Source organism: Ferdinandcohnia sp. QZ13 (genome assembly GCF_031324165.1).
Classification (GTDB): domain Bacteria; phylum Bacillota; class Bacilli; order Bacillales; family Bacillaceae_L; genus Ferdinandcohnia.
In genome coordinates this window covers 57,501-172,843 of sequence record NZ_JAVIVW010000002.1, presented here as the reverse complement: position 1 = coordinate 172,843, position 115,343 = coordinate 57,501, and the positions used below count along the sequence as shown (strand labels likewise).

At 38.7% G+C, this 115,343-nt stretch carries 114 protein-coding genes, 11 tRNA genes, 1 rRNA gene, 1 pseudogene, 2 riboswitches and 2 other annotated features (2 of these 131 cut by a window edge); of the genes and pseudogenes, 104 read left to right on the top strand and 23 right to left on the bottom strand.

Annotation, left to right across the window (positions count from 1 at the left end):
* The 3 genes from istA to arr all read right to left on the bottom strand — a co-directional run.
* On the bottom strand, window positions 1–44 hold the 5' end (the start) of the coding sequence (gene istA, locus RGU12_RS12535) for an IS21 family transposase (protein WP_309536043.1). 1,507 nt of this gene lie to the left of the window's left edge; only the first 44 of its 1,551 coding nucleotides appear in the window; the start codon lies at window positions 42–44; the stop codon falls past the left edge of the window.
* Between the two features lie 863 nt (window positions 45–907).
* On the bottom strand, window positions 908–1,228 hold the full coding sequence (locus tag RGU12_RS12530; RefSeq protein WP_309536449.1) for a hypothetical protein: 321 nt from the start codon (window positions 1,226–1,228) through the stop codon (window positions 908–910).
* Window positions 1,229–2,453: 1,225 nt separating this feature from the next.
* Complete coding sequence (gene arr / locus RGU12_RS12525; RefSeq protein ID WP_309536448.1) at window positions 2,454–2,870, bottom strand: NAD(+)--rifampin ADP-ribosyltransferase; 417 nt, start codon at window positions 2,868–2,870, stop codon at window positions 2,454–2,456.
* A 269-nt stretch (window positions 2,871–3,139) separates the two neighbouring features.
* On the opposite strand from arr, the gene RGU12_RS23770 reads away from it, so the two are divergent.
* The 4 genes from RGU12_RS23770 (at window position 3,140) to RGU12_RS12510 (ending at window position 9,298) form a co-directional block, all read left to right on the top strand.
* Window positions 3,140–3,184 carry an erythromycin resistance leader peptide gene (locus RGU12_RS23770; RefSeq protein WP_116354017.1) on the top strand — a complete coding sequence of 15 codons (45 nt, stop codon included), beginning with the start codon at window positions 3,140–3,142 and terminating at the stop codon, window positions 3,182–3,184.
* A 372-nt stretch (window positions 3,185–3,556) separates the two neighbouring features.
* The gene (locus RGU12_RS12520; protein ID WP_309536447.1) at window positions 3,557–4,450 is read left to right on the top strand and encodes a putative RNA methyltransferase; all 894 of its coding nucleotides are present in this window, start codon (window positions 3,557–3,559) and stop codon (window positions 4,448–4,450) included.
* A 698-nt stretch (window positions 4,451–5,148) separates the two neighbouring features.
* Window positions 5,149–7,590, top strand: coding sequence for a beta-glucosidase (locus tag RGU12_RS12515; RefSeq protein WP_309536446.1), 2,442 nt, complete (start codon window positions 5,149–5,151; stop codon window positions 7,588–7,590).
* Window positions 7,591–7,801: 211 nt separating this feature from the next.
* On the top strand, window positions 7,802–9,298 hold the full coding sequence (locus tag RGU12_RS12510) for a right-handed parallel beta-helix repeat-containing protein (protein WP_309536445.1): 1,497 nt from the start codon (window positions 7,802–7,804) through the stop codon (window positions 9,296–9,298).
* Window positions 9,299–9,398: 100 nt separating this feature from the next.
* Here the strand turns inward: RGU12_RS12510 and RGU12_RS12505 are convergent, their stop codons facing one another.
* Entirely contained in the window at window positions 9,399–10,304 is a 906-nt protein-coding gene (locus RGU12_RS12505; RefSeq protein ID WP_309536444.1) for a ferritin family protein, read from the bottom strand.
* A 335-nt stretch (window positions 10,305–10,639) separates the two neighbouring features.
* Here RGU12_RS12505 and RGU12_RS12500 point away from each other — a divergent pair, with 335 nt between their 5' ends.
* From RGU12_RS12500 to RGU12_RS12415, 18 genes are all read left to right on the top strand, one after another.
* Window positions 10,640–10,867 (top strand): sulfurtransferase TusA family protein, encoded by a 228-nt coding sequence (locus RGU12_RS12500; RefSeq protein ID WP_309536443.1) that lies wholly within the window; start codon window positions 10,640–10,642, stop codon window positions 10,865–10,867.
* A 29-nt stretch (window positions 10,868–10,896) separates the two neighbouring features.
* Window positions 10,897–11,376, top strand: coding sequence for a DsrE/DsrF/DrsH-like family protein (locus tag RGU12_RS12495; protein WP_309536442.1), 480 nt, complete (start codon window positions 10,897–10,899; stop codon window positions 11,374–11,376).
* Between the two features lie 41 nt (window positions 11,377–11,417).
* Window positions 11,418–11,777 carry a rhodanese-like domain-containing protein gene (locus tag RGU12_RS12490; protein WP_309536441.1) on the top strand — a complete coding sequence of 120 codons (360 nt, stop codon included), beginning with the start codon at window positions 11,418–11,420 and terminating at the stop codon, window positions 11,775–11,777.
* Window positions 11,778–11,819: 42 nt separating this feature from the next.
* On the top strand, window positions 11,820–12,116 hold the full coding sequence (locus RGU12_RS12485) for a rhodanese-like domain-containing protein (RefSeq protein WP_309536440.1): 297 nt from the start codon (window positions 11,820–11,822) through the stop codon (window positions 12,114–12,116).
* A 127-nt stretch (window positions 12,117–12,243) separates the two neighbouring features.
* A complete protein-coding gene (locus tag RGU12_RS12480) occupies window positions 12,244–12,819 on the top strand; it encodes a sulfurtransferase TusA family protein (protein WP_309536439.1) in 576 nt (191 codons plus the stop codon).
* 41 nt (window positions 12,820–12,860) lie between these two features.
* The gene (locus tag RGU12_RS12475) at window positions 12,861–13,988 is read left to right on the top strand and encodes an MBL fold metallo-hydrolase (protein WP_309536438.1); all 1,128 of its coding nucleotides are present in this window, start codon (window positions 12,861–12,863) and stop codon (window positions 13,986–13,988) included.
* A 31-nt stretch (window positions 13,989–14,019) separates the two neighbouring features.
* The gene (locus RGU12_RS12470; protein WP_309536437.1) at window positions 14,020–14,247 is read left to right on the top strand and encodes a sulfurtransferase TusA family protein; all 228 of its coding nucleotides are present in this window, start codon (window positions 14,020–14,022) and stop codon (window positions 14,245–14,247) included.
* A 56-nt stretch (window positions 14,248–14,303) separates the two neighbouring features.
* Window positions 14,304–15,080: a sulfite exporter TauE/SafE family protein gene (locus RGU12_RS12465; protein WP_309536436.1), complete on the top strand. Its 777-nt coding sequence runs from the start codon at window positions 14,304–14,306 to the stop codon at window positions 15,078–15,080.
* Between the two features lie 169 nt (window positions 15,081–15,249).
* Window positions 15,250–15,609 (top strand): rhodanese-like domain-containing protein, encoded by a 360-nt coding sequence (locus RGU12_RS12460; protein ID WP_309536435.1) that lies wholly within the window; start codon window positions 15,250–15,252, stop codon window positions 15,607–15,609.
* Between the two features lie 38 nt (window positions 15,610–15,647).
* The gene (locus RGU12_RS12455; protein ID WP_116353954.1) at window positions 15,648–15,908 is read left to right on the top strand and encodes a metal-sensitive transcriptional regulator; all 261 of its coding nucleotides are present in this window, start codon (window positions 15,648–15,650) and stop codon (window positions 15,906–15,908) included.
* A gap of 208 nt (window positions 15,909–16,116) precedes the next feature.
* On the top strand, window positions 16,117–17,358 hold the full coding sequence (gene dpaL / locus RGU12_RS12450; RefSeq protein WP_309536434.1) for a diaminopropionate ammonia-lyase: 1,242 nt from the start codon (window positions 16,117–16,119) through the stop codon (window positions 17,356–17,358).
* A 142-nt stretch (window positions 17,359–17,500) separates the two neighbouring features.
* A complete protein-coding gene (locus tag RGU12_RS12445) occupies window positions 17,501–17,944 on the top strand; it encodes a MarR family winged helix-turn-helix transcriptional regulator (protein WP_309536433.1) in 444 nt (147 codons plus the stop codon).
* Window positions 17,945–17,995: 51 nt separating this feature from the next.
* The gene (locus tag RGU12_RS12440; protein ID WP_309536432.1) at window positions 17,996–18,940 is read left to right on the top strand and encodes a ring-cleaving dioxygenase; all 945 of its coding nucleotides are present in this window, start codon (window positions 17,996–17,998) and stop codon (window positions 18,938–18,940) included.
* 2 nt (window positions 18,941–18,942) lie between these two features.
* Entirely contained in the window at window positions 18,943–19,998 is a 1,056-nt protein-coding gene (locus tag RGU12_RS12435; RefSeq protein WP_309536431.1) for an LLM class flavin-dependent oxidoreductase, read from the top strand.
* A gap of 17 nt (window positions 19,999–20,015) precedes the next feature.
* Entirely contained in the window at window positions 20,016–20,582 is a 567-nt protein-coding gene (locus RGU12_RS12430; protein ID WP_309536430.1) for an NADPH-dependent FMN reductase, read from the top strand.
* Between the two features lie 24 nt (window positions 20,583–20,606).
* Complete coding sequence (locus tag RGU12_RS12425) at window positions 20,607–21,230, top strand: nitroreductase family protein (RefSeq protein WP_309536429.1); 624 nt, start codon at window positions 20,607–20,609, stop codon at window positions 21,228–21,230.
* Window positions 21,231–21,550: 320 nt separating this feature from the next.
* Window positions 21,551–21,802, top strand: a complete 252-nt coding sequence (locus RGU12_RS12420) for a hypothetical protein (RefSeq protein WP_309536428.1) — start codon at window positions 21,551–21,553, stop codon at window positions 21,800–21,802.
* Window positions 21,795–23,747, top strand: a complete 1,953-nt coding sequence (locus RGU12_RS12415) for an insertion element protein (protein ID WP_309536427.1) — start codon at window positions 21,795–21,797, stop codon at window positions 23,745–23,747. Before RGU12_RS12420 ends, RGU12_RS12415 begins: the two co-directional genes overlap by 8 nt.
* Before the next feature lie 179 nt (window positions 23,748–23,926).
* On the opposite strand, the gene RGU12_RS12410 is transcribed toward RGU12_RS12415, so the two are convergent.
* Entirely contained in the window at window positions 23,927–24,454 is a 528-nt protein-coding gene (locus tag RGU12_RS12410; RefSeq protein ID WP_309536426.1) for a hypothetical protein, read from the bottom strand.
* Between the two features lie 423 nt (window positions 24,455–24,877).
* On the opposite strand from RGU12_RS12410, the gene RGU12_RS12405 reads away from it, so the two are divergent.
* From RGU12_RS12405 to RGU12_RS12380, 6 genes are all read left to right on the top strand, one after another.
* Complete coding sequence (locus RGU12_RS12405; protein ID WP_116353964.1) at window positions 24,878–25,012, top strand: BA3454 family stress response protein; 135 nt, start codon at window positions 24,878–24,880, stop codon at window positions 25,010–25,012.
* A 42-nt stretch (window positions 25,013–25,054) separates the two neighbouring features.
* Window positions 25,055–25,729 carry a ribose-5-phosphate isomerase RpiA gene (gene rpiA / locus RGU12_RS12400; RefSeq protein WP_309536425.1) on the top strand — a complete coding sequence of 225 codons (675 nt, stop codon included), beginning with the start codon at window positions 25,055–25,057 and terminating at the stop codon, window positions 25,727–25,729.
* 72 nt (window positions 25,730–25,801) lie between these two features.
* Window positions 25,802–27,316, top strand: coding sequence for a glucose-6-phosphate dehydrogenase (gene zwf, locus RGU12_RS12395; protein ID WP_309536424.1), 1,515 nt, complete (start codon window positions 25,802–25,804; stop codon window positions 27,314–27,316).
* A gap of 91 nt (window positions 27,317–27,407) precedes the next feature.
* On the top strand, window positions 27,408–28,301 hold the full coding sequence (gnd, locus tag RGU12_RS12390; protein ID WP_309536423.1) for a phosphogluconate dehydrogenase (NAD(+)-dependent, decarboxylating): 894 nt from the start codon (window positions 27,408–27,410) through the stop codon (window positions 28,299–28,301).
* Between the two features lie 21 nt (window positions 28,302–28,322).
* Window positions 28,323–28,985 carry a fructose-6-phosphate aldolase gene (gene fsa / locus RGU12_RS12385; protein WP_116353969.1) on the top strand — a complete coding sequence of 221 codons (663 nt, stop codon included), beginning with the start codon at window positions 28,323–28,325 and terminating at the stop codon, window positions 28,983–28,985.
* Window positions 28,986–29,078: 93 nt separating this feature from the next.
* Window positions 29,079–30,416 carry a glucose-6-phosphate isomerase gene (locus tag RGU12_RS12380; RefSeq protein WP_309536422.1) on the top strand — a complete coding sequence of 446 codons (1,338 nt, stop codon included), beginning with the start codon at window positions 29,079–29,081 and terminating at the stop codon, window positions 30,414–30,416.
* A gap of 100 nt (window positions 30,417–30,516) precedes the next feature.
* Here the strand turns inward: RGU12_RS12380 and RGU12_RS12375 are convergent, their stop codons facing one another.
* Window positions 30,517–30,837 (bottom strand): winged helix-turn-helix transcriptional regulator, encoded by a 321-nt coding sequence (locus RGU12_RS12375; RefSeq protein WP_309536421.1) that lies wholly within the window; start codon window positions 30,835–30,837, stop codon window positions 30,517–30,519.
* 291 nt (window positions 30,838–31,128) lie between these two features.
* Between RGU12_RS12375 and RGU12_RS12370 the strand changes: the two genes are divergently transcribed.
* The 19 genes and pseudogenes from RGU12_RS12370 (at window position 31,129) to RGU12_RS12280 (ending at window position 46,600) form a co-directional block, all read left to right on the top strand.
* Window positions 31,129–31,620 (top strand): hypothetical protein, encoded by a 492-nt coding sequence (locus RGU12_RS12370; protein WP_309536420.1) that lies wholly within the window; start codon window positions 31,129–31,131, stop codon window positions 31,618–31,620.
* Between the two features lie 83 nt (window positions 31,621–31,703).
* The gene (locus RGU12_RS12365; protein WP_309536419.1) at window positions 31,704–32,132 is read left to right on the top strand and encodes a MarR family winged helix-turn-helix transcriptional regulator; all 429 of its coding nucleotides are present in this window, start codon (window positions 31,704–31,706) and stop codon (window positions 32,130–32,132) included.
* Window positions 32,133–32,279: 147 nt separating this feature from the next.
* Complete coding sequence (locus RGU12_RS12360; RefSeq protein ID WP_309536418.1) at window positions 32,280–33,218, top strand: ring-cleaving dioxygenase; 939 nt, start codon at window positions 32,280–32,282, stop codon at window positions 33,216–33,218.
* Window positions 33,219–33,249: 31 nt separating this feature from the next.
* Complete coding sequence (locus tag RGU12_RS12355) at window positions 33,250–34,194, top strand: ring-cleaving dioxygenase (RefSeq protein ID WP_309536417.1); 945 nt, start codon at window positions 33,250–33,252, stop codon at window positions 34,192–34,194.
* The gene (locus tag RGU12_RS12350; RefSeq protein WP_309536535.1) at window positions 34,191–34,796 is read left to right on the top strand and encodes an alpha/beta hydrolase; all 606 of its coding nucleotides are present in this window, start codon (window positions 34,191–34,193) and stop codon (window positions 34,794–34,796) included. Before RGU12_RS12355 ends, RGU12_RS12350 begins: the two co-directional genes overlap by 4 nt.
* Before the next feature lie 28 nt (window positions 34,797–34,824).
* Complete coding sequence (locus RGU12_RS12345; RefSeq protein WP_309536416.1) at window positions 34,825–35,250, top strand: DoxX family protein; 426 nt, start codon at window positions 34,825–34,827, stop codon at window positions 35,248–35,250.
* A gap of 103 nt (window positions 35,251–35,353) precedes the next feature.
* Window positions 35,354–36,061: a pirin family protein gene (locus RGU12_RS12340; RefSeq protein ID WP_309536415.1), complete on the top strand. Its 708-nt coding sequence runs from the start codon at window positions 35,354–35,356 to the stop codon at window positions 36,059–36,061.
* A gap of 1 nt (window position 36,062) precedes the next feature.
* Window positions 36,063–36,335 carry a hypothetical protein gene (locus RGU12_RS12335; RefSeq protein WP_309536414.1) on the top strand — a complete coding sequence of 91 codons (273 nt, stop codon included), beginning with the start codon at window positions 36,063–36,065 and terminating at the stop codon, window positions 36,333–36,335.
* 71 nt (window positions 36,336–36,406) lie between these two features.
* On the top strand, window positions 36,407–36,961 hold the full coding sequence (locus tag RGU12_RS12330; protein ID WP_309536413.1) for an NADPH-dependent FMN reductase: 555 nt from the start codon (window positions 36,407–36,409) through the stop codon (window positions 36,959–36,961).
* Window positions 36,962–37,157: 196 nt separating this feature from the next.
* Window positions 37,158–37,487: an ArsR/SmtB family transcription factor gene (locus tag RGU12_RS12325; protein WP_309536412.1), complete on the top strand. Its 330-nt coding sequence runs from the start codon at window positions 37,158–37,160 to the stop codon at window positions 37,485–37,487.
* Window positions 37,488–37,583: 96 nt separating this feature from the next.
* On the top strand, window positions 37,584–38,882 hold the full coding sequence (locus RGU12_RS12320; RefSeq protein WP_309536411.1) for an arsenic transporter: 1,299 nt from the start codon (window positions 37,584–37,586) through the stop codon (window positions 38,880–38,882).
* 13 nt (window positions 38,883–38,895) lie between these two features.
* Window positions 38,896–39,318, top strand: coding sequence for an arsenate reductase (thioredoxin) (gene arsC, locus RGU12_RS12315; protein ID WP_309536410.1), 423 nt, complete (start codon window positions 38,896–38,898; stop codon window positions 39,316–39,318).
* A 49-nt stretch (window positions 39,319–39,367) separates the two neighbouring features.
* Window positions 39,368–39,748, top strand: coding sequence for a hotdog family protein (locus RGU12_RS12310; RefSeq protein ID WP_309536534.1), 381 nt, complete (start codon window positions 39,368–39,370; stop codon window positions 39,746–39,748).
* A 103-nt stretch (window positions 39,749–39,851) separates the two neighbouring features.
* Window positions 39,852–41,075, top strand: coding sequence for an MFS transporter (locus RGU12_RS12305; protein ID WP_309536409.1), 1,224 nt, complete (start codon window positions 39,852–39,854; stop codon window positions 41,073–41,075).
* Window positions 41,045–41,152, top strand: a pseudogene (locus RGU12_RS12300) (acetyltransferase); the annotation flags it as partial. The gene RGU12_RS12305 and the pseudogene RGU12_RS12300, both read left to right, overlap by 31 nt.
* 384 nt (window positions 41,153–41,536) lie before the next feature.
* Window positions 41,537–43,084, top strand: coding sequence for an NADH dehydrogenase subunit 5 (locus RGU12_RS12295; protein ID WP_309536408.1), 1,548 nt, complete (start codon window positions 41,537–41,539; stop codon window positions 43,082–43,084).
* Complete coding sequence (locus RGU12_RS12290; RefSeq protein WP_396232353.1) at window positions 43,065–45,680, top strand: DUF2309 domain-containing protein; 2,616 nt, start codon at window positions 43,065–43,067, stop codon at window positions 45,678–45,680. Before RGU12_RS12295 ends, RGU12_RS12290 begins: the two co-directional genes overlap by 20 nt.
* 49 nt (window positions 45,681–45,729) lie before the next feature.
* On the top strand, window positions 45,730–46,095 hold the full coding sequence (locus RGU12_RS12285; RefSeq protein WP_116354021.1) for a Na-translocating system protein MpsC family protein: 366 nt from the start codon (window positions 45,730–45,732) through the stop codon (window positions 46,093–46,095).
* Between the two features lie 13 nt (window positions 46,096–46,108).
* Window positions 46,109–46,600 (top strand): carbonic anhydrase, encoded by a 492-nt coding sequence (locus RGU12_RS12280; RefSeq protein WP_309536406.1) that lies wholly within the window; start codon window positions 46,109–46,111, stop codon window positions 46,598–46,600.
* Window positions 46,601–47,071: 471 nt separating this feature from the next.
* On the opposite strand, the gene RGU12_RS12275 is transcribed toward RGU12_RS12280, so the two are convergent.
* From RGU12_RS12275 to RGU12_RS12250, 6 genes are all read right to left on the bottom strand, one after another.
* Window positions 47,072–48,271, bottom strand: a complete 1,200-nt coding sequence (locus RGU12_RS12275; RefSeq protein ID WP_116354000.1) for a phosphoglycerate dehydrogenase — start codon at window positions 48,269–48,271, stop codon at window positions 47,072–47,074.
* 135 nt (window positions 48,272–48,406) lie between these two features.
* Window positions 48,407–48,484, bottom strand: a riboswitch (ZMP/ZTP riboswitch).
* Window positions 48,485–48,784: 300 nt separating this feature from the next.
* Window positions 48,785–49,990: a M20 family metallopeptidase gene (locus RGU12_RS12270; RefSeq protein WP_309536405.1), complete on the bottom strand. Its 1,206-nt coding sequence runs from the start codon at window positions 49,988–49,990 to the stop codon at window positions 48,785–48,787.
* A gap of 60 nt (window positions 49,991–50,050) precedes the next feature.
* On the bottom strand, window positions 50,051–50,890 hold the full coding sequence (locus RGU12_RS12265) for a MetQ/NlpA family ABC transporter substrate-binding protein (RefSeq protein WP_309536404.1): 840 nt from the start codon (window positions 50,888–50,890) through the stop codon (window positions 50,051–50,053).
* An 18-nt stretch (window positions 50,891–50,908) separates the two neighbouring features.
* A complete protein-coding gene (locus RGU12_RS12260; RefSeq protein WP_309536403.1) occupies window positions 50,909–51,559 on the bottom strand; it encodes a methionine ABC transporter permease in 651 nt (216 codons plus the stop codon).
* Window positions 51,549–52,580 (bottom strand): methionine ABC transporter ATP-binding protein, encoded by a 1,032-nt coding sequence (locus tag RGU12_RS12255; protein ID WP_309536402.1) that lies wholly within the window; start codon window positions 52,578–52,580, stop codon window positions 51,549–51,551. The genes RGU12_RS12260 and RGU12_RS12255 overlap by 11 nt, the downstream gene beginning before the upstream one ends.
* A 153-nt stretch (window positions 52,581–52,733) precedes the next feature.
* A riboswitch (SAM riboswitch) is annotated at window positions 52,734–52,830 on the bottom strand.
* A gap of 206 nt (window positions 52,831–53,036) precedes the next feature.
* Window positions 53,037–53,756 carry an MOSC domain-containing protein gene (locus RGU12_RS12250; RefSeq protein ID WP_309536401.1) on the bottom strand — a complete coding sequence of 240 codons (720 nt, stop codon included), beginning with the start codon at window positions 53,754–53,756 and terminating at the stop codon, window positions 53,037–53,039.
* 266 nt (window positions 53,757–54,022) lie between these two features.
* Here RGU12_RS12250 and proC point away from each other — a divergent pair, with 266 nt between their 5' ends.
* From proC to RGU12_RS12235, 3 genes are all read left to right on the top strand, one after another.
* Window positions 54,023–54,877 (top strand): pyrroline-5-carboxylate reductase, encoded by an 855-nt coding sequence (gene proC / locus RGU12_RS12245; protein ID WP_309536400.1) that lies wholly within the window; start codon window positions 54,023–54,025, stop codon window positions 54,875–54,877.
* Between the two features lie 77 nt (window positions 54,878–54,954).
* The gene (gene proB / locus RGU12_RS12240; RefSeq protein ID WP_309536399.1) at window positions 54,955–56,076 is read left to right on the top strand and encodes a glutamate 5-kinase; all 1,122 of its coding nucleotides are present in this window, start codon (window positions 54,955–54,957) and stop codon (window positions 56,074–56,076) included.
* Between the two features lie 13 nt (window positions 56,077–56,089).
* Complete coding sequence (locus RGU12_RS12235) at window positions 56,090–57,352, top strand: glutamate-5-semialdehyde dehydrogenase (RefSeq protein WP_309536398.1); 1,263 nt, start codon at window positions 56,090–56,092, stop codon at window positions 57,350–57,352.
* A 95-nt stretch (window positions 57,353–57,447) separates the two neighbouring features.
* On the opposite strand, the gene RGU12_RS12230 is transcribed toward RGU12_RS12235, so the two are convergent.
* Window positions 57,448–58,281, bottom strand: a complete 834-nt coding sequence (locus RGU12_RS12230) for a TetR/AcrR family transcriptional regulator (protein WP_309536397.1) — start codon at window positions 58,279–58,281, stop codon at window positions 57,448–57,450.
* Between the two features lie 99 nt (window positions 58,282–58,380).
* Between RGU12_RS12230 and RGU12_RS12225 the strand changes: the two genes are divergently transcribed.
* From RGU12_RS12225 to RGU12_RS12160, 14 genes are all read left to right on the top strand, one after another.
* Window positions 58,381–61,464, top strand: coding sequence for an efflux RND transporter permease subunit (locus RGU12_RS12225; RefSeq protein ID WP_309536396.1), 3,084 nt, complete (start codon window positions 58,381–58,383; stop codon window positions 61,462–61,464).
* A 122-nt stretch (window positions 61,465–61,586) separates the two neighbouring features.
* Window positions 61,587–62,354 (top strand): MerR family transcriptional regulator, encoded by a 768-nt coding sequence (locus tag RGU12_RS12220; RefSeq protein ID WP_309536395.1) that lies wholly within the window; start codon window positions 61,587–61,589, stop codon window positions 62,352–62,354.
* Between the two features lie 423 nt (window positions 62,355–62,777).
* Window positions 62,778–63,014, top strand: a complete 237-nt coding sequence (locus RGU12_RS12215; RefSeq protein WP_309536394.1) for a ferredoxin family protein — start codon at window positions 62,778–62,780, stop codon at window positions 63,012–63,014.
* A gap of 228 nt (window positions 63,015–63,242) precedes the next feature.
* On the top strand, window positions 63,243–64,094 hold the full coding sequence (locus RGU12_RS12210; protein WP_309536393.1) for a 2OG-Fe(II) oxygenase: 852 nt from the start codon (window positions 63,243–63,245) through the stop codon (window positions 64,092–64,094).
* Between the two features lie 147 nt (window positions 64,095–64,241).
* Complete coding sequence (locus RGU12_RS12205) at window positions 64,242–64,697, top strand: flavin reductase family protein (RefSeq protein ID WP_309536533.1); 456 nt, start codon at window positions 64,242–64,244, stop codon at window positions 64,695–64,697.
* Between the two features lie 86 nt (window positions 64,698–64,783).
* Window positions 64,784–65,266, top strand: a complete 483-nt coding sequence (locus RGU12_RS12200; protein ID WP_309536532.1) for a DUF1189 family protein — start codon at window positions 64,784–64,786, stop codon at window positions 65,264–65,266.
* Window positions 65,267–65,369: 103 nt separating this feature from the next.
* Entirely contained in the window at window positions 65,370–65,657 is a 288-nt protein-coding gene (locus RGU12_RS12195; protein ID WP_309536392.1) for a DNA-binding protein, read from the top strand.
* A gap of 77 nt (window positions 65,658–65,734) precedes the next feature.
* Complete coding sequence (locus tag RGU12_RS12190; protein ID WP_309536391.1) at window positions 65,735–66,592, top strand: MBL fold metallo-hydrolase; 858 nt, start codon at window positions 65,735–65,737, stop codon at window positions 66,590–66,592.
* Window positions 66,593–66,783: 191 nt separating this feature from the next.
* A complete protein-coding gene (gene cls, locus RGU12_RS12185; protein WP_309536390.1) occupies window positions 66,784–68,238 on the top strand; it encodes a cardiolipin synthase in 1,455 nt (484 codons plus the stop codon).
* 189 nt (window positions 68,239–68,427) lie between these two features.
* Complete coding sequence (locus RGU12_RS12180) at window positions 68,428–69,618, top strand: trans-sulfuration enzyme family protein (RefSeq protein ID WP_309536389.1); 1,191 nt, start codon at window positions 68,428–68,430, stop codon at window positions 69,616–69,618.
* Window positions 69,619–69,696: 78 nt separating this feature from the next.
* Window positions 69,697–69,967, top strand: a binding site (T-box leader).
* A gap of 79 nt (window positions 69,968–70,046) precedes the next feature.
* Window positions 70,047–70,907 (top strand): SAM hydrolase/SAM-dependent halogenase family protein, encoded by an 861-nt coding sequence (locus RGU12_RS12175; protein WP_309536388.1) that lies wholly within the window; start codon window positions 70,047–70,049, stop codon window positions 70,905–70,907.
* A gap of 35 nt (window positions 70,908–70,942) precedes the next feature.
* Window positions 70,943–71,494, top strand: a complete 552-nt coding sequence (locus RGU12_RS12170; RefSeq protein WP_309536387.1) for an ECF-type riboflavin transporter substrate-binding protein — start codon at window positions 70,943–70,945, stop codon at window positions 71,492–71,494.
* A 363-nt stretch (window positions 71,495–71,857) separates the two neighbouring features.
* A complete protein-coding gene (locus RGU12_RS12165; protein ID WP_309536386.1) occupies window positions 71,858–73,570 on the top strand; it encodes an ABC transporter ATP-binding protein in 1,713 nt (570 codons plus the stop codon).
* Window positions 73,561–74,394 (top strand): energy-coupling factor transporter transmembrane component T family protein, encoded by an 834-nt coding sequence (locus tag RGU12_RS12160; RefSeq protein ID WP_309536385.1) that lies wholly within the window; start codon window positions 73,561–73,563, stop codon window positions 74,392–74,394. Before RGU12_RS12165 ends, RGU12_RS12160 begins: the two co-directional genes overlap by 10 nt.
* A gap of 325 nt (window positions 74,395–74,719) precedes the next feature.
* Here the strand turns inward: RGU12_RS12160 and RGU12_RS12155 are convergent, their stop codons facing one another.
* A complete protein-coding gene (locus RGU12_RS12155; RefSeq protein ID WP_165439152.1) occupies window positions 74,720–74,887 on the bottom strand; it encodes a hypothetical protein in 168 nt (55 codons plus the stop codon).
* Window positions 74,888–75,032: 145 nt separating this feature from the next.
* Complete coding sequence (locus tag RGU12_RS12150) at window positions 75,033–75,782, bottom strand: metallophosphoesterase family protein (RefSeq protein WP_396232347.1); 750 nt, start codon at window positions 75,780–75,782, stop codon at window positions 75,033–75,035.
* Between the two features lie 149 nt (window positions 75,783–75,931).
* Between RGU12_RS12150 and RGU12_RS12145 the strand changes: the two genes are divergently transcribed.
* On the top strand, window positions 75,932–76,819 hold the full coding sequence (locus RGU12_RS12145) for a polysaccharide deacetylase family protein (protein WP_309536383.1): 888 nt from the start codon (window positions 75,932–75,934) through the stop codon (window positions 76,817–76,819).
* Window positions 76,820–76,867: 48 nt separating this feature from the next.
* On the opposite strand, the gene liaG is transcribed toward RGU12_RS12145, so the two are convergent.
* Complete coding sequence (liaG, locus tag RGU12_RS12140; protein ID WP_309536382.1) at window positions 76,868–77,722, bottom strand: LiaG family protein; 855 nt, start codon at window positions 77,720–77,722, stop codon at window positions 76,868–76,870.
* Window positions 77,723–77,876: 154 nt separating this feature from the next.
* The gene (locus RGU12_RS12135; protein WP_309536381.1) at window positions 77,877–78,194 is read right to left on the bottom strand and encodes a winged helix-turn-helix transcriptional regulator; all 318 of its coding nucleotides are present in this window, start codon (window positions 78,192–78,194) and stop codon (window positions 77,877–77,879) included.
* Window positions 78,195–78,326: 132 nt separating this feature from the next.
* On the opposite strand from RGU12_RS12135, the gene RGU12_RS12130 reads away from it, so the two are divergent.
* The 3 genes from RGU12_RS12130 (at window position 78,327) to tyrS (ending at window position 82,466) form a co-directional block, all read left to right on the top strand.
* Window positions 78,327–79,178: a VOC family protein gene (locus RGU12_RS12130; protein ID WP_309536380.1), complete on the top strand. Its 852-nt coding sequence runs from the start codon at window positions 78,327–78,329 to the stop codon at window positions 79,176–79,178.
* Between the two features lie 347 nt (window positions 79,179–79,525).
* Complete coding sequence (locus RGU12_RS12125) at window positions 79,526–79,948, top strand: GreA/GreB family elongation factor (RefSeq protein WP_309536379.1); 423 nt, start codon at window positions 79,526–79,528, stop codon at window positions 79,946–79,948.
* Window positions 79,949–80,055: 107 nt separating this feature from the next.
* Window positions 80,056–80,275, top strand: a binding site (T-box leader).
* 946 nt (window positions 80,276–81,221) lie between these two features.
* A complete protein-coding gene (tyrS, locus tag RGU12_RS12120; protein ID WP_309536378.1) occupies window positions 81,222–82,466 on the top strand; it encodes a tyrosine--tRNA ligase in 1,245 nt (414 codons plus the stop codon).
* 43 nt (window positions 82,467–82,509) lie between these two features.
* On the opposite strand, the gene RGU12_RS12115 is transcribed toward tyrS, so the two are convergent.
* Both RGU12_RS12115 and RGU12_RS12110 read right to left on the bottom strand, forming a co-directional pair.
* A complete protein-coding gene (locus tag RGU12_RS12115) occupies window positions 82,510–83,349 on the bottom strand; it encodes a CAP domain-containing protein (protein ID WP_309536377.1) in 840 nt (279 codons plus the stop codon).
* Window positions 83,350–83,523: 174 nt separating this feature from the next.
* Window positions 83,524–84,039, bottom strand: coding sequence for a DUF3231 family protein (locus RGU12_RS12110; RefSeq protein ID WP_309536531.1), 516 nt, complete (start codon window positions 84,037–84,039; stop codon window positions 83,524–83,526).
* A 165-nt stretch (window positions 84,040–84,204) separates the two neighbouring features.
* Between RGU12_RS12110 and kynB the strand changes: the two genes are divergently transcribed.
* Window positions 84,205–84,825 carry an arylformamidase gene (gene kynB, locus RGU12_RS12105; RefSeq protein ID WP_309536376.1) on the top strand — a complete coding sequence of 207 codons (621 nt, stop codon included), beginning with the start codon at window positions 84,205–84,207 and terminating at the stop codon, window positions 84,823–84,825.
* A gap of 70 nt (window positions 84,826–84,895) precedes the next feature.
* On the opposite strand, the gene RGU12_RS12100 is transcribed toward kynB, so the two are convergent.
* Entirely contained in the window at window positions 84,896–85,045 is a 150-nt protein-coding gene (locus tag RGU12_RS12100; RefSeq protein WP_189655342.1) for a hypothetical protein, read from the bottom strand.
* Between the two features lie 299 nt (window positions 85,046–85,344).
* On the opposite strand from RGU12_RS12100, the gene nagE reads away from it, so the two are divergent.
* From nagE to RGU12_RS12075, 5 genes are all read left to right on the top strand, one after another.
* On the top strand, window positions 85,345–86,790 hold the full coding sequence (gene nagE / locus RGU12_RS12095; RefSeq protein ID WP_309536375.1) for an N-acetylglucosamine-specific PTS transporter subunit IIBC: 1,446 nt from the start codon (window positions 85,345–85,347) through the stop codon (window positions 86,788–86,790).
* 171 nt (window positions 86,791–86,961) lie between these two features.
* A complete protein-coding gene (gene nagA / locus RGU12_RS12090) occupies window positions 86,962–88,122 on the top strand; it encodes an N-acetylglucosamine-6-phosphate deacetylase (RefSeq protein ID WP_309536374.1) in 1,161 nt (386 codons plus the stop codon).
* 12 nt (window positions 88,123–88,134) lie between these two features.
* Window positions 88,135–88,929: a glucosamine-6-phosphate deaminase gene (gene nagB / locus RGU12_RS12085; protein WP_309536373.1), complete on the top strand. Its 795-nt coding sequence runs from the start codon at window positions 88,135–88,137 to the stop codon at window positions 88,927–88,929.
* Complete coding sequence (locus RGU12_RS12080; RefSeq protein WP_116354571.1) at window positions 88,886–89,611, top strand: GntR family transcriptional regulator; 726 nt, start codon at window positions 88,886–88,888, stop codon at window positions 89,609–89,611. The genes nagB and RGU12_RS12080 overlap by 44 nt, the downstream gene beginning before the upstream one ends.
* Window positions 89,612–89,625: 14 nt before the next feature.
* The gene (locus RGU12_RS12075; RefSeq protein ID WP_116354572.1) at window positions 89,626–90,543 is read left to right on the top strand and encodes a DUF7916 family protein; all 918 of its coding nucleotides are present in this window, start codon (window positions 89,626–89,628) and stop codon (window positions 90,541–90,543) included.
* Between the two features lie 20 nt (window positions 90,544–90,563).
* Here the strand turns inward: RGU12_RS12075 and RGU12_RS12070 are convergent, their stop codons facing one another.
* Window positions 90,564–91,001, bottom strand: a complete 438-nt coding sequence (locus tag RGU12_RS12070) for a VanZ family protein (RefSeq protein ID WP_309536372.1) — start codon at window positions 90,999–91,001, stop codon at window positions 90,564–90,566.
* A 140-nt stretch (window positions 91,002–91,141) separates the two neighbouring features.
* Between RGU12_RS12070 and RGU12_RS12065 the strand changes: the two genes are divergently transcribed.
* From RGU12_RS12065 to RGU12_RS12025, 9 genes are all read left to right on the top strand, one after another.
* Window positions 91,142–91,546, top strand: a complete 405-nt coding sequence (locus RGU12_RS12065; RefSeq protein WP_309536371.1) for a rhodanese-like domain-containing protein — start codon at window positions 91,142–91,144, stop codon at window positions 91,544–91,546.
* A gap of 263 nt (window positions 91,547–91,809) precedes the next feature.
* On the top strand, window positions 91,810–92,220 hold the full coding sequence (locus tag RGU12_RS12060) for a MerR family transcriptional regulator (protein WP_309536370.1): 411 nt from the start codon (window positions 91,810–91,812) through the stop codon (window positions 92,218–92,220).
* A gap of 187 nt (window positions 92,221–92,407) precedes the next feature.
* The gene (locus RGU12_RS12055; protein ID WP_309536369.1) at window positions 92,408–93,730 is read left to right on the top strand and encodes a hemolysin family protein; all 1,323 of its coding nucleotides are present in this window, start codon (window positions 92,408–92,410) and stop codon (window positions 93,728–93,730) included.
* 333 nt (window positions 93,731–94,063) lie between these two features.
* Window positions 94,064–95,149, top strand: coding sequence for a D-alanine--D-alanine ligase (locus RGU12_RS12050; RefSeq protein WP_309536368.1), 1,086 nt, complete (start codon window positions 94,064–94,066; stop codon window positions 95,147–95,149).
* A gap of 60 nt (window positions 95,150–95,209) precedes the next feature.
* On the top strand, window positions 95,210–96,583 hold the full coding sequence (locus RGU12_RS12045) for a UDP-N-acetylmuramoyl-tripeptide--D-alanyl-D-alanine ligase (RefSeq protein WP_309536367.1): 1,374 nt from the start codon (window positions 95,210–95,212) through the stop codon (window positions 96,581–96,583).
* Between the two features lie 278 nt (window positions 96,584–96,861).
* Window positions 96,862–97,569, top strand: coding sequence for an alpha/beta hydrolase (locus RGU12_RS12040; protein ID WP_309536366.1), 708 nt, complete (start codon window positions 96,862–96,864; stop codon window positions 97,567–97,569).
* Between the two features lie 384 nt (window positions 97,570–97,953).
* Window positions 97,954–99,447 (top strand): degradosome RNA helicase CshA, encoded by a 1,494-nt coding sequence (cshA, locus tag RGU12_RS12035; RefSeq protein ID WP_309536365.1) that lies wholly within the window; start codon window positions 97,954–97,956, stop codon window positions 99,445–99,447.
* Window positions 99,448–99,569: 122 nt separating this feature from the next.
* Window positions 99,570–100,049 (top strand): PH domain-containing protein, encoded by a 480-nt coding sequence (locus RGU12_RS12030; RefSeq protein ID WP_309536530.1) that lies wholly within the window; start codon window positions 99,570–99,572, stop codon window positions 100,047–100,049.
* A complete protein-coding gene (locus RGU12_RS12025) occupies window positions 100,039–101,496 on the top strand; it encodes a PH domain-containing protein (protein ID WP_309536364.1) in 1,458 nt (485 codons plus the stop codon). The genes RGU12_RS12030 and RGU12_RS12025 overlap by 11 nt, the downstream gene beginning before the upstream one ends.
* A 37-nt stretch (window positions 101,497–101,533) precedes the next feature.
* Here the strand turns inward: RGU12_RS12025 and RGU12_RS12020 are convergent, their stop codons facing one another.
* A complete protein-coding gene (locus RGU12_RS12020) occupies window positions 101,534–102,253 on the bottom strand; it encodes a rhomboid family intramembrane serine protease (RefSeq protein ID WP_309536363.1) in 720 nt (239 codons plus the stop codon).
* 298 nt (window positions 102,254–102,551) lie between these two features.
* Here RGU12_RS12020 and acpS point away from each other — a divergent pair, with 298 nt between their 5' ends.
* The 8 genes from acpS (at window position 102,552) to RGU12_RS11980 (ending at window position 112,273) form a co-directional block, all read left to right on the top strand.
* Complete coding sequence (acpS, locus tag RGU12_RS12015) at window positions 102,552–102,911, top strand: holo-ACP synthase (RefSeq protein ID WP_116354587.1); 360 nt, start codon at window positions 102,552–102,554, stop codon at window positions 102,909–102,911.
* A gap of 254 nt (window positions 102,912–103,165) precedes the next feature.
* Window positions 103,166–104,182 (top strand): LolA family protein, encoded by a 1,017-nt coding sequence (locus RGU12_RS12010; RefSeq protein ID WP_309536362.1) that lies wholly within the window; start codon window positions 103,166–103,168, stop codon window positions 104,180–104,182.
* A 292-nt stretch (window positions 104,183–104,474) separates the two neighbouring features.
* Window positions 104,475–106,856: an immune inhibitor A domain-containing protein gene (locus RGU12_RS12005; protein WP_483867252.1), complete on the top strand. Its 2,382-nt coding sequence runs from the start codon at window positions 104,475–104,477 to the stop codon at window positions 106,854–106,856.
* A 205-nt stretch (window positions 106,857–107,061) separates the two neighbouring features.
* A complete protein-coding gene (gene alr, locus RGU12_RS12000; RefSeq protein WP_309536359.1) occupies window positions 107,062–108,225 on the top strand; it encodes an alanine racemase in 1,164 nt (387 codons plus the stop codon).
* A gap of 225 nt (window positions 108,226–108,450) precedes the next feature.
* The gene (locus RGU12_RS11995) at window positions 108,451–108,732 is read left to right on the top strand and encodes a CopG family ribbon-helix-helix protein (protein WP_010284645.1); all 282 of its coding nucleotides are present in this window, start codon (window positions 108,451–108,453) and stop codon (window positions 108,730–108,732) included.
* A gap of 4 nt (window positions 108,733–108,736) precedes the next feature.
* Window positions 108,737–109,087, top strand: a complete 351-nt coding sequence (gene ndoA / locus RGU12_RS11990) for a type II toxin-antitoxin system endoribonuclease NdoA (RefSeq protein ID WP_010284636.1) — start codon at window positions 108,737–108,739, stop codon at window positions 109,085–109,087.
* Window positions 109,088–109,290: 203 nt separating this feature from the next.
* Window positions 109,291–110,046 (top strand): RNA polymerase sigma factor SigB, encoded by a 756-nt coding sequence (gene sigB / locus RGU12_RS11985; RefSeq protein ID WP_309536358.1) that lies wholly within the window; start codon window positions 109,291–109,293, stop codon window positions 110,044–110,046.
* A 76-nt stretch (window positions 110,047–110,122) separates the two neighbouring features.
* Window positions 110,123–112,273, top strand: coding sequence for a Tex family protein (locus tag RGU12_RS11980; RefSeq protein WP_309536529.1), 2,151 nt, complete (start codon window positions 110,123–110,125; stop codon window positions 112,271–112,273).
* 17 nt (window positions 112,274–112,290) lie between these two features.
* Here RGU12_RS11980 and cmpA read toward each other — a convergent pair whose 3' ends face one another.
* On the bottom strand, window positions 112,291–112,404 hold the full coding sequence (cmpA, locus tag RGU12_RS11975; RefSeq protein WP_116354596.1) for a cortex morphogenetic protein CmpA: 114 nt from the start codon (window positions 112,402–112,404) through the stop codon (window positions 112,291–112,293).
* 152 nt (window positions 112,405–112,556) lie between these two features.
* On the opposite strand from cmpA, the gene RGU12_RS11970 reads away from it, so the two are divergent.
* The 13 genes from RGU12_RS11970 to RGU12_RS11910 form a co-directional block, all read left to right on the top strand.
* Window positions 112,557–113,018, top strand: coding sequence for a SprT family protein (locus tag RGU12_RS11970; protein WP_309536357.1), 462 nt, complete (start codon window positions 112,557–112,559; stop codon window positions 113,016–113,018).
* Between the two features lie 128 nt (window positions 113,019–113,146).
* Window positions 113,147–113,221, top strand: a tRNA-Asn gene (locus tag RGU12_RS11965).
* A gap of 2 nt (window positions 113,222–113,223) precedes the next feature.
* Window positions 113,224–113,314 (top strand) — tRNA-Ser (locus RGU12_RS11960).
* 9 nt (window positions 113,315–113,323) lie between these two features.
* Window positions 113,324–113,395 (top strand) — tRNA-Glu (locus RGU12_RS11955).
* A 57-nt stretch (window positions 113,396–113,452) separates the two neighbouring features.
* Window positions 113,453–113,528: transfer RNA gene (locus RGU12_RS11950), tRNA-Val, on the top strand.
* A gap of 122 nt (window positions 113,529–113,650) precedes the next feature.
* Window positions 113,651–113,725, top strand: a tRNA-Gln gene (locus RGU12_RS11945).
* A gap of 5 nt (window positions 113,726–113,730) precedes the next feature.
* Window positions 113,731–113,806: transfer RNA gene (locus RGU12_RS11940), tRNA-Lys, on the top strand.
* Window positions 113,807–113,820: 14 nt separating this feature from the next.
* Window positions 113,821–113,901, top strand: a tRNA-Leu gene (locus RGU12_RS11935).
* Between the two features lie 17 nt (window positions 113,902–113,918).
* Window positions 113,919–114,005, top strand: a tRNA-Leu gene (locus tag RGU12_RS11930).
* Between the two features lie 87 nt (window positions 114,006–114,092).
* Window positions 114,093–114,169: transfer RNA gene (locus tag RGU12_RS11925), tRNA-Arg, on the top strand.
* An 8-nt stretch (window positions 114,170–114,177) separates the two neighbouring features.
* Window positions 114,178–114,254, top strand: a tRNA-Pro gene (locus RGU12_RS11920).
* 17 nt (window positions 114,255–114,271) lie between these two features.
* A tRNA-Gly gene (locus RGU12_RS11915) sits at window positions 114,272–114,345 on the top strand.
* A gap of 80 nt (window positions 114,346–114,425) precedes the next feature.
* A 16S ribosomal RNA gene (locus RGU12_RS11910) occupies window positions 114,426–115,343 on the top strand (it continues 634 nt past the right edge of the window).

Here is a 115,343-nt window from a genome sequence, read left to right as displayed (position 1 = left end):
TGTTTAAGTTGATGTATTTCAACATACAATAGTATTTTTTCCACCTTTCAAATCCTCCAGCTAAACAATTATGATATAAAATCATGATAGCTTAACTGTTGAATGTTTTGGCGAAAAGTGTTCATTTCTATTTGGCGGAAACTGTTGATTTTAGTTTAGCAGTTACAAGATTTTGTTTTGTACAAAATTTACTAATTGTTAACACTCGATAAGGAACTAAAATCAGATAGTAGAGCTGTGGTGAATAAAGGTGAGTTCAAACTTCTCATCGCCTTATTCGGTAAGAGAATCTATTGATTATAACTCCTCTTCAAATATCTGATCCATATATTTGCTGCCCAGAAAAAGTAGAGGCTAACTCAGTCATTCCAATTTCATACAATTCGCTAATTCAGGGTTTCTAGAGAAATAGAGAAATTCTCAACTGATTTGCATGGCCAAACTCATCATTGATTTTGATGATATTTCTTCATAACTAGGTATAGAAAGCTAGGATTTTGGAAATAATACTTATAATTTTGTTTAATTCTAGAAGGAATTCTAAAGATTTTTAAGAAAACTAAAGAAAAACAATAGAGTATCCACTTGATTTCATTCTCTAATAAATGATATATTAATTAAGTCGATTTTTTGCTTGCCTGAAATTCGGAAGTTTGGTATCCTTGTAATAAGTAAAGTGAGATTTTACCTAGTATATGTCTTAAAATCACCTCTTTTCTAGAGGTTTTTCTAACTAAGAAGTTTAAAAAAGTTAGTGTTCTATGTAAGATTTTACTTAGTTTTTATATTAGAATTCTTAATGGACATGCATATTTAGATATTTAGAACATATTATATTTAGGAACATAAGATAAAAAAACACCCCCGTTGGCGCGGAGGTGGAAAATAGTTAGCCGTTGGCGCGGCATTACTTTTTTATAGTTACTTCTTGTAAAACTTCTCTTATTTCTTGCTTTCTTTTTTCAGATTTTCTCTTTTCTCGTTCAGCATTGGCGTGCTGGATTTTTTTGTTTATAATCGGAATAAACCGTATTAGTCCATAAGCTGTTAGTATTACCCAGAACCAGTCACTTAACAAGAAAATACATAATTCAGTTAAGGGAGTTATGCTAAACCCTACTTCTCCACTTCTGAAGCCAGCGACAATTCTTTTCGTAAAATCCCATGCGGAACCACCAATAACTATCGTTTTTACTACATCAACTGCAAAGCAACCTAATTTCTTCATTCTAACTTCACCTCTTTGACCATGAAGCGGTCCATATTACCCTGGGTGAAGCGCCAAATAGATGAAGGCGGGCTTTTTCCTCTATTCACTTTTATTAGTCACATACCTTGTTTCCTTCCTTTCCGGGTGTCGACCCATTCTTATCTATTATTAACAGGATTTAACGGCTCCTGAGATACCCTTTTTTTATAGGCTTGTACCAATTCTTCAAAACTATCAAATGAAAAACGGGTATAAACGCCCTCAATTATTATACTATGCTGTCAACTGGTAAATCAAGGGCGGTTATGAAATAAACGGAAAATGTTTTTCCCAAAGTCAGTGTACCCAATCGTTGTTGTTATGTTAACCATCCTATTATTATTTTTTTATATTTTTATTAATCCTTTCGAAAAAACAAATGTTTTTTTCCGATATCATTAATAATCCTGTTGGACACACTTCTGATTTCTACGGGTATACTACATAATATTCGTTTTATTAAATGTTTATTCCACTTTTTTAGTATAATTCTGTTCGATAATTTATATATTCCATTAGTACTATAATTTAAAACATTTTTCTTAGAAAATCTGTTTTTATTTTGTAAATTCTCACAAAAGGAAAGCTTCACATTTTTTTAGGTAGTATCGATCTAATAAAGGGAAATAATGGGGGCGAAAAAGTTTATTTCTCCAAAAATCTGTCATGGAATGTTATAAACAAGCAGGTGTTCAATATAAAAGGTGAAGTTACTAGGGGATTTGAAGGATGGATGAAGAGCTGACAAATTTTTTACTTGTTTTTGTATAAGCCTTAGAATACTTTTTGAATGTAAACTAATGTACAGTCTTTTTCCTATCATGTGATTCCGCTTGATAATAAATCTGTAAGTATAGTTACCAACTTTTTTTGTTCAAAATAATCTGATCGTCTAAAGTAAGTTCCAACTTTATTTTATAATTCAAAAAGTACTAGTAGTCTTCGGGTCAACAAAATAAACCTTTTGAGTTACCGACTTTTTTGTCGCTATACAACTGGATCCCGAAGTACCGGGTCCAGTCTTTTTCCTTTGTGCAATACGTTAATCCGTAGGTCCCACTCTTATTCGTGGTTATTCTAATGATTTTCCGTCTTTTCTCTAAATTCTTTAACTTCTTGGCAGGTAAATACTTTTAAAAGCCGAACTAGAAACCTATTGCAAAAGCAAATTGATTTTTGGTTTCTTAAATCATTACCTTATAGATTAATCGTATATTACATCCTTTCCTTGTTCACGTAACGTTTTTAAAGATGTAAGCATATGATTTATCTCTTCATCGGAATGTCTTTCCCATGAACCTAATTCAGCTACTATTTTTAAAGGAGATTTAGACCTATAAGAACGTGTTGGGTTTCCCGGAAATCTTTTGTCTGTTAAATTCGGATCATTTTCAAAATCACCTAATGGTTCTACAACATAAATTCTTTCTTTTGATTTAGCAGTTGCTAATTCGGCACCCCATTTTGCAGCATCTAATGTTGCAGTGAAATAAATATAGTTAGACTTTTTATCTTGGTAATTTGATAAGTGTTGTGGTTCTAATAAATCTCCAATTTTTAGTTCTGCTTTCGTACCGTGAAAAAAAGGACCATTATCTAAGACAACTTTTTTGTCATTCATACTGATACACCTCTTATTTTTTAGATATGTTAAAACAGTATAATATATGAACTACCTAATAAGTAGTCTAAAAATAACTTATAAATAGTGGTATAATATAATTAGAGAGAGTAATATCGAAAAACAGTTACCTATTATTTACGTTTTAATTAGCAATCACCATTTTGAGTTGTTAGGGGTTTATGGAAAACTGTTTTTATAATTTACTTTTTCTGTAAGTCGGTTTACAATTAATAGTGAATTTTCAATTGTAGGAGGATTATTAAAAAATGATACATTTTATGAGACTACGATTCCCAACTTTGAACCAGTAATTGAATACGGTCAAAGGCTCTGTTTGTGTATACAGAGTAAACGGGATTAGTCTGTCCTTTTTTAATAATCTTCATTTCATATTTCGGAATTGTTATTCACCATATACTAGCAATATGCTTTCCCCATCCAACTTATGTGCGGGTACTTATTGTCTGTTTATGTGTGGAAAATGTGTAATGTATAGAAAGGCGGCTTGTTCTGCCTTTCTTTATTTTTGTCTAATTTTAACCTTTCGTTGTTTGGATCAAGGGCAGGGTTATTTGCTGACGTCTTTTATTAAGCACTAATGGAATAAGGATAGGCCTCTTTCCCTTTACTCTCAAATCACAGCCAGATGCTTGTGATTTTTTTATTATGAAAGGAAGAGAACCATGAATAATAAAGAAAAAAGTGCTGAATTAGTTAATAAATATGTTCATGTATTTAGTTGTCCGATTTGTAAAAGTCCAATGGAGGTCACTCATTTAAAAAGTATTGTCTGTTTGAATAATCATACATTTGATTTTGCAAAACAAGGCTATGTAAACATGACGACTCGTTCTTTAAATAGCCATTATGACAAGGAATTGTTTGAAGCAAGACAAAAAGTCATAATGGAAAGTAATCTTTTTGCACCTCTACACAAGAAGATTTTAGAAATAATCATTGAAAATATGGATGCTTTAAAAGATGAAATCATGATTCTTGATGCGGGGTGTGGTGAAGGTTCACATTTCCAAAGAATTTTAGATGATTGTGAGAATGTAAGAATTACGGGAATTGGTTTAGATATTTCAAAAGAAGGCATTAGAATGGCTGCAAGTAATTATAATGAATCCATTTGGCTTGTCGGTGATTTAGCAAACTCACCTTTGGCGAATCAATCATGCAATTTTATTTTGAATATCCTTTCTCCTGCTAATTATAAGGATTTCAAAAGGATTTTGGTTCCAAATGGTCTTGTAATGAAAGTTGTACCTCAATCCAATTATCTAAAAGAATTACGAGTAGCACTATTCAATCGTACAGACAAAAAATCTTACAAAAATGATGAAACAGTATCGTTGTTTAACCGTCACTTTTATCTTTTAGATATACTCAAACTTAGTTATAACAGGGAAATAACACAAACTGAGCTCATTCATTTAGTTCAAATGTCTCCTCTTACGTGGAACACGAGCAAAAATGATATGAGTCGAATCATAAATCAAGGTATTTCAGAGGTTACTGTTGATTTAGATATACTGATTGGGATAAACAAGCAGACGAAAGGGGGTAAACAGTAATAGGAAAATATTGAACTATCATATTTAGATAGAGTGGTATTAAACATCCCATGACTAGCAGTACACCAGTTAGCCAAATTTTATCAAACTATCCTTAGGGATTATTAATTGATGACCCAACTCCCTATCTTGATTCAGAAGGTATACGGTTTTTGTTGAAGAATTAACATAAGAGCATGGAGAAATAGATACGGGCAGTACAATATGTATTCAATCGCTAATCAACTGTTTTTTACAATCTAAAGTGAATCAAAATTCATGGCTGGATCCAATGGGATTCAGTCTTTTTTCTTTTACTTCATATTTCCTTTGAACCTTTGCAATATTTTAGAAAAACACCAGCGTAAAAACATCTAAATATCTCCAAAAATTATTGTAACAAAGCTTATTTAATATATAGGAGTTCATACTTTCACCTTATTTAAGTGTGTTTCCAATAATTAACACAATGTTTGTTGGAATTTTGGTTATTCACCAAATCATTGATTTTACAGTGTTTGCAATCGCATTCGGGACTATAGAAGCATTACTAATCTCGTAGTTTTTGTTGCTGTTTTGTAATTAAACGTTCATACGGACGTAATGGTTTTTCACTATACTAATATACTAGTACATCAGTGAAGGAGAGGATAGGATAGGAAGATGAATTGAATGATTTCAAAAAAGAATAGAAAAATAGACAGCAAGGGAGAAATAAGATGATAAAACGCATTACTTTAATTTTTTTAACAGCAATGATCTATATGTCTTCTTTAGTAATTCCTGCTAATGCGGAGAATGCTGGAACGGAAGGGACCAAACCCTGGATGAACACCAAGCTCTCTGCTGAGGAGCGCACCGAGCTACTTCTCGATGCGATGACAATGGAACAGAAGATTCAGCAAATCGCTATCTCGCGCTTCAATGAGAATGACAAAGGTGATCCGGTTGTCATCAAAAGAGGCGGAACTAGTAAGTATATGAACGGCGAATTCGCACCACAAGGTACACTTCCTGGGTGTGAGTTTCAAGACACAGGCCGGCAAATCAAAGGGATCGAGGAACTTGGTATCCCTACAGTACGTATGACCAACGGTGGTACGGGCGTTAAGGGCGGATCGTGTCACAATGACCCATTGGCGACTGGCCTTCCGTCTACCCCAGGTTTGGCTGCGACATTCGACCGCGAGCTAAACTATGAGGCTGGCCGAATCCTTGGTGAAGAGACACGAGCTTTCGCGCATCACGTGTTCCTCGGACCAGGTATGAACCTCATCCGTCACCCGTACGGTGGCCGTAACTATGAATACTTTAGTGAGGACCCTTATTTGACAGGTACCCTTGCAATCGAGCAAACAAAGGGTATCCAGGATCAGGGAGTCCAGGTACAACTCAAGCACATGGCTGGAAACGAACAGGAAACTGAACGTTGGACGATGGGTGTCCAAGTTCCTTCACAAGCTATGAACGAATTGTACATGTTGCCATTCGAAATGACTGTCAGAGACGCTGACCCAGCTTCGGTGATGTGTTCATTCCCGGATGTTAACGGTACTTATGCATGTGACAGTTCTGAACTTCTACAAGATGCCCTACGGAAAAACTGGGGCTTTAACGGATACGTCATGAGTGACCGTCGTGCGATTCACGACACAGTGGCTGCTATCAAAGCGGGTACAAATGTGGAACTCGATTGGGCACCACAGTACTACACTCAAGAGAAGATCCAAGAGGCTCTCGACTCAGGAGCGGTAACTGAGGACGACATCGACAATCTGCTTCGTCCACGTTACATCAAGATGATCGAGTTTGGTCATATGGATGAGCCTTTCGACAAATTTATGCCGGAAATCGTCGATCCGATGGCTAACGGCGCTACCGCACGGAAGATGGCCGAGGAAGGCTCCGTGCTGTTGAAGAACGACAACGGCTTCCTGCCATTAGACGGTGAGCCAAAGTCGATTGCGTTGATCGGCATTGAGACGTTCGCTGGTGCGGCAAAGATGTCCCCACGTTCTGTTCGTGACGACAATGATTATGTAGTGACTCCATATACGGTTACACCACAAGAAGGTTTAGAAAATGTTATCAAAGAATTGGGCTACAACACGAAAGTGACATACAACAATGGCAGTGATCCGAAAGCTGCTGCTAAGTTAGCTGCTGAATCTGATGTCGTGCTTCTTATGGTCGGCGATAACCCACATGAGACAGTGGACCGTGAAACACTCGGATTCCCAGCATTGAACCTTAAATCGGGCGTGGCTGAGCAGGAGCCGCTGATCGACGCAGTTATGGAAGCTAACCCTGAGAACACTGTGGTGGTATTGAAGACTTCCGGTACGTCAATTATGCCGTGGTTGGATAAGGTACCTGCAGTTCTTCAAGCATGGTACCCAGGTATGGAGGATGGCAATGCCGTTGCTAACCTACTCTACGGTAAGGTTAATCCATCTGGTAAGCTGCCAATGACGTTTGGAGCTACTGAGCGTGAAGCAGCATTCGCGACTGAAAAACAGTACCCTGGAACTCGTCAAGATACAGGTAAGGTCGGTGGCCCAGGTCCTTACGGTGATGGTAAGTCCGATCAGCTAATCGCTCAATACACTGAAGGTCTTGAGATGGGTTACCGCTGGTACGAAGCAAACAACGTGAAGCCGGTCTTCCCATTCGGGTACGGATTGTCTTACACAACTTTCGAGTATGGTGACTTAAAAGTGAAGAAAGTCCGCGATACAGGAAAAGACGGCAAAGGAGCGTTATCCGGTCTTGACGTGTCCTTCACTGTAACGAACACCGGTGACGTTGCCGGAAAAGAAGCGGCACAAGTCTATCTGACACTTCCGGACGAGGCAGGGCAGCCAACGAAACGTCTTGTCAACTTCGAGAAGGTTGATCTTGAGCCAGGTGAAAGCCAGCGTGTAACTGTACGAATTAACCATGCTGACTCTAACCATCCATTCTCTTATTTCGTTCCAGAAGAGCCAGACAATTTGGCGAACTGGGCTGACGGAGAGTGGGCTACTGTTGACGGAAAGTACCGCGTGCATGTCGGTGGTTCCTCTGCAGACACTCCGTTGGAAAAGGATATTCCGTTGAACTTCAAAATCGATAAGGACAACGGCAAAGGCAACAACAAAGGTAATAAAGGCAACAACTAATGATAATATTTATGGCAAAGGGGGACTCTAATTGGTAGTCCCTGGCCATGGGATGACGTCGGCGACCGTTAGTGGTCATTAGGTATCCCAAAGGTAGTGAGCCCGCGTGCTCGGCGAAACAAGCCAAGGCACGCGGGCTTTCTGCTTCTCTCGATGCATCCATGTCCGATGAGAGTGATGAAAAGAGTGTAGAAAGGAAGTGAGAAGTCTAATGAATGAATCTGTTCAGAACAGCCGTCGAGGACCCGCGCATTCGTGGTTGGTTGCCTTAGGTCTTGTGTTCCTCTTGACCGCATGCACCGTCGGGGAATCCGAAAGGCCAGTCGAGAGTGATGACTCCGTGGGAACCGCTCCGACCGGGCACGGAGACTGGAAGAACCCCGGCTTAGTAGACCGTTCTGGCGCGCCGATTGAGGTGCCGACGCTGGTTCCAGCCACGGGTAGAACGCTAGACGTCACTCAATTTGGAGCAGATCCAGCGCCAGACTCACACGACGATGCAGCTGCCATCAGGAAGGCCATAGACGCTGCCGAACCGGGAGACGAGGTCGTGCTACCAGCAGGCACATATGACCTGCGCTCCACTGACCCGGCAGACAAGACGGCGAACATCGTGTTGCGAAGTGGTGTGGACCTACGCGGCGATGGCCAGGAGCGCACCGTGTTGCTGACCTCCCTTAACGGCGAGGATGACAGTCGGGTGATCCGTGGGTCTGGAGTTTACGATGTCATCATTGCTGACTTCACCATAACCTCCCGTCATGAGGGTCCACTTGGTGAAGACCCTGACGACAGCGACGCGGGTGGCGGACCGATGTACGGGATATACATCGGAGCGCATGAAGGGAAGCCGAGCTACAGGATCCTTGTGGAGAACCTAGGCATACGCAAGTTTGAGCGCCACGGGATCTCCGTCAAGACTAGCCGTGAAGTGACCCTATCGGGAAACCACATAAGTGAGGCAACTGCCATCGGTCCTGGTGGACAGGGCTACGGCATCGCCATCGAGGGCTCAGTTGACCAGCATGACCCTGATGCCGCCAATGATTCCCGGCACAATGTCGTCATCGGTAATACATTCGACGGCAGGCATCTACGGCACGCCGTTCTGCTGCAGTTCCCCACTCACAACAATCTTGTGGTGGAGAACACCATTGTCGGCAGTTATCTCGATGCCATCGACTTGCACGGCGAGGGTGAATACCTGAATGAAATTAGGAACAACACGGTCATCGGTGGAAAACGGGCGGGTATCGCGCTAGGCAATTCCGGAGGTGCCAAGAACAAACACGACGCCTCAGGTCGTGGAAACTGGGTGCACTCCAACAATCTGATTGGAAACCGTCAGGGAATCCTCGTTATCCTGGGAACTCGAGATACACTCATCGAGGACAACAAGATTACCGCTAGCAAGGATTCCAAGGTTGGTATTGAGCTTCGAAATGCGCCGGGAACGGTGCTGCGAGGTAATCACATCACTGGAGGGACAAAAGGGTTCTGGGCCATCCGGCTTACTGAGGACAACGGTGCTGACGGAAGGGGCACAGGAATCCCCTCGGGCGTAAGAATTGAGTATAACATCATTCGACAAGCCGCCAACGGCATCAGGATTGATGCCGGGAAGGACCTCAGCGTGGTCGAAAATATAGTAGAGGGTATCGACGGAGATAAGATGAGGATAGCCGATGGAGTCGAGGTGAGCAAATAAGTCCAATGGGTAGTTCAATCGTAATCAAAAATAGTGCAAGTTATGGAGATAAGAAGGGGAGGAGCCCCTTCTTTACTTTTAAACTCTAATCTGAATAGCATTATTTATATCGTGAAAGACTTCTTTCAAATGCTGCATGATGATTCAAAGAAGCATTACGAAGTTGAGAAAAGACGGTTCGAAAATCATTAGGAATAGTGAGTGATAGAAACCGGTCGTACATAGAAATATTGTCTATGTCCCCCTGAACACCAGCAGCATATGCTGCCTTAATACTCTCTGGTGTTGTAACGAATGACTGTGAAATATCTTCAGGTAGTGGCACATGATAACGTTCAAATAGTGGTAATAAAGCATTTATATGTCTCTTTTCAGCTTCTTTTATTTGTGTGAATGTCCTTATATATCCAAAATTTTGTAAGATATCATCGTATCTTGCTTGAGCTAGGTATTCATCTTGAAGGGCATAAGTCAACATTTGGGGTAAAGTTAACATGGAGGCACTTAATGCACCTTTAGCCCCGTAATTGATCATTTGCCGATTGATTTGTGTTCCCTTAGGATTATTAGAAAAAGACAAAAACCATACAGCGTGATTTTGTTCGTCTGCAGCTGCACGGCGAAACCTTTCTTTAATAATTGGATCATTCACTTTATCTGAAATCTCTAAATAAAAATCAACGGTTTCCTGCTCATCTTTAAACGCAAATTCTATTCCTTCTCTATACGTATTAGGACATTTCTCAATGATATGATAAGATGCATTTTTTCCTGTTAAATTTGTATAAATTCTACTAAATTCATCGAGATGACGTATTTCATCCTTTCGTATCTCCAAAACTCTGTCCCTTTCATCGCTTGTAGGTGCCATCCTGGCTAATTCCTTATAACAAGCAATAGCGCTATATTCTCCATTAATAGCTTTTTGAATATCATTTACAAGCTGAATGTCATTTGGCATACGATATGAATCATAATAATATGGACCAAATTGATTTAAATACATGTTTGTCCTCCTCTTGAAAACCATCTACTTATCTTATGTTTTATGATTGGCTAGCTGTGCCAGTTCATTTCTTGTTATTTGATCAATTGCAGTTGCATCTAAAAAGAGACTTTAACTACTTTTCATTGTGAATTTATATTTTAAATTTTAGATTTATGAACGTTATTCATTTATTTTGTTGACAATATACCAATAGGGGTATAATATATGACATGTGAGTTTCATCACACTGATTAAATAGTAATAGAAGCCAAGAGGGTTGACACCCACTTTTATTTTAGTTATTATCATACCCATAGGGGTAAAGGTAAAAATAAAATTTGGAGGTAATATATATGAATATAGATAAAGTGTTAGATGCAAAAGGGCTAGCTTGCCCAATGCCTATTGTAAAAACAAAGAAAGCAATTGACGGTCTTGAGTCAGGACAAATCTTAGAAGTTCTTGCAACTGACAAAGGAGCAAAAAATGATTTAACAGCATGGGCTGTCTCTACTGGACACGAACTAGTTGAATCAAAAGAAGAAAATGGAGTTCTTTACTTTTATATTAAAAAAGGCTAAACCTTTGGTGAAAACGGGGAGGAAAAAGAATGACGGAAAGAAAAAAAACAACGATTGTTTTATTTAGCGGTGATTATGATAAGGTAATGGCTGCCTATATTATTGCAAATGGTGCAGCAGCATATGATCATGAAGTGACCATTTTCCATACTTTTTGGGGATTAAATGCATTACGTAAAGATGAAGAGATTAAAGCGAAAAAAAGCTTCATTGAAAAAATGTTCGGCAAAATGATGCCTAGGGGTGCAAATAAACTAGGACTTTCAAAAATGAATATGGCAGGTATGGGGCCAAAAATGATTAAAGATGTTATTAAAAAACACAATGCTTTGCCTTTACCACAGCTTATTGAAATGGCACAAGAGCAAGATATAAAGCTTGTTGCTTGTACAATGACAATGGATTTACTTGGACTTAAACAAGAAGAACTTTTAGATAATGTTGAATTAGCAGGTGTTGCAGCTTATTTGGCAGATGCAGAAAGTGGCAATGTGAACCTGTTTATTTAAAATTTGCGGGTAATCCCATTCATAACAGGAGGTATTAGAATATGGAATATATCAATTACATCGTATTTGCCCTCATTGTAATTTTTATCGTACAACGTTTTGTTCCTACAAAAGGAATTAAAAACATTACAACCGTTGAATTGAAAAATGAATTAAAGGACAAAACCAAGCAATTTATCGATGTTCGTACTCCTGGTGAGTTCAAGGGCTATCATATAAAGGGTTTTAAAAACATGCCACTTCAACAGCTTGCACAAAAAGTGAATGAACTTTCAAAGGATAAAGAAGTAGTTGTGATTTGCCAAAGTGGTATGAGAAGTCAAAAAGCTAGCAAGCAACTAAAGAAATTAGGTTTTAAGCATATAACAAATGTTAAAGGCGGCGTAAGCTCTTGGAGATAAGGATCTCTATAACAGACTTTTACTAAATAGGAGGAATTGAAAATGAAACAACTAACAGCTAAAGAAGTTGAAACATTACTTAACGAAGGTAAAACATTAAATATAATCGACGTTCGTGAAGTGGATGAAGTTGCAGCAGGAAAAATTCCTGGGGCTGTGAATATTCCACTAGGTTTAATCGAATTCCGTATACATGAACTTGATAAGTCTAAAGAATATGTGATGGTTTGCCGTTCTGGTGGTAGAAGTGGAAGAGCATCACAATTTCTTGAAGGACAGGGCTTTAAAGTAATTAACATGGTGGGCGGCATGCTTGCATGGGAAGGCGACGTAGAATAATTTTTTTGATAATTTTTATACCCGCATGGGTATAAAGGTGGGCGTATATCCTGGGTTTTTCCAGGAATATACACCATCATTCAATAGTGTATAACACGATAAATAAAAGTTCTTGGGAGGTTCAAAAATGGAATCATTAAAAACAAATCTTGTGTTGGATGCAAAGGGCTTAGCTTGTCCTATGCCAATCGTTAAAACTAAAAAGGCAATTACGAATCTAGAAGGCGGACAGGTTTTAGAGGTTCAAGCTACTGATAAAGGTTCAAAGGCAGATTTAAAAGCATGGGCTGAGAGCACTGGACATCAATATCTTGGAACGATAGAAGAAGGCGATGTACTAAAACATTATATTCGTAAAGCTAGCAGTGAAGAAGCTGTAGAGAAGAAACACCCTAATGTAGCATCAAACGAAGAATTAGAAGTTGCTATTTCTTCTGGAAAAGATATTCTTGTTCTTGATGTTCGTGAAGCTGCTGAATATGCATTTAATCATATCCCAGGAGCTGTCTCCATTCCGTTAGGAGATATAGAGAAAAGAATGAATGAACTAAATGAAGAAAAAGAAATCTATGTCGTTTGTCGCAGGGGTAGCCGAAGTGATTTAGCATCTCAAAAGCTTACAGAAAAAGGCTTTAAAAATGTAATTAATGTTCTTCCTGGAATGAGTAAATGGACTGGTAACACAACAAGTATTAAAAACTAATTTTTTTTCGGATTAAATATACTGTGGGGGGTAAAGTGAAAATGACTGTTAATGTAATGACTGCAAATGATGTTACAAAAAAAGTATTTGATAAAGAACCATTATTTATCTTAGACGTACGTAACCAGAGTGATTTTAACGATTGGAAAATCGAAGGTGAAAACTTCGACTATTTAAACATTCCTTACTTTGAACTACTAGACGGAGTTGAAGAAATCCTCGAAAAGCTACCAAAGGATAAGGATATCTTAGTAGTTTGTGCAAAAGAAGGATCATCTGTCATGGTAGCAGATATGCTATCAGAAGCTGGGCTAACTGTTTCATACCTAAAAGGTGGTATGAAGGCTTGGAGTGAGCATTTAGAGCCGGTTAAAGTGGGCGATTTAAAAGATGGTGGGGAAATCTATCAATTTGTTCGTATTGGAAAAGGCTGTCTATCATACATGGTAGTTTCTAATGGTGAAGCAGCCATTATTGATGCAACTCGTATGACGGATATTTTCCTTGAATTTGCTGAGAGCAAGGGTGCAAAAATTACACATGTATTTGATACTCACTTGCACGCTGACCATATTTCTGGCGGAAGAAAAATTGCTCAAAGCACGAATTCAACATATTGGTTACCACCTAAAGATGCAAGTGAAGTTACGTTTGAATACGCAGCTTTAGAAGGCGGGCAAGATGTGACAATTGGTAATACAACTATTAATATTCATGCATTGTATTCTCCAGGTCACACAATTGGTTCTACTTCATTCGTTGTTGATGAAAAATATTTACTATCTGGTGATATTCTATTTATCGATTCAATCGGTAGACCAGACCTTGCTGGTTTAGCACAGGATTGGGTAGGAGATTTAAGAGAAACTCTTTATAACCGATACAGAGAATTATCTGATGACCTAGTTGTATTACCAGCTCACTTCATGATCATCGACGAATTAAATGAAGATGGAAGTGTATCTGAAAAACTAGGAACATTGTTTGCGAAAAACCATGGTCTAAATATTGCGGACGAAGCGGTATTTAGAAAAATAGTAACAGAAAACCTACCACCACAACCAAATGCATATCAAGAGATCCGTGAAACAAATATGGGTAAAATCACTCCTGATGAAGAAAAACAACGTGAAATGGAAATCGGGCCAAACCGCTGTGCGGTTCGCTAATTACAAATTTTTTGATAGGAGGAGTTCATCAATGGATGTAGCTAAGGTATTAGATGTAAAAGGACTCGCATGTCCAATGCCGATTGTAAAAACGAAAAAAGCAATAAATGAAATTGAATCAGGACAAGTACTTGAAGTACATGCAACTGACAAAGGTGCAATCAATGATCTTTCTGCTTGGGCTAAGTCTGGTGGTCATGAACTACTAAACCACGAAGCAGAAAATGAAGTATTAAAGTTTAGGATTAAGAAGGCGTAATCTACCATAAAGGGAACCGTATAGGGTTCCCTTTTCTTAAGAGGAGGCAACATGAAATGGATTTTGCATTCATCATTACAATCTTTTTAATTGGTTTTATTGGATCATATATTTCAGGTATGTTAGGGATAGGTGGATCTATCATTAAATATCCAATGCTCTTATATATTCCACCTTTATTTGGTTTAGTAGCTTTTAGTGCTCATGAGGTATCAGGGATTAGTGCTGTTCAAGTGTTTTTTGCAACCATCGGTGGTGTGTGGGCTTATCGTAAGGGTGGCTATTTAAATAAATCGCTTATTCTCTATATGGGGATTAGTATTTTAGTTGGTAGTTTTGTTGGGGGATTTGGTTCTAAATTTATGTCAGAGGGTGGTATTAATGTTGTCTATGGAGTGTTAGCGTTAATTGCTGCAATCATGATGTTCATTCCGAAAAAGAATGTAGATGATATTCCATTTGACCAAGTTACGTTTAATAAATGGCTAGCTGCAATACTTGCCTTTATCGTAGGACTCGGTGCTGGAATTGTTGGAGCAGCGGGCGCATTCTTATTAGTGCCAATTATGCTCGTTGTCTTAAAAATTCCTACAAGAATGACAATCGCATCATCACTTGCGATTACTTTTATTTCATCAATTGGTTCGACTGTTGGTAAAATCACAACAGGACAAATCGAATATGTCCCAGCAGTAATAATGCTCGTGGCAAGCTTAATTGCATCCCCGCTAGGTGCAAATGCAGGGAAGAAGATGAACACAAGGGTTTTACAGATTATCCTGGCAATCTTAATCGCTGCAACAGCAGTGAAGATTTGGATGGATATTCTCTAAAATAAGTTTATATGAAAAACACAATGTACAAATGACGCCTTTAATATATTCAACTCGCCATAGGCGGTTTTTTTTGAGAAAAGTAATTAATTGACAATATACCCACGAGGGTATAAAGTGTATCTACAGTGTTTCCTTAATTTATTGTGTTAAGGGGGTTGCTACTCTATTGATTTTGTTTTTTCTTTTGATACTATTTATAGTATGGGAATTATATAAAAGGTATTTCCCTGTAGTTGGTGTACGCTACAATGATGAGATAAAAGTTAATTTGTCGGATATTGAGATCATAGATATAAGAGACTACAATATATCATACAAAGATGTAATCGAGAAATCTATTAATATTCCTGTTGCTTATTTGGAAAGGTATTGTTATGAGATACCTGATAAAAAGGTTCATATCGTGGCTTCGACAAGACTTGAGAAAAACGTCGCTATCCGTATTTTAAGACGTAAAGGATTTCGAGTGACAGGTTATAGAATGAGTAACTCTCGTAAACTTCTCGGGAATTTGGCGGTAAAATAGGAGAAACCATCAACCCTATAATGAAAGGGGGCATTTACATGGAATACGATGAGAAGGTAAAGAACCGCGTAAAACGGATCGAAGGTCAATTACGTGGAATATTACGAATGATGGAAGAAAATAAAGATTGTAAAGATGTTATTACTCAACTTTCTGCAGCACGTACAGCTATTGATCGAACAATTGGAGTAGTGGTAAGCTCCAACCTTGTTGAATGTGTACGTAACGCTGATGAAAAAGGGGAAAGCACAGAGGAACTTGTAAAAGAAGCTGTTGAATTACTTGTGAAAAGTAGATAAAGGCCAATGAAGGTCTTTTTATTAATAAGAAAATATATATATTGAATTCAAACTGGGCGTTATAGACAACTTTTAATGAAAGACTTGTCTATAACGCCTTTTTTTTAGAAAAAGTTTGGAATGGAATTTGTGGCGGTTTTTTACATATAAAGAGAGTAAGCAATATCGCTTTTTCTTAGAAAAAACCATTTTGCTAAGGAGAATGAATATGACGAATTTAGAAGAAATAAAAACAGATATTCAATATTTTGTAAATGAAAATACAAAAAAAACAAACTCAGAGAAAGCATCTGCAGTATTTTTGAATAGGGAAGTAGTTGAAAAGGTAAGAAATTTTCATAAAAGTTTTCCAGAATATAAAGTAACACCCCTACATAGCTTAGATGCGTTATCTAAACAATTTGGGGTTCGCCATATTTGGGTTAAAGATGAATCCTACCGATTTAGACTTAATGCTTTTAAAGTATTAGGTGGATCCTATGCTGTTGGTAAATTTCTAGCAGAAAAATTAAACGTTGATATTTCAGAACTATCTTTTGAAAAATTAAGAAGTGAAGAAATAAAAGAGAAATTGGGGGATATTACTTTTGTAACTGCAACTGATGGAAATCATGGAAGAGGAATCGCTTGGGCTGCAAACCAGCTTGGACAAAAATCGGTCGTTTATATGCCGAAGGGTTCTTCGGAAATAAGATTAAACAATATTCGCAAAGAAGGAGCAAAAGCTTTTATCACAGATTTAAATTATGATGATACGGTTAGGTTAGCAAGCCAGAAGGCTAAAGCAAATGACTGGGTCTTGATACAGGATACCGCCTGGGATGGATACGAAGAAATCCCTGCTTGGATCATGCAGGGTTATCTCACAATCATAGACGAAGCGATAGAGCAGATTACTGAAATTGTTAATAATCGACCAACACATGTATTTTTACAAGCGGGAGTTGGTTCTTTTGCGGGGAGTGTGCTCGGGTATTTAGTAGAGCAATTTGGAGATGAACGTCCTATTACAGTAATAGTTGAACCAGATAAAGCGGATTGTCTTTACCAATCTATGAAGGTTGGCGATGGGAAGCCTCATGCCGTGACGGGGAGTTTGACTACGATTATGGCAGGTTTAGCATGCGGGGAACCAAGTAAAACGTCTTGGGGGATTTTAAAAGATTATGCCGGCGTTTTTGTTTCTTGCCCAGACTACGTGGCCTCTCGAGGTATGCGAATTCTTGCAAACCCACTAAGCAGTGACCCCCAGATTGTCTCAGGTGAATCTGGTGCAGCAGTAGGTATAGGATTAGCTAGTTTATTGGCTGAAAATAAAATGCTAAATGATATGAAAAAGGAATTAAAATTGGATCAAAATTCAAAAATTCTAATTATCAACACTGAAGGTGACACGGATCCAGAGCATTATCGGAAAGTTGTATGGGATGGGGCCTATCCATTAGTTTAACGACTATTTGCGGGCAGTATGGTAAATGTTTTTTATCGTTTTTTCATAGGCAATAAAAATATCTTGAATCCAAGATATTTTTATTGCGTTGTTATCATTTGAGTGGTAAAGTGATAATAACGAAAGGGAGTGACACAACGCTATGCAAAAAAATACCCTCGGTTCATTAATATGGTTGAGAATGACTAGATTTACGCACCAAAGTAATTTGTTATCAAATGATTTTTTAAAGAAGTTTGATTTAACGACTGCGCAATTTGATGTGTTAATGCAAATTTCAACATACGAGCCATTAACTCAAAGTGAGCTTGCCGAGAAAGTTACGGTGACACAGGGCGGTATTTCGCGTATGCTGACTCGCCTTGAAAAAGAAGGGCTCATTGAACGAAAGCAAGACTGGAAGACGAAAACAATTTCGTTAACTAAAAAAGGCCGTGAAAAACTAGATCATGCGTTTGAAGAACAGCTTGCATTTCAGTCCTCTTTCTTTGATGAATCTTTATCTAAAGAAGAACAAAAAATATTGTATACGCTCATGTCGCGTGTACAAAAAAATAGCGAAAAAAAGAAAATGCAGACTAAATAATTTTTTTACTATATCACTTGATTAGTAAAGTGATAAAAGGAGAGAGTACCTATGTATACAATTCCAGGGCATCATCATATTTCAATGATTACAAAAGACGCAAAACAAAATAATCATTTTTATCGTGAGGTTCTTGGACTACGACGTGTGAAAATGACAGTAAATCAGGATGATCCATCGATGTATCACTTATTTTATGGAGATAAAACTGGAAGTCCTGGTACCGAGCTATCTTTTTTTGAAATTCCTCCAGTGGGGAGGACGCATCGAGGCACAAATGCCATCACCCGAATTGGTTTGCTTGTGCCAACTCAAAGTAGCTTAACTTTTTGGAAAAAGCGCTTTGAAGAATATGGTGTACAACACAGTGACATCACAACATACGCCAATAAGCCAGCCTTGCACTTTGAAGATAAAGAAGGTTTGCGTATGGTGTTACTAGTATCAAACGGTGAAACAGTTGAACACTGGGATACATGGGAAAAGTCAAATGTGCCCAAAGAACACCAAATACAGGGAATGGGTTCAGTGGAAATCACAGTACGCAGACTTGATAAATTAGCAAGAACCCTCACAGAGATGTTTGGTTATACCCAAATCTCACGTATGGAAGATGAAGCCATTTTCCAATCCGTCCAAGGGGAAGTATTTGGAGAAATCGTTGTGAAATTTTTAGATGGACCTACTGAACGGCCTGGACGCGGCAGTATTCATCATTTAGCGATTCGTGTTAAAGATGAAACGGAGCTTGCCTACTGGGATGAACAGGTTCGAGCACGTGGCTTCCATACATCTGGCATTGTGGATCGCTTCTACTTTAAGAGCTTATATTTCCGGGAATCCAATGGTATTTTATTTGAAATTGCTACAGACGGACCTGGTTTCACAATTGATGGTGATATTGAAACACTAGGTGAAACATTAGATCTTCCACCATTTTTAGAAGATCGACGAGTTGAAATCGAAGAAAATCTTAAACCGATTGAGGAGGATTAAAAATGGAAAAATACCGCATCGATCCAACAAAAGGAATTGAATTTGGACTATATTCTTTGGGGGATCACATTCCCAACCCCCTAACAGGTGAGCGAATTTCAGCGGGGCAACGAATCAATGAACTTATAGAAGCAAGTAAATTAGCAGAACAAGCGGGTATTGACGTATTTGGCGTTGGCGAAAGTCACCAAACGTATTTCACCACACAAGCACATACCGTTGTTTTAGGTGCCATTGCCCAAGCGACAAAAAAAATTAAGATTTCTAGCTCAGCAACTGTACTAAGTGTTTCTGACCCTGTGCGTGTGTACGAGGATTTCGCCACAATTGATTTAATCTCAGATGGTCGTGCAGAAATCGTTGCTGGTCGCGGGTCTCGTGTAGGTGCCTATCACCTGCTTGGCGTGAATTTACAGGATTATGAGGAAATCTTTGAAGAGAAATTAGAACTGCTGAAAAAGATTAATGAAGAACAGCGGATTACATGGCAAGGTGAATACCGTCCACCACTACAAAATGCTGAAATTCTGCCGCAGCCAAAAAATGGCTCGCTTCCAATTTGGCGTGCTGTAGGTGGTCCACCTGCAAGTGCCATTAAAGCAGGTTACATGGGAATTCCGATGATGCTGACGACATTAGGTGGACCAGCTATTAATTTTAAGCCTTCTGTTGATGCATATCGTGAAGCAGCTGAACGCAGTGGCTATGATCCAAAGACTTTACCTATTGCAACAACAAGCTTATTTTATGTAGCAGATACAACACAAGAAGCGTTACAAGGAATGTACCCACATATTAATGGGGGATTCCAAGCGATTCGTGGTAGTGGCTATCCAAAGCAACAATTTGCTCAAGCACCAGATACTCGTGATGCATTAATGGTTGGTAGTACACAGCAGATTATCGAAAAAATGCTTTACCAATATGAGCTTTACGGTATGCAACGTTTTATGGCGCAAATCGACTTTGGTGGGGTACCTTACGAAAAAATCATGAAAAATATTGAAATCATTGGGAACGACATTATTCCTGCAATTAAAAAATATACAGCCAAATAGGAAGGAGATAACTACCTATGAAAATTGTAGCTTTAGCCGGTTCAATTGTCGGCTCGAAAACAAAAACTGCAATGCTTAAAACCGTGGAAATTCTCGAGCGAAAATTCCCGGAATATGAAGTAACACTTCTTGATTTAGCCGACTATAAATTGGAGTTTAGTGATGGCCGTAATTACTTTGAATATGAAGGAGATACAAAATATGTGACAAATGCAATTATGTCAGCAGATGCCATTATTATTGGGACACCAACTTTCCAAGCATCAATTCCTGCCACATTAAAAAACATTTTTGACCTACTACCAGTTAATGCTTTTCGCGATAAGGTCGTAAGTGTTGTCGTCACAGCTGGTACAGCGAAGCATTATTTAATGGTGGAGCAACAATTAAAGCCAATTTTAGCGTATATGAAAGCTCAAATCGTTCCAACGTATGTATTTATCGAAGAAAAAGACTTCTTACGAAAAGAAATCATTAACGATGATATACTTTTCCGCTTAGATAGGTTAGTGGATGACACAGTCCAGACATATCATGCAGTGGATTTGATAAGAAAAGCTAAAGAGGAAGAATATGGTTTTTAACTTTATCAATTTGAGGTGAAATGAGTGACTGAATTTAGTAGTTTAGTAAAAGCAAGACGATCAGCAAGTAATTTCTTGCCAGATCATCCAATAACAAAAGAAGAGTTAGATGAAATTTTTGGATTAGTAAAGTTTGCTCCAACAGCTTTCAATCTACAACATGCTCACTATGTTGTTATTACAAACCCAGAGGTTAAAGAGAAGATAAGAACGGCGGCATATGGTCAATATAAAGTACATTCATCTTCTGCAGTCATTATTGTAACAGGGGATACTAAGGCCTATCGAGAAGCCGCAAAAATAAACGAGGGCCTCCTGATGTTAGGAATCCTCAACAAACAGGAATATGATCACGAGATTGAAGATATTACTTCATTATATACAAGCAGAGGTGAAGTGTTTCAAAAAGATGAAGCCATTCGGAATGCTTCACTTTCTGCGATGATGTTTATGCTCGCAGCGAAAGATAAAGGCTGGGATACTTGTCCAATGATTGGGTTTGATCAACAGGCCGTAAAGGAAATATTAAATATTAGTCCTGAACAAGAAGTGGTTATGATGATAACGATTGGAAAAGAAAAGGTGTCTAGCCGAAGACCAAGGGGATATCGTAAACCAGTTGCGGAGCTTGTTAGCTACATTGAATAGGGACTTGAAGGAATTGGGGAAACTCTCACTGTTTATACGTAACGGGTTCGGTTGAGAGGGAGAAAAACACAAATAACATATCTTTTAGAGGTGGGATTAGCAAGCTAATTCGCACCTCTTTTTTTCATTGATATAACAACGTATTATAGGTAAATTAATAGTTTTAACATCTAAATTAGTACCCTATTTAACACACCAATTAGCAAGAGTACAATAATTTTTGTACCATTGCTAATTGGTATGCTAATTCCTGTGTTAAAAATTCAGATAAGTGGTTATACTGGTTTTACAACAAGGATTCGAAGGAGCGTATATTGTATATGAAGTTTATTGAACCCAGGAATATTAATGCAGACAAAGTAGATTGGCTTATTTCAGAGCGAATAAGAGCACTTGTTTCTTACTATGCTGAATACACTGAGTACACAGAGAGTGATGTTGTAGACCAATTACTACACAATATTTTAGAAGATGAAAACTTCATCGAATGGATCAAAAACAAAAGGAACAACAAGCGAATTCTCAAACACCTGCATTTAGAACATCTAATGGAGGAAGAAGAAGTTGGCTAAACCAAAGGAATTACTCTCAAAAGAAGATGTTGTTTTGGAAGTTTCTACCCCTGTATCTCAAGAGGAATTAGAAAATAGAAAAATGGATTATGATGTCTTAACGCCTAAACAATTCTCAACAAAATACAATGAGTCATTGTTTAAGCCAATTGAGTTTAGTCTTTTTAACAAAAGTTATTCTTTTCAATTTAACTTTTGTGTTAACCCTTATTGTAAATGGCACGGATTGCAACAAGAAAGATTTACTGGTGTTAAGGGGAAACCAAGTAGGTACATACTGACTAGTTCTGGCTATGATATGCGGAAGATGATTCAATGCAAACCTGATCCTATAAATCCTAATATTGGTGCAACATTAAGATGCAAATCTGCCGCTTTATCTAATTGGTCCATTACTGAAGAAATAGAGAGACTAGTTCGAATCAATAGTGTTAAAAACGAGGAACCAGATTATATTTTCCATAAAGAGGAATGCCCTCACGAAGCTAACACACCTTTTGAAATGCCTTCCCGTTTTTATAAACAGGGAAAAAGCAGTACCGGAAGCCAACAGTGGCAATGCAAAACATGCAAGAAAAAGACAACTATAAGACCGAACAGCAAACAAACAGTTATCTATAAACAAAAGCGTAGTGAAATCAACCTACTCTTCACCAAATTATTATTAAACAAAGAGCCTATCACAAGGTCCTGTGAAGTGTTAGGTATAGGTTCTGGTACGTATTATGACAAATTAGAATTTGTGTACCGTAGATGCCTTGAATTTTTAGAGAGATATGAAACAAAACCATTGCAAAATAAAGAGTTTAAAGAGATGTGGATTAATACTGATAAGATGACGTATCATCTCAACAACGTTCGAAAAAAGGGCATGGGTGGAAGTAAGTACAATGATTTGGAAGAAACTATTTTTCCTACCAATGTCGTTATAAGTGCTGATGTCTTTTCTAGATATGTATTCCGAAGTGATGTAACTTATGATTGGGACATCTCATTAGAAGACATTAACGAGGATACCATTCGATATAAGGATGATCATTTAGGGATATATGCGAGAAAAAACGCGAGGTTTCCGAAACATTCATTTTATCCGCAGCCTCCTGCAGGTAATGATACTCAAACGGAATCTGAGTATCATAATGAACTGTCTCGGATTGAAAGAAGGGCCAAATATACTAATGGATTACATGTTAATTCAACATATACAACAATTGCCCATTACTGGCTAATAAAAAATTTAGTTAAGGCATCAGAATGGCGTTTTATAACAGATGAAGACAGTTCCATAATGACAGCATTATTTCGTGTGTTTGCCAAGGAAATCCGTTTAAGTGATAGTCACCACTTCCTTTGCCATACCGATAAGACAAAAACACGTACGCAATCACGTCAGGAGTTCATAGAAGCTAGAGAAGAGCTCTTGGAATGGGGAGAGTTTAATGAATACAAAACAAAATCGCTACGAGAGTTGGCTCGATTTAAACTTGAGAAACTATTTGAAACTCACCAATTTCATAAAGAAGTTAAAACTCCTACCGGATCTTATTTAGTGTATGCAGATAATCCCATAGAACATCCCCTGGCCACTATTGATAGGGGTTATCGCACTGTGGATTGCACCACCAACTTATCATCATTAGAACCGAGCGAAATTGCAGAACTGATTTTGAATGTAAACGACAATGCTACAAATGCTTTTATTCAGCAAATAAGAAGAAGGTTGTCAATACTGGAGAGGCCATTATCTACAGCACGAGCAGATTTAAAGAGTTATATTTATGCTAACTTCAACCCAAAGTACGCACAGATGGCCATAACAATCTTAAGAACATACACCAACTTCTGTGTGCCTTATAAGACAGGAAAAATAAATAAGACACCAGCTCAACGTTTAGGTATTACTGATAAGGTTTTTGACCTTAAAGATATATTGTATATGAGATAAAAAAGTGCAGGGTTGTAGTGAGATACAACCATGCACTTTAAAAAGGTGAATAATATGTAAGTTAAAGACCTTTTTAACATAACAAACGCTTAGATTTGAACCGCACCCCAATTGTTGAATAGTGTCCATCTATTGGGGTGCAGTTCATCATCCAGGCGTTTTTTACTTTAAATCTATTTTTAATTATTAATGCTGCTAACAGTCATGAAAATTCTTGAGAATACATCCTCTATGTTTGCTTGATTGACTGTATCATTATATAATCCGTATTCCCAATATTCACCTTTGTCACCAGATTGATAATATCCTGAAGCATATTCTTTTCCTACTGTGTCGGCTGTCTCCTCATAACCCAAATTTTCTTCAGTGAAAGCCACATAAATTTTTTTTGATTCGATAAAGAAAAACGGAATACCAGAAGTTTTGTAAATTTTAGCATAAGGAGCTTTAGCCGCTTCAGATAAATGTTCCTTCATAATAAAAACTGCATTATATTGAGAAGATAAATTTTCCTGAGATAAATCTTTTAATTCAAGATTTTTAAAAACAATGTTTTTCTCACGAACTTTCGGTGCTTTACCAACAACACCAATTGTCAAATTCTCTCCTTCGTATAAAGGGCTGTCCTTTATTTCATTTTTGTCAGTACTACAAGCCGATAAAATTGATAAAACAAGTAATAAGAGCATTATGATTTTTTTCTTCATTCATGCCTCCCCCTATCTTTTATAAGCCTCTATCTATTTCCATATTACCATATATTTACTATACAACCATAAAAAATCCTCCTTAATAAAAGGAGGTTATCTTAAACTTATCTGCAATCCCAAACTTTTGAGCAGGAGTGCGCTTTTGTTTGCTTTTACTATGCTATTTTATCTGCTAAAGTTAATGCTAAAAGGGTTGTTATTTGATTAGCTTTTTACGGTTTTCTCCCTCTGAACCGAACCCGTTATGTTTATACGGTGAGAGTTTTTTTTAAAAAATAATATCTTGAATTCAAGATATTTTTCTTGACTATAAAAAAATTGAGGGTTATTATTGGTTACATAAAGTAACTTTGGTTACTAATAGTGACTCGTTATAAAAATATACACAAAGTAAATATTTTTCAGTTAGGAGTGAATCATATGGTTGAGGTAACCTTGAACCTTGAATATAAAGGCAAAAAATATCTAACCAACGTCATTGTTAAGAAAGGCACACCTCAAAGTCAAATATTCCGTATCGCGGAAGAGCAAATTAAGAAACAATGGCAAAATTAAAATAAAAGTGGAATCTCCAGATAGGAAAGGAGTAAGTATCCTTTGAATGAGAAAAAAGAAGTTGGAGAAAAAGCTTTAGATTATATAAAAGATGGAATGGTAGTTGGTCTAGGGACTGGAACGACAGTGTTCTATAGCCTTACTAAACTTGGAGAACTCGTTCGAAAGGGACTTTCGATTAAAGGAATTCCTACATCAAAACAAACTGAAAACCTAGCTAACGAGTTCGGAATCCCCCTTATTTCATTTAGCGAGGTTAAACAAATTGATGTGGCTATTGATGGCGCTGATGAGGTAGATCCTGAATTAAATCTTATCAAAGGGGGCGGTGGTGCCCTATTACGGGAAAAAATCATCGCACATGCAGCTAAGACTTTTATTGTAGTTGCTGACCCAGATAAAAATGTTGCCAAATTAGGATCTTTCCCATTACCAGTTGAAGTATTACCTTTTGGTCTTGAACTGACAAAGAAAAAGATACAAGAACTCGGGCTTATCCCCCATTTAAGACAAGTTCAGGGAGATCCATTTCGAACGGATAATGGTAACTATATTCTTGACTGTCGTATACCGGATAAGCCGAACCTTAAAGAATTAGAAAGAGAGCTAAACCTAATACCTGGCGTTATGGAAAATGGGCTATTTCTCGGAATGACTGATAAATACATTACCTTGGATCGTAACAAGGATAACTCTATAGTAGTCAGACATAGATAACATGTGTAAATGATTTACAAAATTAGATTTGAGGTTACTACCTACATTTACACGTACTTAGGAGGACTTAAATTGGAATCAATGACTTTTGTATTATTTGGCTCAACAGGTGATTTAGCAAAAAGAAAGATTTTTCCTGCTCTGTACAACCTGTTTATTGATAATAAATTACCACAACCTATATCAATAATTGGTCTTGGACGAGCTGAACTTTCTCAAAGAGACTTTCAAGATAGAGTGAAAGAATCCATCTTTTCTTTCTCGCGTCGGCTTGAACATGATCCTGATAATCTGGAGGAATTTCTGGATTCATTTCAATATCAGGCACTCGATGTTACCAAAAAACAAGGGTATAAACCATTACTCGATCTGGTTAAGCAACGAGAAGCAGAACTGAAAATAAAGGAAAATCGAGTATTTTATCTTTCAGTAGCTCCAGAATTTTTCGACGTTATTGCTTTAAACATCAAAGAGAGCGGGCTTGGTGATACAACTGGTTGGAAACGATTAATGATCGAAAAACCATTCGGGCATGATCTCGGGTCAGCTCGTGAATTAAATGAAAAACTAAGCGGTGCATTTGAGGAAGAAGAAATCTATCGGATTGACCATTACTTAGGGAAATCAATGGTTCAGAACCTTGAAGCTCTTGAATTTGCAAACCCAATCTTACAATCTATCTGGAACAAGGATCACATTGCAAATGTTCAAATTACAGCGAGTGAAACAGTTGGTGTTGAGACAAGAGCAGGCTATTACGATCAAGCTGGAGCCATACGCGATATGGTTCAAAACCATATGCTTCAAATGTTAATGATGACAGCCATGTCCTTACCTAAAAAGATGAATGCATCGGAAATTCGAAATGAAAAACGTAAGGTAATGGAAGCGATTCGTCCAATGAATAAAGAAGGTGTTCACCTGAATATCATTCGCGGGCAATATGGGCCAGGGGAGAGTAATGGTAACCTGGTTCTAGGGTATAGAGACGAACCGGGAGTATATCCTTCTTCCAAAATAGATACATTTATCGCAGCACGTATCTGGATCGATAATCCATTCTGGAAAGGTGTACCTTTTTATATCCGAACTGGGAAAAGAATGAAGGAAAAATCAACTCGTATCGTCATTGAATTTAAAAATATATTGAATTCGCCTTATGAAAATACGAATCAAGAAATTGAGCCAAATTTATTAATTATTGAAATAGGTCCAGATGAAAATATCTCCCTCCAATTGAATAGTAAAAATCCAACAAACAATAGCATAATTGAGCCTGTTCGAATTAACCTTTCACGCGAAGTCACAGAAATAGGAGCGCCAGAAGCATACGAAAGAATCATTCATGATGCATTCATTGGAGATTCAACATTCTTTGCGCATTGGAAGGAAGTTGAGTTGTCTTGGGAGTGGGTTCAGCCAATCCTTGATGCATTTGAAGAAGACCTTGTTCCACTACATGAATACCAGTCAGGTTCAAATGGTCCAATGGCGTCCGATTTATTGTTAGAGGAGCATGGATTTAAATGGTGGTTAGATGAAAGAATTGAAAAGCAAGAAGCCAAAGAATTAGTAGGAATGAAATAGGAAATTTAGGTTTTACAATTAAAAATGTAGTTCAAATACCTAAAAGTCTATTACGCTCTTAAAAAACACAAAATCACTGGAGGAATACAACATGAAAATTGGATTAATAGGTTTAGGAAAAATGGGTTTTAACTTAGGACAAAATCTTATCGATAACAATCACGAAGTAGTGGCATACGATGTGAACCCAAGTACTGTTGATGAAATGAAGAAATATGGGGCTTCTGGGGTATCAAGCTATAAAGAACTAGTTGAGTCATTAGAGAAGCCAAGAATTATCTGGATTATGGTCCCCCATTCTGTTGTGGATTCTGTCATTGACGAAGTTGCACCATTTTTAGATATAGATGATATTGTGATCGAAGCTGGAAATTCTCACTATAAGGAATCCATTCAACGCTATAATGATTTAAAGAAAATTGGCGTACGATTTATGGATGCTGGTACTTCCGGTGGAATGGAAGGAGCACGAAATGGTGCTTGCTACATGATCGGAGGCGATCCGGAGGCATGGGAACAGGTTGAACCTATTTTCAAAGATACAGCTGTAGAAAATGGTTTCTTGTTTGCAGGAAAAGCAGGAAGCGGCCACTTCTTAAAAATGGTTCATAATGGCATCGAGTATGCAATGATGGCTGCGATAGGAGAAGGTTTCGAAGTACTGGAGAAAAGTGAGTTTGATTATGATTATGAAAAAGTAGCAAGAGTGTGGAATAACGGTTCCGTTATTCGTTCTTGGCTCATGGAATTAACAGAAAATGCATTTTCAAAGGACGCTAAATTGGATGAAATCCAAGGAATCATGCACTCTTCAGGTGAGGGGAAATGGACCGTTGAAACAGCTTTAGATTTACAAACAGCTACTCCAGTTATTGCGATGTCGCTATTGATGCGCTACCGCTCATTAGAAAATGATACCTTTACAGGGAAAGTTGTAGCCGCATTACGAAATGAATTTGGTGGACATGCTGTCGTAAAAAAATAATGTAAATGGGGGAAATGAAAAATGAAATTCTTTATAGATACTGCTAACCTAGATGATATTAAAAAAGCGTATAAAATGGGTGTTCTATCTGGTGTAACAACAAACCCATCACTTGTTGTAAAAGAAGGCGTAAAATTCGAAGACCGCATTGCTGAAATCCTTCAAGCAGTGCCAGAAGTAGAAAGTGTATCTGCAGAGGTTTCTCCAAGTGCCGAAACTGCTGAAGAAATGATAGCTGAAGCAGAAGAACTTCTAAAAATCAACGGTGGTGATAAAAACATCACAATCAAAGTCCCAATGACAGTAGCAGGTTTAGAAGCAACTCGTTATCTTTCTAAAAAAGGTGTTAAAACGAACGTTACATTAATTTTCACAATGAACCAAGCTCTATTAGCAGCTCGTGCTGGGGCAACATATGTATCCCCATTCTTAGGTCGTCTTGATGACATTTCCGAAGATGGTGTACAGCTTGTTGAAAGAATTGCTGAGCTATTCCGTGTTCACAACTTAGATGCACAAATCATCGCTGCATCTGTAAGACACCCAGACCACGTTACTCGCGTAGCATTGGCTGGAGCACATATCGCAACGATTCCATACTCTGTAATTGAGCAGCTTACTAAGCACCCACTTACAGACCAAGGCCTTGAAAAATTTGCTGCTGATTGGAAATCTGCACTGTAAAAAATGTTTGAAGACATTACAACTAGAATAGAGGGATTCTATTTACGGTAGTCCCTCTCTACATAAATTTTAGGAAGAATAGGAGAAATATATATGTCTATTACGTTTGATTATTCTAATGCGTTATCATTCATGCAGGAGCATGAGGTTGAATATTTAAGTGAATTTGTAAAGGTAGCACATGAGATGCTTCATGAGAAAAGGGGACCAGGTTCTGACTATCTTGGTTGGGTTGAATTACCGTATAACTATGACAAAGATGAATTTGCTAGAATTAAAGCAGCTGCTGAAAGAATTCGTAGTAATTCAGACGCTCTGGTTGTAATTGGAATTGGTGGTTCCTATCTTGGCGCAAGAGCTGCAATTGATGCCCTATCACATACATTTCATAACCAAATGAATGACACTACGGAGATTTATTATGTCGGGCAAAATATAAGTGCTACCTATATCTCTCACTTATTTGATGTGATAAAGGACAAAGATATTTCAGTTAACGTTATTTCAAAATCAGGTACAACAACCGAGCCTGCCATTGCGTTTCGTATCTTCAGAGAATATTTGGAGAAAAAATACGGAAAAGAAGAGGCGAAGACACGTATTTACGCTACAACAGATCGCGCAAAAGGTGCTTTGAAAACTCTTGCAGATGAAGAGGGGTACGAAACCTTTGTTATCCCAGATGATGTTGGTGGTCGATACTCCGTATTAACAGCGGTAGGATTATTACCGATTGCTACAGCGGGACTAGATATTGATAAAATGATGGCGGGTGCTGCAGCAGCTGCTGATAAATACAGTAATCCTAACTTGGCAGAAAATCAAAGCTATCAGTATGCAGCAGTAAGAAATGCACTTTATAGAAAAGGAAAATCCATTGAACTGTTGGTTAATTTTGAACCATCACTACATTATGTATCTGAATGGTGGAAACAGTTATTTGGAGAGAGTGAAGGTAAAGACCAAAAAGGACTTTATCCAGCTTCTGTTGACTTCTCAACTGACCTTCATTCAATGGGTCAATATGTCCAAGAAGGACGCAGGGACCTTATTGAAACAGTTGTAACTGTAAAAGAACCTAAGCTTGATATTACAATCGGGGAAGAAGCATCTAATCTGGATGGTTTAAATTATCTAGCTGGTAAGACGATGGACTATGTGAATAAGAATGCAGCACAGGGAACAGTGTTGGCTCATGTAGACGGAGGAGTTCCAAACCTTTCAGTAGAGCTTGATAGACTAGACGAATTTACATTTGGAGAGATGGTTTACTTTTTCGAAAAGGCTTGTGGTGTTAGTGGCTTATTAATGGGAGTAAATCCATTTGATCAACCTGGAGTAGAAGCATATAAAAAGAATATGTTTGCGTTATTAGGTAAACCTGGATATGAAAAAGAAAGAGCTGAATTGTTAGAGCGTATTTCTAAGTAGGGTGACTATAAAAATGAGGATGCTATATGTGTGTATTGCATCCTCTTTCTTTATGTCAAAAAAATACTGCTTGATCAAGCAAGCAGTAAGAGTTTAATCATCATAACCAGTTATTAGCCCAATCCTCAACGGTTTTTAATGCTTTTCCCAATTCATGCCCCTTTTTTGTTAGTGAATATTCCGTTCGTACGGGACGATCCGTAATCACGTTTCGAAGGACTAATCCGCAATCTTCAAGTTCTTTTATCCGTTCGTTAAGCATTCTTTTACTTAAATCAGGAATCGAGGAATGTATTTCACTAAATCGTTTTGGTTCCTCCATTAAGGTATGAATGATTAACCCCATCCATTTTTTTCCGATCATATGATATAATTCTTCAACCTTTGAGCATTCTCTTTCCTGAATAACTTTATCTACCATGACTATCCACCTCCTATATCAGTAATCATCTATATACACAAAAAGTAACAAGGTAATGTAATGTTTAATAAAATTATATCCTAAATAGACTATTATAAAAAGGGAATATTATGAATGAATTGTGACAATATTAAAGGGATAATAGTAACGATACTATAGAAAAATAATAAGCTACTAGTTATTTGTATTTATAGTTACTTGTTGACTAAAAGTAACCGATATTGTAATATAGGTTACATAAAGTAACCTAAAGTTTTCACCCAATAAATACACTAGGGGAGATTGAAAATGATGCAAATATTAGACGCAAAAATGATTGATACCAAGTCAGGATTGGAAACGTATTTAGATATCCAAAAAAATGTCCATGTTGCCGATCTACACATCCCAACAGAAGACAGTCCTTTTTTCGATATTAAGATAGGAATTGAATATTATCGTTTGATAGACCAGAACTATTATGATAGCCAGGTCAACTACTTTTGGATAAGAATTCATCCAGAGATGAATACAATTGCTTTATTAGAACCTGAAATACAAAACATTTTTAGTATTAAAGATGTGAATGAAAGAGTGGCAACGAAAAAATTAATTGGTGAATGGTTAATTAACACAAATGCTTTTAAATCTTCAATAAAAAATCTGATTGAAGAAAAGAGATCTGAAAATGTGTTAACAGAAAAAGACATTCGAGAAACATTACGCACCATTGAATTATTAGAAAAGACACTTGAACTGAAAACAGAGGATATATTAAAGGCTGAAGTCAAAAAAGCTAGTTAGTTATTGACACATGCTTTTTAATATATTACAATTATCTTGAATTCAAGATATTTTAATTAAAGATTCTTTTGGGGAGGTGCAATATGGCGAAAAAATGCTCAAACCAACCATTTTTAATTTTGATGCAAACATCTAGAGCGATCCAAGAAAGAATCAGAGACGATATGATGAAAAATAACTTAAGCATAACTGAATTTTCGGTTCTAGAAGTGCTTTTTCATAAAGGTAAACAAACCATTCATCAAATTGGAAAGAGCATATTGATTACAAGTGGTTCAATGACATATGTAATCGATAAATTAGAACAAAAAGGATTATTAAAGCGCAGTGCTTGTCCGGATGATCGACGAGCGATACATGTATCGTTAACGACTGCTGGAAGTGAATTGCTGAATAGAATTATGCCTGAACATGAGGATTGTGTGGATAGTATTTTTGATTCACTAAATTCTCAGGAAGTAGATACTCTGATAGACCTATTAAAAAAAGTAAAAGAAAAGGTAGAAGATTAAAAGTCAATTTAGTATTGACATTTTTTTAGAAGTAATATCTTGAAATGAAGATACTTAAATTAAAGATAAAAGATAAGAATTGAATGATTTTAAAACCTGAAATTGAATTTATTAGATAAAAAAACGATTAATAGGAGTGAGACCAAAATGGGTAAACAGACAATGGGAATTCATCATATAACTGCAATAGTAGGTCACCCACAAGAGAATGTAGATTTCTATGCAGGTGTTTTAGGATTACGTTTAGTTAAAAAGACAGTGAATTTTGATGACCCAGGAACATATCATTTGTATTTTGGGAATGAAGGTGGAAAACCAGGAACAATTATTACATTTTTCCCTTGGGCAGGTGCTTATCAAGGAAGAATTGGTGATGGTCAAGTAGGTGTTACTTCTTATGTTGTACCTAAAGGAGCATTGGATTTCTGGGAGTCAAGATTAGAAAAATTTAATATTCCTTTCACTAAAATAAAGCGTTTTGGAGAAGAATATCTGGAATTCGATGATCCACATGGATTACACCTTGAAATCGTCGAGAGAGAAGAAGGAGAAATCAATAATTGGACATTCGGAGAAGTAACCCCTGAAGTTGCAATAAAAGGTTTTGGTGGAGCGACTTTGTTTTCATCCCATCCAGATAAAACTGCAGAATTACTAGAAAATGTAATGGGTCTTGAATACGTAGATAAAGAAGCAGATTTTGCCCGTTTTCGTTCTTCAGCTGACATAGGAAATATCATAGACTTAAAGGTGGTTCCAACTGGAAGAGGACAAATGGGCGTTGGAACAGTTCACCACATTGCATGGAGAGCAATTGACGACAAAGATCAATTGGATTGGCAGAAATACGTTGCAGAAAATGGATATGGTGTAACCCCTGTACAAGACAGAAATTATTTTAATGCGATTTATTTTAGAGAACACGGAGAAATTTTATTTGAAATTGCAACAGATCCTCCTGGATTCGCACATGATGAATCACACGAAACAATGGGAGAACAACTAATGTTACCTGCACAGTATGAACAGTATAGAGAGCAACTCGAACATAGTTTGATTCCTATTCAGGTGAAAGAATTAGATTAATTCACAAATTATGATGAATGGAGAGAATGAGATGCAAAAAACATCTGGTATCCATCATATAACGGCAATGGTCAACGATGCCCAAAGAAATATTGATTTTTATGCAGGTGTACTTGGACTTAGACTTGTTAAAAAAACCATAAATTTTGATCGACCAGAGGTATATCATCTGTACTTTGGAAATGAAACCGGAGATCCAGGAACCGTTATTACCTTTTTTCCATGGTCCAAACAGCTAAAAGGTCGAATTGGAATGGGGCAAGTAGGGGTTACAAGCTATTCCATTCCAACCGGATCATTGGAATTTTGGGAAGAACGTTTTAAAAAGTTCAGTATTGAATTCACGTCTTCCAAACGTTTTGGAGAAAGGTATGTAACATTTAAAGACCCAGACGGTCTTGAACTTGAACTAATAGAAAGAAAAGAAGGACCAATTAATAATTGGAGTTTCGGCGGGATCAAAACGGAGAATGCAATTAAGGGTTTTGCGGGAGCAACATTACTTTCCGCACAACCTAATAAAACGGCTGACGTACTTGAGAACGTATTAGGTCTAACATGCATTGGTGACGAAGAGGGTTTTCTTCGATTTAAGTCCGATAGCTTACTTGGAAATGTCATAGATATTAAGTTAACCCCTTCAGTTAGAGGCCTTATGGGAGCAGGAACAGTTCACCATATCGCATGGAGAGCAAAGGATGAAGAGGATCTTCTCAGATGGAGAAATCTCCTTCAAGAAAAAGGCTATTATCCAACAGAAGTACGCGATCGACAGTATTTCAAAGCTGTTTATTTTCACGAAGAGGGCGGCATTCTTTTTGAAATAGCAACAGACCCACCTGGGTTTTCGGTAGATGAGCCAAATGTTGAACTAGGTGAAAAACTTATGCTTCCTACATGGCTTGAGTCAAAACGAGAAGAATTAGAAGAAACCTTACCACCGGTTAAGGTTCGCGTATTGGAAGGAGACAAATAATGAAACACATATTTAACAAGGGTAAAAATCCTGAAAAACCTACATTGTTATTGCTTCACGGTACGGGAGGTAATGAACTAGATTTGTTACCTCTTGCAGGAAGAATAGATGATGAAGCATCCGTATTAAGTGTTCGTGGCAATGTCTTGGAAAATGGTATGCCTCGATTCTTCAGAAGATTAGCAGAGGGTGTTTTTGATATAGAAGACCTTATTTTTCGAACAAAAGAATTGAATGAGTTTCTTGATGAAGCTGCGGTGAAATATGAATTTGATCGAAATAACATCTTAGCAATTGGATATTCAAATGGAGCAAATATAGCAGCTAGTCTTTTGTTTCACTATCAAGATGCATTAAAAGGGGCAATTCTTCATCACCCCATGGTTCCTCGAAAAGGGATTGAACTTCCTAATTTAACAGGGAAGTCCGTATTTATTGCTGCTGGTACAAATGATCCAATCTGCTCTCCGATGGAATCGGCTGAGTTGCAGTCTTTATTAGAAAAGGCAAATGCAAATGTAGAAATTCATTGGGAAGATAGAGGCCATCAGTTGACAGTAACGGAAGTAGAAGCTGCTGCACAATGGTATAAAAATTTATAACTAAAATAGATTAATGGAGGAAGAAAGAATGGTACAAAAAAACGAAATTGGAGCACTTATTTTACGAATCACACTGGGAATACTCTTTCTAATACACGGGATAGTTAAATTCCAAGGAGGAATTGAGAACACTGTCGGATGGTTTGAGAGTATTAATATACCTGGATTTATGGCATATGTTGTTGCTTTACTTGAAGTAATTGGGGGTATAGCGCTTATCATTGGATTTGCTACTAGACTTGTATCTATTTTATTTGCTCTATTAATGGTCGGAGCAACAATTACAGCTAAACTTCCAGTTGGCTTACTAGGGAATGGCCAAATGGCAGGATATGAATTAGACTTAGCATTTTTAGCAATATCTGTTTATCTCGCAATTAATGGAAGTAAGCTGTTATCAATAAGTCGTTTGCTATTTAACGAAGATTCAAATGAGATAAAAAGAGCCGCTTAAATGTAGGAGTACCCGTTGACCTATATAGAGTAGGTGAAAATTGACAATTTAGGCTTTTTACTATATATTTATCTTTAATTCAAGATATCTAGAGGTGAGATAAATGATTCAAAGATATCCAGCGGTATCTCGGTACTCTGTTAAAAATGATTGGTTAGAGAGCAATCTTAGTTTTTCATTTGGTGAGTACTATGATGAGGAAAATATCCATTTTGGTCCACTTCGTGTCTTTAATGATGACACCGTACAACCAGGAAAAGGATTTGGTATTCATCCGCATAGGGAAGCGGAAATTGTATCAATTGTATTAAAAGGTCAACTAAAGCATGAGGACAGTCTTGGAAATAGCGGGATTTTACAATTTGGAAATGTTCAGCGTATGACTGCTGGAACTGGTTTACTCCATTCTGAAGTGAATCCTTCTCTAGAAGAAGAAGTAAGCTTTTTACAGCTCTGGTTCAAATCTACTGAAAAGCAATTACCTCCTTCCTATGAGGATATTACTTATAATCCTGATGATATGAGGAATAAATTGTTACCCATCGTTTCCGCAGTTCCAACCAATGGAGAAGCGAAAATTTATAGTGATGTTACATTGTACTTATCTAAATTAGATGCTGAAGAAGAGATCTTCTACCAACAAGAACAAGGAAGAAAGATGTATGTTTTTGTGATTGATGGTGAGCTTGTTTTAAACAATGACGTTGTTATTGGAAAAAGAGACAGTGCACGTATAACCGAACTAGATGAACTTACTTTAAAATCAACAAAAGAAACCTTCTTTTTATTGATAGATTTGGGTGGTGCCTAGTATGTTATTGATTCGTCATTCGATTGGAAGCCGTCTCTTTTATCAAACAGATGAATATGAGATTTATCCAAAGCAAGATAAGTGGGTCATTTCTATTAAAATATCCGATAAGGGTGCAAAAGAAATTATCAAATTTAAAGAGGAATTGAATCTGTTTGATGTCGAGGCGAACCAAAAGACTTGGTATTATACATCAGACGGTAATGTTGAATTTAATCAGGAAAAGTGCACAATTACAATTATTGCAGACCATAAAACAATCTATCCAGTTTAATAAAAGGTATAACACGAAGTGAAAAAACGATAATTGATGGAAATAAATAATATTTGAAAGGGTGCTTTGTAATGGCAAAAATCGGTATTATTCTAGGTAGTCTTCGAAAAGAATCTTTTTCAAAAAAAATCGCAAATAATGTAGCTTCATTGTTCCCAGAAGGATATGAAGCTGAAATTGTAGAGATCGGAAATCTAGCTCTGTATAATCAGGATTTCGATGATGAGAATAATGTACCTGCAGAGTATACTGCATTTCGAAACAAAATGAAGGAAATTGATGCAGTCTTGTTTATTACTCCAGAGTATAACCGCTCTGTACCAGCTGTCTTAAAGAATGCATTAGATGTAGGCTCTCGTCCATATGGAGCAAGCGTATGGAATGGAAAGCCGGCAGCAATTATTAGCCAATCTCCAGGAAATTTAAGTGCTTTTGGTGCAAATCATCATTTACGCCAATCCCTTGTATTTTTAAATATGCCAATCGTTCAACAACCCGAAGCCTATATTGGGAATGTTATTGGCTTATTGGATGATGAAGGTAAAATCAAGGATGAAGGAACAGTTGAATTCTTACAATCCTTTGTGAATGCATTTGTTGATTTAATAAGAAGATATCAAAACTAATATTGATTACTTGAAAAAATTATTCGCTTCTCAACCCGAAGGTTTACCAATACTTCTTTGGTAGAACATCGGGTTTTTTTGTGTCCAGTTCAGTTCATTTTATATAAATCAAATTTTTTTGATTTATTAATTGCATTTTATTGGAATTTAAATTAAGGTTTAAATATCAAAAAAATTTGATGAAGGGAGGATATCGATGGAAGCATTAAAACCAACATTCCAACTATATGAAAAAAAGTTTAAAGCCCTTGCTGATCAAAATCGGTTAGAAATCTTGTTTGAGCTTTGTCAACGGGGTCAAACGTGTGTATGTGATTTAACAGAAACCTTTGGGATTTCACAATCAAAACTATCTTACCATCTTAAAGTTTTATTAGAGGCAAATTTAATTGTTAAGCAAACAAAAGGAACATGGAGTTATTACGATCTAAATGAGAAAGAAGTAAACAGCCTACTCTCTGAAGAAATTTGTTGTATTTTTAGAAAAACGGGCAATAAAGCAGCAAATAATAGTTGTTGTTGTTAATTTTTTAACTCATAAATCAATTTTTCTTGATTTAAAGTGAGCGATACACTTATCAAATTTTTAAGTGATTTTAGTACTTTATTGGAGGTTCAACTGTTGTCAACAACATTGGTATTAGCACTCATTATTTTTATTGCAACATTAATTTTAGTTATTTGGCAGCCTAAAGGTTTAAATATCGGCTGGTCTGCGTGTGGTGGAGCCATCATTGCTCTCTTAGTAGGGGTTGTTGGATTTAGTGATGTCTTAGAAGTAATTGACATTACTTGGAATGCAACATTATCATTTGTTGCCATTATCCTCATTTCACTGATATTGGATCAGATTGGTTTGTTTGAATGGGCTGCACTACATATGGCGAGGATTGCACAGGGAAATGGAATTAGGATGTTTGTCTATGTCAGTATTTTAGGTGCAATAGTTGCCGCTCTATTCGCTAATGATGGGGCTGCTTTAATATTAACACCTATTGTCCTTGCGATGGTTCGGAATTTGAACTTTAAAGAAAAAATGGTGTTTCCGTTTATTATGGCAAGTGGCTTTGTTGCTGATACGACTTCACTGCCTTTTATCGTAAGTAACCTAGTGAATATCGTATCTGCTGATTTCTTTGGAATCGGTTTTCTTGAATATGCTTCGAGAATGATTATTCCTAACATTTTTTCACTAGTCGCAACGATTGCGGTTCTACTTATTTACTTCAGAAAAAGTATACCTAAAACATACGATTTATCTAAATTAAGGAAGCCAGAAGAGGCCATTAAAGACCAAAAATTGTTCCAACTTTCATGGTTTGTTCTTGCGGTATTACTCATTGGTTACTTTACCAGCGAATTCATAAATGTTCCTGTTTCCATCGTAGCGGGACTGATTGCCATCCTTTTTATTGTCATGGCTAGAAGAAGTGAAGCAGTTGATACGAAGGCGGCAATTAAAGGAGCCCCTTGGAATATTGTATTTTTCTCGATTGGCATGTATGTAGTTGTTTACGGATTAGGAAATGCGGGACTTACTTCTGTCTTAGCAAGTATGATTCAAAATGTGGCGGAGGATGGATTGTTTGTGGCTACCGTTTCAATGGGCTTTATCGCAGCAATATTATCTGCGGTTATGAATAATATGCCAACAGTTATGGTTGATGCCTTAGCCATTGCAGAAACGAACACGTCAGGATTAATCCGAGAATCTCTTGTTTATGCGAATGTCATTGGATCGGATTTAGGACCTAAAATTACTCCAATTGGTTCGCTTGCTACATTAGTTTGGCTTCACGTTTTATCCCAAAAAGGGGTGAAAATATCGTGGGGAACGTATTTTAAAACAGGGATTGTCTTAACGATACCTATTTTATTTATAACGTTAATTGGGCTCTATATTTCACTATTATTTTTCTAAAGGAGAATGAATTATGGCAAAAAAAACGATCTACTTTCTATGTACAGGGAACTCTTGTCGAAGTCAAATGGCAGAGGGCTGGGCAAAAAAATACGTAAATCAAGATGAATGGGAAGTAAAAAGTGCTGGAATTGAAGCACATGGACTGAACCCGAATGCAGTTAAAGCCATGCAGGAAGTTGGAATTGATATATCAAACCAAACTTCGGATATCATCGATCCTGAAATACTAAATAATGCAGAACTAGCTGTTACCCTTTGTGGGGATGCTAAAGATAAATGTCCTGTTACTCCGCCTAAAGTCAAACGAGAACACTGGGGATTTGATGACCCTGCAAAAGCAGAAGGGACGGAAGAAGAAAAATGGGCTATTTTCCAGCGTGTCCGTGATGAAATTGGTGAAAGAATCAAACGCTTTGCCGAAACGGGAGAATAGTCTAAATTTGATAGGGTCTTAAAACTATTAAAATTCAGGGGGAGTTTGCATTGGATTTGAGAGTTGGAGATATCATTCATTTGAACGGACATTTACAAAAGAAGATGTTGAACTGTTCACAAAAGTATCCATGGATGAAGGGGATCACCATATGAACCCTGATGAACTCGGGAGAGTAGTGGTTCAAGGGCTGCTAACTGCTACCTTACCAACAAAAGTTGGTGGAGAATACAATGTATTGGCTCGTACAATGAATTTTGAGTTTTTTAGACCTGTCTTTACTGGGGATACCATAAGTTGTGAAGTAACGATTGAAAAATTGGAATGGAAAGATAATGATAGAATATCTATTATGGCAAGTTTCCTTTGCGCAAATCAAATGGAGAAACAAGTATTGAGCGGAAGCTTTGCTGGAGTAATAGTAGGTTAACTACAATTAGCGATTGGAAACAGGATTATTTGTTTGGATTACAAGGTCTTGGAATTGACCTTATGATGAATGAATCACATATTCGTAAAAGCGAGGTTTAAGAATGACATTACTCCTTTTAATCATTATTTATTTAGCTTTTATCAGTCTAGGTTTGCCAGATTCATTGTTAGGCGCAGCATGGCCTGTCATGCAACCGGATTTGGGTGCTCCACTTGAGACTGCTGGCTTCCTTTTTATGACGATTGCAGGCGGTACCATTATTTCTAGTTTGGTTAGCGGAAAGGTTCTTAAAAGGTATGGGACTGGAAAAGTTACATTTGTAAGTGTCTTAATGACTGCTTGTGCGTTACTAGGCTTCCATTTTGCTCCTTCAGTTGGGTGGTTAGTTGTATGTGCAATCCCTCTTGGATTAGGGGCAGGAGCGGTTGATGCAGGATTAAATGATTATGTGGCTACCCATTATAAGGCACACCATATGAGTTGGTTACATTGTTTTTGGGGAGTGGGAGCTACTTTAGGTCCTATCATCATGGCTCAGTTTATTGCAGAGGGGAATTTTTGGAGAAATGGATATTTCGTTATTTCCAGTATTCAGTTTGCGTTAGTAATCATCCTTCTATTTACTTTGCCTTTGTGGAGCAAAGTAAACAATAACAGCCAGATTGCTTTAAACGAAGATCAGGAACCTTTGAAAGATGCATCTAGTGATGTAGTGAATGATGATGTCAAACCTTTGCAAATTAAAGGAGTGAAGCTGGCACTTGCTTCTTTCTTATTCTATTGTGGGGTTGAAGCAACAGTGGGGCTTTGGGGAAGCAGTTTCTTGGTAAATGTAAAAGAATTAAGTCCAGCAACAGCTGCAAAATGGGTCTCTTTATATTACGTGGGAATCACAGTTGGAAGATTAATCACAGGCTTTGTTACCTTTAAAATGACAAACCGTACCCTGATTCGAGCGGGACAAATTATTGCTTTAACAGGTGCTATTATATTGTTCTTACCATTACCAACTATTTTCTCGCTTGTGGGTTTTATTGTTATCGGCCTAGGATTAGCACCAATATTTCCTTGTATGTTGCATGAAACGCCAGCGCGATTTGGGAAAAAACATTCTCAAACAATCATGGGTTATCAAATGGGGGTAGCTTATACGGGAACTACGTTCATGCCACCACTTTTAGGGTTCATTGCATCTCACTCAACAATTGGCATCTTACCAATTTGTGTCGTTCTTTTTGTTGCTGCAATGCTACTAAGTTCGGAAAAATTAAATGGCATACTGAAACAACAGGTTCTGCGAAAATCGCTTCGGGTTCCGTCGTAACAAAAGACGTCCCGGATAATGTAGTGGTAGGTGGAAACCCGGCGAAGATAATTAAAAAATTGAATAATAGCAAATAAGATCGGACCTTAACTAGGTCCGGTTTTTTTAGTGGTTCCGAAAAGATAATAGTAAACCCACCCTTGACAGAAATATTTATGAAATAGTAAAATATATTACACAAAATAATGCTTGCTCAATTTCTATAAATAAATAGATTGCTTTAGCATAGAGTTAATAATCTTTTATTGATTATATGAAAAAGTGAAACTAATAAAATAGCAAATTAGAGCAAGTTGAACGGTTCATAAATATTAATAAAGACGGTAGACTGTAAAAAAACCAATAGGGTTCGTTTAAAGTAAACCGACATTTTTCAGCGCTTAATGGTCGTAGTGCCATTGAACATTGAAATTTGTCGGTTTTTTTATTTTTCTTAAAAAGTCGCAAGGGGGAGAGGCGAGTTGCATTCATTAAGTCTTTTTACACTTCAATCGGGATTTTTTATCTTACTAGCACTTTCGTTGCTTAGTGCATTTATTTTTTTACATCCAAAAGTTCCTTTGAATTATGTTCGGACCCACATTGGCATCATCGCAATGCCTCCACTAATGGCGATAACTGTGCTTATATATAAAAGTGGTAGCGTGATTGTTGGACCTTGGCGCATGGATTCCCTGTCATGGCTATTGGCAGCATTTGTCCTAACAGTTGGATTAATTGTCCAACGTTTTTCTGTTCGTTATTTATTGGGTGATCAATCATATCGTAAATATTTTGCATTATTAACACTTATAACAGTTGCAAACTCACTCGCATGGTTTAGTGACGATCTTCGTTTATTACTCATTTTCTGGGGTATGACACTTCTGGGATTGACCGTTCTAATCGGATTAAGAAAAGAATGGCAAGTGGCTAGAAATGCTGCAAGAATGTCTGGTCAGCAATTTGCCATTAGCTGGTTCATTCTAGTAGTTGCAGGTGTTTGGATTGCTCAAACAACGGGGCACTGGCAATTGTCACTTGCTTTAGATGCAGTCAGGATCGAACAACTTGATGCATGGGAGAAGACCTGTATCAACTTACTTATCATAATGGCTGTCGTGATTCCAGCTGCACAATGGCCTTTCCAGCGTTGGTTGATCGATTCAGTTGTTGCTCCAACGCCAATTTCTGCTGTCATGCATGCAGGTATTGTGAATGGAGGGGGAATGATTTTATCACGCTTTGCCCCTCTTCTTAATGGCGATCCGGCGCAGATTGTGCTCCTAATCTTAGCTAGTTTTTCCGTATTGATTGGAACCGGGATGATGTTAGTTCAGGTTGATTATAAACGGCAGCTTGTTGGTTCTACGATTGCCCAAATGGCTTTTATGCTTATACAGTGCGCATTAGGGGCTTATTGGGCAGCCATTATTCATGCTGTCTTACATGGGTTATTTAAAGCTACTCTTTTCTTGCAGGCAGGTAGTGCCATTCATCAAAATCGTTCTATTTCCAGTTCGACTCAACAACCTTCCATTTTATGGAGCGTTACCGGAGGCGCATTAGGACTGTTTGTTGGAGCCTGTTTTTGGTTCACCTCTCAAGGGGAGACGTATCAGTTTATAAGTGCTGTCATTATTGGGTGGTCCGTGTTCTACGCTTGGAAGCAGCTTGTAGCCTCAGGGTACGGACGTATCGGGCGTGTCGTTGGATTTTCTTTTATTCTAGTAATAGGTGTCGTGTTTGTCCTTATCCATTCTGCATTTGTTCATCTGTTGCATGAAATGATTCAAACCGAGGGACAGCCACCAATGTTTATGGCCATTTTACTGCTTGGGCTCTTGTTGGCTGGAAGTGTGATAGGTGCATGGGCGATTCGTCACCGAACATCCAAAATATACGCCTTTATTTTTCTTTGGCTTGTAAAATGGAGCGAACCTCGGTGTGAATCGATTGATAGTCATCCGAAATATTTAACAAAGCTACATTTTAAGGGGGGAATTCATGATGAATACCACATTAGCTAAAAATCTTTACTTGGAAAAGGAACTTGATGCCTTTCATCTTGATATGGATGATGTAGTGGAAGCAGCAAGTAAAGTGATTTCGCCTCTAGGACCTATTCAAACGTTTGCAGCTCGCAGTCCTTGGGCAGGATTAGAACAACAATCATTTGAACAAGTTGCTCGCCGTCTTAAAAATGTTTGTGATGTAAATATTTATCCAAGTGACACCATGTTCCAAAAAGCATGGAATCAAGGAGAGATTAACCTTGATTTTTTAGAACAAGGGCTTAAAAAATGGCTTGATGGACAGTCTTTAGAACTGTCACGCGAGGTAGCTGAACAATACTGCAAAGCCATTCTCTTAGATCATGCTTCTTCTTATAAATTGGAGGATGCTGAATTAAAGAGGTTAGTAAAAAAAGTAAGTCAATTGAAACTTCAAATTAGAAAAAATCAGGCTGTCCTTACTTATAGTCAATACTTGGAATTGTTAGGGGATGGGAAAGTTGTTAAAGAACTTAACCACCATATCATTAAGTGGTGTAAATTGTATGTAGACGAGTCACAAGGTGTTTGGTCAATGCCAAATCGAGAGGAAGGCTTTTATCAAGCGTGGCGAAAACTTGTTAAATTGGATCCAGCACTGAACACCACAATTCGCAAGCAGTTAGATGAATTACCTAATGATGCAGATTTTGCATTAGTGGAAGTGTTGAATCGACTAGAAATCCCTTATTTAGATATACAAGAGTATCTAGAAGCCCATCTACTTGCATTGCCTGGTTGGGCAGGTATGATGCTTTGGCGTTCTCAGCAATCCGATAAGGATGCGAAACTGCTAAGCGACTATTTAGCCGTCCGAATTTCGATGGAATGGGCCTTTATCCAACCCTATTTGCCATTAAAAGAGAAAAAGACTGAGAATAAAGCCCGGTTAGAATCCTTGATTTCAACTTGTTTTCGGTATAGCAATTTATCTGTTCAAGAGTGGAGCAGGCTGCCTTTATCAGAATTAAAAGCACGCATAGCGCTTGGGCTTCAATTTGATCAAATGACTCGTCAGCGTCTTTGGTTGGAAGCATGGGAAAAAACCTACGAGCACCAATTAATGAACATGGTGACAGCAAAAGCGAAGCAAACCGAAAGTCATGAAGATCAGATAATGGCGCAATTCGCTTTTTGTATTGATGTCCGATCTGAGCCTTTTCGTCGTAAACTAGAAGAATTGGGTCCTTTTCAGACATTTGGCACAGCCGGATTTTTTGGATTACCGATTGAAACGCAAAAGCTTTGCAGTACACATAGTCATCAATCCTTGCCGGTTATGAATAAACCACAATTAAAAGTAGTCGAAACATTACCTGAGTTAGAATTAGAACAATATGAACAACGTATGCATGCGGGTCATTCCCTTGAGTCTACATTTAAGACGATGAAGCACAACTTGTTTTCAAGCCTTGTGTTACCTGAAATAAGCGGACCATGGCTTGGTTTGCAAACGGTGGTTCGGAGTTTTATTCCAAGGAGTACGGATTCAGCCATTCGCAAAGCTCGTAAAAAATGGCTGCGTAAGCCTTCAATTAAACTCTCATTAGACCATGCGCATGCTTCTGAGTCAGAGCTACCAGTCGGTTTTTCAGAAGAAGAGAAAGTGCTTTATGTTGAACAGTCTTTAAGGACGATGGGTCTTACCGATAGTTTCGCTCCATTAGTTGCCATTTGCGGTCATGGAAGCCGTAGCTTGAATAATCCATACGCATCAGCACTGGATTGCGGAGCGTGTGGAGGAGCGTCAGGAGAATTTAACGCGAGGGTGCTTGCGACTTTATGTAATCTTCCAAGTGTAAGAAATGGCCTTGCAACGAGAGGGATTAACATTCCGAACGATACCGTTTTTGCAGCTTGTGAGCATATTACATCAACTGATGAACTTCATTGGGTTTATGTTCCTGAACTTACAGATGCAGCGAAGGAATCATTCGAACAAATCAAAAAAATACTTCCAAGTGTTAGTCAAGAGGCAAATGCCGAGCGAATACAGCAATTGCCAAATATCACCTCAATATATAAAAATCCAAGTGCAGAGGCAAAGCGTTTTGCAGGTGATTGGAGTGAGGTGCGCCCAGAGTGGGGTCTCGCACGTAATGCGGCGTTTATTATAGGGGAACGTGAGCTTACGAAGGAGTGTAATTTGGGTGGAGAGGTTTTTCTCCATAACTATTCTTGGAAAAAGGATCGAAATGGTGAGTTGCTTGCAAACATTATTACGGGTCCAGCAACTGTTAGTCAATGGATTAACTTGCAATACTACGCGTCCACAGTTGCTCCGCATTATTATGGTAGCGGGAATAAAGCGACTCAAACAGTCACTTCTGGAATTGGAGTCATGCAGGGTAACGCTAGTGATTTACTAACTGGTCTTCCTTGGCAGTCAGTGATGAAGTCAGATAATGAGAATTATCACAGACCAATACGTTTATTAGTAGTCATTCAAGCTCCAAAGGAATATGTGGAGAGGTTGCTTGGTGATAATTCTACTTTTCGTCAAAAGGTTCAAAACGGATGGATTCGTCTTGCATCTATTGACCCAGAAGGTCACTGGAAGAGTTGGTCTTAACTATATCATTACTAGATGAATTTCACGAAGAAAGAAGGAAAGTCTCATGATGGAGAAGTCAAAAGGAGCAATTGAAGCTGAAATTAGCAAAGAATTAACACATTGGGAAAAAAGTTATCTCGGACGCGGCTCGGTTTCGGTTAAATCAGATATTTTACGGGATATGATTATCGTTGTCTTGCGTGGTATTTTAACTCCTGCTGAGTATTCCCTCTGTGAGGATCAACGTGGACTCCTAGCTGTTAAACAAAACCGTAATAGCTTGGTAGAGTCAGGTGTTGAAGAATTAAAAAACATCATTTATACAATCACTGGACAGGAAGTTATTAGTTTTTACACGGATATTAGTACACGTACTGGAGAGCGGGTTATTGTCTTTAAACTTTCAACTGACTTGGAAAGCCAATTAAATTAATGGGGTGAATGCAATGAATTCAGACGAAAGAACGAAAGTGTTATTTTTAACTGAAGCAGAATACCAACCAGAATGTTTCTCCAACTATGTGAACCATATCAATCCAGAGGATATCATCATCTTGAATACCAATGGCAGGGAAGTGTTACATCCTTTCGGCGAGATTATGAGAGAGATCATCATTACTGTTTACCAAGAAAAAATTAAAGAAGTTTATGTTGTTGGGGACAAGGGGACAGATACATCGCTCTTGGGCCAATGGACCTGTCCCTCTGTCCCTCAGGATAAACTTGAAACACTCGAGTATCTTTTCAAGAATTGTAAGCCGGAATTCCCGGGTATGAATTTGCGAGAGTGGCTGGAAGGAAACAAGTCAGCAACAGATTATGTACAAAAAAATGCTGATACAATCCGGAATCATCCACTCGTGCCGGATGATGTAGTTATTCGTGGATTATTTATTAACACGGGAACTGAAGAAAAGATTGAAGAGATGGTGTTTTAAAATCGAGAAAGAAGCATGCAACTGGAATAAATTAGGTGATTCCGAACCGGTTTGGGCAAGAAATAGGCATGCAACTGGATAAGATTAGGAGATGCCGAACCAGCAAGAGCGAGAAATAGGCATGCAACTGGATAAGATTAGGAGATGCCGAACCAGCAAGAGCGAGAAATAGGCATGAAGCTGGATAAGATTAGGAGATTCTGAACCGGCAAAAGCGAGAAATAGGCACGCAACTGGATAAAATTAGGAGATTTTGAACCAACAAAAGCGAAAAAGAGGCACGCAACTGGATAAGATTAAGAGATGTCGAACCAGCTGCGAAAGAAAGCGACATGCGATTGGAAAAAATCGGGGTGTAGCGAACTAGCAAAGGTGATATAAAGAGATACTCAACTGAAATAACTTAAGTAAAACAAACCGGCAAAGGAACAAAAGAAGCAAGGGGGAGCACCCCTTGCTTCCTCTTTTATCTTAAATCACTCGTGCTGAAATAATTCCGGTAATTTGCTTGATTTTTTCTAGTAAACTAGGAACGATATCTCCGTTTACTTCATTGTCAATGTCGATCATTGTATATGCGTATTCTCCACGGCTTCTGTTTACCATGTCAGCGATGTTTAGTTCATAGTTTGAGATAGCTGATGTGATTTGACCAACCATGTTAGGCACATTTTTATGGAAAGCAGTTACACGTGTTTTCCCTGTATAAGGGAGAGACGCGTTTGGAAAGTTTACTGAGTTTTTAATATTACCTGTCTCCAAGAATTCCTTAGTCTGACGAGCTGCCATAATTGCACAATTTTCCTCAGACTCATTTGTTGAAGCTCCAAGATGTGGTGTGCAAATGGTATTCTTCATTTTTAACACATTTTCATTAGGGAAATCGGTCATATACTTTCCAACGATTCCATCTTCAAGAGCAACTGCCATATCGATTTCGTTCACAAGTTCTCCACGTGAGAAGTTGATAATGTGAACACCTGGCTTCATGATGCTGAATGCTTCTTTATTAAACATTCCTTTTGTATCGTTTGTTAATGGAACATGTACAGTAATATAGTCAGACTCCGCAAACAGCTGTTCAAGTGACATTGCACGCTGAACATTACGTGATAAGTTCCAAGCTGTATCAACAGATATGAATGGATCAAATCCGATTACGTCCATATCTAGATCAAGCGCATCGTTTGCAACGAGCGCACCGATTGCACCTAAACCAATCACACCTAAAGTTTTCCCTTTAATTTCTTTTCCTACAAATTGTTTTTTCCCTTTTTCAACTAGTGCCGGTATTTGATCGCCTTTGTCTTCTAATGTTTTTGTCCAAGAGATACCTGCAAAGACATTACGGGATGTAGCCATTAAAGCCGTTAAAACCATTTCTTTTACAGCATTTGCGTTGGCACCTGGTGTATTAAATACAACAATCCCTTTCTCCGTACATTTTTGGATGGGAATATTGTTTACACCAACACCTGCGCGTGCAATTGCCTTTACATTATCGCCAAGCTCGAGGTCATGCATATTGAAACTGCGAACAACAATCGCATCGGGGTTCTCACTTTGATCATCGATTGTAAATTGACCATTTTTGAACACCTTTAATCCGCTTTCGGCAATATTATTTAATGTTTTAATCGTTTTTATCTGACTTTCAATAAGTGTGCTCATCTCGTTTACCTCTTTCCTGAACATAGATTTTAAGTATAGAAAACTTATACAAATTAATGAGGTCTGGATCTGCTTAGAATTGGTAAAAATCACGCAATCCTATAGATAACAGAAAGAGGCAAGGGGACTTTCCCTTACCTCTGCCCAGGCGAACGGCTCCGACACCATATGCTCCCTCGCGGTTTTCCGCGTGCGCCAGTCACATATAGCCTTTTTGATTTGTTAGTATGATACCAAGTTTTTTGATATATTTCAAGTTTTAATTAATTTAAATTTTAGGACGATGAATCTGCCTTTGTCCCTTTATTTATTCCTTTTCATAAGGAAATGTTCGCCCTGTCTCCAAATCAAATAATTGAATTTTTCCGTCCTTAAAGGATTGCAAATCCATTTTCATTGTAGGTCTTAGTGATTCTGTCAAACTACCTATCGAGGTTCTTTTTTGTGTTTCGATCCTGTCTCTTTTATCTACATAAAAAATCTCCTCAAGGAAAATTCTTGAGGAGATTTTTCTTATTTCGCTTCTTCAGCTGCTTTCCTTTGTTTGAACTCGTCTTTGATTTCTTCAAGCAGTTGCGGTTCTGTAATCAAGCGTAACGCGGTGAGGCCAAGTGCTTTCGCGCCAGTGATTAAAGCTTGGTCGCCTCGTGCAGATGCTGCTGCTTCTCTAAATGGCACAGTATGTGGGACAAGGTCATCTGCTCCAATTTTAATATATGGATGAATCGTTGGTACGACTTGGCTGATGTTGCCCGCATCTGTGGAACCAATTCCTTCTCTTTCGTCCGCAACGTTTTCTCCCAACTCTTCAATGATTTCTTTAAATACGGAGTTGAACGCTTCGTTTAACAACAAGTTATCGACTTCGTTCTGAAAGGCAATGACATTGAGCTTTGCACCCGTTGCTAGAGCTGCGCCTTCAGCGATTGCTTTCACTCGCTGGGTAACTTCATTTAGCCCCGATCTTGTAGCCGCGCGAATAAAGAATCGAGCTTTGGCATAATCAGGAACGATGTTTGGCGCATCGCCGCCATGTGTAATGATGCCGTGAATGCGTACATCGTCTGTGACATGCTGGCGAAGAGCATTGATACCGTTGAATAGCTGAATGACAGCATCTAATGCATTAATTCCTTTATGAGGAGCGGCAGCTGCGTGAGCTGATTTTCCGATGAATTCAAAATCTAGCGGGTCAACAGCTAGGGAAGGAGAGGTAAGACTTGTTTTTCCCTGAGGATGAATCATCATTGCCGCATCGATTCCTTCAACTAGTCCATGTTTAACAAAGCTTCCTTTTGCACTTCCATTTGGACCGCCTTCTTCAGCTGGCGTTCCAAAAACAACTGCCTCGCCGCCAGTCTCCGCAAGTACCTTGCTTAATCCAACCGCCGCAGCGACACTCAATGTTCCGATGATATTATGACCGCAAGCATGACCCAAACCAGGCAATGCGTCATATTCAGCTAAAAAGGCAATGGATGGACCTGGCTTTTCTGATTTGAATCGGGCAACAAAGGCAGTTTCGTGACCAGCTACGCCTTTTTCAACAGAAAATCCTTCGTCTTCAAGAATCGTTGTTAATTGCTCGGAAGCGAAAAATTCCTCATTACCAATCTCAGGGTTTTCATGGATTTTGTGACTTGTTTCAATATAGCGTTCTTTATTCGTATCAATATTTGCTGTAATTGCTTCTGTTAAATGAGTGATAACTTGGGTCATGATTCTTTCCTCCTTTATTATGTAAAAGAGGGAAACTAAGTTTCCCTCTAGATTTGGTAATTACCAGCCAATATTCTCAAGTGGAACAAAGGTTGGAATAAGTGTACCGCCATGTTCTTTGTTAATAAAATCAGCTGTATCATCCTCTTGGAATAGTTCAGCAATTCGATTTAAGGTTTCGTCGTCCTTATCTTCTTTGTTTACCGAAATAATGTTGAGATAGTCAATCGCTGTTTCACTTTCATGGAAAATAGAGTCGTCAATTGGATTTAATCCAGCATCTCTTGCAAATCCGTTATTGATAATACCTGCATCTACATCAGGTAGAGCTCTTGGAATTTGCGCAGGAGCAGTAGGGATTAATTCTAGATTTTTTGGATTTTCAACGATCGCTTCTTTGATAGAACCAAGACCGTCATAATTATCGACTAGTTTAAGCAGCCCAGCTTCCTGAAGTAATAAAAGGGCTCTTCCTTGGTTAGATACATCATTTGGTAAGGCAATTTTCGCACCGTCTTTGATCTCTTTTACATCCTTTAACTCGTCTGAGTAAATCGCCATTGGAGCAAGATAAGTAGTTGCAATTGGCACAAGATCTAGATTGTGTTCTTCAATAAATTGGTCAAAGTAAGCAACCGTCTGGAATGAGTTCGCATCTATTTCGTTATCCGCAAGTGCTGTGTTTGGTAGAACATAGTCACTAAATGAGACAAGCTCAATTTCGATACCTTCTTTAGCTGCTTTTTCAGCTACATAATCCCATGTACGTGTGTCTGTACCGGTGATACCAATTTTAACTTTTTTTGTTTCTGAATCTTTGCCGCTAGCACTGTTGTTAGAGCATGCAGCTGTAAAGATGACTAATGTAAGTAAAAGAATGGGTAAAAAGATTTTTTTCATGATGTGTTTCCTCCTTGATTATCTTCTTCGTATTTTTTTCGATAAGATGTTGCCGAATGATTGTAGGCCTTGAACCATCACAATCAGAATGACAACGGTAATGATCATAGTAGTAGTATCAAAGCGTTGGTACCCGTAGGTAATCGCAAGGTCCCCGATTCCTCCACCACCGACAGTACCGGCCATGGCAGAAGCACCGATCAGCCCGATTGTCGCAATTGTAAAGTTTACGACTAATGAACTGAGCGCTTCGGGAAGTAAGAATCGAAAAATTGTTTGGAAGGGAGTAGCTCCCATCGCATTAGCTGCTTCAAGCACACCTTCGTCCACTTCAAGCAATGAGCTTTCTACTAATCTGGCAATATATGGTCCGGCGTAAAATACGAGCGGAACAATTGCAGCAGCTGTTCCAATTGATGTTCCAACGATCAACCGGGTAATCGGAATGATTGCTACCAGTAAAATAATGAATGGAATGGAACGGAAAATATTAATGATTGCATTTACAACGGTAAAAACCGGCTGATTCTCAAGTATCTGACCTTTACGGGTTACAAAAAGGAGAATGCCGAGTGGCAGCCCGAGAATAATTGAAAAGATAAAAGAGAAGGCAACCATTTGTATCGTTTCAATGAGCGCTTCGATGATTTGTTCCGTATTAACTAGCATGGGATGTCACTTCCTTGAAGCTTATTTGTTGTGATTGCATATACGTTAAAGCGCGTTTTACCTCTGCGTCAGGTCCCTGAATTTCCACAATCAAATTACCAAATGGGATACCTTGAAGTTCTGTGATGCTACCGAACAGTACGTTGATATCGATATCCAATTTCTTAGCGAGTTGAGATAAAAACGGCTTTCCTGTTGACTGACCGACAAAGCTTATTCGGAAAATGTTTTGAGATCCCTGGTTGTTATTAATCATGCTTAAAATGGACTCGGGTATTTGATCGTGCATAACAGTGCTGACAAAGTTTTGTGCGGTTTGTGTCTTTGGTGCGGAAAAGACATCAAAGACAGTTCCTTCTTCAATCACTTGCCCTGCTTCCATGACAGCTACACGATCACAAATTTCACGAATTACAGACATTTCATGAGTGATCATTAAGATCGTAATGTTGTATTCTTTATTGATTTTTTGCAACAATTGCAAGATGGAGCTTGTTGTCTGTGGATCGAGTGCAGAGGTTGCTTCATCGCATAGAAGAATCGAAGGCTGCGTTGCTAATGCTCTGGCGATACCAACTCGTTGCTTTTGCCCTCCAGAAAGTTGGTCGGGATAGACATCGGCTTTATCACCTAGACCGACGAATTCAAGCAGTTCAGTAACACGCTTTTTAATTTGTTCCTTCGGTGTTTTGCTTAAAATAAGTGGCATTGCGACATTCGCGTATACTGTTTTTGAGTTTAAAAGGTTAAAGTGTTGGAATACCATCCCGATATTTTTCTTTACTTCACGGATCTGCTTTTCGGAAAGAGTTGTTAGGTCGTGACCGTCAACAATGACCTTTCCGGAGGTTGGGCGTTCAAGGAAATTCACACATCGAATTAATGAACTTTTGCCGGCGCCACTGAATCCGACCACCCCGTAAATTTCTCCTTTGTTAATTTTCAAATTGACGTTATTTAAAGCGTGCACTTTCTTACCGCCGCTGTCATATACCTTAATCAGTTCTTGAAACTCTATCATTTTTGATCTCCTTTCGTGTCCCTTAAAAATGTTACTTTAATATTTTGAATAGCATATTATTAGTTATTCTTATAATCAGAATATATTATTTTATGAAAATATAAAAAGCCCTCTTCAGACAGAAGAGGGCAGAAGGTCAATTCCATTATCCTCTTCTTATCTCTCAAGTAACTTGCTGGAATTGGCACGGTACGAATTGTCCGCTGCCGAGGTTTCAAAGGGCCAGTCCCTCCACCTCTCTTGATAAGAAGTATTTTTAATATAAATCACACTATACATCCGTAAAATATAATTGTCAATATATTTGATATCTTTTTGTTATTTTTTTAATACGGAAAAATATATATTGGAATAATTTTAAATCTATTTGAAACGATTGAATATATCAACCCATGGCATTCATATAAAATGGCTTGATTGGGCTTTCGGAGAAGGTCTCATCCTTCATTTAAGATATTATGTATTTGGTCCGTAAACACGGCTATCAATTGATTTTGACTCGCCTTTAAGCCGCTTTGTGAGGGTTTCTTTCCAGTTGACTGCAAGGTGTTCGCATGTGGCTAGTTTTGCAGCTGAGTCTAAATCGTCTTTCTTTTCATGCATGATTTCGTTGCAACGGGCGATCGACCATTCTGGATAGGATCGTTCAATCAATTTGATTGTATCGTGTCTTTTTACTATGCCTTCTTTGACAACACGAAAGTACCATCCTGTTCGACCACTTTTTTGAATCCGTAATGCAAAATCTAGTATTTTAAACCGTCGAGCTGGCTTCCAACACGGTTGACGCGGTTGAGAAATTTGTACCAGGGCTTCACCGACCTCATAAATATCTCCAATGCACACATTGGTTTCATCCAACCCCACAATAGAGAAATTTTCCCCCATTGCACCTGCCTGAATCCTTTCATTCTCCAATTCACTTTGCCATTTTTCATAATGCGTTGCTGCATAGGCGAGAACCGCCTTTTCGGGTCCTCCATGATTTTTTAAATCTGCTTGGCCGTCTCCTTCTAAATTCTCCTTTCCGAGCCAAAGTGGTGTGTGAACCGGCTCTTTAAAAATTCCACTTGTCCATTCTTTGTCCATGAGTTTCTTCGCATTCGGGTCTCCAAACGTTTTGGGTTTCCCGATAAATAATTGTTCTATGTAAGGGTATTTTTCCACATTCCCCATCTCCTTTTGCTTTAGTCTACCATGAATGGGGACGCAGAACCTGTTCCTCTGACCCAATCCTCTGATGCTTGTCCAACCTTCAAATATTATCCTCAGCGACGGTGTGAGCGCGTATCAGATGGTTAGATGTGATTAGCTTTTTATGGTAGCGTTTACACTAACTATTTGATTCATATGCATATGACATTCCAAGAATCCCTTGTTTATGATTTTAAAGATGTTACGATAAGTACTGTGTTTAAAATTCACCACAAGGGAGACATTTGATGTTACATGAAAAAACGATTGCTTTTATAGGGGCAGGGTCCATGGCAGAAGCGATGATTTCAGGAATTGTTGCAGCTGGAAAAGTCCCATCTAAACAGATTTTTGTTACCAACAGAACGAGTACGGAAAGACTACAACAGTTAGAATCTGTTTATAAGATTAATGGTTTAGTAAGCCAAGATTTACCACTAAAAAGTGTCGATATAATTGTCCTCGCAATGAAACCTAAAGATGCAGGAACTGCATTACAGTCCATCAAAGATTCACTTCAACCGAACCAACTTGTTTTATCCGTATTAGCGGGTATTACTACATCCTATATGGAGCAACATCTACCGGCGGGGCAGCAGGTGATCCGGGTAATGCCGAATACATCTAGCATGATTGGAGAGTCTGCAACTGCCATATCTGCTGGTTCCTATACCACTCATGAAAATATGTTTCTAGCAAAAGAATTACTTAAATCCATTGGTGAAGTGTATGAGATATCTGAAGACCAAATGGATGTTTTTACAGGGGTAGCAGGCAGTGGTCCGGCTTACATTTATTATCTCATGGAGCATATGGAAGCAACTGCAAAGAAGTTAGGCTTACAGGAAAAGATATCGAGGGATATCATTGCGCAAACGATTGTTGGCGCAGCCAAAATGATTCAGCAACAGGGTGAGACGCCATCGACATTACGGGAAAATGTAACTTCACCAAATGGAACGACAGCCGCTGGTCTGGCAGCATTAGAAAAGAATGGTGGGGACAAGGCGATCTCACAAGCTATTAAACACGCAGCAAAGCGTTCACATGAGATTAGCTCACAGCTTGAGGGCAAAACTGCCAAAAAAGTTCAGGCTGTTTAACATAATTAGATACCTTTTTTACCGGCGATAAGCGCTTCGTCCGGCAATCAAAAACAAAAAAGATAAGGATTGATCGGATGTCCATAGAAAAGAGAGTCGTCATCAAAATAGGAAGTAGCTCATTAACGAGCCGTCATGGGGAAATTAGTAAGAGAAAGCTAGAAAAACTAGCGAATGAAATTGCTCAGCTAAAGGATGCCGGGCATGAGGTTGTCCTTGTTTCATCAGGGGCCGTTGCTGCTGGTTATCGAAAACTCGGCTGTCTTAAGCGTCCTGATTCATTGCCGGAAAAACAAGCAGCAGCTTCAATTGGCCAGGGGTTATTAATCGAAACTTATTCCCATCTTTTTTTATCACATGGATATGTAGCATCACAGATTTTAATTTTAAGAAGTGATTTTTTAGATGAGTCGCGCTACCAAAACGTTCATAACACCTTAAACGTTTTATTAGAACGAGGAATTATTCCAATTGTCAATGAAAATGACACACTTTCAACTGAGCGTTTGAACTTTGGGGATAATGACACATTGGCGGCTAAGGTTGCTGGATTAGTAGATGCCGACCAGTTAGTCATCTTATCTGATATAGATGGTTTGTATGATAAAAATCCGACAACAAATGAGGATGCAAAACTAATTGAGTGTGTTTCTGAAATTACCGTTGATATCGAAAATGCTGCAGGCGGGTCCGGGAGTTCAGTTGGTACGGGTGGCATGAAGTCAAAAATTGAAGCCGTGAAGATTGCAATGGCTTCTGGTATCTCCACCTTTTTAGGAAATGCAAATAAAGAGAATATCATTTTGGAGGCAGTTGGAGAAAAGGCAACTGGTACGTACTTTACATGTAAAGAGTCCGTGACCACACTTGATCAAAAGAAAAAGTGGATTGCTTTTCATTCAGGTTCTAAAGGTGAGATTATCATTAACCCTCAGGCGACAGAACGAATTGTAAAAAAGAGAAAAAGCTTACGGCTTAAGGGAATTCAACAAGTCGATGGTAGGTTTGAAAAAGGTGCTGTTGTCCGTGTAATGGATCCAAATGAAGTAGAAATAGCCCGCGGAGTTGTGAAAGTTTCTTCTGCTGAATTGCGAAGAATGCTTCAGGACGAAAATGCTCAATCAATTGATTCTACTGTCATCATGGAAATAGGAGATTTTGTTTGTCATATTGAAGCGCCAATTACGGTTGGGGTTTAAAAGGAGGAATTTCGTGACGTCAGTTAAAGAAAATGTCGATATTCAATCACAAGCGCGTGAAGCAAAAAAGGCTTCAAAAAAAGTAGGTATTTTATCAACAGAGGATAAAAACAGAGCTTTATTTATTTTAGCCAAACATCTGGAAGCAGGCTATGAGCCCATTTTAGAAGCAAATAAGCTGGATTTGCAAATAGGCCAAGAAGCGGGCTACACACCTGCATTTATGGACCGGTTAACTTTAACGAAGGAACGTATCTTTGATTTCGCGGAGGGGCTTCGCCAGGTTGCTGGTCTAGAGGACCCCACAGATAGAGTCATCTCAAACTGGACATTAGAAAATGGCTTACAAGTGAAAAAGGTAACTGTGCCATTAGGCGTCATTGGGATGATTTATGAGGCACGTCCGAATGTAACGGTTGATGCTACTGGACTTGCGTTGAAATCAGGGAATGCCATTATTTTAAAGGGTGGCTCATCTTCCATATACACTAATAAAGCCATTGTTGACGTCGTTCAATATGCACTTGAACATACGAAAATACCCAAAGAAGCTGTTCAATTTATCGCAAGTACAGACCGAGAAGCAACGCAGGCATTATTTACGATGAAAGAATACATTGATGTACTCATTCCCCGTGGCGGCGCTTCTTTAATTCAAACAGTTGTGAAACAGGCAACAGTCCCTGTACTTGAAACAGGTGTTGGGAACTGTCATGTGTATATCGATTCCGATGCAGACGTCGATAAGGCATTACCAATTCTTGTGAATGCAAAAACGGATCGACCAGCTGTTTGTAATGCTGCGGAAACAGTCCTTATCCAGAAGGATTGGTTTCTTGAGCATAAGGATGCGCTTGTGAAGACATTACAGGCGCATTCAATTACGGTACATGGGGATGAACAGACTCTTTCAGTGATTCCAAATGCAGTCCCTGCAGGGGAGGAAGATTGGGCAAATGAATACTTAAGTCTACACATCGCAATGAAGATTGTAGATCATGTACACGAAGCAATTGACCATATTGAACAGTACGGAACCAAACACTCGGAAGCGATCATAACAGAAAACCAAGAAACCGCAGATTTGTTCATGAAGCTTGTCGATGCATCATCCCTCTACCATAATGCTTCGACTAGATTTACAGACGGTGGAGTCCTTGGATTTGGTGCGGAGATTGGCATTTCTACTCAAAAACTTCACGCGCGCGGACCAATGGGGTTACAAGCTCTAACAACAGTAAAATTCTTAATGACCGGAAATGGCCAAATACGATAACAACGAACACGGCAGAACTGTTAGGGATCTGCCGTGTTTTTTATGGGACGTAGGGACAGGTCCGTTGGCCCAGCGTGGGTCAGTGGATTAGTCCCTCAAAGGTTAAAATATCTACCCAATAAGTAGGCAATCCACTTGCAATGTGGATGGTTACGGATATTTTCAAGAAGTCCTTTAATAATAGCAGGGTTAAATGTTTGTCTTTGAATCTGTTCTTGTAAAAGCAGTAATGACTCCTTCTGGATAGAATCCTCCAATTCTTTTACCTTCTCGTCTATCATTGAAACCATTTCTTCCTTTGTTACATCACTCTGTAGTTGAAAGATTGACAAGTCCATATGCTCTTTTTGTAAGAACGGAAGGGTTATTCCTTGTGCCAAAAGATCCGTTTTTTCCACAAGGGACCTACAAAGGGCCTCCACATCTAGTGGAAAACCTTGATACAAAAAAAGCTCAGAATACATTCGCGTAAAGCCTTTAATGCAATAGAGCAAATCATATTTCGTATGCTCTGCTTTTTTACCATAGACCCGGTCAATCATTAAAAGAATTGTGGAATTAATAAGTTTGTCATAGTTGTGCATTTTAAGGATAAGCTGCTCGTTGAGAGATTGCGTGTATTCCTTCATTAGGATATTGGCAAATTCCGTATGCTGTCCAAACGATTGAAAGCTCACATAGTAAAAATCAAAGAGAAGATTTTCTTCATTTTTTTTATTTCTGACTAGATGGTCAATGTCAGCAAAAATTTCTTCCATGAATTGATCGATTAAGGCAATGATTAATTCATCCTTAGATTTAAAAGAAAGATAAAAAGCACCTTTTGAAATGCCACATCGATCCGTTATTTGTTGAACGGAAGTTGCTTCAAAACCTTGCTTTGCGAACAGTTCTAGCGCTTTTTCCATGATTAGTTGCTTTTTTACCATTATTTTGTTTCGCTCCCACTGTCTATCATTGACAAATGACTGAATGGTCATTATTATAAATAAATGGGTTAAACAAGTCAATCTAGGGTAGGTGTAAGTGTGAGAGGTATAGCCAATTTTGTATTAAAAAACAAACTAGCGGTTTGGTTATTAACAATTATTATAACGGTATCTGGAATTTACTCAGGTACACAAATGAAGACAGAAACCATTCCAGATATATCAATTCCTTTCCTAATGGTCATGGATGTATATCCGGGAGCAACTCCTGAACAGGTAATGGAAGATGTCTCGATGCCGATTGAAAAAGCGGTAGAAGGACTAGATGGAGTAAAATCTGTCTATTCGAATTCATATTCAAATATGGCCAATATTCAAGTTGAATATGACTATGGTGAGGATATGGATGAGGCAAAGCGTGCCTTGCAGTCTGCGTTAGACGCAGTAACTTTACCAGAAAATGCACAAGAGCCTGTTGTTACAGCGATTAGCATGAATATGATGCCGGTCGTGGCACTGAGTGTAAGTAGCACAGCTGAAGATATTGTGGAATTAACATCAACCGTAGAAGATGTTTTACTTCCGAAAATTGAAAAACTGGATGGGGTTGGTTCCGCAACGATCACAGGTCAGCATATTGAGGAAGTACAACTTACCTATAATAAAGAGGAAATGGCTAAGTACGACTTAACAGAAGACACAGTTAAGCAAATGATTCAAGCTAGTGATATGGCTGTATCATTAGGTTTGTTTGAATTTGAAGAAGGTGAACAAGCTGTTGCGATTGACGGGAAATTTATGACAGCTAATGAATTAAAGGATATGGTAATTCCTGTTACACCTACTGAAAACAATCCTGTACCGTTTGTGAAGCTTGGTGATATCGCAACAATCAAAGAGGTTGGGCGCGTTCAATCTGTTTCCCGTACGAATGGAAAAGACGCAATCGCGATTCAAATTGTTAAAGAGCAACAAGCGAACACAGTGGATGTTGTTAATGAAGTCAAAGACCTGATTAAAGATGAGCAAGAAAGAATTGAAGGTCTTACTATAGATGTATCACTCGACCAAGGTGAACCAATTGAACAATCTGTTTCAACGATGGTCGAAAAGGCACTCTTTGGTGGCTTGATTGCGGTATTAATCATTTTACTTTTCTTACGAAATTTCAGATCCACGATTATTTCGATTATATCGATCCCGGTCTCCATTTTTATGGCATTATTGCTGTTGAAATGGATGGACATTACATTAAACTTAATGACGTTAGGAGCCGTTACTGTTGCGATTGGACGGGTAATTGATGACTCCATTGTCGTTGTTGAAAACATTTATCGAAGGCTCCATTTAAAAGAAGAGAAATTAAATGGACGCGCATTAATTCGTGAAGCAACACTTGAAATGTTCAAACCAATCCTTTCCTCAACTTTAGTTACGGTTGCAGTATTTGCACCACTAGTGTTTGTAGGTGGAATGGTTGGAGAATTGTTCATGCCATTCGCATTAACAATGACATTCGCTTTAGGTGCTTCCTTACTAGTGGCAATTACCATTGTTCCTGCTTTATCACATACCTTGTTTAAAAAGCAGCTTTATATGGAAAAAACAGAAGCGAAACATAAGGAAGCAGGTAAGCTTGCCAATTGGTACAAAGGCATTTTAAATTGGTCACTGAACCATAAGATTATTGTGTCTGTGATTTCTATCTTACTATTAGTCGGAAGTTTAGCATTAACACCATTAATCGGTTTTAGTTTTATGGGTAGTGAAGAAGAAAAGGTTATGTATCTAACCTACACACCAGGAACTGGTGAGTTAAAGGACGAAACGCTTGAAAATGTAGCGGCCGTTGAAGATGAGTTATTAAAACGAGATGATATTGATATTCTTCAGGTTTCCGTAACGGAAAGCGGAGACCAAATGGCTGCGATGATGGGAGGCGGCGGTGATGGTGCACTTATGTACCTCATTTTTGACCCAGAAATGAAGAACTTCCCTGAAGTCCGTGAAGAAATTGAAGAGTATGTGTTCAATATTGGCCAATCTGGTGAGTGGAAGAGCCAAAACTTCTCTTCCATGTCCATGAATTCAAGTGAAGTTAGCTATACATTATATAGTGAAGATTTAAATAAACTTTATGACGCAGTTGATATGGTCGAAGGTGTCATGAAGGATGCAGACGGCTTGGAGGATGTTTCTTCAAGTGCGGAGGATGCGTATATAGAGTACACATTCCATGTTGAGCAAGATAACTTATTGCAATATGGGCTTACAACAGGCCAGATTGTCATGATGTTAAACCCAGATCGTTCACAAGAGGTTCTAACAACTGTTGAAAAAAACGGAAATACGATAGAGGTGGTTGTTCAGCAGGAAAAAGTCGCTGCACCTAAATCAATTGATGACCTTCTTGCAACGCAAGTTCCAACAGCAACAGGCACTGCATTACCGCTTTCTGAGTTGGTAGAGGTTAAGGAAGGAACAACCTTAAATACACTTTCTCGCAGTAAAGGTGAATACTATGCTTCTGTTTCAGGAAATATTATCGGCGAGGATATTTCAAAGGTAACATCGAAGGTTGGAAAAGATATTGATGAGCTAGACCTTCCTAAAGGCGTAACACTTGGAGTTGCAGGTGTACAAGCGGACATGGTTGAAACATTTACTCAGCTAGGTCTTGCAATGCTTGCAGCGATTGCGATTGTGTACTTTATTCTTGTTGTGACATTTGGTGAGGGGGTTGCACCATTTGCGATTCTGTTCTCCCTTCCATTTGCGATCATTGGTTCGTTTGTTGGATTATTGATTGCAGATGAAACCATTTCCGTTTCAGTAATGATGGGTCTCTTAATGTTGATTGGTATCGTCGTAACGAACGCAATCGTTTTAGTCGACCGTATTATTCATATGGAACGCGATGGTATGACAATGCGTGAGGCGGTTCTTGAAGCTGGATCAACTCGTTTACGTCCAATTTTAATGACGGCAATTGCTACAATTGGTGCGTTAATTCCGCTATTATTTGGTGAAGGCGGCGGTGGCTTAATCTCGAAAGGGCTTGGAATTACCGTAATCGGTGGTCTAGCAAGTTCGACTTTACTAACACTACTAGTCGTTCCAATTGTATATGAAATTTTATCCAAGTTGTTTAAGAAAGACCGCAAAAACATTCAAGAAAACTAATCATTTACGCCCTACAAGGTTATATCTATCTTGTAGGGCTTTTTTATTTTATTTTTGTGAAAAGAAGTGTTGACCTTAACGTAACGTAAAGGAGTAAAGTGAACATATCAGGGGGTGATGAGATGGAATACACGGTTCAAAAGTTAGCGAAACTAGCGGGAGTAAGCACAAGAACACTTAGATATTATGATGAAATTGAGATTCTTAAGCCGGCAAGAATCAATTCATCAGGATATCGAATCTATGGTCAAGATGAAGTCAATCGTCTGCAGCAAATTCTTTTTTACCGTGAGCTCGGAGTCAATCTAACTGATATTAAGCAAATCATGACAAACCCTGCTTTTGATGAATCCAAAGCACTAAAAGAACATCGAGAGCAGCTCCTTGATAAACGAAAACAAATTGATCAATTGATTGCCAATGTTGAAAAAACCATTGCGCAAAAAGAAGGGAGAATAACGATGTCCGATCAAGAAAAATTTGAAGGCTTTAAAAAGAAAGCTATTGATGAAAATGAGAAAAAATACGGAAAAGAAATCCGCGAAAAATATGGCGAGGAAACGGTTAAACAATCCAATGAGAAATTTATGAACATGTCTAAAGAAGATCATGATGAGGCGACCCGACTTGCTGAGGAACTAATGGAGACATTAAGGGAAGCGATGAAGACGGGCGACCCTGCTGGAGAACTTGCCCAAAAAGCGGCAGAGATGCATAAGCAATGGCTCATGTTTTACTGGCCAAGTTATAGTAAAGAAGCGCATGCGGGGTTAGCGCAAATGTATGTTGATGACGAGAGGTTCACGGCATATTACGATAAAGAACAGCCAGGAACGGCAATATTCCTGAGAGACGCCATTCATGTGTATACAGGACAAAAAAGTGAATAACGATTTAAGGTTATGATGGGGTAAGATCGTTTGGTCTTGCCCTATTTTTAGTGGAGGGATTTGGATAGGATGGTGCGGAAAGTGTGCAGGTTGTGTCAGAATGAAGCGTTGATTTGGACAGAGTTCGAAGGAAAATGGGCGGTTTGAGTCCAGATGAGGTGCTGATTTGGACAGAGAGATAAGCATTGATTCAGACAACCCAAGAAGGGAACCAGCCAGAGTAAGTCAGGAATTAAACCTAATTCAGACACGACAACTAGAAATAGCAATAGCTTTCCGAATGCCGTTGAAGTCCACAGCCAATCTCCGTTCCCCTAAACTAAATCCCAATATCCGGAATACATCTCACCTAAGTAACATAGGGTGTAGTGAATATGGAAGACTTCTAGTCTACTAGAAAGCCTTCAACTAGGGGGGGATTGGGTGGCATATGTAATTACGTCTCCATGTGGGGCGGAGAAAGCAGCAGAGTGTGTAGAGGTGTGTCCTGTCGATTGTATCGAGCCTGGTGATGATCAGTATTATATCAATCCCGACATTTGCATTGACTGTGGGGCTTGTGTGTCTGTTTGCCCAGTGGATGCCATTTATCATGAGGACGAAGTACCGGATGATGAACTTGGATTTGTTGAGCTAGCAAGAGAGTTTTTTGGAATCTAACCAACCCACATACATAAAGAACACCAATACTATTTAGTAACTACAATTGTGGTTACTTTTATTTTTTTGTCAAAACGTGGCAATCACAAATATACAATCATTGAAAAAAAGTAATTACTACCACAATTTTACTTGAATATATTAAAATGGAATGTAAGGGATTACTTCATCTAAAACACGGGCTCGGAACATAGGGACTGGTCCCTTGTTTCAAAAGGGGAGGAAGAAATGGAGAAAGTAAAGCAAATTCCAGGTGCACTTATGGATTGGATTATTAAAACTCTAAACAGTGGCGTGAATCCTGAAGCAATTGTAGATGCTATGATTCGGAAAGGATATGACCCAAGACTCTCTTATACAACTCTGTTTCGAATTATCGGAAATAAACCGATTGACACACCAGGTGTACAAGCTCCATATGAATATGAACAGCCCGAAATCGCGAAAAAAGGGAGTATTTTACGCACAAAAGAACGAGAAATAAAGGTTTTATCAAAAGTTGAGAAACCGTTTATTTTGCATTTAGATCATTTCTTAAGTGATGAAGAATGTGAACGGTTGATTGAATTGTCAAGAAGCCGACTTAAGCCGTCAACTGTCCTTGACCCGAAGACTGGTGAAGAAAAACCTGCAACTGGTCGAACAAGTAAAGGAATGTCTTTTTATTTACGAGAAAATGAATTTATTAAAGATATAGAAACGAGAATCTCAGAATTAACGGAGTTCCCTGTTGAAAATGGGGAAGGGCTCCAGGTATTAAATTACGGCATTGGTGAGGAATATAAAAGTCATTTTGATTATTTTCCACCGAGTAAGGTAGACCCCGAAAAAGGAGGTCAACGGGTGGGAACATTCCTAATCTATTTAAATGATGTACTTGCTGGAGGAGAAACGGTTTTTCCAAAAGCAGGCATTTCGATTGTTCCGAAGAGAGGTTCTGCAGTGTATTTTCAGTATGGGAACAGTAAAGGTGAGGTGGATCGCATGTCGTTGCATTCAAGTATACCTGTATCTGAGGGCGAAAAATGGGTCGCAACGAAATGGATTCGCCAAGGGAATATTTATACGTCTACACGTTAGGCAAACGATTAGAATTGTCAAAGTAATCATGATATAGTAATATTAACGATTTTTGTAAGTTGAAAATATAGATTTATAGTAAATAAGTATGTCATCGTGTAGAAAGGTGTGTGAACTTTGGATAAAGTACAGACTTTTAAAGACGTCATGGGGAATTATCCGACGGGTGTAACAGTTGTGACAACGACTGACGAAAAAGGAGTGCCGCTTGGGCTTACGGTAAACTCATTTGCCTCTGTTTCATTGGATCCATTATTGATTTTATGGTCGATTGACAAAAGAGTATCCACTTATGATATTTTTACAAAAACAGATAAATTTGCGGTACATGTACTAGCAGGTGACCAAGGGGATATTTGTGCCCTTTTCGCAAGCAAGGGAACAGATCGATTTGCAAACTGTGAATGGGAGATGTCTGATAACAATCTTCCAATCGTGAAGGGGTCTGCAGGCGTTTTACACTGTAAAACGTTCAAAACCGTTGAAGCGGGCGACCATACAATTCTCATTGGTGAAGTGGTTGAGATTGAAAATTATAGCAAGCCACCACTCCTTTATCACAACCGTAAATTCGGCAATATACCTGACGAATTTTATAAGTAATATGAATGGATACCTTTCTTCTTACGGAAAGGTATCTTTATGTCCAATTATTTTTAAAACGAAACGAGTGGCTTTATGTGAAACTCATGATGACATTTATGGATAGTTTGCGATTGCCAAATAAGGCAGCTATGAAGCGGTTGAATAAGCTGGAAATGAGACATACGATCGTTTTCCTGCTGTTATTATTGTTTATCATTGCACTTCCGATTGAAATCAATTTGCTATTGGATGATTCTTATAAGGAAAGCGAGATTCCACAAAATATTTACATCATCCAGGTTCTTTTATTTTATCCGTTTTTAATGCTGTTTTTAGGAATCGCGGGGATTTCTGTATTAGCGGGATTAGGAGTAGGAATCAGCAAGCTTACACACCGCCAATTGAAATTTCAATTACTGTGGAAGATGTGCGCGTTTGCGTTAACAAAGTCAGTTATCCTATTTGCGGTAGCCAACATTCTGATTGGCACCCATTGGATTGTGAATACAATTGTATTTGTTTTGTTATTTTACACGATACTAAGGATGATTTTTCATTATCCTCAACGAGTAAAAAAACATACCTAAGGGAACCAGTGCATACTGGTTCCTTTTGAATATGTGAAACTTTTTAATAGACGTAACGTAATACATTTATTTAGAGGTTTATTATAATAAGGTGGGTGGAAATATGGACCTGTTTATAGGCATTGGAATTGCCGCTGCTGGTTATTTCATTGGAGAAGGATTAAAAAACTTTAAAAACCCTGAAGCAAAGGGTGTCATGGATAAACTTGATGAAGAGGATTTATACGAGTTAATAAAGGAAAAGGACATTCATTATCATATCGGGGTTTCAAAAGAGGATGCAAAGGAATTAATAAAGGAGCATCCAGAGATTCCACATATCGTATTAAACGGGAATGTCTATTATCCAAAAAGTAAATTAAAGCAATGGTTGTCAAACCTAGGTGACTAGTTTGTGTGTCCTCTCCATAAATAAATTAATACTTCTGTGAAACACTATTACTATGTAGACTTGTAAGGAGGATTTTTATGGAGAAGGATATGCAATATGGAAGTGACTATAAATTTATTCCTGCTACTTCTATCGCTAGTGGGATGGGGATGCAGGTGCTGCCAGATTTTTATTGCCATACCATCCAAATTGTGAATTTTGCGGTGGTGGGTGAGCCGGGAACATCAGATTTTGTAATTGTTGACGCGGGCATGCCGGGTTCTGCAGAGGAAATAATAGCAGTTTGTGAGGAACGCTTTGGTACAAATAGTCGTCCGAAGGCGATTCTGTTAACGCACGGTCATTTTGATCACGTGGGGGCAATCGTTGAATTAGTGGAACACTGGGATGTACCTGTCTACGCGCATGAACTCGAAATGCCATTCTTAACAGGGCAACAAAGCTATCCAGAACCAGACCCGACGGTAGAAGGTGGAATGGTTGCGAAGATGTCGCCGATGTTTCCAAATGAGCCCATCCAGTTGGGAGACCATGTAGAAAAATTGCCTGCAGATGGAACAGTACCACATTTGTCTGATTTTCGTTGGATCCATACACCGGGACATGCGCCAGGACATGTATCCTTTTTCCGTGAAAAAGATCGTGCGCTAATAGTTGGAGATGCATTTGTGACAGTAAAACAGGAGTCTTTGTACAAGGTGATTACACAAGACCAGGAAATCAGTGGTCCACCGAGATATTTAACAACAGATTGGCAGGCCGCGAAAAAGTCCGTTGAAACGTTGGCGGCACTTAAGCCGAGTGTAGCTGTCACGGGACATGGTTTGCCAATGACCGGTGAGCTATTGGAAGAATCCTTAAAAAGATTAGTTAGGGACTTCGATCAAATGGCGATTCCGGACTATGGACGGTATGTAGATAAAAACATTCATTAGTGTGTGGAACCTGGCTAAAGAAAATGCCAGGTTTCTTGCTCTACATATTTAATCTTAGAATTGAAATAAAGAATATAGAAATATAATAAAATTTATAGAGCGATATGAAACACCATATAGCTATTTGTTTCATAAACATTCTGAAATATAGTATATTGGAATGTAGAATGAATCGGTGAGAGAGGAGAAATATGGTAAATATTACATCAGTTTTATTAGGATTGGTTATGGTCTTAAACATTGTATTTGCCGTGGTTGTCATCTTTCGCGAAAGACGAGATGCCAGTTCGACCTGGGCGTGGTTATTAGTCCTTTTTTTCATTCCTGTAGCTGGATTTATTTTATATTTACTTCTAGGACGAAATTTAACCCGTGACCATCTATTTCAATGGGATGATTTAAAAAAGAGTGGGATAGAAGAAGTACTTGAGAGGCAGAAAGAACTATTACGAACACAAAAATTCCTATTTAACAATCCGATTACACAAGATAATCAAGACCTTATTTATATGAACCTTGTCAATGCGAATGCTTTGTTTACGAAAAATAATGCAGTAGAAGTATTTACAGATGGGCAAGAGAAATACCGCCGTTTATTTGAAGATATTGAAGCTGCAAAGGAATCGATTCATTTGCAATATTATATTATTAAAAATGATAATCTGGGACGGAAACTAATCGCGCATTTAACAAAGAAGGTAAAAGAGGGTGTAACAGTCCGCGTTCTATATGATGAGCTAGGTTCTAGGTCATTGACAAAAAGGTTTTTTAAAGAATTTCGTGAAGCTGGTGGGCTCGTTGAGGTCTTTTTTCCTTCGAAATTGCGTTTTATCAATTTGCGGATGAACTTTCGAAACCATAGGAAATTGGTTATTATTGATGGAAAGATAGGATATGTCGGTGGCTTTAATGTTGGGGATGAGTACCTTGGGTTAAATTCTAGGTTTGGGTATTGGCGAGATACTCATTTACGCATAAGGGGAACTGCTGTTGATACGATGCAGGTTCGCTTCATTTTGGACTGGAACCAAGCATCTCGTGATTTTGATATCATGTATGATCCTGAGTTATTTCCAATTGAGAATGTCAGACTTGGTAATGTTGGAATTCAAATTGTGACAAGTGGACCTGATACCGACTTTGAGCAGATAAAAAATGCGTATATCAAAATGCTCTACTCAGCAAAAAAGTCGATTTATATGCAGACGCCTTACTTTATTCCAGATAAAAGTTTACTGGATGCAATACGTGTAGCGTGCCTTTCAGGGGTAGAAGTGAATATCATGATTCCAGATAAACCAGACCACCCTTTCGTGTATTGGGCAACCCTTTCGCATATTGGGGAACTGCTTCCGGTTGGGGCAAATGTCTATATTTATAGTAATGGTTTTATTCATTCAAAAACACTGGTGGTCGATGAGGAGATTTCTTCAGTCGGTACAGCGAATATCGATGTGAGGAGCTTCCGACTTAATTTTGAAGTGAATGCCTTTTTATATGATGAAAACATTTCAAAAGAGCTAACAGCCATTTTTAAAGAAGATATCAAACGATCTAAGTTACTAACATATGAAGAATACGAAAAAAGAGGGGGTAACATCAAGTTCAAAGAATCGATTTCAAGACTTTTATCCCCGATTCTATAGTTGACAAACGTTCGATGTGGCGAGCTTCAATCGCCAAAGCAAATTAAACTACCAACAACTTCAGAAAAGGATTTCTAAAAAAGGATTGGTCCATTGTGGCCGATTCTTTTTTGCTATCTTCAAGGCAAGACGCTATTTTATTGAAATAAAATAACTAAAAATATAGAATTATACAAAAAGGAGAAGACGATGAACACTAAAAAAACACAAACCTTCAATGATGAAACACTTGTATTACATGCTGATCAAGAATGGGCAAACAAGGAAAAGAGCGTTTCACCGGCAATTTATTATTCATCAACCTTTAGGGCAGAGGATTCGGCTGATTTTGCAGAAATGGCAGGAACTCCTCTTCACCCAAGCTATTATACACGCTATGGAAATCCGCTTCATGAGCGAGTGAATAAAATAATGGCGGATTTAGAAGGAACTGAAACAGCCCTTGTAACAGGATCTGGAATGGGAGCTATTGCGACTACCATTCTTGCTTTAGTTTCTGCAGGAGACCATGTCATTGCACAAACAAGACATTATATGAGTACGGCAAAAATTATGGATGAGATGCTTCCGCGTTTTGGTGTAGAGGTAACAGTCGTAGAGCAGTCCGATATTTCGACATTCGAGGAGGCAATCCGGCCCAATACAAAGCTGATTATGCTTGAAACGCCGGCTAATCCGACCTTGGTAGTAACTGACCTTGAGGCAGTTGTAAGTTTGGCAAAGAAACAGGAGATCATTGTAGTGGCTGATAACACATTTGCTTCACCACTTAATCAACGTCCGCATGATGCAGGTGTGGACGTTGTGGTACATAGTGCAACAAAGTATCTAGGGGGGCATCATGATTTAACGGCTGGGGTCATTTGTACAACCTTTGAGCTTGCGGAAAAAATTTGGGATACCCATACATCAATAGGCTCAGTCCTATCACCGATGGATGCATGGTTATTGTTAAGAGGCTTAAGGACGCTTCCATTGCGAATGGAACGAATCAATTCGAATGCATTAGCATTAGCTGAATTTTTAGAGGAACAGCCAGAAATTGAAAAAGTGTATTATCCAGGACTTTCGAGCCATCCTCAGCACGAGCTTGCCAAGAAACAAATGAAAGGTTTTGGGGCTGTTATTGCGTTTGCGATTAAGGGAGATTACGCTGCCACCCAGAGATTTGTATCGGCATTGCAGCTTTCAACAAATGCAGTAAGTTTAGGTGGAATTGATTCATTAGTTGTCCATACTGCCGCAATGTGGGAGGGTGCCATGAATGAAGAGCAAATGAAAACAGCGGGTATTCCTGCTAATTTTGTCCGCTACTCTGTAGGATTAGAGCATATAGAGGACTTGAAGGCGGATATCAGGCAAGCGTTAAAGGAAATATAAAAAAATTCTAAAAGTTCTACTTGCTTTTAAAAAAATGTTCAGCTATAATTACTTTCAACATTAGAATACTAACCTTAACTAAAAACGATGAAGAGAAAAAGTAGGATTTAGCTATTTTACACAGAGAGCTTCGGTAGCTGAAAAGAAGCAAAAATACGAATCTGAACAATGGCCTCTGAGTTTCGTGCTGAAAGTAACAATTGTTATGAGTAGGTTCCGACGAGATTTGGTACTCGTTATCAATACCACAGTATACGGGCTTTGATAGATCCGCGTACTTGCAGAGACTGTTTGTGTGAGCAAACAGTGAATTAAGGTGGTACCACGTGAGATAAACCACGTCCTTATCGTATTTGATAATGACGTGGTTTTTTTATTTCCAAAAAACGGGTAAATCCGTTAAATTACAAAAAATGGAGGAATTTACTGTGACGAAAAATCATCTTGTATTACAAACGGACTTTGGTTTAAGTGATGGGGCAGTAAGTGCAATGTACGGTGTAGCGATTTCAGTGAATCCAACACTTCGAATTTTTGACCTAACCCACGATATTCCGCAATATAATATTTGGGAAGGCTCTTATCGATTGTATCAGACGATTACCTATTGGCCGGAAGGCACTGTTTTTGTTTCGGTTGTTGACCCAGGTGTAGGTTCTGATCGACGTAGTATCGTGGTTAAGACAAGTACAAATCAATATATTGTAACACCTGACAATGGTACGGTCACACATATACAGCAAAAACTTGGTATTAAAGAGGTGAGGGTTATTGATGAAAGTATAAATCGTTTGCCTTTTTCAGGAGAGTCCTATACATTTCATGGGAGAGATGTGTATGCTTATACAGGGGCTCGACTTGCATCAGGCGTAATTTCATATGAAGAGGTTGGACCACTTGTTCATGTTGATTCTCTTGTTGAGTTGCAGACAACAGAGGCAACTGTTCAAACGGATAGTGTCTTAGGTACGATTGATATTCTTGATATTCGTTTTGGTAATCTATGGACGAATATCGAGCGCGAGACCTTCAAGCAACTTAATGTGGAGTATGGAGATCATTTTGAAGTGACCATAGAAAATGAAACTCGCCAAGTATATAAAAATATTATGACATATGGCCGTTCTTTTGCAGATAGCCATCTAGGAGAACCATTATTGTTTATTAATTCCCTTGATAAAATTGGGGTAGCTATCAACCAAGGTTCATTTGCCAAGGCTTATCATATTGAGACAGGTACAAACTGGAAAATTTATATTCGCAAGGTTCCGAAAATAATATATAATTAACTTTTATTTTAGAAACTTTTAGGGGGAAGAAATCTATGAAAAGTTTATCAATTAAAACCATTGTTGCAATCGGAATTGGGGCTGCTGTTTTTGTGATATTAGCAAAATTTGCAGCCATTCCAACACCAATACCTAATACTACCGTTCAAACATCATACGCTTTCCTGGCTTTAATGGCCCTAGTATTTGGTCCCATTGCAGGGGCATTGATCGGATTAATTGGCCATGCATTAAATGATGCTATTTCGTATGGTTCTATTTGGTGGAGTTGGGTTATTGTTTCAATGCTCGTTGGATTTTTATTTGGTCTTGCTAAAAACAAAATTGATATTGAATCAGGAATTATCAATGCGAAGAAGATTGTGACATTTAACATTGTTCAAGTAATCGCTCAAGCAATTGGTTGGTTTGTTGTTGCACCAACATTGGATGTTTGGATTTATGCTGAGCCAGCAAATAAAGTGTATGTCCAAGGAATTGGAGCTGGGATTGCAAATATGGTCACAGTAGGAATCATTGGTACAATTTTAATAGTAGCTTATGCAAAAACAAGAAATAAAAGTGGAAGCTTGACGAAGGACTTATAATATAAAAAGGCTCTTTTCTAAAAGATTGCTGCTTTCAGATATAAAGTGCAAACCTAGTTGATTGGAGCGTAAGGTGGCGACTCCTCGAAAATACATTCGCATTTTCTTCGTGCGTGGGTTATTTCAAGGAAGAAATTCAAAGTCCTGCGGGAAAAGCGTGAGACTTGAGCGACCAGTAGAACGAAGCCTAAAAGCGCACGTCCTGTGACAACAGCTTCGTGACCTACATCGTGTAGGCAAGGAGGCTCAAGCCACGCCCGCGGAAAGCGTCCACCTGAAGCGGAAATCAACGATATAAAACAACATAGTTTGCCAAAACAGCCTATAGAAAAGTAGTTTATGGTTTACTAGGAGAGTAGTAAGATGAAAAAACCTGTTATCGAATTTATAAACTATAGCTTTACATATCGTAGCCAAGCAGAGCCTACTCTTCAGGATATTACTCTAAAAATTTATGAGGGCGAAAAGGTATTAATTGTGGGCCCTTCAGGATCAGGGAAAAGCACGATTGGAAACTGCATCAACGGGCTTGTTCCCTTTTCTTATAAGGGGAGTATTCAAGGTAGTCTTACAATTATGGGAAAAGAAGCAAAGGATCTGGATATTTTTACAATCTCTAAAATGGTCGGCACAGTCTTACAGGATCCCGATGGTCAGTTTATTGGGCTTTCTGTTGGAGAAGACATAGCCTTTGCTCTTGAAAATGATTGTTTACCACAGAAGAGAATGTTTGAAACGGTTGAGGAAGTATCAAAAATGGTGGAAATGGAAGAGAATTTGCAGTCTTCGCTTCACCAGTTATCCGGTGGACAAAAGCAAAGAGTCTCTCTTGCGGGGGTAATGGTTGATAAAGTAGACATCCTTCTTTTTGATGAACCACTTGCGAATCTTGACCCTGCAACTGGACAGCATGCAATTGACCTAATCGATCGAATACAAAAAGAAACGAACACAACAGTAGTTATTATAGAACATCGTTTAGAGGATGTTCTATATCGTCATGTAGATCGAATTATTGTTGTGGATGAAGGGAAAATTGTCGGTGATATGAAACCCGATGAGCTTTTGTCCAAACCTATTTTAGCGGAGCGCCATATACGTGAACCCTTGTATGTCAAGGCAGTAAAGTATGCTGGCTGTGACGTAACTGAGAATATGAACCCAGCCTATCTACCTTTGTTTGATGTGGATGCGTGTAAAGTTCGATTAAAAGAGTGGTTTGAAAAAGTGGAAACCCCTAATAAGAAAGCGAAGACTCAACCTATCTTAGAGCTAGACCATCTTTCATTTAGTTATCATCAAGGAAGAGAAGCGATTCGGAATGTATCCTTTTCCATTGATAAGGGAGAGATGGTAAGTATCGTTGGAAAAAACGGTGCTGGGAAGTCCACCCTTTCAAAACTCATTTGCGGATTTGAAAAACCAAGCTCTGGGAAGATTCATTTTTCAGGTCAAGATATAACATTTGATACAATCAAAGAACGGTCTTTACGGATTGGGATGGTTATGCAAAACCCGAATCATATGATTTCCAAGCATTTAATTTATGACGAAGTTGCACTAGGACTTGTGATTCGTGGCTTACCAGAGGATGAGATAAGGCAACGGGTTGAGAAGACGCTAAAAGTATGCGGTCTTTATCCGTTTAGAAACTGGCCGATTTCTGCTCTAAGTTTCGGACAAAAGAAACGTGTAACCATAGCATCTATTCTAGTATTAGAGCCAGAAGTACTTATTTTGGATGAGCCAACTGCTGGGCAAGATCTTCGCCATTACACAGAAATTATGGAGTTTCTTGTGGAATTAAATAAACAGGGTATGACAATTATTATGATTACACATGACATGCATCTCATGTTGGAGTATACACCACGTGCAATCGTGATCGCTAATGGAGAGAAGATTGCCGATCAATCTGCTGCAAGCGTACTAACTGACTCTGAAATTATTAAACAAGCTAACTTAAAGGAAACATCTTTATTTGAATTAGCAAAACGAGCAGGTATAGAGGAACCACTTGAATTTGTTGAACGTTTTATTGTGTTTGATAAGGAGGTACGTCAGACATGGCAGTAGAAATGCTATCCTATATTGAACGCAAGTCTCCAGTTCATCAATTGACAGGTGCAACGAAACTTATTTGCTTTGTTTTATGGTCTACTGCTGCAATGTTGACGTATGATACTAGAATTCTCCTTTTTTTATTTGGGTTTAGCATCATTATTTTTCTTGTTTCTAAAATTAAGCTAAAAGAGATTTCGTTTGTCCTTTTGTTTATCTTACTCTTCTTGTTGATTAATAATCTGGCTATCTATGCTTTTTCTCCTCAAGAGGGGGTAAAAATTTATGGGACGAGTCATGTGTTAGTTGAGTTTGTCGGAAGATATAATGTGACACTTGAACAACTGTTTTACCAGTTCAATATTACAATTAAGTATTTTACAGTTATTCCAGCTGCATTATTATTTATCGTAACGACACATCCAAGTGAATTTGCAGCATCCTTAAATCGTGTTGGTATTAGCTATCGCATTTCTTATGCTGTTGCACTAGCGCTACGCTATATACCAGAGATTCAGAGGGATTTTTGGAACATTGCACGCTCTCAGCAAGCAAGAGGGATTGATATGTCTAAGAATGAGAGGCTTCATAAGCGAATAAAAAATGTTGCTTCTATCATTATCCCTTTAATCCTATCAAGTTTGGACAAAATAGAAATCATCAGTAATGCGATGGAACTACGTGGATTCGGAAAAAATAAAAAACGTACCTGGTATAGTTTACGCTCCTTTCAAATAGCCGACTATGTGACGGTAATAGTATTTATTGCCATTTTAATTATCACAATGATCGTGACTTTCCATGATGGTAATCGTTTTTATAACCCTTTTATCAAATAATGCTCTTTTATAAAAGAATGTTGTTATTAACTTAACGTTTATTGGTGAAAGTAGGGTGATTTCCGCTTCTGGCACTCGCTTTCCGGGGCGATCCGCAAGCCTGGTTCGCTATTCCCGCAGGACGTTGAGTTTGCTTCCTTGAAACTACACCGCACGAAGAAAATGCGCGCATTTTCAAGGATCTCGTGCCATGCACTCCAATCGCTAGAGGGAACACAGTGTGTCTAATAATTATTAATGGTATATATCAAAAACAACAAAGTTTGAGAAAATAGCCTAAAATAAAAAAGGAATACCAGTAAGCTTGGTATTCCTTTTCCTGTTATTAGGTTAATGGTTTATTTTGTTTTAAAAGATTTGAAGCGGGAAGTGTAATGATTTTACCTCCAATTTGTACATGTATGGAATCATTAAAAATGGCTTTTACGATTCCTTTTAACTGTACAGTTGAATTAACCGTGATCTCTTTTTTAGGTTCGTTATTGGCAGTCAAGGCAATTCTCCTCTCAGGATTGTAATTATAGAGGCTCAAATAAAAAACATTATATACAAATTTTATGAAAACTATACGTGTGAAAATTCGTTTATTTTATTATTTTACATTGATTCTTTAATCTTGTGCAAGTTTCAAGAACTAGTTATTTTTCCCTATTTGGAGCACCTCGGTAAACGGCTTCACGAAGTTCCGCTGCATATTTGTCAAAATACGGTAGCCCCATGTTGGCTGCAATCGTTAATTCTTTTTCTACATCATATGGAAGACGAACAATTTCGATTGAGAATGGTGCAACTTCTTTTGAGTGGTACACACCATGCAAAATGGCAAAGGTTGCTTGTGTTGAATCAAGGGGGTTGCCAACACTTCCGACATTCACAAGGGTCTGTTCTGTATCCATTGGTTCAATTAAGGCAGCGTGTATATCTCCAAATCCGATGATGTCAGGTGCTCTGTCCTCTAATGGTGAAATCCATTCAGATTGCTCAAACATGGCTCGTTTTTCATCATCAGAATGAATCATTGGGACTACACGGTGGTGAACACTTTTTGCTGAGGCATGGAACAGCCGAATGTATTTACCACTCATATAAAAGTCATAATGGAAGGGAAGTGTTCCTAAGTATGAAAGTCGTTCTTCTCCAAGCTGATTTCGATGCCATGTGATACCCTCATCGGGATGTTCATTCTGAATAAAGTCATCCCAATTCCCCAAAAGCACAACCTCACACACCTCTTGAATCCGGTCAACCACTAGAGCTGAGTTTGGTCCTTTTCCAACAAGGTCTCCAAGACAAAGAATCGTCACGATCCCACGTGCTTTAATATGTTCTAGTACAGCTTCAAGTGCAGTCATATTTCCATGAATATCGGAAATGAGCGCAATACTCATCAAAAGGACCTCCTGGTTATAGTGTTTTACTAATAATAATAAAATAGATTGAAAATTTTGTCAGTACATTTTTAATCAATAAATAGTATGAATTAATCTTTCTATAAATATGTTCTGTGTTTAGAATAAAGAAAAGGGGGAGCGCTTTTATGGTTCGGAAATTGATTGTATTTTTTATCATATGCTCGGTAAGCTTGTTATCTTCCTGTGAATCAAAGGAAGTAAAGGAGGTTGGGAGAGTAGCCCAAGGGAATCACAATATGGAGCCAAAGGAAAATACCATTCCTGAAGCAAGATTTCCTGCAGATCTTTCATGGAAAAAGGAATACCTCCTTGAAATCATGGGGGAATCTTCATTTTTAGAAAAAAAGACTGTAGCCTCTATGCAAAAATGGCGGGAAGAGATCATTGAATTCTCAAAAACTCAGGATCAGCTATTTATCAATGGTCCTAATAAAAAACAGGTAGCCTTAACCTTTGATGATGGACCAGATAGTACGGTGACTTCAGCGGTGATTGGAGTTTTAGACCAATACGGGGTAAAGGGGAATTTTTTCTTTTTAGGAAGCGAAGCAGAGAAGCATTCAGAAGTTGTAAAAGAAGCCTATGAAAAAGGACATCTCGTGCTAAGTCATAGCTACAATCATATCCAACTGGATCAGTTGGGAGAAGCAGAGATACAGAATGAAATTGAGCGGGCGGGAAATGTGATTGAATCCATCATTGGCAAAGAGCCTGCATTTATAAGGACACCTTATGGGTCAACGAATGAATTAGTTGCTGACGTGGCTAAAGAAAATAAGTACTCTATTATTCTTTGGTCGATTGATTCACTCGATTGGGCACAAAAAAGTCCAGATGTAATATATTCAAATGTTGTGACTAACATACGTAACGGCGATATTATCCTTATGCATACGGATTCCGATGAATACGATACATATGAAGCATTGCCGGGCATCATTGAGGAATTACAGAAGCGGGGCTATGAAATTGTGGATTTAGAAACGATGTTAGGAATTTCGGCATATCAGTGATAACAGGAATAAACAGCAAAAGCGCCCGAGTTTCGAGCGCTTTTTTCATTATCTGATTGATGCTTTTCCGCTATTTACTTCAATATTTACATCATGGGTGCCCGCACCGTGTTTTCCTTCAATATTCCCTTTATCCCGTGTCGAATCATCTAAAGAGAAATCATTGGAAATGTATCCGCTATTTACTTTACCTTTTAGTGTAAAGTCAGCATCATCTGGGAGGTCAATATCAAGTAGACCTGATTTTACGCTTGCATCAATTGAATCTGTGAGGTTTGCAATTGTAGTTTTTAAACGCCCAGAGTGTACTTCAGCTTCTAGTTTCCCAGTATATTCATCCACTGTCACATTACCAGAGCTAACGTCAATTTCGCCGTTTTTGGTTGTAAGCTTCTCAATTCTAGAGTTTCCAGATGCGACATTATGTGTAAATGTTTTGGCCGAAAGGTTTTGCAATCTCATATTTCCAGAATGGACATCAGCAGAAAGTTCGTTTAACTCCATTGAAGCACCATTGAACTCTAAATGTCCGGAACCAACTCTAAGTGCTAGATCTCGGTCATAATCTTCAGGAATATACACCGTTAGTTTCGAATTATTAAAGAAAGGGAACCACCCAAAGTTGATGAATCCACGTTCATAAGTGACCTCTATTGTGTCGCCACTTTTTGAAACATGAACTGTGCCTTTGCCATTCAGTTCAGCTTCCACGTCATCGCGGTTTTCAGGAATGACAGTCGTGCTGATTGATGCTATATCAATTTCAATCTCTTCAATTTTATCGGTAACCTTAACAGAGTCTCCAGAATTCCCGCCAAAAGGAAGCCCAGGAATACGGTATAGATTTGTGATTAATAGATAAGCCCCAATAAGAACGAAAAATATGATTAATATTTTCTTCATTTTTTTAACCTGCCTTTATTATTTATTCTATCCCTATCATAAATGGAGAGAGGGGTTCGTGTAACGCACTACCGATATATTTCCAAATAAGACCTGAGGCTTATGAAAGAAAAAAGCAGATTGCTTTCAATACAATCTGCTTAAACTTGATGATTTATGAATCTATTTCTACCCAGTCCTGCGACCATTTTTGGATTTCATCCATTAAAGGTTTGAGGGCCATCCCTTTTTCCGTTAATGTGTATTCGATACGTACAGGGGTTTCCGGGTATACATGTCGTTTTACGATACCTTGGCTTTCTAGGTCCTTAAGTCTTTCTGAAAGGACTCTTCCACTGATTCCGATTGAAGATTCAATCGTGCAAAAACGCTTTGGACCGGAGAGAAGTTGGTAAATGACAAGTCCTGTCCACCTTTGCCCAATTAAACTCATAGCTTTTTCGAATTTAGGACAAATTACATTTGTATCCATATTTCCATCACCCCTATGAATATATTATAGCGCATTGTAACAAATAATAAACTTACTTGACATAATTTAATTATAAAAATATAATTACTTACATAAAGTAAGTGACTAAATAAACTTAGGAGGCACACGAAAATGAAATATCAACGCCCACCATATACATTTGTCGGCCTAGTAGAACTAAAAGTAACTGACCTACAGCGTTCGTTAACATTTTATCAAAATATCATTGGATTTAAAGTATTAGAGCAATCTGACAAGAAGGTGCTTTTAACTGCTGATGGTAAAACACCACTATTATCCATTGAGCAGCCTGAAAACATTACTCCAAAAGAGCCACGCCGAACAGGACTTTACCATTTTGCGTTGCTTTTACCAACACGTGAGGACTTAGGAAAAATACTATATCACTTGGTCCAAAATAATATACGAATTGGCGCATCTGACCACGCGGTGAGTGAAGCTCTCTATTTAGACGATCCAGATGGAAATGGCATTGAAATTTACAGAGATCGTCCTGATACAGAATGGGAATGGATGAATGGCGAAGTGAAAATGGTAACAGAACCTCTTGACGGCCAAGGTGTACTTGCTACTGCAAATGGTGAAAAATGGACTGGACTTCCTGAAGGTACAGTAATGGGACATATTCACATGCATGTGTCTGAGTTAGCAAAAACGGAAGAATACTATACAAAAGGACTTGGTTTTGATGTTGTCTGCCGTTATGGAGGCATGGCATTATTCATTTCAACAGGTGGCTACCATCACCACATTGGACTTAACACATGGAATGGCGTAGGTGCATCAGCACCATCTGACAATAGTGCTGGCATTAAGTTATTCACACTTGTATTGCCAAACGAAAATGACTTACAAACAACCGTCGATAACTTAAAGCAAATCGGCGCATATGTCCAAGAAGAGGATGGGGTCGTAGTTACAAAGGATCCTTCTGATAATAAAATTAAACTTGTTGTTGCATAAGTAACATTGAATTAAGCAATTAGGCGGCTATCTTTGGGTAGCTGCTTTTTATGGTGTTTCCGCAATATCATATATGATATACCGCGGCAAACAGGATTATCGGTATCACCTAACCGAAAAACGATAAATGGTATACCGCAAAAGTCCAAACTTTGTCGAATGAACAGATTACGAGATAACTAGATTTTGTTAATATAACTATGATATAATTGGAAATGTATGGTAGGCCTTTCTCGATTAGAGGAAGGTCTACATTTTTATATTCAAAAACAGGAAGGGGAAATAAAAAATGCAGGTTTTAATGAAATTCTGCAAGGTGTTTGATCCTAGCAAGGAGGATATCTACTATGAGCCATAAAGATTATTTTGCCGAGCAGCTCCAATTGATCGACACAAATTTTCAGGAATTAAAAAGTCTCTATTTATCCTCCACACCGCTTAAGGAAAGGGATCAGAACTTCCTTAGTTCATATATCAATGAACTTAAAAGCTACTTGGAAATCGAAGTATCTGGACCTATACCTAAGGTTTTTATCGGAACAAAGGTGACTGTCATGTTTGATGGAGATGACGATACAGAGGATTATTATATATGTTTGCCAAAGCAATCGGACCCGGATGCAGGGTGTATATCATTTTTATCACCAGTTGGAAGGCAATTGTTGTTGCGAAAAGTGGATGATAACGTGCTACTCAATACTCCAGCAGGCAGTCTTCCAGTTACAATAAAGAGTATAACGTTTGCCGAAAATTTAATTTTACAGCGATAGTTATTAAAGCGCTTACAATCCACTTCTGTTTTTATGTCGAAAAAAGGAAGTGGATTTTTACTTGTTAATTTTGGAACGATTCGATACAATAGCCATTATAAATAAATAATTAAGTGATGATAGGAATCAGTAGCAGCTTATCTCCCTGTTGCAGAGAGCCGGTGGTTGGTGAAAACCGGAACAAAGATAATTGCGAATTACCTCCTTGAGCTTTCTTTGTGAACACGAATCGGCAATTAGCAAAGAACGGACGAACCGTTATTCGAATGAAGCGGAAGATAGATATCTTCAAACAAGGGTGGTACCGCGTGCAACCACGTCCCTTTTTTAGGGGCGTGGTTTTTTATGTTTTTTTGGGGGGATTGAGGAAGTGTCTCAAGGACAAAAGCGTGTTAAGCGCAGCCTGAAATGTCTCTGAAATGTTATCTCAGAGACAAAAGAGAGTTAAGCGTGGTAAGAAGTGTCTTTGAGAGGCGGCCTCGCGGACAAAAACAGGTTAAGCGCAGCCTGAAATGTCTCTGAAATGTTATCTCAGAGACAAAAGAGAGTTAAGCGTGGTAAGAAGTGTCTTTGAGAGGCGGCCTCGCGGAAAAAACTGGTCCCAGCGCAGCCCGAAATGTCTCTGATGGGATATCTCAGAGACAAAAGAGAGTTGAGCGTGGTAAGAAGTGTCTTTGAGAGGCGGCCTCGCGGACAAAAACAGGTTAAGCTCAGCCTAAAATGTCTCTGAAATGTTATCTCAAAGACAAAAGAGAGTTAAGCGTGGTAAGAAGTGTCTTTGAGAGGCGACCTCGCGGACAAAAGCAGGTTAAGCGCAGCCTAAAATGTCTCTGAAGTGTAATCTCGGAGACAAAAGAGAGTTGAGCGTGGTAAGAAATGTCTTTGAGAGGCGGCCTCGCGGAAAAAACTGGTCCCAGCGCAGCCTGAAATGTCTCTGAAGTGTAATCTCGGAGACAAAAGAGAGTTGAGCGTGGTAAGAAATGTCTTTGAAAGGCGGCCTCGCGGACAAAAGCAGGTTAAGCGCAGCCTGAAATGTCTCTGAAGTGTAATCTCGGAGACAAAAGAAAGTTGAGCGTGGTAAGAAGTGTCTTTGGGAGGCGACCTCGCGGACAAAAGCGGGTTAAGCAAAGACTAATATGTCTCTAATCAGTTGTCTCAAAGACTAAAGTCCATCAATGCTATATGAAATGTCCTTGACCGATATTTTCTAAATCCAAAATCCTTATAAGAAAGTCATATCATTTAAAAAAATACATACTAGGAGGAAAACCGAATGGAGAACTTTATTGAACAATTAACAGATGAACAAAAAATAGAACTAGAAAGACAGTTTGCCATCTATTCTAATGGGGTACAAGAAATAGTTCCTGCACATGAACTAAAACAAAAGATCGCCAAATCCATTGTGACCAACCAACCACTAAAAGTAAAACTAGGTCTTGACCCATCTGCACCAGATGTACACTTAGGACATACGGTGGTGTTAAATAAATTAAAACAATTCCAAGAAAATGGGCATGTCGTTCAGCTTCTAATCGGTGACTTTACAGGGAAAATCGGCGATCCAACTGGTAAATCTGTTGCTCGTAAACAACTGACAGACGAAGAAGTAAAGCATAATGCCAAAACATACTTTGAGCAGTTTGGAAAAGTCTTAGACATGGAAAAGGTTGAGCTACATTACAACTCGAAGTGGCTATCACCTTTAAATTTCGAGGACATTATCAACCTAGCGGCAAGTATTACAGTTGCACGCTTGCTTGAAAGAAATGATTTCTCTGAACGTTTAGCAACTGGAAAGCCGATTTCGCTTCATGAATTCTTCTACCCACTTATGCAGGGCTATGATTCTGTTGCGCTAGAAAGCGATATTGAATTAGGTGGAAATGATCAACACTTTAACGTGTTAATGGGAAGACATTTACAAGAACATTTTGGTAAAGAAAAGCAAGTTGTTATTCTTCTTCCATTATTAGAGGGGCTTGATGGCGTTGAAAAAATGTCCAAGTCAAAAGGGAACTACATTGGCGTTGATGAGGCACCAAATGATATGTACGGAAAAACGATGTCTATCCAGGACGAAATGATGGCAAAATACTTTGATTTAGTAACTGACTTATCTCTTGAAGAAAAGAATGAAATCAAAGTAAACATAGGAAATGGTACGCTTCACCCACGTGATGCAAAAATGCTTCTTGGTAGAACGATTGTGAGAATGTATCATGGTGAAGAAGCAGCCCAGCAAGCTGAAAATCATTTTAAAACAGTCTTTCAAAAAGGAGTAATTCCAGAAGACATTCCAGAAGTCACTTGGTCAGGAGAAAACTCAATCTCCATTATAGATTTACTTGTTCAGTTGGATTTACAAAAGTCCAAAGGGGAAGCACGGAAAATGATCCAAAATGGTGGCGTCAAACTAAATGGCGAAAAAGTGGAGGATATTCATTTAGAAGTGGAAATTACAGACGACATGATTGTTCAAGTCGGAAAGCGCAAATTTGTGAAAATTAAGAAGTAATAAATAATGGGGCGACATATTACTATGTCTGCCCCAATTTAATTTATTTTCCAATAAACATTTGTGACCAGTAGTTACCGCTTGCTTGGTGACCAACTCCAATATGTGTGAAGTTTGCATTCAGGATGTTTTTACGATGTCCTTCACTGTTCATCCAAGCATTTACCACAGCTTCTGGAGATGTTTGTCCTTTGGCAATATTTTCACCAGCCGTCTTGTACGATACCCCAAAGTCCCTCATCATATCAAACGGAGATCCGTAAGTAGGACTCGTATGGGAAAAATAATTTTTTTGCTGCATGTCATTTGCTTTTGTCTTTGCAACTTTGCTTAATGCTGTATCCATCTGAAGGGCAGGTAAACCGTTTTTCTTACGCTGTGCATTTGTAAGGTCAATTACCTGTCTTTCAAAATTACTAACTCCCCCCGTTGCCGGTGCTGGAGCAGGAGTCGCAGGCTGCTGAGTGGCAGGCTGACGGTTTTGTTCAACAGGTGGCGTTTGCCCTGTTGGGTAATTTGGTGCCGGTGCAACATTGTTTGGTGCTGGTACCGCATTATTTGGGCCACCTGTAAATTGATTGTAGCCATTCGGAACTACGTTCGTTCCGTTTGGCGTTCCCACAACGATTTTTTTGTTAATGAAACGAAAATATTTTTGTTGACCTTGTGTGTTCTGAACACTTGTGGTATGTGGATACTTATCGCTAGACGTTGTCGTGCGATAAGGACGGTCTTGTTTTATGAGATAGCCGTTATTCACATTCTCTACGTTTGCTGAACGGTTCGTATCAGTATCATCTGCCGCGTTGTTGTTATTACAGGCAGATAATAAAAGCATCGCAGACCCTAGAATCGCTATACCTGTTTTTGTAAATCTTTGCAATCTAAATTCCTCCTTTGCATGATTCGATTTACTTTTATATTTTGCTACTTCCCTTAAGAAAGTATGGATGGTAATTAAAGAGAGAGGCAGACAGAACGTTAGCACAAATGAAAAATGTTAAAATTACCAATAAAAAAAGGCAGCTCCGTATTGGATCTGCCTTTCAAGGAATCTTTAGCATCCCTCAGCTTTATTGATATGAAGTGGAGGAGGAACAAGCCACCCTTTTTCTTTGTTTAAACGTAGCATTCTTGCACCAAACTGAGCTTTCTTCATATGGAATTGCCCATACATTGCGGCAATATCCTCACGAATGGATTGTCCAATGACCGTACTACATGCAACTAAACCTGCAGCAATATCAGCAGACACCGTAGCTGCAATTTCAGGGTCTAGAAAACGAGCACCTGGAGGGATATTCTCAAGACATGCATTAGGTCGCTCTGGAGGTGCAGGGGGTAGCCCTACTCCATTTTCCTTTAACAGCGTTTCAACTTCTTCAATTTCAAGTTTGATTCCATTTTCAATAATGTCTTCCAAAAGTTTCTTTAAATCGTCATCACCTGTATGATTAAGTAACGTCTGGTAAGCAGAAACCATACCTTTTGCTGCTAATAAGTGAGACCATACACTAAAAACTTCACCATAATGCATGGGTTCTTCCTTCGGATTTCCACTTAATATTCCCATCATAATCCTCCTTAATGGTTGTAATCTCATGACATCACCTTCTTTTTGAGAAGACATTTCTAGAATCTCCGCTAGATATTAATTTATGTTAAGAATAAAATGACAGATTTGTTAGACCAAAATCGTATACTTAATAGGAAGAAAATATAGGTAGAGGTGAATGACATGAAAATCATTGATATTTCACAGCCACTAAGTCATACCACAAAAGAATGGCCGAATGATACTCCGTTTGAATACAAACTATCTTGGTCCATTAAGGAAGCTTCAACAGTTAATGTAGGAAAAATCACAACAAGTACCCATATTGGAACGCATATTGATGCACCTTTCCACTTTGATGATGATGGAAAAAAAGTCCATGAACTAGAACTTGACATATATGTGGGTAAAGCACGAGTAATTGAGGTATCGGGAAAAAACGAGATTGGAATCGAGGACCTTAACAGGTTTGATTTAAGGGGTGTGAAAAGATTATTAATCCGCACAAATTCTTGGGAAAATCGAAGCAGATTTCCGACAACGATTACAAGCTTAAATCCAAAGATCGCTCCATTTCTAGCTGAAATAGGAATTCAATTAATTGGGGTGGACACGCCATCTGTAGATCAGTTGGATAGCAAAGAATTACAAGCCCATCATCAACTACATAAGCATGGCATTTATATCCTTGAGGGGATTGTATTAGATGTTGTGGAACCAGGTGATTATGAATTAATTGCACTCCCATTACCTATCGAAGGAGCAGATGGGAGTCCAGTACGTGCTGTACTAAAAAACATATAGGGGAAACACAGTAAAATCCATTGTTTCGAACAATGGATTTTTTTAACCTTTGGAAAGGAGGGATTTGTTATTAAGAAGCAAAAGGTATGAGATCATTCTGATTTACAAGTTCTACTTTGAAGAGAAATTCCATTTGTTTAATCTCATACATTCCATTTTCATAAACATATAGAACTTCGTACAAATCGTTATTATAAACAACTTTATCGCCTTGTTTCATGGAATACCTCCTAATCAATTGCTTATCCCTAGTGTAATATAATGAAATCCCTTCATCTATACGCCTTTAGTAATATTGTAGTAGATAAAAATGCTGATTTTTTGTCATAAATTCATTAAAACTGGTATAGACAACTAAACCCCTCGATGTTAAAATGAGTTGCGGTAAGTATTCTGCCTATCTTTTGGTTACACTAACGTGTAAGCGTTGCCTATAGTTGAATTCATTCTTGATTATTTTAAGATGTTAGAGGGCCAAAGATAAGAAGAAAACTACAAAATAGAGGAGGAATTATCATCATGATGAAGTATCTTCAAAAAATTGGTCGTTCATTGATGTTACCGGTTGCGGTATTACCAGCAGCGGCGATTTTGATGGGTATCGGTTACTGGATTGACCCTACTGGTTGGGGTGCAGACAACGCGATTGCTGCATTTTTAATCAAGGCAGGATCTTCAATTATTGACAATATGTCAATTTTATTTGCTGTCGGTGTTGCTTTAGGTATGTCTAAGGATAAAGACGGATCAGCAGCATTAAGTGGTCTGGTTGCATACCTTGTTATTACAACGCTACTTGGAACAAACACAGTTGCAATGCTTCAAGGGGTGGACCCGGGTGAAGTAAATGCGGCCTTTGGAAAAATTGGAAACCAATTTATTGGTATCCTCTCAGGATTAGTTGCTGCAGCGATGTACAATCGTTTCAGTGAGGTACAATTACCAGATGCTCTAGCATTCTTTAGTGGTAAACGTTTAGTACCAATTATGACATCTGTAGCGATGATTGTCGCATCAGCGATTCTTTTCTTTGTATGGCCAGTGGTTTATACAGGATTAGTTTCATTTGGTAAAGGAATTAGTGAATTAGGTTCTATCGGAGCAGGACTTTACGGATTCTTTAACAGATTATTAATTCCAACAGGATTACACCATGCTTTAAACTCTGTATTCTGGTTTGACGTTGCAGGTATTAACGATATCGGAAACTTCTGGTCAGGAAAAGGAGAAAAAGGTATTACGGGTATGTATCAAGCTGGATACTTCCCAGTTATGATGTTTGGTCTACCAGCTGCTGCACTTGCTATGTATCATACAGCGAAAACAGCTCGTAAAAAACAAGTTGCTTCTTTAATGTTAGCAGCAGGTTTTGCATCATTCTTTACAGGTGTTACAGAACCACTTGAATTTGCATTCATGTTCGTTGCACCTGCATTATATGTGGTTCACGCAGCATTAACAGGTATTTCTTTATTCATCGCATCAACGTTCCACTGGACTGCAGGTTTCGGATTCAGTGCAGGTTTAGTTGACTTTGTCTTAAGTTCACGATTACCGCTAGCAAATATGCCATATATGCTATTGCTGCAGGGTCTTGTGTTCTTTGTTCTTTACTATGTAATCTTCCGTTTCTTAATCACGAAGTTTAATATCAAAACTCCTGGTAGGGAAGATGATGTAGAAGAAGGTCAAGCCATTCAAGCAGACGGAAAAACAAGATTCGCGGCGATGGCAGCTCAAATTTATGAAGGCCTAGGTGGAGACGAGAACGTAACGTCAGTTGATAACTGTGTAACTCGTCTACGTTTAGAAGTTAAAGATATGGATAAAGTCGATCAGCAAAAAATTAAATCAACTGGAGTTCCGGGAATCAACATTGTTGGTAAAAACAGCATTCAGGTTATTGTAGGAACAAACGTACAATTTGTTGCAGACGAAGTCCATAAAATTCGTAAAGAAAAATAAAAATGAAGGACTGTTCCACATAGGGACGGTCCTTCCTTCTTTACTAGGAAAACAATAATTTTATGATAAGATGGGAAAAGTAAAGAAAAATAACAAATCATATAGTGGTATAGACAACTAGTCACGACTAAAGATATACTTATACTAAGAAACATAAAAGGAGTCCTTGATATGTATATAACAAATCTGACTATATATTCCGAAGATGGTATCCTTGAAAAAGGTTTTATTGAAATTGATAGAGATAAGATAAAAAGGGTTGGCCAAATGGCTGACTTCCAAGCAAGCGATAAAGACGAAGTCATTACTTTTGATGATTCACACTCACTCATTCCAGGTATGATTGATTTACATATTCACGGTGCTGGCGGTGCCGATGTGATGGATGCAAGCCCTGCTGCATTAGAAACAATGACAAATATGTTACCAAAGGAAGGTACTACAAGCTTTCTTGCAACAACGATGACGAAGACAAAAGAAGATATTGAGAATGCGATTGGGACTATTGCTGATTTTATAACGAAGCAACATCCAGGTAATGCTGAGATTTTAGGCGCACATTTAGAGGGGCCATTTTTGTCTCCGAAAAGAGCGGGAGCACAGCATCCAGACAATATCATTAACCCAGATGTGGAACTGTTTAAAAAATGGCAATCCCTATCAGGCGACAATATTCGCCTTGTGACATTAGCGCCAGAAGAACCAGGTGGACTTGAGTTAACAGCCCATTTGAAAAACACAGGCGTTGTGGCCTCCATAGGTCACTCAGACGCGGTATATGATGAGGTTGAAGCTGCGATAGAAGCAGGAGTTACCCATGCTACGCATTTATTTAACGGCATGCGCGGCATTCATCATCGGGAGCCAGGTGTAGCAGGTGCTGTTCTTTTACATGATGAAGTCAAATGCGAAATGATTGTCGATGGTATTCATATTGCACCTAAAATGGTGAAATTTGCATATAAAAATAAAGGGAGCGAAGGCTCTATTCTTGTAACCGATGCAATGCGTGCTAAATGTCTTGGTGCAGGAACGTATGATCTAGGTGGCCAAGAGGTAATTGTGAATGAGGAAAGAGCTGTATTAAAAGATGGAACCTTGGCGGGAAGTATTTTAAAATTAAATGATGCAGTTCGAAACATGATGAAATTCGCAGATTGCTCTCTACAGGATATCACCGTGATGACAGCCGTTAACCCAGCAAAGCAAATCAATGTCTTTGACCGAAAAGGAAGCATTAAGGCTGGTAAGGATGCGGATATCGTTATAGTGAATGATCAATTAGAGGTAATCATGACGTTTTGTCGTGGAAAACTTGCGTATTCAAAATAGGGAGGAATCATGATGAAAGTTGTAGCAGTAAAGAACTTTGAAGAAATGAGCCAACTGGCAGCAGCAATGATTTCACATCAAGTAAAAGAAGAACCAAACTCGGTACTAGGTCTTGCGACTGGTGGTACTGTAGTGGGCACATATAAGGAATTAATTAAGGATCACGAGCAAAATCATACGTCGTATGAAAACATTCATACCGTTAATCTAGATGAATATTTGGGAATTGATAAGAACCATCCAAATAGCTATTATCATTTCATGATGGAAAACCTTTTTTCCCATATCAATATTAATCAAGATAATACCCATATTCCAAACGGGCTGGCAAATAATTATGAAGAGGAAAGCCAAAAATATGAACAGGTCATTTCAGATTTAGGTGGAGTCGACCTTCAATTACTTGGGATCGGAGTGAATGGCCATATTGGCTTTAACGAGCCTGGTACTCCTTTCGATTCTGCAACTCATGTTGTCGAACTTGAAGAATCGACGAGACAAGCGAATAAGCGTTTTTTCAATAGCATCGAAGAAGTCCCAACACATGCTGTTACAATGGGGATCTCTACCATTATGAAAAGTAAAAAGATCCTATTGCTCGTTTCAGGAAAAACAAAGGCTGAAATTCTTGAAAAAGTAATCAATGAGGGCATCACAGAAACCATTCCGGCTACTGTTTTAAAGAATCATCCTGACGTTACGATTATTGCAGATGAAGAGGCACTTTCATTAGTGGATGATGAAAAAAAGAGGGGCTTTGATCGTGATAAAGAAGAGTTCACCAGTACCTATTTACTTTCAAATTGAGCAAGGAATTCGTGAAAAAATCGAAAAAAAAGAGCTGAAGCCTGGCGACATGATTCCATCTGAAAGAGAATACGCAGAAAAGTTTCAAATCAGTAGGATGACTGTTAGACAAGCCATCAATAATCTTGTCAATGAAGGTTATTTAGAAAGAGTACGAGGAAAAGGGACTTTCGTTACTGTAAAAAAAATTGAAAAGAATACTCAGAAGTTAACGAGCTTCTCAGAGGACATGCTTTCTAGAGGGCTTAAACCAGCTACAAAGGTATTAAGCTTTAAAATAATAGAAGCAGACTCTTTAATTGCCTCGCGACTTAAGGTGGAAATAGGGGCAGAGGTTTACAAAATTGAACGATTACGACTTGCAGACCAGCAGCCAATGGCTTTTGAGGTTTTTTATATGTCACAAGACCTTGTGCCAGGTCTAACATGGGAAGTGGCAGAGCGCTCCATATTTGGATATGCAGAGGAAATTGGGCTTCATATCACTTCTGGGGTTCAGGAGCTTGAAGCAACGACCGCCCAAAAGCGTGAGGCATCTGCGTTGGGAATTAAGGTGGGAGCACCTATTCTATATTTTCAACAAACATCATACCTTGAGGATCAGCAACCACTCGAGTTTGTAAAATCATATTACCGTGGTGATAGATATAAATATAAGGTGGAAGTGGTTCGAACATTATAGTAGGAGGTTTCATCATGAAACGACTTTTAGATTGTACAGCCTCAGATTTTCAAAAAATGAACGGACAGGATCTCAAACAATCCATTAAGGCTTCTGAAGGAAGGGTTATTTTATCAGAGGTAATTGGTTCCTTTCAGCCAATATATCCAGCCGTAACGAATGCCGAAATGGCGTCAGCATTTGGTGCCGATCTCTTGATTTTTAATTATTTTGATGTTTTTTCTCCTTTTGTAGAAGGATTTGAAGCTGGGGAGGGTGAATCCATCGTTGAAAAGCTAAAGGAGCTTACCGGCAGACCAATTGGCTTAAATTTAGAGCCTGTTGACCCCAATGCACAGCAACTTGAAAAACTAAGTCAACTTCCAAAAGGTCGCTTGGCAACAGAGGAATCCTTACGAGAAGCGAAAAAACTGGGATTTGACTTTGTTTGTTTAACTGGAAACCCGAAAACGGGTGTTACAAATAATGAAATTGTCGTTGCGATTAAGAAGGCACGTGAAGTATTTGGTAATGAAGGTCTTATTATTGCTGGAAAAATGCACGGTGCGGGAGTAGCCAATGAGTCCGGAAGTGGAATCATTTCCGATACAGCATTAGAAAGCTTTGTTGATGCTGGGGCAGATGTAATTTTAATGCCAGCACCTGGAACCGTTCCGGGAATCACACTTGAAACAACGGAAAAAAATGTCCGTTTTGTTCATTCCAAAGGTGCATTGGTGATGCTAACAATTGGTACAAGCCAGGAAGGTGCCGATGAAGCAACCATTCGCCAAATTGCACTAACAAGTAAAATGGCAGGCGCCGACATCTATCATATTGGGGATGCTGGCTTCCATGGCATCGCTATCCCTGAAAACATTATGACGTATTCAATCGCGATTCGTGGAAAACGCCATACATATGTACGAATGGCAGCATCTGTCAATCGCTAAAGGAGACGAGGTATTTGACCTCATCTCCTTTTTTTACGTCGTCTTAAAATCTTCAATAAAATAAACCCAATCACAGCACCGACTGTATTCAGTATAATATCATCCACATCAAAGCTTCCGAGTTTACTAAAAAGCTGGAGAACTTCAAGAGAAAAAATACCTATGACAAATGCAAAAAAGAATAAAAAGAAATTTGACAACTTTGGAAAAAGAATGGGAAGCACAACCCCAAATGGTATAAAAACGCCAATATTACCTGCGATATTAATGATCCAGATGTGTAAAGGAAAATGATCGTAATACGTAAAATAATTTTTAATCGTTGAAAAAGGCGTTAGGTTATAACGGAATTCCCCGCCCTTTGTCCGAAAATATGCAAAAAACATCCAATAGATAAGAAATAGTGAATAAGTGATAAACACCGTACCAGCTAAAAATCGTTTTAAAGCCTGCCCCAATTTGTAGATTCCCCAATCCCTATAACATTTTTCTAGTCTACTCTACCGTAAATAGGAGGCATTGTCACATGCGATTTTTCGTTTCCTCCACATTTCGATTATAATAGGGAAATAACGTGTGTGAAAAGGGATGTTGAAAAATGGATACAATTACATGGCTGCAAATTGGATTAGGGGTTATTTTTGTTATTTTAATTTACGATTCTTTTAGACCTGTAAAAAACCTAGAACATTTATCGGAAGCGGATTTTAAAGAAAGAATGAAAAAGCCGAAGGAATTTGCGCTCATAGATGTGCGTAACCCTTATGAATACCAAACAAACCATATTAAAGGGGCCATTAATCTTCCTTTATCTAAAATTAAACGAAACAAGGTAGAGATCCCCACTGATAAGGACATTATTATATATTGCCAAACAGGGATCCGAAGCAAACAGGCTGCAAAAGTGTTACGAAGAAGGTATAGAGATTTACCATTATCCCACTTGAAGGGTGGTCTCTATAGTCTGAAAACACAGGCTACTCCTGGACAAAAGAAAAAGTAAAAAGAACAAACCGTACAGAAAAAACCATCACGTTTGACTGTACGGTTTGTTTTACATATAATAGAAGAATAGAAGTCTGATAGAAGAGTGCGTTCAAAAGGAGGATGAAAAGGACCGAGCATTTCGAGGCGGCGCAGTTTTGAGTAGCGGAACGTATGTAGTGAATACGTGAGCAACGGAAAAACAAGCCAACGAAGAAATTCGATGTGTCATTTTCACCGGACATTTGAACATCCTCTAGAAGGGGTGATGTCGTTGGGAAGTTGTACCGTATTGGAGAATTAGCAAAAGAAGCAAATGTATCAAAGCGCACGATTGATTATTACACACAGCTAGGTATTTTAACTCCTGAACGATCTGACTCGAACTATCGGTTCTATAGTGATGAGGCTGTGGAAACTCTTCATCTCGTAGCGCAGTATAAGGAATTAAACATCCCTTTGCTTGAAATTAAGGAAAAGGTAGAGCTTTTCCACACAAATCGTGTGGAGCAAGAGAAAGTCTTGAAATACACACAGGCACTTTCTAAGCGAATGGAGTATTTAGAAACAGAATTAAAAGATATGAAGCCAATGCTTGAGTCTCTCTCAGAAGAACAACAAAAATCTGTGATGAGTAAGATGTCAACACAAAGCATGACACTCGCTAAACTACTCATGGTTCTGTTTACTTGAATACAAGAATCATATAGTTATGAAACTTACAGAATAAAAATTCATTCTTAAAGAATAAAAAATCATTGTCATAAATACTTTGTATAAACAACATAAATGAAAAATGAAAAACTTACCTATTTAGGAGGTGTAATCCTTACTCGTCGAGGACGTGTAAGGAAACCATTTGGAGATATTTAATTTAGTCATGGTTGCAATTTTGATTGCGTTAACCGCCTTTTTTGTGGCGTCGGAGTTTGCGATTGTAAAAATAAGAAGTACTCGTATCGACCAACTCGTACAAGAAGGGAACAGGAGCGCAATTGCTGCTAAGACTGTCGTCTCAAACCTGGATGAATACCTGTCTGCATGTCAGTTAGGTATTACAGTAACAGCTTTAGGACTTGGTTTTCTTGGAGAAACAACTGTTGAGGCTTTACTTCATCCAATATTCGGTATGTTAAACATACCAACTTCATTTTCAAGTGTATTATCAATTGCTTTAGCGTTCCTGATCATTACGTTTCTACATGTAGTAGTCGGGGAGCTCGCTCCAAAAACAATTGCAATTCAAAAGGCAGAAAGAATTACCTTATTCTTTGCTAGACCATTAATCTTTTTCTATAGATTGATGTATCCGTTCATTTGGGTGCTAAACGGTTCTGCTCGCTTGTTAACTGGATTATTCGGCTATAAGCGAATATCAGAACACGACATTGCCCATACAGAAGAAGAATTGCGCCTGATTTTATCTGAAAGCTATAAAAATGGTGAAATTAACCAGTCTGAATATAAATATGTAAACAAAATCTTTGAATTCGATGATCGCGTGGCAAAGGAAGTCATGGTACCTCGTACCGAAATCATTGCTCTCGATAAGGAAAAATCAGTCCAAGAGATTTTAACGATTATGACAAGTGAGAAATACACTCGTTACCCAGTCGTTGATGGCGATAAGGACCATATTATCGGATTGGTTAACCTAAAGGAGCTACTTACTGATGTAGTAACAGGTACGGGTGCAAATGATAAAACAATTGAGGATTATACGAGACCGATTATTCATGTAATTGAATCAATTCCAATTCAAGAATTATTAGCGAAAATGCAAAGAGAACGCGTTCACATGGCGATCTTAATTGATGAATATGGTGGAACTTCTGGATTGGTGACGGTTGAGGATATTATTGAAGAAATCGTTGGGGAAATCCGCGATGAATTTGATACAGATGAAAAACCAGCCATCCAAAAAATTAATGATACGACTACCATATTAGATGGGAAGGTCTTAATCGGTGAGGTCAACGACTTGTTTGGATTGCACATTGATGATACGGATGTGGATACAATTAGTGGTTGGATTTTAACCGAACAAATTGACATCCACCCTGGTGACAAAATTCCATACGGGGATTATGAGTTTAGAATCGTTGAAATGGACGGTCACCATATTAAATCACTTGAAATCAAAAAGATCATCCTACAAGAACAAATCTACACCATTGGCCAAAGCGCCAGCGCACTTGAATAAATTTGTAAAAGCCTTGACGGTATCTGCCGTTGAGGCTTTTTTGGTGACTGGAAAATTAAGAACGCGCAATTCTTGCTGTTTTAGGCGCGATTATCTAAAATAGGACACAAATCGCCCTTAATAACGCGCAATTATAGATTGTTAATACGCAATTCCTTGACTTAGAGTATAGCCATACTACCATTTCTACTCGAAAATTTAAGATCAAGCCTAGACAGACACTTTTCTAGACATATGTAATAAATTATAGAAATGTTACGTAATTGTTATATAATATAATCGCGTTAATGTTAAAATAGAGGGTATATTGATTTTTTAGGAGGAAGCTTGCTTATGAAAGTCAAACTAGGCTTGCTATACGGAGGGAAATCAGCTGAGCATAAGGTTTCCTTACAAACCGCATTAGCTGTAATCAAAGCGTTAGATCACTCAAAATACGATATTCATCCCATTTATATATCGGAAGAAGGCGAATGGATTCGCGGAAGCCAATTAACTGGTCCTGTCGATGACGTAAAGAAACTAGTTCTAAAAGAAACCGGAACTCCAATTTCACCAGTTTCTTTAAATGCTGAACTTTTCCCAGCAGAGCAATCAAATCAAGATGAAATGATTGATGTCGTGTTCCCATTGTTACATGGACCAAACGGAGAGGACGGAACGGTTCAAGGACTACTTGAGCTAGTAAACATTCCATATGTCGGAAACGGCGTACTTGCGTCATCTGCAGGTATGGACAAAGTCATTATGAAAAACATCTTCGGTCAAGCGGGACTGGTTCAAGCAAAATATGTTTCCTATATTCGAAGCGAATGGAGGCAAAAGCCAGAAGAAGCTTATGCGAAGGTTGAAGAAAAATTAGGTTATCCATGCTTTGTAAAACCTGCAAACCTTGGTTCAAGTGTAGGTATTAGTAAAGCGACAAACCGGGAAAGCCTTGAAAAAGCGTTTGAGGAAGCATTTATGTTTGATCGAAAAGTCATCATTGAAGAGGCGATCATTGGTCGTGAAATCGAGATTGGTGTCCTTGGAAACGATAACCCAAGCTGTTCAGTTGTTGGTGAAATCGTACCGAAGAAGGACTTTTATGACTACAAAGCTAAATATGAAGATGGCGATACAGCACTTATTATTCCAGCTGATATTACAGATGAGGAATACGAATCCGTCAAAACAGAGGCGATTAAGGCATTCAAAGCCCTCGATTGTTCAGGATTAGTAAGAGCAGATTTCTTCTTAACAAAAGAAGGAAAAGTCATTATTAATGAGGTCAACACAATGCCTGGATTTACACCATTTAGTATGTTCCCGTTACTATGGCAAGAGGCTGGTGTAAGTTATCCAGAGCTTATTGAAAAATTAGTAGAGCTTGCAATTGAGCGTCACACTGAAAAACAAACGATCAAATACACGATTTAACAACTAGAAACACTATTCTTCCTTCTGAATAGTGTTTCTTCATGAAAAGGGGAGAACCTTGTGATTAAAAAGACTTTAGCCCAAATCGAACAGATGGCAAATGGTGAAAAGCTTGACCCGCAACACAAGACTGTCGTAATCGAAGGTGTATCCATCGATACAAGGACCATCTCATCAGGGAATCTGTACATACCAATCATCGGTGAGACCTTTAATGGCCATCAATTTGTAAATGCAGCCATAGAAAATGGGGCAGCGGCTGTGTTGTGGGGGAGTGACCAACCGGATCCGCCACAGCAAGTCCCGGTTATCTTTGTAAAGGATACGTTAGAAGCTCTTCAAACCCTCGCGAAAAGCTACCGTGATGAGCTTGCAATGAAAGTGGTGGGGATTACAGGAAGTAATGGGAAAACAACCACAAAAGACATGGTTACAGCGGTTTTATCAACTTCCATGCGTGTTCAAAAAACAGAAGGTAATCTTAACAACCAGATTGGTTTACCTTTAACGATTTTACGACTTAAAGAAGATACAGAGGTTGCTGTGCTTGAAATGGGAATGAGTGCTTTCGGAGAAATCGAATTCCTTACTCGATTAGCACGCCCTGATGTGGCTGTGATTACGAATATTGGTGAATCACATATGATGGAACTTGGCTCCCGCGAAGGAATTGCAAAGGCTAAGCTTGAAATCGTTGATGGATTATCAAAAGAAGGTTTGCTCATTTACCATGGGGATGAGCCTCTTTTAACAGAAAAAGTTAAAGAGATGGATATCCAGACAACAACCTTTGGCGAGTCTCAGCAAAATGACTTATATCCACTCACGATCAAACAGGAAAACGAGGGAACCTACTTTTCAATTAATAAACAGGAGAAGAAGGAATTTTACGTGCCAGTCCTCGGCAAGCATAATGTTAACAATGCGATGGCAGCGATTGCTGTGGCAAGACATTTCGACTTATCCTGGGATAAGATCGAAAGTGGGTTAAAACAAATCAAAATCACGAATATGAGACTTGAATTAATTGAAGGTATCAATGGAACGAAATTAATTAATGATGCTTATAATGCAAGCCCGTTATCTATGAAGGCAGCGATTAGTTTAGTCCATGATCTACAAACGGCAGGTAAAAAAATTGTTGTGTTAGGTGACATGTTAGAGCTTGGAGACAAAGAAAATGAATATCACGAAGAAGTGGGTCGATTCATTCAACCTGATAAGGTTAATTATGTATTTACGTATGGCAGATTAGGAGCGCATATTGCTAGTGGTGCAAGGGAGCAGTTCCCACAAGACCGAGTATTTGCATATCAAGATAAAGAACAACTCATTGAAGCCCTACGTAAGTATTTATCTGAAGGGGACATCCTTTTGGTTAAAGGCTCAAGAGGAATGAAACTTGAAGAAATCGTCATTGCCTTCAAAAAATAAGAAAAAGCTCGGTGCTAATTACCGAGCTTTTTTCTAGTTAATAAATGGAAGAATAATTAAAATAGTAAGTAAGATTCCTAAGGAGTAAGATAATAGTTCTTTCATAAAATCAGGTTTTTCATTGAATAGCTTGTCCATTTTAAAACCTCCTTAAATGCTTCTTACTTATTAGTACGTTTGAAAACGAAAAATGTTACAAAAACATTACAATTATTTCAAAAATATTTATTTTTTGATGAATACGCCAAGGCGTAATTGATTGAAAGGTGGTCTATTTCATGATTGGCTGTTTGTTCATACATGGTTTTACAGGGGCTCCATATGAAATTGAGCCACTTGCAACGTATATCCGTCATTCAACAGATTGGGTCGTCCGTACCCCCACCTTACCTGGTCATGGTGAGACCCTAGCCTTAAAAGGAAGACATTACTCAGAATGGATTGAACATGCTGAAAGAGAACTAGTCGAACTCCTCCACATTTGTGACAAAGTGTTTGTTGTTGGTTTTTCAATGGGTGGGCTCATTGCAGGCTATTTAGCAACTCGTTATCCTATTCAAAAGCTCGTTTTACTTAGTGCGGCTGCTTATTATATCAATCCGAAGCAGTTAGTAGCAGATATTAGGATCATGCTTCGCGATGGATTAAACAAAAACCTTCATAAAAATGAACTTTATTTGCGCTATAAAAAGAAAATAGTGGATACACCTTTATCTGCAACTATTGAATTTCGAAAGTTAGTACGAAAAATTAGGCCTGAGCTTCGCCTTATCAAAGTTCCAACTTTAATCGTCCAAGGAGAATGCGATGGAATTGTGCCGATGAAAAGTGCGCATTACTTACATCAAGTTATCTCATCAACTGAAAAAAAGCTCCTTTTTTTTCCATGTGCAAAGCATCATGTTTGTTATGGTGAAGACCAGGAAAGACTATTTGAAGAGGTGGATTCTTTCTTACATGAACAAACAAAAGAATGTATATACTAATCATTGGAAGTTTCACTTTATTGCATTTCTAATGGGGTAGTGGTAAGATTACAACTACAGTGTTAAAAAGGGCATTGCTCGTCTAACCCATTAGTGGCGCCCTTTTATTAACTTTTTGGACGTGAACCCTAAGGGCATTACTTCCGTTACCTTCACGGAAAATGTCCTTTTTTTAAGCAGAATTCGATTCTGGTCTATTATAAATACTAGGCAGATGCCTACCTACAGTTGCATATCTCGTTATGTGTAGGTTTTGCGATCATAATACAATCTTCATTTGTATCCAGCTTAAACGAGGCGAAAGCCCAGTGTCTATACAGATTTCCCGTCTAAAAGTCAATTTTGTCATTGTACAAATAGATTAGCAAAAGGAGTATGAAAAAATTGGCAGCATTTAACGAATTAGGGATTAGCGAAGATCTAATGAAATCGATTAATCAAATGGGGTTTGAAGAAGCAACTCCCATTCAATCACAAACGATTCCATTAGCACTCGAAGGGCATGATGTAATTGGTCAAGCCCAAACAGGAACAGGAAAAACAGCAGCATTTGGAATTCCTCTTATTGAGAATGTCGATATAAAAAACGACAACATTCAAGGAATTGTCATTGCACCAACTCGTGAGCTTGCGATTCAAGTATCGGAAGAACTTCATAAAATCGGCCGCTATAACCGCGTCCGTATTTTACCAATCTATGGTGGGCAAGACATCACTCGCCAAATCCGTTCACTAAAAAAACACCCACATATCATTGTTGGTACGCCAGGTCGTGTAATTGACCACATTAACCGTAAAACGCTTAAGCTTCAAAATGTAAAAACAGTGGTGCTTGATGAAGCAGATGAAATGTTAAACATGGGCTTTATTGAGGATATTGAGGCGATTTTAAAAGGAGTTCCTGAAGAACGCCAAACACTGCTTTTCTCTGCAACTATGCCAGGTCCAATTCAACGCATTGCTGAGCGTTTCATGAAAGACCCAAAAGTTGTAAAAGTAAAAACAAAAGAAATGACTGTACCGAATATTCAACAGTACTACCTAGAAGTACAAGAAAAGAAGAAGTTCGACGTGTTAACTCGTCTATTAGATATCCAATCTCCAGAATTGGCAATTATCTTTGGACGTACAAAGCGTCGTGTTGATGAGCTTTCTGAAGCCTTGACTCTAAGAGGCTATGCGGCTGAAGGAATCCACGGTGACCTTAGCCAGGCGAAACGTATATCGGTATTACGTAAATTTAAAGAAGGATCTATCGAAGTATTAGTTGCGACAGATGTAGCAGCACGTGGTCTAGACATTTCCGGTGTAACACATGTCTACAACTTTGATATTCCTCAAGACCCAGAAAGCTATGTTCACCGTATTGGACGTACAGGTCGTGCAGGTAAAACAGGTATGGCGATGACTTTCGTTACACCACGTGAAATTGGTCAACTTAAGAATGTTGAAAATACAACAAAACGTAAAATGGACAAAATGAAGCCACCAACATTGGATGAGGCTTTAGAAGGTCAACAAAAAATTACGATGGAAAAAATCGTGTCGATGATCGAGTCCAATAATTTATCCTATTACACTCGTATCGCTGAAGAGCTTTTAGAAGAGCATGATTCAGTTTCTGTTGTTGCAGCTGCGATTAAGTTAATGACAAAAGAGCCAGACGCAACACCAGTTAAATTAACTGAAGAAGCACCTGTTCGTGTGAAGAGAGACAATAGAGATAATAACAACCGCGGTGGACGTGATCGCGGACGTTATAAGGGTGGAAACCGAGATCGTGGACGTGGTAATGGTGGACGTCAAGGATCAGGTGGAAATCGTTATTCTTCAAGTGGTGGCAATCGTCGCGGCAACTTCCGTAAAAACGAAAATTAATAGTAAAAAACAGTGCGCAATTTATGTGCACTGTTTTTTTATGTATGATATTTCGACAAAATCATTTATACTGAAAAGGTTGATATGAAAAATATTCCAATGGGGGAAAGGTTGGTCGGATGATGAGAGATATCCCAAAAAATCGGATAAGTGAACGTGCCTTAACAGTATGGAAAACATCTGCAATTATTACTTCTTTGATTGGTTGGATTGGTACGATTGCCGTTTTAGTCCTCACCATCATTTTTGATTGGCCGTTTTGGATTTTTACAATCCTGCTAATTCTATCGTTACTCGAATCGATTTTAACCATTTTTATCTTACCAAAGCTCAAATGGAAGCGGTGGAGATATGAGGTACATGAACATGAAATTGACCTTCAACGTGGGGTATTAATTGTCAAAAGAACGATTATCCCGATGAACCGTGTCCAACACGTAGATACACAACAGGGTCCATTGCTTCGCAAACATCATTTAGCAAGCGTTACAATTTCAACAGCAGCTACGGTTCATGAAATACCCGCGCTTGATTTAGAAGAAGCGGACCAATTGCGTGATTCCATCTCAAGATTAGCGAGGGTGGATGAAGATGATATTTGAACCACGCCGTATGCACCCAGTTGCGGGCTTTCTAAGCTTCTTAAAGCAGCTGAAGGAATTGATACTTCCGTTTATTTTTCTCTTTTTTGTCGGACCTGGAGATGATTTTGAAACGTATTTTTTATTAGGTGCATGTGTTGTCGTTTTTTTATTGTTAGTATTCGGGATACTTCATTGGTATCGGTATACTTACAGGATTGAAAGTGGAGAATTACGAATTGAATATGGTGTGTTTGTCCGTAAAAAACGCTTTATTCCAATTGAGCGAATTCAAACGATTGATGTTTCTGCGGGTATCATTCAACGGATTTTTGGATTGGTGAAGCTGCAGGTGGAAACAGCTGGTGGGGGTATGCAAGCTGAAGCCGTTTTAACCGCAATCAAAGAAGAAGAGGCCGATCAATTACGTGAACTGTTATCCCGTTCAAAGAACCATCAAGAAGAAATTGAAACACAGCATACGAAATTTACCTATCAAATTACATCAAAGGAATTACTTGTTCTAGCATCCACGTCAGGCGGGATTGGAATTGTGATCTCTGGTGTCCTGGCATTCCTGAGTCAGTTTGCTGAATACTTACCTTTTGAAAAATTATATAATACGATCGAAAAATTTGTCAGTCTATCAATATTAATATATATCATTGTCTTAATCGCGTTGTTCTTGTTTATTGCATGGTTTGTTGGCATTTTAATTATGACATTGCGCTATGCCAATTTTACAGTTGTTAAACGGGAAGATGAGTTGTTCATTACGAGAGGCTTGATTGAAAAAAAGCAGACAACCATTCCATTAACGCGTATTCAGGCTATACGCATTGGTGAGAATTTAATTAGACAGCCATTGGGTTATGCAACGGTCTATATTGAAAGCGCGGGTGGCTCGCTTGATAAAGGAGAAGATTTTTCGACAGTGCTATTTCCTTTAGTCAAAAAATCAGCGATTAATGATTTACTACGGCATTTTGTCCCGGATTACCAGATGAAAGATGTTGAAAACTTTGTACCACCAAAGGCGAAGTGGAGATATATGTTTAGGGGAATGTTGTTTTTTATTATATTCGTCCCAGCTATCGTTATGCTGTCATATGTTTTCAGTGCATGGGGCTATCTAGGGTTACTCCTTTTACCAATAGGGGCAATTTTAGGCTATAGTCGCTATAAAGTAGCGGGCTGGAGTATCGTTGATGATCAGCTGACCCTGCAATTTCGCTTTTTTAGTAAAGTAACTGTTCTCCATCATAAAAAGCGAATTCAATCGATGGACAACAAACAATCGTTTTTACAAAGAAAAAAAGAACTTGGTTCAGTTCGGACCTTTATTAAATCGGCAGTGACAGGCAAGGGATTTGAGGTAAAGGATTTGGATGACTCAGATTGTTGGGTTATTTGGGAATGGTACACAAAACGCAATAAGAATTTGACAGAAGAAATAACCGTTGAATAAGAAGAGGAGCTAAAGTCACTTTAGCTCCTTGTTGATTTTAAAGGAAAATTCCGAGAATCACTAAGATGATAATAACCAACCATAATAGATGCTTTATTGAAAATTGTCTAGGAATCCTCATGCGTGGTCGATATGAGGTATCACTTGCCATAATAATCTGCGGCTGACCAGAGGTTTTCGGTAAAACAAGTGGTGCAACGATTGCGCCAGCTATAAAACCGAAGATATGGGCCACAATATTCACATTTGAATTGATAAAGGTCATAACTAGGCCGATCACTAAAATAGTGATGATTAGCTGTGAGTTCATTTGATTGATTAAGTCTTTTCGGAATACAACCATATATAAGTAAATCCCAAACAATCCGAAAATGGCACCCGATGAACCGACATGGGCAAATTCCAGTGGCTCGATGTAGAAGGTTGCTAGATTTGCAAGAATCCCGGTTAAAAGATAGGCAATGACAAATTTGACTTTACCCAACATATTTTCTAATGCAGGGCCAAACAAAACAAGTGAGAATGAATTGAACAACATATGACCAAACCCACTATGTACAAAAATCGGCGTAACAAGTCTCCAATATTCTCCCTCGGAAATCAAGAAGTTAAACCCAATCATGTGCTGCAGAAGTGTCGTCCCAAATGGTAGGGACAAAAAGATTAGCAGCCAGAGTAGGATATGAATCGCGATGATTATTGATATAATAGGATATAATCGTAAAAATTGACGAAAGCTTTCAGTCCGAATAAACATTTTGATTCTCCTTTTAACTTTATTCAGTATTAGACTCCACTTTATGATATGGTGTGCTAAATGCAACAAGAAACAACTCAGTACAGGGTTTATCCCTGACTGAAGTTAAGGAACTCAGACTAAGATCGTCACATCCTGTGACAACGTCTTTGTGACCCACCTCGTGTGGGCCTAAAAAAAAATCGGGCGCAAATACGCCAAGGTGTATTTGATTTTCTTTTTTATCGTACTATATTCTTTAAAGAGTTTGTACCATCTTATGATTGAAAGTTTTTATATAGAAGAGAGGATTTATGAAATGATCATTGGTACAGGTATCGATATTGTCGAGCTTGAACGTATTAAAAAGATTTTACATAGACAAAAAAAGTTTGTAGATCGGATTTTAACAGACGGAGAAAAAGAAAAATTTTTTCGTTTATCAGAATCCCGTCAAATTGAGTTTCTTGCTGGACGTTTCGCGGTCAAGGAAGCATATTCAAAGGCAGTTGGGACCGGGATTGGTGAGAATGTAAGCTTCTTAGATATCGAGGTTTTATCAGATGAGCATGGTAAGCCAGTCCTTACCAAGCCCTTGAATTATAAGGCTCATTTATCCATTTCTCACAGTAAAGAGTATGCCGTTGCACAAGTAATTTTAGAAAGCTTGTCAAGCTAGTCTGCATATTACACAACTTTGTCTCATATATTTTTATTGCGGTAGGTGAGACAAGGTGTACGAGTATGGTGAACAGTGTGGTTTTTTTCTTAGTTTACACGTAGCAGTACGTAAACTGGAGATAGAGTTTAGAAAAACTCAGTTAAAAATGATGGGGGTCCTAATAAGCACGGGAATGATTCCTAACCTGTTCATCTAGTAGTAGACTTTGTCTCAACCAATAGTCGATAAGAGGCAAAGGGGTTGAAGAAGAAATGAAGAAAAAAGTATTTTTGTTGTTATTAGGGCTACTCATTGCCCTTGTACTCGCGGCATGTGGGGAAAAATCACAGGAAGATGTGGTTAGCGCACTAGATGAAAAGGTGCAAAAGATGACAGGCTATAAAGCAGATGCAAAGATGACGCTTCAAACTGGTAATGATCCACAGGTGTACGAAGTGGAAATTTGGCACAAGGATCCAACTTTCTATCGCGTAAACCTAAAAAATGCAGAAAAAGATCAAAGCCAAATGATTTTACGTAATGAAGAAGGTGTGTTTGTGTTAACGCCTGCACTTAATAAGAGCTTCCGTTTTCAAAGTGATTGGCCAGAAAACAGCAGCCAAGCCTATTTGTTTGAGTCCTTGGTGCATGATGTGAAGGAAGATCCAGAAGCGAAGTTTACAGCTACAAAGGATCAATATGTTTTTGAAACAAAAACAAACTATAAAAATAATAATATGCTACCAAAACAAGAAATTACCTTTAGCAAGAAGGATTTAAAACCTGTTTCCGTAAAGGTGATGGATCCGGATCGAAAAGTCCTGCTACTTGTGGAGTTTAAAAAAGTAGAATTTGATGCAAGCTTTGATAAATCAGCATTTGATGTAGATAAGAATATGTCTTCTGCTACTTTAGATGAAATCCCAGTTATGGGCGAAGTAGATAAGCAGCCACTTGAAGTTCTCTATCCTTCAGAGGATGCACTTGCTGGTGTTGAATTAAAAGAAGAAAAGAAAATGGAAACTGAAAATGGTACACGAGTGATTATGACATTCGGTGGAGAGAAAACCTTCACATTGATTCAAGAAAGGGCACGTGTTGCAGAGGTTGCTACGACGATTTCACTAAGTGGTGAACCTGTTGACCTTGGATTCACAGTGGGTACCCTTACAGATAAATCTATTTCCTGGACATACAATGGTGCTGAATTCATGATTGCTTCTGATGACTTATCTCAAGAAGAGTTAATCTCCGTCGCACGTACAGTACAAAGTAAGTCAGTAAAATAAATATATAATCACAGGTCCGAATGATCGGACCTGTTTTTTATTTTAAAATCTCGACAAATTACTAGGTTATTTATTTCGTACATCGAAAGATATTGTCGGATGGAGTAGAGAGAACGTAGAATTTAACGAACGAAAAAAGTTCTACATATTGTATTTCTACAAATTTCTTTTGAAGATTCTGTTACATTATCTAAGCAAGGATTGTCTATAGTCTTGAAGGGGGTTGGATTTACACAGAATTAAGGCTAAAAATGTACGGAATGTAAACCAGATTTTTAGGAGGGGTATGAAGTTGAAGAAACGAAAGATTTTAACCACAGCACTTGCATTATCATTAAGCGTTGGACTAGTAGCGGGTCCAACCATGACACCTAAAGCTAACGCATCAGATGTATCCTCAAAACTAGCTTCACATGGTTCGCCAATCGATCTAGGAATTGCAAACGATGAAAAACTCATTGAAATGCTCAAGAAAAACGGAAAAATAGCAAAAAATGCATCACCAGCCGAAGCAGAGAAGGTATTGAAAACATATCTACAAGCAAAAGCAGCTAACTCTGGTAATACAAAGGACAAGCTACCAAAAGGGCTGGATGCGAATCTTAAATCTGCTACTAAAGCAAATGACAATGGCTTGAAAAATGGAAAGGGGAACAAGCTTGGACAAGCTAAGAAAAACAAAATAGATTCAGTTGAAAAGGAAAATTATGATGGTGAAGTGCGCCGCGATAAAGTTTTAGTCCTAGCCATCGATTTCCCTGATTATGAAAAAAGCTCCATTACAAAAGACGAAACAGATATGTGGTATGAAGATTATACTCATGAGCATTTTCAAGATATGATTTTCGGTAAAGACGGATATAAAGGTCCAAATGGAGAAAATTTACTATCCATGAAGCAATACTATGAACAACAGTCAGGTGGAAGCTATACAGTTGATGGAACAGTTGCGGGCTGGTATACGGCAGACCACCCTGCAGCATATTATGGTGGGAACTATCCAGATGAAAATGGATCAGATGCACGTCCACGTGAATTAGTTATGGAGGCCCTTGCAAAAGCTGGAGCTGACCCAAATGTTGATTTAAGTGAATATGACGTTTGGGATCGTGACGATTATGATAATGACGGAGTATACAATGAGCCAGACGGAATCATTGACCATCTAATGGTAATCCACGCTGGTGTCGGTGAAGAGGCAGGTGGAGGCTCACTTGGAGGAGATGCAATCTGGTCACACCGTTGGAACCTAGGAGCTCTACGTGCGGTGCCTGGGGGAACTTCAAACAGTGACCGTTTTGGAGGGCTTTTAGGTGCCTATGATTACACAATTGAACCAGAAGATGGAGCTGCAGGTGTGTTTGTACATGAATTCGGACATGATCTTGGTCTACCTGATGAGTATGACACGGTGTATAGTGGAGCAGGTGAAGCTGTTGCCTACTGGTCCGTCATGGCAAGTGGAAGTTGGGCTGGTGCTATTCCGGGAACAGAACCACCGGGAATGAGTGCCTATGCTAAAGAAAAGCTTCAAGCATGGCATGGTGGGAACTGGTTAAGTGGGACAACGATTAAAGCTGATGATATTACAAAACAGGGTACTGAGATTTTGCTTGATGAAGCAGTAACAAAAGGTACGAATAATGATGCTGTACGAGTTGATTTACCAGACAAGGTTAATGTTTTAAATGCACCTGCAGCTGGAGACTTTGAGTATTTCGGCGGTAAAGGCGATGAGGCTGACCACAAAATGGTTGCTAACATTGATTTAACAGGAAAAACGAGTGCAACTCTTGACTTCGATGCTTGGTATAACATTGAGCAGGATTGGGATTTCGCGATGGTTCAAGTATCAACGGACGGCGGCAAGACGTGGGAGTCTTTATCAACTAATAGAACTACCGACGTTATTCATCCAAGTGGATATCCGGCGATTAAAGAAAACCTCCCAGGCTACACTGGCTCAAGTAATGGGTGGGTTCATGAATCGATTGATTTAAGTGACTATGCAGGTCAAAAAATTCAGCTTCAATTCCGTTCAATGACCGACTGGGCTACAAATCTTGACGGCTTCTTTGCAGATAATATAACTGTAAAGGCAGATGCCGACGTCGTGTTCTCTGATGGAGCAGAGGGAGAACCTCAATTTACATTAGATGGTTTTGCAAAGCATGATGGTAAATATACATCTCCTCATTACTATTTATTAGAATGGAGATCCCATAATGGTGTCGATGTAGGCTTAAAGAACATCCGCCGTGGTGCAAGCCTTATGTCATATGACCCAGGTTTAGTAGTGTGGTATGTCGATGAAAGCTATGACAACAACTGGACAGGCGTCCATCCTGGAGATGGTTTCTTAGGAGTTGTCGATGCTGACCAGCATGCTGTAAGCTGGAGCGATAAAGCTGTAGGTTCAACCCGATATCAACTGCACGATGCTGCATTTAGCTTAGATAAAACAGAGAAAATGTTCTTGGATTACACTGATTTATTAGGAGTAACACTAAAGGATAACTTTACACAACGCACACCTTTATTTGATGACAGTGCTGACTACAGCAACCCGGGCTTGGTCGACGCAGGGCGAAACATTCCTGAATACGGTCTGAAATTCCGTGTTGTTGGTCAAAGTACTGATGGTACAGTTGGGAAGGTGTTAATTTTTAAATAAGAAATTTGCAAGGCCCCTTTGACCACCCAAAGGGGTCTTTGTCATGCATTTTAGAATTTCCCTTTCATATTTTATTTTTTCCATCATATGTTAAGATGGGTATAAGAAAAGGGTATAACAAAAAACACCATTGACATGGACAAAATGAGGTTTAAAATCGAACTTATATATCGTAATAGCAATTAATCTAAGAAGGTGTATACTCATGGATTCTACCCATTTTTATCGCGATACGTGGGTTGAAGTTGATTTAGACAGCATTTTTGAAAATGTGAAAAACATGAAAAGCTTTTTACCAGAACAAGTGGACATTATGGCAGTCGTTAAGGCAAATGCATATGGTCATGGAGATGCTGAGGTTGCAAAAACGGCACTTGAAGCGGGTGCAACCTATCTTGCGGTAGCTTTTATTGATGAAGGTATTTCCTTGCGTCATAAAGGAATTGATGCACCCATACTCGTTCTCGGAGCTTCACGTCCAACCGACGCCATGATTGCTGCACAACACAATATAGCACTCACTATTTATAGTCAAGAATGTCTAGATCATGTCATTGAAAACTATCACGGCAGTACTCCACTTAACCTGCACTTGAAACTTGATACAGGGATGGGTCGTCTTGGCGTAAGAAAAAAAGACGAACTAGAAACAATCCTTGCAACAATTGAGCAACATCCTCAAGTTCAACTTGAAGGCGTTTTTACTCATTTCGCAACAGCAGACGAAATAGATACCTCCTATTTTGACCAGCAGTATCAGAATTTCCTAAAAATGCTTGAGTGGATCCCGAACAAACCAAAAATGATCCATTGCGGAAACAGTGCAACTGGTTACCGTTTCCCAGAAAGAGTATTTAATGCAGTAAGACTTGGTATAGGAATGTATGGATTGACACCATCTTTAGAAATAAAAGACCAGCTTCCATATGAGCTTAAACAAGCTATTTCTTTCCACAGTAAGCTTGTCCATGTAAAACAACTTGCGAAAGGGGAAAAAGTAAGTTACGGTGCAACATTTACAGCGGATGAAGATATGTGGGTGGGAACCGTCCCGGTCGGCTATGCGGATGGGTGGATCCGAAAACTACAAAATACGCATGTTTTAGTTAACGGTGAACTATGCCAAATCATCGGTCGCGTTTGTATGGACCAATTTATGGTCCGTCTTCCAAAGAAACTTTCCGTTGGAACAAAAGTTACCTTAATTGGAAGACAAAACGACAAATTCATTAGTGTTGACGATGTAGCAAAGGCGCTTGAAACAATTAACTACGAGGTCACATGTTCAATAAGTTTTCGTGTTCCGCGTATTTTTTTAAGAAATAAGAGAATAATTGAAGTGAGAAATCCGTTATTAAGACATTACTAGTAGAAAAAGTTAGTACATTAGTTGTAGAAATGGGGTACATTCTTTTTTTATGCGTGTAGCCGAATGAAGATTTTGGAAACGTTGTAAAAGATGTGCATAAAAACCAATTCTAAATGTCGATAATAAATAAGAATTGATGGGATTAAGCTTTGCTTCCAATCATAATAATGGTATTATTAAGATTGGAGTAGAATAATGGTGGCAAGTTGGTGGAGGTGTATGTTTGTGTCTGAATCCAGCGCAACAACAGAAATTCTAGTACGATTACCACAAAACTTAATTAGTGAGTTGGATGGCCTAGTGAAACAAGAAAACGGTAACCGAAATGAACTGATTTATCAGGCTACAAAAATGTATCTACGTGAGAGAAAGAAGCGCCAGATTACAGAATCTATGAGACGCGGTTACATGGAAATGGCGAAAATTAACCTTACTATTGCATCGGAGGCTTTTTTGGCTGAATCTGAGGCTGACCACACCGTAGAACGCTTAGTTAGCGGGGGGTAATCATTTGATTGTAAAACGTGGCGACGTTTATTTTGCAGACCTCTCCCCAGTTGTTGGCTCAGAGCAAGGAGGCGTTCGTCCTGTTCTTGTCATCCAAAACGATATCGGGAATCGGTTTAGTCCCACAGTCATTGTCGCAGCTATAACTGCCCAAATTCAAAAAGCAAAACTTCCAACACATGTTGAAATTGATGCAGAGCGCTATGGATTTGAGCGCGATTCAGTTATTCTGTTAGAACAAATACGTACAATCGATAAGCAGCGTCTAACCGATAAGATTACACATCTCGATGAAGAGATGATGGACAGAGTGGATGATGCCTTACAAATTAGTTTAGGACTCATCGATTTTTAATTCATTATTTTATATGATACGTCTATGAGAAGTTACCCTGTGGTAGCTTCTTTTATTTTGCGTTATGTTATATTACAAAAATATTTTACTTGTGTAACAAATCTCAGAATGTGAAGGGAATCACATCGTTTTTATCGAAATACATAATAGGGATTATCCCAAACAACCTTTCATGACAAATAAAAAAGAGAGCGGTGGAAAAAATGAGAAAGCAATCTACAAGTCCGAAACGTGAGGAAGTAGAAAGGCTGATACAGAACTTCCAAAAAACTGGCTCAAAACAATCAGAAAGGGAAATCGTTGAAAAGTATGAAAAAGTGATCCATTCAATTGCTTGGAAATACTCCAAGGGCCAGTCGTTTCACGAGGACATCGTCCAAGTAGGCAGAATGGGACTTTTAGGTGCGATTAGAAGGTATGACCAAACAATTGGAAACAACTTTCACAGTTTCGCGATCCCAACCATTATCGGTGAAATCAAACACTATTTACGAGATAAAACCTGGAGTGTTCATGTACCAAGAAGCGCAAAAGAGCTCGGAATTAAGATTATAAAGGCTGAAGAGGAGCTTACAAGTTACTTACAAAGGAAGCCAGAAATATATGAAATCGCAAATCATCTTCAAGTAGATGAAAAGGAAGTTCTAGAAGCAATCGAATTAAGACAAGCCTATCATACACAGCCTATCGATACGCCAACTGATCCGGATTCGGAAGGGAAAACCATCCTAGAAACGGTAGGAAAAAAGGAAAAAGGCTACGAAAAGGTGTTAAAGAAATTAGATGTTAAGAAAGCCCTCCATGTTCTGTCAGAACGAGAAAAAAGAATTCTTTATTACACATATATAAAAGAGAAAAGTCAGAGAGATACAGGGAAAATCGTGGGTGTTTCACAAATGCATGTTTCTCGCATTCAGCGAAGTGCTATTAAAAAGCTTCGGCAAGCCGTACTTGGATGAGGTAATTTTGGTAAAATAGAGATAGTAGTGAAAGTAGGAGGAAACAGTTTTGAGTCAGATATTACAAACAAACGAAATGATGGTGAAAACCATCGCCAAAGAAATTGGAATCACGACTAAGCAAGTGCACAGTGTAATCAACCTTTTAGATGAAGGTAATACTGTACCTTTTATCGCGCGTTATCGAAAGGAACTAACTGGGTCTTTAGATGAAGTGCAAATTAAAGATGTTCAAGAAAAATGGACTTATTTGCAAAACCTAGAATCACGAAAAGAAGAGGTGATTCGCCTCATTTCTGAACAAGGGAAGCTAACCGATGAGCTTCAGGCGGAAATCGTGAAGTCCACAAAGCTCCAGCAGGTTGAGGACTTATACAGACCCTATAAACAAAAACGCCGTACAAAAGCCACCGTCGCAAAAGAAAAAGGACTTGAGCCATTAGCAGAATGGTTATCTACGTTCCCGATGAATGTGGATGTTGAACAATATGCAACTCAATTCATTTCAGAGGAAAAAGAAGTTCTGAGTGCTGAAGATGCTATCGGTGGTGCAAAGGATATTATCGCAGAATGGATTTCCGATGACGCTGCTTTTCGTCAATGGATTCGCAATGAAACGTTCAAACAAGGGACCATTGAAACAGCGGTGAAAGACCAAGAAAAAGACGAGAAAAATGTGTATGAAATGTACTATGAATACAAGGAGCCGATCCACAAGGTCGTTCCACACCGTGTCCTAGCGATGAACCGTGGGGAAAAAGAAGAGATTTTACGAGTGTCAATTGAACCTCCTCTCGACCGAATTTTAACCTTTTTAAATCGAAAAATCGTAAAAACGGAAAATTCTCCAGCAACTCCTTATATTGTGGAAACAATTGAGGATAGTTACAAACGTCTTATTCAGCCGTCGATTGAAAGGGAAATTCGAAAAGAGCTAACGGAGAAAGCTGAAGATCGTGCCATTCATATTTTTTCAGAAAATCTTCGAAATCTACTTTTACAACCGCCACTTAAAGGGAAGATTGTTCTTGGAGTGGACCCTGCCTACCGTACTGGATGTAAACTTGCGGTAGTTGATGAAACAGGAAAAGTTCTTAATATAGGTGTAATTTATCCGCATCCACCAGTGAATAAAAGGGATGAAGCTATTAAAAAAATAAAATCCGTTTTACAAGAATTTAAGGTAGAAATGGTAGCTATCGGAAATGGTACGGCCTCAAGAGAAACGGAAAGCTTTGTTGCGGATGTTCTTAAAGAAGTGAATCAAGAAATCTTTTATATCATAGTGAATGAAGCGGGGGCGAGTGTGTACTCTGCATCTGAGATTGCACGTGAAGAATTCCCTGATTTTCATGTTGAAGAAAGAAGTGCTGTATCGATTGCAAGAAGACTTCAGGACCCATTAGCTGAACTTGTAAAAATTGATCCGAAGTCTGTAGGCGTCGGTCAATACCAACATGATGTTTCCCAGAAAAAGCTAAATGAACAGCTAACATTTGTTGTTGAAACAGTTGTTAACAAGGTTGGTGTAAATGTAAATACTGCATCTCCATCCTTGTTGCAATATGTAGCAGGACTATCAAAAGCGGTCGCTAACAATATCGTGAAAAAACGTGAGGAACAAGGTAAATTTAAGAATAGAAGCGAATTGAAGGATATTCCGCGTCTAGGTGCAAAAACCTATGAGCAATGTATTGGGTTCCTCCGTATTATTGATGGAGACGAGCCATTGGATCGCACAGGGATTCACCCAGAAAACTATAAAGAGGTTAAAAAACTACTTGGAAAATTCGGTTTAACAAGCAACGATTTAGGATCGGAAAAATTAAAAGAAGCCATTTCATCCATTATCCCAGAAGAAATAGCTGCTGAATTAGGAATCGGTGAAATTACCATTCACGACATAACAGAAGCTTTAGTCAGCCCAGAACGAGACCCGCGTGATGAGTTGTCAAAACCATTACTTAAAAAAGACATCCTTAAGCTTGAAGACCTTGCAAAAGGAATGGAGCTCGAAGGAACTGTCCGAAATGTTGTAGATTTTGGAGCTTTCGTAGATATTGGGGTTAAGCAGGATGGCTTAGTTCATATCTCTAAACTTAGTAAAAACTTCGTCAAACACCCACTTGATGTTGTTTCAGTTGGTGACGTTGTAACCGTCTGGATTGACGACGTCGATGTAAAAAAAGGTAGGGTCGCATTAACAATGCTACCGCCACAAAGCTAAAAATGAAAACACTGCTTTTAAGAGCAGTGTTTTTTTCTATAAAAATACCAGCATTGATTCAAAACTTTAATTTGGTATCGATTTTTTTCATAAAAGGCACGTTTTATTTGATTCTGAAACCAAGTAGGCATACCCTAAACCTCCTCGTAAATAACTTTTATCCTCAGGAAAACAAAAAGAATGATACTATAGTAATTACAGTTGCCAAATTGCACGTTTGAGTATATATAGTGTATGCACATACAGTACGTCCTGTTCGAAAAGGATGGAAAGGAAGTAAAAAATGGAACAGTTTGAGTTGCAAAAAATCGTGGAAGAAGTTTCTCTTGAGTCCTTTGGAAAACCATTCCTTCATAAAGCAACATTCAATAATCGATTGCAAACGACCGGTGGCAGGTATTTATTGAAATCCCACAACATCGAATTAAATCCTAAATATTATCAGGAGCGTGGCATCGATGAGTTGGTGGGAATCATTAAACACGAACTCTGTCATTACCATTTGCATCTTGAAGGGAAGGGATACCAGCATCGCGATCGTGACTTTCGGAATCTCTTAAAAGCTGTCGATGCTCCGCGATTTTGTAAACCATTAGAATCCGTTAAGAAACGTAAAACTTCAAAACAATATTTGTATACCTGTAAAGGCTGTGGGATAGGATATGTAAGAAAAAGAAGAATCGATACAAATCGTTATGTTTGCGGAAAATGCTCTGGGAAATTAGTTGAAGTAAAAAAATATTGACTCGTGTTTATTCCTGTGATAAATTATAAAAGTCGCCGCGAAAACGGACAGACAAAAAACAGATAAATAACAGATGCTCTTGACAACAGGAAGGTCTGTTTTTATAATAAAGAATGTCGCTACATTATTCCGCAGTAGCTCAGTGGTAGAGCTATCGGCTGTTAACCGATCGGTCGTAGGTTCGAATCCTACCTGCGGAGCCAATGGAGAAGTACTCAAGTGGCTGAAGAGGCGCCCCTGCTAAGGGTGTAGGTCGCGTAAGCGGCGCGAGGGTTCAAATCCCTCCTTCTCCGCCAGCTTAAAATGGCCCGTTGGTCAAGCGGTTAAGACACCGCCCTTTCACGGCGGTAACACGGGTTCGAATCCCGTACGGGTCATACAATCATGGGATGTAGGATTCAAAATTCCTACCTCCCATTTCTATCTTTATAAATGGAGGATTAGCTCAGCTGGGAGAGCACCTGCCTTACAAGCAGGGGGTCGGCGGTTCGATCCCGTCATCCTCCACCATGAAAACCGTATAAATTTGCAACTACTTTATTATATATGATTTCAAAGGATAGTTGGGAATATCCTCTTGCGGAGAAGCTCATGCAGCATATTCGATGAAGATATTCGTGAAGTTAACTCAATGGGCTATAGCCAAGCGGTAAGGCAACGGACTTTGACTCCGTCATTCGTAGGTTCGAATCCTGCTAGCCCAGCCATTTTAGAGCCATTAGCTCAGTCGGTAGAGCATCTGACTTTTAATCAGAGGGTCGAAGGTTCGAGTCCTTCATGGCTCACCATTTCAATTGCATATGCGGGTGTGGCGGAATTGGCAGACGCGCTAGACTTAGGATCTAGTGTCTTTGACGTGGGGGTTCGAGTCCCTTCACCCGCACTGTATTTGATGTATTCGCGGTCGTGGCGGAATGGCAGACGCGCTAGGTTGAGGGCCTAGTGGGAGTTGATCCCGTGGAAGTTCGAGTCTTCTCGACCGCACCAAAAAAACTTTTTTAAAAAAGTACTTGCAATTGAGTGTGTGAGATGTTATTATAGAAAAGTCGCTGATTTTAAATCACTTCACAATATGCGCCCGTAGCTCAATTGGATAGAGCGTCTGACTACGGATCAGAAGGCTATGGGTTCGACTCCTTTCGGGCGCGCCATATTATATCGGGAAGTAGCTCAGCTTGGTAGAGCACTTGGTTTGGGACCAAGGGGTCGCAGGTTCGAATCCTGTCTTCCCGACCAGACGAAATTTAATATTTGCGGGTGTAGTTTAATGGTAAAACCTCAGCCTTCCAAGCTGATGTCGTGAGTTCGATTCTCATCACCCGCTCCAAATTAGTTCTTTGAAAACTAAACATAATACAAGCGTCAACGTTAATTCTAAGTAACAAACTTATTGAGCAATCAATACTCTTATTGGAGAGTTTGATCCTGGCTCAGGATGAACGCTGGCGGCGTGCCTAATACATGCAAGTCGAGCGAATCTGAGGGAGCTTGCTCCCAAAGATTAGCGGCGGACGGGTGAGTAACACGTGGGCAACCTGCCTGTAAGACTGGGATAACTTCGGGAAACCGGAGCTAATACCGGATAACATATGAGACCACATGGTCTCGTATTAAAAGATGGCTTTTAGCTATCACTTACAGATGGGCCCGCGGCGCATTAGCTAGTTGGTGAGGTAACGGCTCACCAAGGCGACGATGCGTAGCCGACCTGAGAGGGTGATCGGCCACACTGGGACTGAGACACGGCCCAGACTCCTACGGGAGGCAGCAGTAGGGAATCTTCCGCAATGGACGAAAGTCTGACGGAGCAACGCCGCGTGAGCGAAGAAGGTCTTCGGATCGTAAAGCTCTGTTGTTAGGGAAGAACAAGTATCGTTCGAATAGGGCGGTACCTTGACGGTACCTAACCAGAAAGCCACGGCTAACTACGTGCCAGCAGCCGCGGTAATACGTAGGTGGCAAGCGTTATCCGGAATTATTGGGCGTAAAGCGCGCGCAGGCGGTCCTTTAAGTCTGATGTGAAAGCCCACGGCTCAACCGTGGAGGGTCATTGGAAACTGGGGGACTTGAGTGCAGAAGAGGAGAGCGGAATTCCACGTGTAGCGGTGAAATGCGTAGAGATGTGGAGGAACACCAGTGGCGAAGGCGGCTCTCTGGTCTGTAACTGACGCTGAGGCGCGAAAGCGTGGGGAGCGAACAGGATTAGATACCCTGGTAGTCCACGCCGTAAACGATGAGTGCTAAGTGTTAGAGGGTTTCCGCCCTTTAGTGCTGCAGCAAACGCATTAAGCACTCCGCCTGGGGAGTACGGTCGCAAGACTGAAA

Excerpts from the sequence above, each read along its gene's own strand:
- RGU12_RS12530 (WP_309536449.1), bottom strand. The coding sequence starts at position 1,228 with ATGAAGAAATTAGGTTGCTTTGCAGTTGATGTAGTAAAAACGATAGTT.
- arr (WP_309536448.1), bottom strand. The coding sequence starts at position 2,870 with ATGAATGACAAAAAAGTTGTCTTAGATAATGGTCCTTTTTTTCACGGT.
- RGU12_RS12520 (WP_309536447.1), top strand. The coding sequence starts at position 3,557 with ATGAATAATAAAGAAAAAAGTGCTGAATTAGTTAATAAATATGTTCAT.
- RGU12_RS12515 (WP_309536446.1), top strand. The coding sequence starts at position 5,149 with ATGATAAAACGCATTACTTTAATTTTTTTAACAGCAATGATCTATATG.
- RGU12_RS12510 (WP_309536445.1), top strand. The coding sequence starts at position 7,802 with ATGAATGAATCTGTTCAGAACAGCCGTCGAGGACCCGCGCATTCGTGG.
- RGU12_RS12505 (WP_309536444.1), bottom strand. The coding sequence starts at position 10,304 with ATGTATTTAAATCAATTTGGTCCATATTATTATGATTCATATCGTATG.
- RGU12_RS12500 (WP_309536443.1), top strand. The coding sequence starts at position 10,640 with ATGAATATAGATAAAGTGTTAGATGCAAAAGGGCTAGCTTGCCCAATG.
- RGU12_RS12495 (WP_309536442.1), top strand. The coding sequence starts at position 10,897 with ATGACGGAAAGAAAAAAAACAACGATTGTTTTATTTAGCGGTGATTAT.
- RGU12_RS12490 (WP_309536441.1), top strand. The coding sequence starts at position 11,418 with ATGGAATATATCAATTACATCGTATTTGCCCTCATTGTAATTTTTATC.
- RGU12_RS12485 (WP_309536440.1), top strand. The coding sequence starts at position 11,820 with ATGAAACAACTAACAGCTAAAGAAGTTGAAACATTACTTAACGAAGGT.
- RGU12_RS12480 (WP_309536439.1), top strand. The coding sequence starts at position 12,244 with ATGGAATCATTAAAAACAAATCTTGTGTTGGATGCAAAGGGCTTAGCT.
- RGU12_RS12475 (WP_309536438.1), top strand. The coding sequence starts at position 12,861 with ATGACTGTTAATGTAATGACTGCAAATGATGTTACAAAAAAAGTATTT.
- RGU12_RS12470 (WP_309536437.1), top strand. The coding sequence starts at position 14,020 with ATGGATGTAGCTAAGGTATTAGATGTAAAAGGACTCGCATGTCCAATG.
- RGU12_RS12465 (WP_309536436.1), top strand. The coding sequence starts at position 14,304 with ATGGATTTTGCATTCATCATTACAATCTTTTTAATTGGTTTTATTGGA.
- RGU12_RS12455 (WP_116353954.1), top strand. The coding sequence starts at position 15,648 with ATGGAATACGATGAGAAGGTAAAGAACCGCGTAAAACGGATCGAAGGT.
- dpaL (WP_309536434.1), top strand. The coding sequence starts at position 16,117 with ATGACGAATTTAGAAGAAATAAAAACAGATATTCAATATTTTGTAAAT.
- RGU12_RS12445 (WP_309536433.1), top strand. The coding sequence starts at position 17,501 with ATGCAAAAAAATACCCTCGGTTCATTAATATGGTTGAGAATGACTAGA.
- RGU12_RS12440 (WP_309536432.1), top strand. The coding sequence starts at position 17,996 with ATGTATACAATTCCAGGGCATCATCATATTTCAATGATTACAAAAGAC.
- RGU12_RS12435 (WP_309536431.1), top strand. The coding sequence starts at position 18,943 with ATGGAAAAATACCGCATCGATCCAACAAAAGGAATTGAATTTGGACTA.
- RGU12_RS12430 (WP_309536430.1), top strand. The coding sequence starts at position 20,016 with ATGAAAATTGTAGCTTTAGCCGGTTCAATTGTCGGCTCGAAAACAAAA.
- RGU12_RS12420 (WP_309536428.1), top strand. The coding sequence starts at position 21,551 with ATGAAGTTTATTGAACCCAGGAATATTAATGCAGACAAAGTAGATTGG.
- RGU12_RS12410 (WP_309536426.1), bottom strand. The coding sequence starts at position 24,454 with ATGAAGAAAAAAATCATAATGCTCTTATTACTTGTTTTATCAATTTTA.
- RGU12_RS12405 (WP_116353964.1), top strand. The coding sequence starts at position 24,878 with ATGGTTGAGGTAACCTTGAACCTTGAATATAAAGGCAAAAAATATCTA.
- gnd (WP_309536423.1), top strand. The coding sequence starts at position 27,408 with ATGAAAATTGGATTAATAGGTTTAGGAAAAATGGGTTTTAACTTAGGA.
- fsa (WP_116353969.1), top strand. The coding sequence starts at position 28,323 with ATGAAATTCTTTATAGATACTGCTAACCTAGATGATATTAAAAAAGCG.
- RGU12_RS12380 (WP_309536422.1), top strand. The coding sequence starts at position 29,079 with ATGTCTATTACGTTTGATTATTCTAATGCGTTATCATTCATGCAGGAG.
- RGU12_RS12375 (WP_309536421.1), bottom strand. The coding sequence starts at position 30,837 with ATGGTAGATAAAGTTATTCAGGAAAGAGAATGCTCAAAGGTTGAAGAA.
- RGU12_RS12370 (WP_309536420.1), top strand. The coding sequence starts at position 31,129 with ATGCAAATATTAGACGCAAAAATGATTGATACCAAGTCAGGATTGGAA.
- RGU12_RS12365 (WP_309536419.1), top strand. The coding sequence starts at position 31,704 with ATGGCGAAAAAATGCTCAAACCAACCATTTTTAATTTTGATGCAAACA.
- RGU12_RS12360 (WP_309536418.1), top strand. The coding sequence starts at position 32,280 with ATGGGTAAACAGACAATGGGAATTCATCATATAACTGCAATAGTAGGT.
- RGU12_RS12355 (WP_309536417.1), top strand. The coding sequence starts at position 33,250 with ATGCAAAAAACATCTGGTATCCATCATATAACGGCAATGGTCAACGAT.
- RGU12_RS12345 (WP_309536416.1), top strand. The coding sequence starts at position 34,825 with ATGGTACAAAAAAACGAAATTGGAGCACTTATTTTACGAATCACACTG.
- RGU12_RS12340 (WP_309536415.1), top strand. The coding sequence starts at position 35,354 with ATGATTCAAAGATATCCAGCGGTATCTCGGTACTCTGTTAAAAATGAT.
- RGU12_RS12335 (WP_309536414.1), top strand. The coding sequence starts at position 36,063 with ATGTTATTGATTCGTCATTCGATTGGAAGCCGTCTCTTTTATCAAACA.
- RGU12_RS12330 (WP_309536413.1), top strand. The coding sequence starts at position 36,407 with ATGGCAAAAATCGGTATTATTCTAGGTAGTCTTCGAAAAGAATCTTTT.
- RGU12_RS12325 (WP_309536412.1), top strand. The coding sequence starts at position 37,158 with ATGGAAGCATTAAAACCAACATTCCAACTATATGAAAAAAAGTTTAAA.
- arsC (WP_309536410.1), top strand. The coding sequence starts at position 38,896 with ATGGCAAAAAAAACGATCTACTTTCTATGTACAGGGAACTCTTGTCGA.
- RGU12_RS12305 (WP_309536409.1), top strand. The coding sequence starts at position 39,852 with ATGACATTACTCCTTTTAATCATTATTTATTTAGCTTTTATCAGTCTA.
- RGU12_RS12290 (WP_396232353.1), top strand. The coding sequence starts at position 43,065 with ATGAATACCACATTAGCTAAAAATCTTTACTTGGAAAAGGAACTTGAT.
- RGU12_RS12285 (WP_116354021.1), top strand. The coding sequence starts at position 45,730 with ATGGAGAAGTCAAAAGGAGCAATTGAAGCTGAAATTAGCAAAGAATTA.
- RGU12_RS12280 (WP_309536406.1), top strand. The coding sequence starts at position 46,109 with ATGAATTCAGACGAAAGAACGAAAGTGTTATTTTTAACTGAAGCAGAA.
- RGU12_RS12275 (WP_116354000.1), bottom strand. The coding sequence starts at position 48,271 with ATGAGCACACTTATTGAAAGTCAGATAAAAACGATTAAAACATTAAAT.
- RGU12_RS12270 (WP_309536405.1), bottom strand. The coding sequence starts at position 49,990 with ATGACCCAAGTTATCACTCATTTAACAGAAGCAATTACAGCAAATATT.
- RGU12_RS12265 (WP_309536404.1), bottom strand. The coding sequence starts at position 50,890 with ATGAAAAAAATCTTTTTACCCATTCTTTTACTTACATTAGTCATCTTT.
- RGU12_RS12260 (WP_309536403.1), bottom strand. The coding sequence starts at position 51,559 with ATGCTAGTTAATACGGAACAAATCATCGAAGCGCTCATTGAAACGATA.
- RGU12_RS12255 (WP_309536402.1), bottom strand. The coding sequence starts at position 52,580 with ATGATAGAGTTTCAAGAACTGATTAAGGTATATGACAGCGGCGGTAAG.
- RGU12_RS12250 (WP_309536401.1), bottom strand. The coding sequence starts at position 53,756 with ATGGGGAATGTGGAAAAATACCCTTACATAGAACAATTATTTATCGGG.
- proC (WP_309536400.1), top strand. The coding sequence starts at position 54,023 with ATGTTACATGAAAAAACGATTGCTTTTATAGGGGCAGGGTCCATGGCA.
- proB (WP_309536399.1), top strand. The coding sequence starts at position 54,955 with ATGTCCATAGAAAAGAGAGTCGTCATCAAAATAGGAAGTAGCTCATTA.
- RGU12_RS12230 (WP_309536397.1), bottom strand. The coding sequence starts at position 58,281 with ATGGTAAAAAAGCAACTAATCATGGAAAAAGCGCTAGAACTGTTCGCA.
- RGU12_RS12220 (WP_309536395.1), top strand. The coding sequence starts at position 61,587 with ATGGAATACACGGTTCAAAAGTTAGCGAAACTAGCGGGAGTAAGCACA.
- RGU12_RS12210 (WP_309536393.1), top strand. The coding sequence starts at position 63,243 with ATGGAGAAAGTAAAGCAAATTCCAGGTGCACTTATGGATTGGATTATT.
- RGU12_RS12205 (WP_309536533.1), top strand. The coding sequence starts at position 64,242 with ATGGGGAATTATCCGACGGGTGTAACAGTTGTGACAACGACTGACGAA.
- RGU12_RS12200 (WP_309536532.1), top strand. The coding sequence starts at position 64,784 with ATGATGACATTTATGGATAGTTTGCGATTGCCAAATAAGGCAGCTATG.
- RGU12_RS12195 (WP_309536392.1), top strand. The coding sequence starts at position 65,370 with ATGGACCTGTTTATAGGCATTGGAATTGCCGCTGCTGGTTATTTCATT.
- RGU12_RS12190 (WP_309536391.1), top strand. The coding sequence starts at position 65,735 with ATGGAGAAGGATATGCAATATGGAAGTGACTATAAATTTATTCCTGCT.
- cls (WP_309536390.1), top strand. The coding sequence starts at position 66,784 with ATGGTAAATATTACATCAGTTTTATTAGGATTGGTTATGGTCTTAAAC.
- RGU12_RS12180 (WP_309536389.1), top strand. The coding sequence starts at position 68,428 with ATGAACACTAAAAAAACACAAACCTTCAATGATGAAACACTTGTATTA.
- RGU12_RS12170 (WP_309536387.1), top strand. The coding sequence starts at position 70,943 with ATGAAAAGTTTATCAATTAAAACCATTGTTGCAATCGGAATTGGGGCT.
- RGU12_RS12165 (WP_309536386.1), top strand. The coding sequence starts at position 71,858 with ATGAAAAAACCTGTTATCGAATTTATAAACTATAGCTTTACATATCGT.
- RGU12_RS12160 (WP_309536385.1), top strand. The coding sequence starts at position 73,561 with ATGGCAGTAGAAATGCTATCCTATATTGAACGCAAGTCTCCAGTTCAT.
- RGU12_RS12150 (WP_396232347.1), bottom strand. The coding sequence starts at position 75,782 with ATGAGTATTGCGCTCATTTCCGATATTCATGGAAATATGACTGCACTT.
- RGU12_RS12145 (WP_309536383.1), top strand. The coding sequence starts at position 75,932 with ATGGTTCGGAAATTGATTGTATTTTTTATCATATGCTCGGTAAGCTTG.
- liaG (WP_309536382.1), bottom strand. The coding sequence starts at position 77,722 with ATGAAGAAAATATTAATCATATTTTTCGTTCTTATTGGGGCTTATCTA.
- RGU12_RS12135 (WP_309536381.1), bottom strand. The coding sequence starts at position 78,194 with ATGGATACAAATGTAATTTGTCCTAAATTCGAAAAAGCTATGAGTTTA.
- RGU12_RS12130 (WP_309536380.1), top strand. The coding sequence starts at position 78,327 with ATGAAATATCAACGCCCACCATATACATTTGTCGGCCTAGTAGAACTA.
- RGU12_RS12125 (WP_309536379.1), top strand. The coding sequence starts at position 79,526 with ATGAGCCATAAAGATTATTTTGCCGAGCAGCTCCAATTGATCGACACA.
- tyrS (WP_309536378.1), top strand. The coding sequence starts at position 81,222 with ATGGAGAACTTTATTGAACAATTAACAGATGAACAAAAAATAGAACTA.
- RGU12_RS12110 (WP_309536531.1), bottom strand. The coding sequence starts at position 84,039 with ATGGGAATATTAAGTGGAAATCCGAAGGAAGAACCCATGCATTATGGT.
- kynB (WP_309536376.1), top strand. The coding sequence starts at position 84,205 with ATGAAAATCATTGATATTTCACAGCCACTAAGTCATACCACAAAAGAA.
- RGU12_RS12100 (WP_189655342.1), bottom strand. The coding sequence starts at position 85,045 with ATGAAACAAGGCGATAAAGTTGTTTATAATAACGATTTGTACGAAGTT.
- nagE (WP_309536375.1), top strand. The coding sequence starts at position 85,345 with ATGATGAAGTATCTTCAAAAAATTGGTCGTTCATTGATGTTACCGGTT.
- nagA (WP_309536374.1), top strand. The coding sequence starts at position 86,962 with ATGTATATAACAAATCTGACTATATATTCCGAAGATGGTATCCTTGAA.
- nagB (WP_309536373.1), top strand. The coding sequence starts at position 88,135 with ATGAAAGTTGTAGCAGTAAAGAACTTTGAAGAAATGAGCCAACTGGCA.
- RGU12_RS12075 (WP_116354572.1), top strand. The coding sequence starts at position 89,626 with ATGAAACGACTTTTAGATTGTACAGCCTCAGATTTTCAAAAAATGAAC.
- RGU12_RS12065 (WP_309536371.1), top strand. The coding sequence starts at position 91,142 with ATGGATACAATTACATGGCTGCAAATTGGATTAGGGGTTATTTTTGTT.
- RGU12_RS12055 (WP_309536369.1), top strand. The coding sequence starts at position 92,408 with ATGGTTGCAATTTTGATTGCGTTAACCGCCTTTTTTGTGGCGTCGGAG.
- RGU12_RS12050 (WP_309536368.1), top strand. The coding sequence starts at position 94,064 with ATGAAAGTCAAACTAGGCTTGCTATACGGAGGGAAATCAGCTGAGCAT.
- RGU12_RS12040 (WP_309536366.1), top strand. The coding sequence starts at position 96,862 with ATGATTGGCTGTTTGTTCATACATGGTTTTACAGGGGCTCCATATGAA.
- RGU12_RS12030 (WP_309536530.1), top strand. The coding sequence starts at position 99,570 with ATGAGAGATATCCCAAAAAATCGGATAAGTGAACGTGCCTTAACAGTA.
- RGU12_RS12025 (WP_309536364.1), top strand. The coding sequence starts at position 100,039 with ATGATATTTGAACCACGCCGTATGCACCCAGTTGCGGGCTTTCTAAGC.
- RGU12_RS12020 (WP_309536363.1), bottom strand. The coding sequence starts at position 102,253 with ATGTTTATTCGGACTGAAAGCTTTCGTCAATTTTTACGATTATATCCT.
- acpS (WP_116354587.1), top strand. The coding sequence starts at position 102,552 with ATGATCATTGGTACAGGTATCGATATTGTCGAGCTTGAACGTATTAAA.
- RGU12_RS12010 (WP_309536362.1), top strand. The coding sequence starts at position 103,166 with ATGAAGAAAAAAGTATTTTTGTTGTTATTAGGGCTACTCATTGCCCTT.
- alr (WP_309536359.1), top strand. The coding sequence starts at position 107,062 with ATGGATTCTACCCATTTTTATCGCGATACGTGGGTTGAAGTTGATTTA.
- sigB (WP_309536358.1), top strand. The coding sequence starts at position 109,291 with ATGAGAAAGCAATCTACAAGTCCGAAACGTGAGGAAGTAGAAAGGCTG.
- RGU12_RS11980 (WP_309536529.1), top strand. The coding sequence starts at position 110,123 with ATGATGGTGAAAACCATCGCCAAAGAAATTGGAATCACGACTAAGCAA.
- cmpA (WP_116354596.1), bottom strand. The coding sequence starts at position 112,404 with ATGCCTACTTGGTTTCAGAATCAAATAAAACGTGCCTTTTATGAAAAA.
- RGU12_RS11970 (WP_309536357.1), top strand. The coding sequence starts at position 112,557 with ATGGAACAGTTTGAGTTGCAAAAAATCGTGGAAGAAGTTTCTCTTGAG.